The sequence below is a fragment of the Streptomyces endocoffeicus genome, from assembly GCF_016741935.1.
Taxonomy (GTDB): domain Bacteria; phylum Actinomycetota; class Actinomycetes; order Streptomycetales; family Streptomycetaceae; genus Streptomyces; species Streptomyces endocoffeicus.
The window spans coordinates 56,727-169,975 of sequence record NZ_JAERRG010000001.1; the positions used below are offsets into that span (position 1 = coordinate 56,727).

Sequence of the window (113,249 nt, forward strand, 5' to 3'; positions counted from 1 at the left end):
TTCCGCAGTGAGGAGGCGATGTAGGCGGGGGCCGCGGGCTCGGCCAGGAGGAGCCCATCGGCCACCTCGCCCGCGGCTGCCTGCGATTTGGGACCGCGTACGCCGAGGACGATTGGGGGGACGATGTCGGGGGTCTCGGTGATGACGACGCCTTCGCAACGCACATAGCGGCCGCCTGCCGGGCCGGGCTCGCCGCGCATGAGCAGGCGCAGCGCGGTCGTGTACTCCTTGATCAGCGTCAGGGGGCTGGCGGGCCAGGCTCCTGCCTGGCGCATCCAGTCGGGCATGCCGTGGCCGATACCGGCGATCAGGCGACCGGGGTAGAGCTGGGCGAGGGTGGCCAGCTCCATCGCGGCGAAGCACACGTTGCGGGCGCCGGCGGGCATGATGCCGATACCGACGGTGATGCTGGTGGTGCTGGCGAGGACGGGGCCGGCCTGCGCGAGTCCGCCGCGCCAGCCGAGGTCCTCCACCACCCACACCTGGTCGAACCCCAGCTCCTCGGCTCGCCGGGCGTAGGGCAGCACGTCCCGGACGGGCAGATCGCGGGGAAGCATGACCCCGACACGGCCGCGAGCGGGGATGGTATCGGTCTCGGGCATCAAGAGCTCCTTCTGGTGGCGGTGGGTTCTCCCCCACCGGTCCGGCGGCCGGGCGGGGGCGAGCGTGGGGGCCACGCTGTGCGGCACAGTGTCAGGGGCCTGTCGCACAGGCGGTCAGTGGCTGCTCGGTGCCATCTCACGCGTGCGCTCGGATCCGGTGCGCAGGATTCGGGCGGCCGCAGCGGAGAACGCGGCCCGTATCCACGGGACGGAGAACAGGGATCCCGGGGCAGGCCGGGCAGGCCACCGCCATGCCGCACAGGACGAAGTGGACGAAGTTCACCACACGGGCGGACCGAAGCGAGCGTTCCATGCCGATCACCATAACGAACGTACTTTGTGATTGGAAAGCCTATGAATGAACAGCTTGCTTGTTTGTTTCGGGGTGATGTTCAATCGCGGTATGAGCAACGCAGACCGACACAGGCTGATCGCCCAGGCCGTCGGAGAGTCGGGCAGTGCCACGGTCCAGGAACTCGCCGCGCTGGCCGGCGCCTCGGAGATGACCATCCGGCGCGACCTCGACACACTGGCCGCCCACGGCGTCCTCGAACGCGTCCGCGGCGGGGCACGCACCCTGCTGCTCAGGGGCGAGGAGCCGCCCTTCGCGCTGCGCGCCCACGAAGCCATCGACGCCAAGCGCCGGATCGCGGCCGAGGTGTCCTCGCTCATCGCCGACGGCGAGACCGTCCTCCTCGACAGCGGCACCACTTGCCTGGAGGTCGCCCGTCTGCTGCGTGGCCGGCAGGTCACCGTGATGCCCCTGTCACTGCAGGCAATCCACGTACTCGGCGACGCCCCGGGGCCGACCACGCTGATGGTGCCGGGCGGACGGCCCCGCGCCGCCGAGGGGGCCCTGACCGGCCCCCTCACGCTCGCCTCCCTGGCGGCGCTGCGCTTCGACACCGCGATCGTCGGCTGCTGCGGCCTGAGCGCGGCCGAGGGCCTGACCGCCTACGACCTCGACGACGCGGCGGTGAAGAAGGCCGGCATCGCCTCCGCCCGCCGCATCGTCGCCGCCGCCGCCGGCAGCAAACTCGGCCGCACCGCCCACGCCCACGTCGGCCCGTCCACCCTCCTGGACACCCTCGTCACCGACACCACGGCACCTGCCGACGAGGTGACCGCGCTCGAAAGCGGCGGCACCGTCGTCAAATCCGCCTGACAAGTCCCTTGTGGCCGGCAATCCGTCAGAGTCAACCGACACCGTAGCGAGCTCTCTCGCACAGAATCGCGGTGCTCACAGTGCGCCATTCAATGACCGACCATTGCTCACTTCGTGCATGTCCTACGCGCAGGGGACTGCTTAGCCTCTTCAAGAACCACTCCGGCAGGACCTCTCCATGTCTCGGTCCCATCTCCAGAGAACTTTGCCGCAATGGACAGCATGACCCCCGTCCGCCGAATGAACGTAAAGGCACCGAAAGGAAGTCGGATTGATGGATAGCCCGGTCTCGCAGAATTACACGCCCGCGGAACTGCGGCCGGATTCCCTGATCTCGGCCGGAACCGCGGATGAGATGAACACGGATGTCCTGATCATCGGCTCCGGCATGGGCGGCGCCACCCTGGCCTGGGCCCTCAAGGATTCCGGGCACCAAGTGCTGGTCGTCGAGCGCGGCACCTTCCTCCCCCGCGAGCCCGAGAACTCGCAGCCGACCGAGATGTACCTGAAGGGCCGGTACAAGAACGCCGGCCACTGGTACGACGGCAGCACGGGAAAGACGTTCGCACCGGGCGTGTACTACTGGGTCGGCGGAAACACCCGCTTCTACGGCGCCATGCTGCCCCGCTTCCGGCGCAGCGACTTTACCGAGGTGGAACACCACGAAGGCACCTCGCGGGCATGGCCGTTCACCTACGAGGACCTGGAGCCTTTCTACAGCACCATGGAGCAGCTGCTCCAGGTGCACGGGCAGACCGGTGAAGACCCGACCGAGCCGCCGCATTCGCAGACCTACCCCTACCCGGCGCTCAAGCACGAACCGGTAATCGAGCGGTTTGCTGGGGCTTTGTGCAGGCAGGGCCTGCACCCATACCACGCCCCGAACGCGCTGAATGTGCGCGGTCAGGACGACCGTGCCGCCGTGGCCACCGCGGATGGCTGCCCAGACGAGACCGGGATGAAGTCTGACGCGGAGAACAGGATTCTGCTGCCCGCGCTGAGTGACGGCGTGAAAATCATGACGGGAGCCGAGATCACCCGGTTGATCACCTCCCCGGACGGCCGCAAGGTTGTCGCGGCCGAGGCACGACATGCGGGCCGCACCGTCCGCATCAACGCCAAAAGCTTTGCCGTGGCCGGTGGCGCGGTCAATTCGGCGGCGCTGCTGCTGCGCTCGGCCGACGACGCGCATTCGCGGGGGCTCGGCAATTCGTCAGGGCTGCTGGGCCGCAATTACATGGTCCACAACAGCACGTTTTTCGTGGGCGTCAACCCGCTGCAGATCAACCCCACGAAATGGCAGAAGACGCTCGGGCTGAACGATTTCTACGAGGCGGGCCCGGGGACGCCTTTCCCGCTCGGCAACCTGCAGATGCTGGGTAAGCTTCAGGCCCCGATGCTCAAGTCCGCCCGTCCGTGGGTACCGACGCGGGTTCTGAAGTTCATGTCGGACAGGAGCATCGACATCTACTTGACCACCGAGGATCTCCCGTCGCTGGAGAACCGGGTCCGGGTGGATGGTGACCGGATCCTCATCGACTGGAAGCCGAACAACCTCCAGCCGCACCGCACGCTCGTGAACCGGGTCACCAAAATGGTCCGTAAGGCGGGCTATCCGCTGATCTTCACCCAGCGCATGGGTATCGAGACGAACTCACACATGTGCGGCATCGCCGTCGCAGGCCACAATCCCGCGGAGAGCGTCCTCGATCCCTTTTGCCGCAGCCACGATATCGAGAACCTCTGGGTGACCGACTCCTCGTTCTTCCCATCGTCCGCCGCACTCAACCCAGCCCTGACGATCGGCGCCAACGCGCTGCGCGTCGCTCCGTCGATCGCACAAGCCACCGAGGGCTGATCGGCCCCACGGTGTCGATCACGTACGCCGAAGTGTCGGTTTGCGCAGCAGATCGTAGCCTCGAACTGCGAGCTGCAGACGCTGCTGGTTCTCGATGTGAGTAAGGTCGATTCCAAGGATCTCGGACAGCTTTTCGAGGCGATGATAGACCGTCCGCCGCTGGATGAAGAGCACGTCTGCTGCCCGTGCTTTGTTGCCGCCGCAATCCAGGAAGGTCCGCAGGGTCGGCAGTAGCGGGTTCTTCGCCAGGGCGTCGTGCTCGAGCAGCGGTCCCAGTTCGTCCTCGACGTAGCGTGTGAGTTCGGGTCCGTCGGAGAGCGCCACCAGTAGACGAAGCGCTCCCAGGTCATCGAAATGCCGCACCTGCGGCTCCACGGCGGCTGCCGCCACGGAGGCAGCGCTGCGGCTCTGCCTCAGCGCAAGAGGCAATGCCGCCGGTGGCACGATGCGGCTGATGCCACCTCCGACGCCGTGGTCGCTCAAAGTGATGTGCACCTGACTCGGGTCACCGCCGGCGGGAAGACCGACGACTGCCGTGTCGAAGTCCCCGGTGTCGCCGACGACGGCGGGCCAGTCGGCGTCATGGAACAGGCGAGCGAGGGTGTGGTCCTTGAAGGGCTGGCCGTCCCCCGCGCGCGCCGTGACGACAATCAGGTCACGCCCACGGAGGTCCTGCCCGAGCGCCAGGCTCAGGCTGACGAATTTCTCCCCGGTGATGTCGCCGAGCAGTAGCCGGTTCAGGAGGGCCGTCTGGCGCTGGGCCGAGCGGGCCCCGTGCTCTCTCTCGCTGAGCAGGGTGATCGCTACCGCTGCGGCTGCCCGTTCCAGCGTGCGCAGATCGGTGCGGCTCGGCTGCGCCTTGCCGTGCAGAAGGTGCAGCCAGCCCCACTCCTCTCCCCGAAGGATCACAGGCTGGCGTGCGCAGGGCACGACATCGCGGAACGACGCCGCGTGGGCTGTGGGAACCGCGGGGCCCCGGGCCGCGAGGGAGTGGTGGCGTTCGTGGATGGCCCGGGAGTGTGCGCTCCACCGGTTCACGATCTCGTCGGCTTCCGGAGCGGCGCCACCGTAGGCGAGCATTTGGTGAGCCACGTCTTCCAATATCACGGCGTGCCCCGTGCGGTGGGCCAGTTCCCGGACCACCCCGACATAGTCATCGTCGGCGAGCAACAGATCCATGAATGCCTGACTGGTGGCCTCTTCGGCGGTCAGTTGTTGCAGGCGCATCTGGACCAGCACTTCGTGGACCTGGGCTGATGTCTCGACGAAGGGGATCTCGTCCGTCAGCCCGACGAGGGGCAGGCCGACGGCTTCGGCCTCCTCGACAGCGGCCTCGGGCATTTTATCGAACATACGTCCAGCGAGTTCGACGACCAGAACGGCGGCGCGGGCGTCCGCGAGACGCCGGATGAAGGCGCGCTGCTGGCCGGCTGTGGTTCCCATGCCGAGTCCGGCGGTCAGCAGCATCTCCTCGCCGGTGAGGAAGCGGTGAATGTCCGGGATCTCGCCGGTGTGGACCCAGCGCACGGGACGGTCCAGGTTCTTCTCTCCCGCGTGGACGCGCACCTCGGTGCGGGTGAACACCTCGAGTTCCAGAGCGGCGCGAACGGTCAGGACTTCAGTCATGGGCTTCTCCAGAGTGTGCAAGATCCATGGGCAATATCGCACATGTTGTGCCTGTCGTCACAGGCCGCTGTTTACCCAGACTTCAGGTCAGCCCACAGACACGTCCATCTGCAAGGAGTGCAGAGTGTCCAGCACGAGCAAGATCGTGAAGGGTCCCCTCGCGGTAGAAGCGTCGCGGACCAGCCGACCGGAAATCGTTGCCACCGTCGCCGAGGTTATCGCCGACGTTCGGCAGAACGGTGACGCCGCCGTACGCCGGTGGTCGCAGAAGTTCGACGGGTGGAGCCCGGAGTCGTTCCAGCTGAGCCCCGACCAGGTCGCCTCCGTGGTCTCCTCGGTCCCTGAGACAGTCCTCGACGATCTGCGCTTCGTCCAAAGGCAGGTCCGCGGCTTTGCCCAGGCTCAGCGGGATTCCCTGAACGACTTCGAGGTCGAGACCCTGCCCGGGGTGTACCTGGGACAGCGCAACATCCCCATCGGCGCGGCCGGCGCGTATGTTCCCGGAGGCCGGTATCCGCTTACGGCATCGGCCCATATGACCGTGCTGACGGCCAAGGTCGCCGGTGTCGGGCGGGTCGCGGCGACGACCCCGCCGGACCGCGGGACGCCGCCACCCGTGAGCATCGCCGCGATGCATCTGGCGGGCGCGGACGAGATCTACGTCATGGGTGGTGTTCAGGCGGTAGCGGCCCTGGCACTGGGTACGGAGACGATCGCCGCGGTCGACATGCTCGCCGGGCCGGGAAACGCCTATGTCGCAGAGGCCAAACGGCAGCTCTTCGGTGAGGTCGGTATCGATCTGTTCGCCGGGCCGACAGAAGTGCTGATCGTCGCCGACGAGACCGCCGACCCGTTGGTGGTGGCCACCGATCTGCTGTCCCAGGCCGAGCACGGACCGGACTCCCCGGCGGTCCTGATCACCACGTCGCACGAGGTGGCCACGCGGACCATCGCGTACGTGGAGGAGCTGCTGCCGGGCCTGTCCACCGGCGAGATCGCCGGACGGGCCTGGCGGGACAGGGGTGAGGTGATCGTGGTCCCCAGTCTCGATGCCGCCTACGAGCTCGCCGACGAGTACGCGAGCGAGCATGTGCAGATCCTGACGGCCGAGCCCCGTGAAGCACTGCACCGGATGCGGAACTACGGCGCGCTGTTCCTCGGCGACAAGACCTGCGTCGCCTACGGCGACAAGGTCATCGGCACCAATCACGTCCTGCCGACGATGGGGGCAGCCCGATACACCGGTGGACTCTGGGTCGGCAAGTACCTCAAGACGGTGACCTACCAGGAGATCCAGAACGCCGCCTCCAGCGCCGAACTCGGCGAGATCTGCGGGAGGGCCTCCCGCATCGAGAACTTCGAGGGACATGCCCGCTCGGGCGACGTCCGCAGTGCGCGCTACGGATCGGCCCGGCCGGCCTGGACCGACCACGCCTTCGGACGGGCCTGACCGGTGCCGGCGGATCAGGACTTACGCCACACCGCCCCCGCAGCGAGGCTGCCGTTCCGCGACGAGCAGTCCTACTTCAATCCCCGGAGATCGTCATGTCAGCTACAGAGAACGAGGCGCAGGCGGCGTCGAGCACCGCTCGTGTCGCTCCCTCGGGCGGGGCCGTCGGCCCGGTCTCATCAAGTGAGGACGCCGAACTGCTCGCGGCACTGGGCTACGAGCAGCGCTTTGACCGCAAGGTCAGCCTGTGGTCGAACTTCGCCCTCGGCTTCGTCTATCTCTCGCCCCTCGTGGGCGTCGTGTCCCTCTTCGCGGTCGGTCTGTCCACCGCCGGCGGACCGTCCATCTTCTGGATAGCCATCGTCGGTATCGGGCAGTTCCTGGTCGCCCTGGTCTTCGGCGAGATCGTTTCGCAGTTCCCCCTCGCCGGCGGGCTCTATCAGTGGGCCCGGCGCCTGTGGAACGGGCGCTACGCCTGGTTCACCGCGTGGACCTATATCTGTTGCATCACCATCGGTATCACCAGCACGGCCTTGTTCAGCTCGGACTTCGTGGCCAGTCTCTTCGCCGGTACCGCCGACCAGCCGGGGGTCTCCTCCTCCCCCGGCCAGCGCCTGCTCATCGCCGTAGCCGTCACAGCCGTCTGCCTGATGTGCAACAGCTTCGGCACCAGGACCCTGGCTCTGATCTCGAAGATCGGCCTTGCCGCAGAGCTGATCGGCATCATCCTCGTAGGTCTCTATCTGCTGGTCTTCGAGCGGCACAACTCGATCTCGATGTTCTTCGACAGCGGCGGCACCAGCGATGGGGGCAGCTACTTCGGAGCGTTCGTCGCCGCCTCGATCGTCGGGCTCTTCCTCTACTACGGGTTCGAAGCATGCGGTGAAGTCGCCGAGGAGGTGCCGAATCCCGCGCGCAGCATCCCCCGCGCCATGCAGTTGACCGTGGTGGTCGGAGGACTGTCAGCGGTCTTCGCATTCGCCGGTTACGCGCTCGCCGCGCCGGATCTCCCCTCGATCCTGGCGGGGAAGGACGCCAATCCGATTCCCGCGATCCTGCAGAGTTCGATCGGCACCGTCGGTACGAAGCTGGTGCTCGTCGTCACCCTCACATCCTTCATCGCCGGCGTCATGAGCCAGCAGGCCGCGGCGAGCCGTATCGTCTTCTCCTTTGCCCGCGACGACATGTTCCCCGGCGCCCGTCTCTTCTCAAAGATCTCCCGCAAGTACCGTGTTCCGACGAACGCCCTGCTGGCCGTGAACGTCACGCCGCTCCTGCTGTTCGTCTTCGTCTACTTCTCGCCCGACTCACTCGTCAAGATCGCCGCCTTCCAGGTGCTGGCCGGATACGCGGCCTTCCAGCTGATCGTCCTGGCCGCCCTGCGGATGCGGTTGCGGGGCTGGCGGCCGGCCGGTGCGTGGACCCTCGGCCGCTGGGGACTCACGGTCAACGTGGCAGCCCTGGTCTATGGAATCCTGGCCATGGTGCTCCTGGCCGCTCCCAGCGGCGACGCCGGGGCCTCGTTCGTGGACCGCTGGATCGCACTCATCGGTTTCCTCCTCGTCTCGGCGGCGGGCCTCGCATATCTGCTGGCGGCCAAACCGGAACGTAAATCCACCGCGCCGGAAGGCGACGCTCTGGAAGTGGCGGAACGCCTTCGCAACCGCGCCGCGAGCACTGCCCGTACGACGGAAGGGACGAACGCATGACCCGCGTTCTGTATCTCTACGGTGGCTGGCCGGGGCACAAGCCCTATGAGGTCGCCCGGGAATGGGCGCTCCCGATTTTCAAGGACCTGGGCTTCGACGTCGACGTGGCCAACGACATCTTCGCGCTCGACGCCGATCTCACCGGCTACGACCTGATCGCGCTCAACTGGAACAACGCCCTGCTGTCCGAGGGGCTCACCGTGGCCCAGGAGCTGAGTCTGCTGCGGGCGGTGGAGTCCGGCACCGGGATCGCCGCCTGGCACGGAGCCGCGGCAGCGTTCCGCATGAGCCTGAAGTACCACTGGCTGATCGGAGGCAGTTTCCTGGAGCACCCTGCCGGTGAGGGGGTGAAGTACCCCTACGAGGTCTCCATCACCGACACCGGCCACGAGATCACGGCAGGGGTCAAGGACTTCCGCGTGGCTTCTGAGCAGTACTACATGTCGGTCGACCCCAACAACCACGTCCTGGCGCAGACCACCTTCACCGGCGAGCAGCTGCCCTGGCTGGAGGGTAAGACCATTCCCCAGGCATGGATCCGGACCTGGGGCGCGGGCCGGGTCTTCTACAGCGCGGTCGGACACGATCTCGACGACCTGCGGAACCCCGACGTGACCCGGCTGTGTACCCAGGGCTTCACCTGGGCCGCCCGCCGGGGCCAGTGACCTGTAAGAACCGAACCGAGCTGAGTGGGAGCAACCACATGCCAGTCCTCACCGGAGGCCAGATCGTCGCGCGAACCCTGCGCAACTACGGCGTCGACTACGTCGCCGGCATCCCCGGTCACGGCATCTGGTCACTGACCGACGCCTTTCTCGACAACGAATCCAAGATCCCGTTCATCCAGACCTTCCACGAGCAGAGCGCCGTCCACCTCGCCGACGGCTACTACCGTGTCACCGGCCGTCCCCAGGCCGCGGTGACCTCCATCGGCGCGGGCGCCAGCAACACCGTGATCGGGATGGGGACCGCTTTCACCGACTCCACCAGCGTCCTGGTCATCACCGGCGGCCCGCCGACCCATATGCGCGGCCACGGCCTGCTGCAGGAACTCGACCGCTACACGGCCAACGACTTCCCCAAGGTCGCCGAGGCCGTCAGCAAGCGGCACTGGGTCGTCACCCGCGTCGAGGAGCTCCCCTTCGTCCTGCACCGCTGTTTCAACTCCATGCTGACCGGTCGCCCCGGCCCCGTGCACCTCGAGGTGCCGATGGACGTGCAAGCCGAGGCCGCGAACGTCGACCTGCATGACCTGGCGCGACGCGTGCCCGTCGGACGCCAGCACCCCGACCCCGAAGCGGTGGACCGCGCCGTCGAGGTGCTTCGTGGAGCCGCCCGGCCGGTCATCGTCGTCGGCGGTGGCGCCGTCACCTCCGAGGCCTCCGATCAGGTCCTGGCTCTGGCCGAACGCTGGCAGATCCCGGTCGTGACCACCTGGAACGGCAAGAGCGCCTTTCCCGAGGACCATGCGCTGTTCGCCGGCAGCGTCGGCCAGACCGGCACTCTGGTCGGCAACGCGATCGCCGGCTCCGCCGATGTCGTGGTCTCCGTCGGCTGCCGCTTCACCGACTGGTCGGCCTCCAGCTACGCCAAGGGCATCAGCTTCTCCATTCCGCCGGCGAAGCTCATTCACATCGACATCGACCCCCACGAGATCGGTAAGAACTACCCCGCCGAGGTGGGTATCGTCGCCGACGCACAGCGAGCCGTGGCCGCTATCGTCGACTCCCTGCCCGCACAGGGTGCCGACCGCTCCGAATACCTGGCCGAGCTGGCCACTCTCAAGGAGCAGTGGGAGGAGAAGCTCGCCGGGCGCCGCGACAACGACCGCTTCCCCTTCACCTCACAGCGCCCGCTGGGTGCCCTGCGCTCCGTCCTTCCCCGCGACGCGATCATCGTCGCCGGCTCGGGCAACACCCAGGGCGCGGTCAAGCAGACCTTCCCCGTGTACTCCCCGCGCACTCACCTCACCTCAGGCGGCTTCTCCTCCATGGGCTGGGCCATCCCGGCCGCGGTCGGCGCCAAGCTGGGACGGCCGGACCGCCCCGTGGTGTGCGTCCTGGGCGACGGTGACTTCCTCATGACCGCGCAGGAGATCGCTCTGAGCATCACCACCGGCGCACCGGTGGTCTTCGTCGTCCAGAACAACGCGGGCTACATGTCGATCCGCGGTGGCCAGCGCAAGCAGACCTCCCGCCACATCGGCACGGAGTTCTCGCGTCCCGACGGCACGCCTTACAGTCCCGACTTCGCCGCCATGGGCCGGTCCTTCGGCATCGAATCGTGGAAGGTACCGGACGCCGACTCCCTGGAGTCGACCCTGCACAAGGCAGTCCAGTCGGGCGAACCCGCCCTGGTGGAAGTCCCGACGGACCGCGACGCGGCCGGCCCCTGGGTGCCTGGCTGGTGGGACTTCCCGGTCCCGGCGTACATCACGGACGAACGCCAGGAGGAGTACCAGCGCACTCGGTCCACCGAGCAGCACCTCTGAGCAGTTCTCCCAGACTCCGCAGCCGCCGCGCTCGCAGCGGCTGCGGAGTTCCGGATGCCGGTATCAAGCGCAGCGCCGCCGCCGGCCTCCCCCGCCTGGCCGTAATACGCCGCACCTATGGTCCCTTTACGATCTTTCATTCGGCGGCAACACGAAGCACGCACGGAGGATGACGACCGATGGGAGCCGGCACGACCACGCGCGCCCGGGACGGCGCTCCGTACCACGCCCTCTCAGTCCGCACGGGCGTATTCGCTGAGCTTCGGCAGCACGTCGAAGAGATCGCCGACCACTCCGTAGTCCGCCAGGCCGAAGATCGGTGCCTCCGCGTCCTTGTTGACCGCGACAACGGTCTTGGAGGTCTGCATCCCGGCGCGGTGCTGGATCGCCCCCGAGATGCCTGCCGCCACATAGAGCTGCGGGGAAACCTGCCGGCCCGTCTGGCCCACTTGCTGGGAGTGCGGGTACCAGCCCGCGTCCACGGCGGCGCGCGAGGCGCCGACGGCGGCTCCGAGCGCGTCGGCGAGTTCTTCGACCACGGCGAATCCCTCCTGTCCGCCCACCCCTCGGCCTCCGGAGACGACGATCGCCGCCTCGGCGAGATCCGGCCGCCCCGCACTGGCCCGCGGGGTCCTGCTGACGACCTTCACGCTGGTGGCCAAGGCCGAGAACTCCACGGTGACCTGCTCCGTACGGCCCGCCGTTGGCGCCGGTTCCGGGGTGACCGCGTTGGCCTTGACGGCGATGACAGCCGTGCCGTGAACGACCGCCGAGACGACCGCATACGATCCGGCGAAGACCGACTGGACCGCCTCGGGGCCATCGTCGCCGGACCGCACGTCGACCGCGTCGGTGATAAGACCGCCGTCGAGGCGAAGGGCAAGGCGAGCGGCGATCTCCTTGCCTGCACCGGAGGAGGTGAGAAGTACAGCGGCGGGGTCGGCCTCCCGGGCGATCTGGGTCAGCGCGTCGACCTTGGGGACGACGAGGTGGTCGGCGAACTCCGGGGCTTCTGCCACGTACACGGTGGCCGCGCCGTATTCATGGGCTTGGGCTGCGAGCGCCTCCGGGTCGTCTCCCCCGAGGACGACGGCGGCGGGGTTGCCCAACCTGCGGGCGAGCGTGAGCAGTTCGAGGGACGGCTTGCGGATCCGGCCGTCGTTGTGGTCGATCAGGACGAGGACGTCACCCATTGTTCTTGTCTCCTGAGGTGTGCTCGGCGGCCACTAGAGGAACTTCCGTTCGGCGAGGAACGCGGCGAGTCGCTCGGCGCCCTCGCCGTCGTCCTCGATCAGCGTTCCCGCCTGCCGCGGGGGCTGCGCCGTGATCGTGCGAACCGCGGTCCTGGCTCCGGCGAGGCCGAGCTGGTCGCCGTTCAGCCCCAGATCGTCGAGATCGAGGGTCTCGACGGGCTTCTTCCTGGCCGCCGTGATGCCCTTGAAAGTCGGGTAACGAGCCTCACCGGACTGGTCGGTCACAGAGACAAGGGCGGGTAGCCCGGCCAGCAGCCGCTCGGTCGCGTGATCGGCCTCGCGCCGCCCCGTGAGCGTGCCGCCATCGAGGGCGAGCTCGGTGAGCAGTGTGACCTGGGGGACGGCCAGTCGCTCGGCGAGCAGTGCGGGCATGACGCCCATGGCGCCATCGGTGGAGGCCATCCCGCACACGATCAGGTCGTAACCGGCGTGTTCGATGGCCTTGGCCAGAATCGCGGAGGTAGCCAGGGCATCACTGCCATGGACCGCCTCGTCGCTGACGTGTACGGCCCGCTGCGCGCCCATGGCCAGCGCCCTGCGCAGCGCGTCCACCGCGTCGTCGGGTCCGACGGTGAGTGCGACGACCTCGGCGTCGTCGGTGGACTCGGCGAGCCGCAAAGCCTGTTCCACCGCGTACTCGTCGAGTTCGGACAGCAGGCCGTCAACGGCCGCCCGATCGGTGGTGTGGTCGTCGGCGAAGCAGCGGTCACCGGTGGCGTCGGGAACATGCTTCACCGGCACGATGATCTTCAAGGTCATGACATTCCTTCTGAGGTACGCGCGAAAGCGGCGAGTCGGACGGTGCGGCCGGCCGCACCAGCTCGTGTCACGCCGGAGCGGCCGCACCAGCTCGTGTCACACCGGAGCGGCCGCACCGGCGTCGGGTGTCGGGCGGTAGCGCGGGCCACTGGCCAGCATGGGCCCGATCAACTCCTCGTCGAGGTCGTCGACGGCTTCCGTGAGCGACGCGGGACGTGGCACCTGGCCGGGGTACCCGATCGCCTCGCGCACCTGGGGAACCATGTAGTAGGCCCCGGAGAGCAGCGTGGTCAGCGCCTGTGCGTCGGCCGGATGTTCTTCGGTCAGGCGACGCAGCGCGTTGTGCGGATCCAGTCCCCTGGCCTGATCGCAGGCGCGGGCTACGGCCGATACGAGGGACGGTTCGGCGGCGAAGGCCCGGCCGAGCCAGATGCCGTCGGCCAGGACGGCGTCCGCCGCGGGTTCCCGTTCCCCGGCGGGGATGAGGGCCGCGGCCAGCTCCAGGAGGGTGGCGTTCTGTTCGGGGCTGAGCGTCATGACAGGGGTACCTCCTGGGCCCGGGCGTTCTTGGCCAGGTGTTCGGCGGTGCGCAGGGCGATGGCGGCGATGGTCGCGGTCGGGTTCACCGCACCCGCCGTGGGGAAGACGCTGCCGTCGACGATGAACAGGTTGGACACGTCATGCGCGCGTCCGTATCCGTCGACGACGGAGGTGTTCGGGTCCGCGCCCATCCGTGCGGTGCCCAGCAGATGGCCCGGCTGGTCGCTCCACAGTTCCGTCTCCACGGTCTTCAGGGCGCCGGCGGCCTCGTGGGCCTCGTGGATACGGTCGAGGTTGAAGCGCATCAGGCGCCGGGTGTTCTCCGAGACCCTGTAGTTGATCCTGGGAGCGGGAATGCCGTCGGAGTCGGTGAGTTCGCCGTCCAAGGTGACGGTGTTGGTCTCCTCCGGCAGATCCTCGGCGTTGACGCCCCACTGGAAGGTGTGGCCGAGGGTCGTGCGCATCAACTGGTGCACGCTGGCGCCCCAGCGGTCCTCGAAGGGGGCGTCGTCGTGGAGGGAGAGCGCCCGCAGCGGACCTCCGGTGGGCATGACCTGCCACTTGGCACCGCGGACGAAGCCCCGGCGGGCGTCGGTCTCGTAGAACTCCAAGGAGTGGATGGAGTGCCCGGCCGGGCCGAGCCTGCTGTCCATGTCCTCGTCGTAGATGCCGGTGACCTCGCCATTGGGGTGGAGCATGAGGCGCTTGCCGACCAGACCGGAGGAGTTGGCCAGCCCGTCGGGGAACTGGTTGCTCCGGCTGAGCAGGAGCAGTCGGGGAGTTCCCACGCCGTTGGCCGCGAGCACGACCACTTCGGCGGGCTGGAAACGCTCATTGCCGTCCCGGTCGAGATAGACGGCTCCGGTGGCGCGTCCCCTGTGGTCGGTGTGGATCCCGCGGACCCGGGCTCCGGTGATCAGACGGGCACCGGCGTGCAGGGCGATGGGCCAGTGGGTGAGGTCGAAGGATCCCTTGGCCCCCTGCGGACAGCCTGTCTCGCAGGCGCCGAGCCGTACGCACTGGGCGAGATTGCCGTGTCGCTGGGAGGCGATGGCGTTGGGGCCGGGCCACCAGTGCCAACCGAGTTTGTTCATGCCGCGCGCGGCACGCTTGCCGATCTTGCCGATGGGGTGCGGCGGCATGGGCGGCGCCCAGCCCGGCGGGTAGGCGGGGTCGCCTTCCAGCCCGCTCAGGCCGACCTCCGCATCCACCCGGTCGTAGTAGGGAGTCAGCTCTTCGTAGGTGAAGGGCCAGTCGTCGCCGACGCCGTCGAGGGTGCGGGTGCGAAAGTCCGAGGGCAGCAGCCGCATCCACTGGGCGCCGAAGAGCAGGCTGCTGCCGCCGACGCCGGAGAACATCACGGGGTGGATGTCCGACCCGCTGACTTCGCACGGATAGTCCGCGGGGCGACGCCGGACGTTCGGGTCGTGATGCCATCGGCGCATCGACAGGAGTTCCCACTCCGGCTTGTCGCCGGGGAACTCGGTCGGGTTGACCCAGTCGCCCTGTTCGAGACAGACCACGCTGAACCCGCGTTCGGCGAGGTAGCGAGCGGTGACGGCACCGGAGGGACCGGCCCCGATGATGAGGACGTTTGCGGGGTCGGCGGTCCCGCTCCGGGCCGCGGGTGGGGTGTTCATGAGAATTCCTTTCGTACGGCCACCTGGGCCGAGCGGTGAGGAGGCGCACACGGAGCTGATCCTCAGTGGCCGACGGAATGGATCTGCCCGGTGCCGACTCCCTCGATCGCTCGTACATAGGCGAGCGCCGCCGTAGCGGCGGGAACCGGGAGAAAGCCCGGGAAGAACTCGGCGTAGCCGCCCCAGGACTCTTCCAGCGCGGTGGGGCTGACCGCATTGAGACGCAAGCCGTGGGGCAAGACGGCGGCGCCCGCCGTGACGAACGCCTCGACCCCGCCGTTCACGGTGGACGCGACGGTGCCTGTCGCGATGGGCTGGGCCGCCAGGACCCCACTGACGAGGGTGAAACCGCCGCCCGGTGTCACGTGGTCGATGCCCTGTCGGACGAGCTCGATCTGGCCGAGGAGCTTGTCCTCGAGGCCGCTGCTGTAGTCCTCGAGGGCGAGGTCGCCGAAGGCGGCAAAGGGTGTCTTGCCCGCGGTGCACGCCACGGCGTCGACCTGGCCGACGGCATCGTACAGGGCGGTGATGCTACGGGCGTGGCGCAGATCCACCCGGTACTCGCCCTGGCGGGACGCCTCGACGACGTCGTGGCCGCGCTCGCTCAGAGCGGTGGAGACAGCGGAGCCGAGGACCCCGGATGCTCCGACGAGGAGGATCTTCATGCGTTCTTTCCCATCGAGCCGGCGACGAGTCCGTGCCAGGACTTCGCGGCCGTGGGCCGTGAAGCGGACATCACATGCTTGATCTGGGTGTAGTCATCGAGGGCGTAGGTGCTCATGTCCTTGCCGTATCCGGAGGCTTTGTAGCCACCGTGGGGCATCTCGCTGATGATCGGGATGTGGTCGTTGATCCAGACGCATCCCGCGGCGATCTCGGCCGAGGCGCGCTGGGCGCGGAAGACGCTGGAGGTCCAGGCGGACGCCGCGAGCCCATAGCGGGTGTCGTTGGCGAGGGCGAGGGCCTCGGTGTCGTCGTCGAAGGGCAGCGCGGTCAGCACCGGGCCGAAGACTTCGTCCTGGACGATCTCGCCGCGCTGGTCCGCGTCCACGATGAGGGTGGGCAAGTAGTAGGCTCCGGCGGCCAGTTCACCTGCGCCGGCCTGTCCGCCCGTGACGACCTCGGCCCCGTCCCGGCGTGCGCGGTCGACGATGGCCGCGACACGGTCCCGGTGATCGCCGCTGATCAGGGATCCCAGGTCGGTGGCCGGGTCGTCGGCGGGGCCGACGGTCACCTGTCGCATCAGCTCGGCGACGCGGTCCACGAAGGCGTCGTACAGGGGACGCTGGACGTAGGCACGAGTGGCGGCGGTGCAGTCCTGGCCCGCGTTGATGAGCGCGCCCGCGACAGCGCCACGTGCGGCGGCCTCCAGGTCGGCGTCGTCGAAGACCACGAAGGGCGCCTTGCCTCCCAGCTCGAGGTGGAGCCGCTTGGTGGTGGCGGCCGCCGCGGCGGCGATCTGCCGGCCCACCGGCGTCGACCCGGTGAACGAGATCATGTCGACGTCCGGGTGGCTGGTCAGGTGGGCGCCGACGGTGGATCCCCTGCCGGTGACGATGTTGATGACACCGTCCGGGATTCCGGCGCGGGAGGCGGCTTCGGCGAAGGCTACCGAGGTGCACGGGGTGAGTTCGGCAGGCTTGAGCACGATGGTGTTGCCGGCCGCGATGGCCGGGAGGATCTTCCAGCCGGCCATCTGGAACGGGTAGTTCCAGGGGCTGATGGAGCCGATCACGCCGATGGGCTCGCGGCGGATGCTGGAGGTGTGTTCCCCGGAGTACTCCCCCGCGGACTTGCCGCTCAGGTCACGTGCGGCACCGGCGAAGAACACGGCGTTGTCGACGGTTCCGGGGATGTCGAATCCCTCGGCGAGCTTGATGGGCTTGCCGCCCTGCCGACTCTCCAACGAGGCCAACTCCGGTGCCGCTGCCTCAAGTTCGTGCGCGAGGCGGTGCATCAAGGTCGAGCGTTCGGCGGGAGTGGCACGAGACCACTCGGGGAACGCCGTCCGCGCCGCCACGACAGCCTCGTCGACGTCGGCGGTCGATGCGTGGGTGTCCTCTGCCACGAGGGTGCCGTTGGAGGGATCGATGACGTTCAGCTCGGTGGTCGAACCACCGCGGCGACGGCGTCCGGCGATGAACTGCTGGCCTTCTCGGCTGAGGGTTGGCGTCATGGTTGCTCCGTGGTGCTGGGATACGGGACGGGGACGGGGCCCCGTCAGGCGTCAGCGATGTCGCACAGCTGACGGAAGTGGTCATTGAGGAACACGCCGTGCGGGCCGAGCCGACGGCGGGACGTCGACGCCGCCTCACGTATGAGGCAACGCGCCGGCCACCTGACGTGAGGCTACTTATGTTTACCGTTTTTGGCCAGCACTGATCCAGTTTTTCCATCACGGCAGCCCCAGTTAGCAATGGAGCACACACACCCCAGGCAAGGACAGGGCCTTCCATACATGCAGCTCATGACCAAGACAATGGCCATTCATTATTGCCATTCGAGGCCAATGTGACTAGCGTGCAGGCCATCCGGGGAACCCGGCAGTGAACAGGAGCGGACATGACCTTCGATATCAACCCGGCGCAGGCACGCCGACGAGTCGCCGAACTGGCCGGCCGTGTCACCGGCAACTTCGTGGACGGGCGCTGGATCTCCGCGGGCGGCGAGCGACGAGCCGTACACGACCCGTCCACCGGTGAGGTGATCGGGTACACCAGCGACAGCACGGCCCAGGACGTGTCGGTGGCCGTGGAGGCCGCCAACCGGGCGAAGAAGGCATGGGCGGCCAAGACTCCGTCCGAGCGGTCGGCCGCGCTGCTGCGCCTGGCCGCCGCCGTTGAGGAGCGGGCCGAAGAGTTCGCCGTGATCGAGTCGGTGGACGCGGGCAAGCCCATCACCACGGTCGTCGGCGAAGAGGTGCCCGGCCTCATTGATGCCATTCGCTACTTCGCCGGCGCCGCACGGAACCTGCCGGCTCCCTCGGGAGGCGACTACCTGGCCGGCTACTCCTCCACCATGCGGCGCGAACCGGTGGGCGTCGTCGCGGCGATCACCCCGTGGAACTACCCCCTGCTCCAGGTGGTCGCCAAGGTCGTCCCGGCGATCGCCACCGGCAACACCGTCGTCGTCAAGCCGGCCGAGGCCACGCCCTACTCCACGGCGCGTTTCGCCGAACTCGCCGCGCAGTACCTGCCCACGGGTGTCCTCAATGTGGTGTACGGGAGCGGAGCGGTAGCGGGTGCGGCGCTGGCCGAGCACCCCGATGTGGATCTGGTCTCCTTCACGGGCTCCATCGAAACGGGCCGCAAGGTCGGCATCGCTGCCGCGGACGGCGTCAAGAAGGCCGTCATGGAGCTGGGCGGCAACTCCCCCGTCCTCATCTTCGCGGACGCGGCGCTGGAGCACGCCTTGGACGCCATCTGCGCGGCCGCTCTCTACAACGGTGGCCAGGAGTGCATGTCGGCGAGCCGTGTCATCGCGCACGCCGACGTGTACGAGCAGGTAGTGGCCGGTCTGACGTCCCGTCTGGAACAGGTGGCCGTCGGAGACGTCCTCGACCCCAAAACGGTACTGGGCCCCCTGATCACCGCCGAGCAGCGCGAGCGGGTCGCCGCGAAGGTCGAGAACGCGAGCGACGGCACGCGGATCACGACAGGCGGCGACGGCCTGCCGGGCGGCGGTTACTTCTTCGCCCCGACCCTGGTGGCCGGCGCACGCCAGGACGAGCACCTGGTCCAGGAGGAGATCTTCGGCCCGGTCATCACGGTGCAGAGTTTCGAGACCGAGTCCGAGGCCCTGGCGATGGCCAACGGCACCCGCTATGGACTCGCCTCATCCGTCTTCACCACCGATGTCGCCACAGCCGCGCGTGTCCAGGCCGAGCTCGGCTACGGCACCGTATGGGTCAACACCCACCTGGTCTTCGGTCCCGATCTGCCGGTCTCCGGCTTCAACGCCTCGGGTATCGGCACCGAGAACTCGCAGGACGGACTCCTGGAGTTCACGCGTCTCAAGCACGTCATGGTCGACCTGGCCTAGTCCGGTCCCCACTCCTCCTTCGGCGGGCCGCACTCACCCACGCCCAGCGGCCGTACCGCTTCGCCGGCTCGGGCGGCCGCACTCAACGACACGGAAGGGCTTCGTCCCCGATGAAGAAGAACCCGCAGATCAAGGGCATCCAGGTGGCCCTGGTGACGCCGTTCACCGAGGATGGCTCGCGCATCGACGAGCCGCTGCTTCGCGCACATATCGAGCGGCTCATCGCCGCCGGTGTCCACGGCATCGTCCCAACCGGCAGCACCGGCGAGTTCACCGCGCTGACCCTGGAGGAGCACAAGCGGGTGACTGAGGTGTGCGTCGAGGCCGCGGCTGGGCGCATCACGGTCATCCCCGGAACCGGCTCGCTCGCCACCGAGAACGCCGTCGAGCTCAGCCGTCACGCCTCCGAGGCCGGCGCTGATGCCATCATGGTGGTCCCGCCTTTCTACGAGGGGATGTCGCCCCAGGAGCTTTCCACCTATCTCCGGGACATCTCCCGCGTCGTCGACGTGCCGATCGTCTACTACAACATCCCCGGCGCCACCGGCGTGAAGCTGTCGCCCGAGGAACTGTCGGAACTCAGCAAGATCGACGGTGTGCGCTACCTCAAGGACACCTCCGGTGACGCCGTCGCGCTGGGTGCTCTTCTGTCCCGGTACAGCGATCGCATCACCGCCTTCAACGGCTGGGACACGCTGACGTTCTACGCCCTGGCCGCCGGCGCCGAGGCCGCGGTCTGGGGTGCGGCGAACTTCATCCCCGAGCTCGCGGTGCAGCTGTGGGAGGCCGTCGCCGAGCGCAAGGACCTGGAGGCCGGCCGGAAGCTGTGGGCCAGGATCTGGCCTATCTGCGACTTCCTGGAGTCGCACAATTACTGCGCGGGCATCAAGGCGGGCCTGGACGTCGTCGGACACAGCGCGGGCCCGGCCCGCAGGCCGACTCTCGCCCTGGGCGCCGATGAGTGCGCCACGCTGGCCCAGCTGCTGAAGAACGCGGGCGTGGCAGTGGCCTGATTCACCCACGCTCATAAACGCCCGGCCACTGCCGGTACCCGGCCCCGAAGTCCGCCACCGACCCCGTGCGGCTTCGGGGCCCGCCGCGCTCGCCCTTGCACCCGCGCGAGGGCGAGTTCTCCCGCACATGCACAGTTACTCACTGGCAACATGCATTACCGTAGACGGTAATGCTCGATTCCTCTCCAAGGGATGACATCCATGCGTCAGTTCGGTCCTGTTCGTTCACGACGGGTCACGCACGACGTGATGGCGCAGTTCCTCGACCGGTTGAAGTCGGGTGAACTACGCGAGGGTGATGCTCTGCCCGGTGAACGCGCGCTGGCAGCACAGATGGACGTCTCCCGCCCCACGATCAGCCACGTCGTCGGCCGGCTCACCGAGGCGGGAATCCTCAAGAGCGGTCAAGGACGCAATGGCAACGCCGAAGTCATCTCCATCTGGATCCCGGAATGGCTGGAAGAGGACACCAATGAGGTCGCCGGCGATCTGTCGCCCGAGGCGATCTTCCGTGTTCTCGAAGCACGCAAGGCCGTCGAGCCGCGCGTTGCGCAGCTGGCGGCGCTGCGGGCCACCGATCAGATCTACGACGAGATGGCGCGTTCCATCCAGCTGCTGCGCAAGCAGCGCAATGACGTAACGCGCGCCCAGCAGGCCGAGCAGCTTTTCCACCGCATCATGTGGCGCGCGGCGGGCAACCCGTCGCTGGAACGCATGATGAAGGGTCTCGAGGCCGAGATCGCCCCGATCCACGAGCTGATGCTGCGCACGCCGGAGGACTACGAAGCGGGCGTCGAACTGCACGAGGCCACCCTGGCCGCGATGATGCGAGGGGATCCTGAGGAGATCGAACGGGAGATGGTGCGCCACCTGACCCACTTCGAGATGATCGTCGAGGACTCCCTGCAGCGCACCCCGCGACGCAAGCTGCCCTCGTTCTTGATGCCGTTGGCCGGCGAAAATCGGCCCGCACGCTGACGAAGCGAAGAAGAGCGGAAGTGTCCGGCACAGGCTCGAGGGCGTACGGCTGACCGCACTCAGCAGTCAGCCGTACGCCCTTCACCCACCCACCCAGAATGGGGATCTGTCCCGGACCGGGATCAGTGCTCGGGCTCCCAAGGACGCCCCACGACAAAGCCGTTCTGGAAGGGGTCCGAGGGATCCAGCACCAGCTGGTTGAACGAGGTGATCCAAGCCCTGCCCGAGATACTCGGCACAACGGCCTCATAGGAACCGACCGTGGTGGTGTCCTCGACGCGCGCGTCGAAGAGGCTGCCGATCGGCGACTCGTGCCGGAACAACTGACCGGGCTCGAGCTGCCCGTGGGCATGCAGAACGGCCAAGCGGGCCGAGGTTCCGGTACCGCACGGGGAGCGGTCGAGCCGGCCCGGGGAGACGATAACGGCGTTCCTCGAGTGGACCATCTCCTTGCCGTCCTCGTCCTGGCCGTAGTGCAGCGGGCCCGTGAACAGGGTCTGTGTGATGCCCGGGATCTGCGGGTTCTCCGGGTGGGCCACCTCGAGTTGCTCGGCGCCCGCCTTCTTGATGCGCTGCCCGACCTCGCACAGGGCCGCTTCCTCGCTCACGTCGAGCTCGAAACCGGCGGCCTCCGCATCGACCACCACGTAGGTCATGCCGCCGTAGGCGACATCGACCGTGAGCGTTCCCAGGCCGGGCACGTCCAGCGAAGCCGACTTGTGATAGACGAAGGCAGGCTGGTTGACGAGCTTGACCCGCTCCACCTTGCCGTTCGCGCACTGACACTCGACCTTGATCAGGCCTGCCGGCGATTCCAGAACAAGGTTCGTCACCGGCTCCGACATCGACAGCATGCCCGTCTCGAGCAACACCGTGGCCACGCACATGGTGTTGGAGCCCGACATCGCCGGGTACTCCGTGGACTCCAAGATGATGAAGCCCATGTCCGCCGCAGGGTTGTTCGACGGAACGACGACGTTGGCGTTGTGCCAGACCGCGCCGCGGGGCTCCTGCAGCAGCAGCTTGCGCAGCTGGTCGTGGTGGGACGCGAAGTAAAGACGCTTGTCGAACACGGTCTCGCCGTGAATCGGCGGCAGCCCGCCGACGACGACCTTCCCGGACTCGCCCTCGGCATGGGTGTCCACCACGTGCAACGAACGGCTGAACCTCATGTGACTACCTTTCCACCGGCGGTTTCACGACCCCGCGCAATAGGTTAAGTCAACTTGCCATTTTCGGCAATACTACTTCCCCCGACAACCATGCAGGCAAGGAGAGAGGCAGGCGCGTACGCACAGGCGAGGCGGCCCATCCGTCCGCACGCAGGAGCACCACCGACTGCCCGCGAGCCGACCGCCAGCCCGAGACGCAGCCTGACGACGAGGACATACGGTCACCACCCCAGCACCCTCGCGATCATTCGTGTTCTATTGCCATTAACGGTCAATAGCAGGAACGACCGTGTGCTCCGTTGCCGAGGAACTCGGGGCCGCGGAGGCTGACGTAGTCGGACCCGTCGAAGCAGAAGCGGCATCGTCACCGCGGGCCGTGAGGGCCCCGGCCGCGACCACCAGGGTGCTGTTGTCGACACCGCGCAGGTGAGGCTGCCCCCCCCACCTGCGGACCGCCCCGATCCGGCCATCGACGCCGAGGTCGGACCAGGGCGTTCCTAGACGACTGGTCTAATTTGGGGTACAGTCAGAGACATGCCAGCTACCGTACGCAGTTCCGGCACCCGTCGGAACATCCTCGACACCGCTCAGCGGATCATGGCCCACAAGGGCTACTCCGCGGTGGGCATCAATGAGGTGCTCAAGGAAGCCGGCGTGCCAAAGGGGTCCTTCTATCACTACTTCACCTCGAAGGACGCTTTCGGTGAAGCACTACTGAAGAGCTACTTCGCGGACTATGTCGCAGACATGGACCGCATCCTCGCCCCGTCCGGGCGGTCGGCCGCCGAGCGGCTGATGGCGTACTGGCAGCAGTGGCGGGAGACGCAGAGCTTTGACCACTGCCAGGGCAAGTGCCTGGCAGTGAAGCTCAGCGCCGAGGTCGCCGACCTGTCGGAACCGATGCGCCTGTCCCTGAAGGAGGGCACGGACGCGGTCGTCGACCGCATCGCGCGGGCGATCGCCGACGGCCTGAAGGACGGATCCCTCTCCATCGACGGCACCCCCCGCGACGTCGCCCGGCCGCTGTACGACCTGTGGCTCGGCGCCAGCGTCATGGCTAAGATCCACCGCAGCCTCGCCCCCATCGACACCGCCACAGCACTGACCCGCCAACTCCTGCACCTGTAGGAGCCCGGCTCCCTCACAGGAGCCTCCGCCACGCCAACCGACCAGGGCCAGCGGGAAAACCCGCGCATGAGATCCTGGCGCGCCCTGGCAAAATAGACCGGTCTACTAGACAGGAACGTTATGAAGGTCCTCATCGTCCTCACCTCTCACGACAAGCTCGGCGACACCGGCCGCACCACCGGCTTCTGGCTCGAGGAACTCGCCGCCCCCTACTACCGCTTCCAGGAAGCCGGCTGGGACATCACCCTCGCCTCCCCCAAGGGTGGCCAGCCCCCACTCGACCCCAAGAGCAACGAACCCGCCACCCAGACCGACCAGACCCGCCGCTTCGAAGCCGACCCCGAAGCCACCAGCGCACTCGCCAACACCGTACGCCTGGACTCGGTTACCGCCGACGACTTCGACACGGTCTTCTACCCCGGCGGCCACGGCCCCCTCTGGGACCTTGCCGAGGACCCCACCTCCGCCCGCCTCATCGAAAACACCCTCCGCGCCGGCAAGCCCCTGGCCCTCGTCTGCCACGCACCCGGCGTCCTGCGCCACACCCTCAACGAAGACGGCACCCCTCTCATCCACGGCAAGCAGGTCACCGGCTTCGCCAACTCCGAAGAGGACGCGGTCGAACTCACGGACATCGTCCCCTTCCTCGTCGAAGACGAACTCAAGCGCCTCGGCGGCATCTACACCAAGACCGACGACTGGCAGCCTTACGTCGTCCACGACGGCCTTCTCATCACTGGCCAGAACCCCGCGTCCTCCGGCCCCGCAGCCGACGCCCTCATCCAACTCACCGCCGCCCGCCCCTAACCCACAACCCACACACCGGAATCAGGAAACTCAATGGCCCATTCCCAAGGCTTCAAGGTCATCAGCAATCTCTACGCGGCCTACAAAGATGGGGATCTGGTTTCTTTCTACAAGGATCTGTCTCCCGACCTTGTATGGATTGAGTGTGAGGGATTTCCCACTCCAGGCGTATTCCGGAACAAGGAAGAGGTGGTCGACAACGTCTTCAGCGTACTCGCACGCGACTGGAGCCACTGGAACTTCGAGCTCGATCAGCTCATCGATGCTGGTGAGTTCATTGTCGCGACCGGAACGTACCAAGGGACCCACGGAACTACTGCCAGGTCCTTCAACGCAAGAGCCGCTCATACCTGGCACGTGGTCAACGGGAAGATCGTGCGATTCGAGCAGTTTGCCGACACACATCTTATACAAAGTGCCGCAACTGCTTAGCCCCCGACACCATCTGCCGCCATGCCGCGTATAGCCGGCGGGTGCTCGCCATCACGAGGAAATCGTGCTGGTCGTAGTCCTCAACGAGTGGCTACGACCAGCACTTTCCCTACGGATCCCAGGTACGGCCGGCCTCGCGCGGTGTCCGCTCGGCTGCTCTCCTCATCGTGTTCGCGATCATCACCTCGGTGGCGGTTCGCCGCTGAACCGGGGCCGCTGACTCGCATCCTCTTCGTTCAGCTGAATGTCCACCGTCACAGCTGAGTCCCTTCCTGTGCGCGTCCTCCGCTGCGCCGACCGCGGGATCCGGCGTCGCCTCCGGGCCGACTCGCCGCCGCCGTCGCGCGCATGCGCTCGGCAACCTCGATCGCGTCGCCCTCAGGACCAGTCTTGTTGCGGTCCGGGTTGCGCGTGAACAGGTAGACCAGGCCCACACCGGCGACTACGGCGAAGCCGATCAGCGCGATCCACTGGTCGTAGAACGGGCCGTCCCCAGTCGGCATCGCGAGCAGCACCATCGCCAGCACGCCGTAGATCAACGCGCCGATGGTGATCGGAGTACCGGCCCTGCCCAGCGCAAACTGCCCCGCGGGACGCCAGCCCTTAAGACGCATACGCAAGCTGGCAAACACAACCATCTGGAACGCGCAGTACACCGCGAGGACCTGGAACGCCGCGATCCGCAACAGCGAGTCCGGCTGGAAGTACACGAAGACGATGATGAAGATGGGCAGCACGTTGACCGCGACGAGAGCGTTCAACGGGACGCGCCGCTTCTGCGACATCTTGGCGAAGCGCTGGCTGCCGGGGAACATATTGTCCCGGGCGAACGAATAGACCAGACGGCTGGCGGCGGCTTGCTGTCCCATCACACAGGCGATGAACGAGATCAACGCCACGACGAGGAAGATCTTCGTTCCGATGACGCCCAGCGAGGAGAAGAGGATGGCGGGGATGGGGTTGCCGATGTCGCCGCTGACGATGGCCGGCAGATCAGGCGCGGCGAGCAGGTAACCGGCGAAGGAGAAGAAGGCCGAGATCGACCCCACCACCACTGTCAGCTGCATGGCCAAGGGGATGCGGCGGCCAGGGTTGGGCACCTCTTCCGCGACCTCGCCGCACGCCTCGAATCCGTAGCAGAGGACCAGGCCGACGATGGAGGAGCCGAGGAACGCCCAGACATAGCCCTCCCCACCGGCGCCGGCTCCGAGGGTGTCGAAGAACACCGAGAAGGGCTGATGCCGGTTGAACAGCAGAAGGTAGAGCCCGACGAGAATCACGCCGCTCAGCTCGGCGACAAGACCGACCTTGGCGATCTGCGACAGGGCCTTGGTACCGCCCACATTCAGCAGCAGACAGACCACGATCATGCCGGCCGCGATCAGCGCCTGAGTCAGGGGGCCGGCCCCACTGTCCAGCGATTTGGCGTCGGAGAACAGTGCGACCACGAAGTTCGGACTGAACAGCGCCGTCGTCGTGATGGCGACGATCACCGCGAATACGTATATCCAGGACAGGACCCATGCGTAGCGCCCGTTCCAGAGCCTGCGTCCCCACTGGTACAGCCCGCCGGCGAGCGGATACTGCGACACCACCTCGCCGAACACCAAGGTGACCAGGAACTGGCCCGCTCCGACGATGAGCATCCAGTAGATCGAGACCGGCCCGCCTGTACTCACTCCTGGCGCGAACAGGGAGAAGACCCCGACGAGCGGCGAGAGGTACAGGAACCCGAGAGCAAAGTTGGACCAGAGGCCCATCTTGCGGTCGAACTGCTGCTCGTAGCCGAGCGCCCTGAGCTGCTCGGCCTCCGGAGTCAGCTCCCCACTGAGCTTCTCTATGTCTGACATGGATACCTGCCCTAGATCGTCGATGCGTCACTGCGGCTGAAGGCATTGGGAGAGGACTGGCTCGAGGAGAGAGGGCACTCCTGAGGCGAGCCGGGATGTGCCCGACTCCAGGGGTTCGTCCCCGAGCTCCGTGTTGCCGCCTGATGATGGCCGATTAAGGTCAGCTTGCATAGCCGTTAGTGGCTAACTTTTGGTTCACCAAGGCTTCGCCTTGCCGCAATACATGACAAAACGTACAAAATTGCCGCACATGGTCGCCTCGGAGGCCGACAAGAAATGCTCAGCCGGAGCAGGCATTACCATAGGTGGTCATAAAGGATTCCTCATGATAGGGATGTCACCCCATGCGCCAGTTCTCCCCTGTTCGTTCGCGACGGGTCACGCACGACGTGATGGCGCAGCTACTCGACCGGCTCAAGTCGGGCGAACTGCGCGAGGGCGATGTGCTGCCAGGTGAACGGGTCCTGGCAGCGCAGATGGACGTGTCCCGTCCCACGATCAGTCACGTCATCGGCCGACTCACCGAGGCGGGTGTCCTCAAGAGCGGTCAAGGACGCAACGGCAACGCCGAAGTCATCTCCATCTGGATCCCCGAATCGCTGGCAGAGCACAGCAACGAAGTCTCCGGCGACCTGACGCCCGAGGCAATCTTCCGCATCCTCGAGGCGCGCAAGGCCGTGGAGCCGCGCGTCGCACAGCTGGCCGCGTTGCGGGCCACTGATCAGATCTACGACGAGATGACGCGGTCCATCCGGCTGATGCGCAAACATCGTCACGACGTGACCCGGTCTCAGCAGGCCGAACAGCTTTTTCACCGCATCATATGGCGCGCGGCGGGCAATCCGTCACTGGAGCGCATGATGAAGGGACTCGAGGCCGAAATCGCTCCGATTCACGAATTGATGCTGCGCACCACCGAGGACTTCGAAGCAGGCATCGAACTGCATGAGGCGACACTGGCCGCACTCATGCGGGGAGACCCGGACGAGATCGAACGGGAAATGGTGCGTCACCTGGCACACTTCGAAACGATCGTCGAAGACGCGCTGCAGCGCACCCCTCGTCGCAAACTACCCGCGTTTTTGATGCCGCTGGACACCCAGAACTGACGGAAGACAATCCGCGCGAATTCACGAGGGCGGAGCTACTGGGATCAACCCTCGGGCTCCCAGGGCCGTCCCACGACGAAGCCGCTCTCGCCGGGTATCGGCGGCAGCCCGCCGACGACAACCTTCCCGGACTCACCTTCGGCGTGCGCAGCAACCACGTACAGCGAACGGCTGAACCTCATGGAGCTGTCTTCCCACCGGCGGCGGCCGCCGGAAGCGGCTGCTCGGCCCAGATGGTCTTGCCCTTATCGGTGTATCGAGTGCCCCACTCCTCGGCAAGCTGGGCGACAAGGAAGAGACCTCGTCCACCCTCGTCGGTGCTGGCAGCGTGACGCAGGTGAGGGGAGGTGCTGCTGGTGTCGGAAACCTCGCAGATCAACGAGCGATCGCGGAGCAGGCGTACCTGGATGGGTCCGCTTGCGTAGCGGATGGCGTTGGTGACCAGTTCGCTGAGCAGCAATTCGGTGGTGAACGCGGCCTCGTCCAGCCCCCAGTCGCTGAGCCTGCGGGTGACGGCGGCCCGGATGTCGGAGACGACAGCGGGATCTGCCGGCACGTCCCAGTGGGCGATCTGCTCTGGGTCCAGGGCACGGGTGCGAGCGAGGAGCAGGGCGATGTCGTCGTGCCGGTGGTCGGGTACTACGGCGTCCAAGACGACCTGGCAGGTGTCCTCCAGCGGGACGTCGGAGTGTGTCAGTTCGCGGCCCAGCCGGTCGAGGACGGTGTCGATGTCGCCGTGGCGGTTGTCGATGAGTCCGTTGGTGTAGAGGAGCAGCCGGCTGTCTTCGGGGAGGTGTATATCGGCGGTTTCGAAGGGAAAGCCGCCCAGGCCGAGAGGCGGTCCGGCGGGTACGTCGGGGAAGGTGACGGTGCCGTCGGGGTGGACGAGCGCGGGTGGCAGATGGCCGGCACGGGCGAGGCTGCATCGTTGGGAGGTGGGGTCATAGATGGCGTAGAGGCAGGTGGCGCCGATGACTCCATCGCCGGTGGCGCTCTCTTCATGCGCGGCGGTCTCGTCCTGGTCGAGTCGGCCCACGAGTTTGTCGAGGTGGGTGAGGAGTTCGTCGGGGGCGAGATCCAGGGTGGAGAAGTTGTGGATGGCAGTGCGCAGCCGGCCCATGGTGGCGGCGGCGTGCAGACCGTGGCCGACGACGTCACCGACGACGAGGGCGACGCGGGCACCGGACAGCGGGATGACGTCGAACCAGTCCCCGCCGACACCGGATTCCGCGGGCAGATAGCGGCAGGCGACCTCCACGGCGTTCTGGTCCGGTAGACCGTGGGGCAGGAGGCTGCGTTGCAAGGCCAGGACCATGGTGTGTTCGCGGGTGTAGCGGCGCGCGTTGTCGATGGAGAGGGCAGCCCGGACGGCGAGTTCATGAGCCAGGGCGCAGTCGTCCTCGGTGAAGGGGCCGTGTTCTTTCAAGCGGTAGAAGCTCGCTACGCCGAGGGCTACGCCACGAGCGCTCAGGGGAGCGGTGATGAGGGAGTGGATGTTGTGGCCGACGATGGTGTCCTCAGAACGCTCGAGGTCCTGGGACAGCCATCCTGCGGCGGTCTCGAGGTCGGGCTCCAGCTGGGGGTGTCCGCTGGCCAGGCAGCGGGCTTGGGGCGTGGCGGGGGCGAAGCTGATCCGTTCGCCGACCGGATGGAAGAGGTAGTCGTCGCGAACGCCGTGGCTCACCGCACGGCGCAGATCGGTGTCAGGCTCCGGGGACTCCTCTCCGCGGATTACGGCGTCGCTCAGGTCGATGATCACGATGTCGGCGACCCGTGGCACGGCTATCTCGGCGAGCTCCTGGGCGGTGCGGGTCACGTCCAGGGTGGTCCCGATAAGGGCGCTGGCGTCGGACAGCAGTTCCAGACGGCGGCGGGCCGCCAGGGCGATCTTCCCGACCTCTGGCTCGCCGACCAGAAGAAGCCGCTCACCAGTCGTGCTGGGTGGACGGGGTGTCGCGCGCTCCGGTGGCGCACCAAGAGGGTGTGTGACAGCGGAGAGAGGTCCCGCTGCCGGGATCGATCGCGGTGGAGGGGAACCCGGCGGTTCCTCGGCAGGAGTGGCCACAGCGACGGCAGGAGTGGCCACAGCGAGACGATGTTCAGATCCGCCGACGGCGAAAACGGCCTCGATGGCGACACCGACTACCCCGGAGTGGCTCGTGACTGGCCGACTCAGCAGGGTGACCGCCTGGCCGTGGGAGAGGGGCACCTCGATGGCGGCCCACTGACCCGAGGAAATCAGCTCAGCGGCCCTTTCTCTCAGCAACATCTGGTCACGCCAGTGCAACGCGCTCTCGGCCAGTTCACCCCTATGGCATGGTTGCCTGTCCGGTTTCATATCCGGCGTGTTCGCACGGTTCTTGATCTCGAGGTATGCCTGCAGCAGTGCGCGCTCTCGTGCCGATCTCTGTTCCAATAGCCGCCGTTCGATGGCCTCAACTGCCCTGTGCATCAGGGACTCCATCACCGGGATCGTGCCGTGTACCGGGAAATCGAAGTCGATGATGCCTTCGATATGCCCGTCGAGGGGGTCACGCAGCGGGAAGGAGATACAAGCCTCCGACTGACCGGATTCCGTGAAGTGCTCGGCGCCGACTACGAAACTCGGTCGCCTTTCCGCCAGAGCCATGGCGACAGCGTTGGTCCCGGCGAACTGCTCGGCAACGTTGAAGCCTGGTTCGGCTTGGACCGGGAGGAGTCGTTTGATCACGGACAGGCCGCCGAACCGGTGCTGGAGTGCTGTGCCCTTCCCGTCGGTGAGGGTCACGAACGTCTCTGTCCCCGCTATCTTCGCCGCCAGCCAGTCAAGGACGGGCTCAGCCGCGTGGACAAGGCGACTCGTCGTGTCGTAGTCCTGCCCATAAAGGGGATCGTCATCGTTGGGGGAGATTCTCAGGTAACGGCAGCGCTGCCACGAGGACAGGATCACGTTACGTACACCTGTCGCGACCGGCTCGCCCTCCAAGAACCGCTCGCGGGCGCGCGCCAGACTCCTGAGGTCACCCTCCGCGACGATCGCCATCTGGTTCATTTCCCACATTGGAACGCTCCGACCACCGCGCGATTCCCGTGCTGGGCCCTCATACACGGTTTCGAATGTACTACCCCGGAGGCCGGGGCGTTCGCTTACCCAGAACGCCGCATCGCGTCTTCTCGTCATCCAGCTGGAGATCGCGATCTTCCCCCGATCGCCTTCGCCCCCCCGGTCCGGGCATGGTGCCTTACGTGCACCCGACGGACATCCGTCTCGCATGCCTACAGTGGAGGCAGGAGCACATCCACCAAGAACCGATTTTGGCCCTTAACCCTTACCATTAATGGTCAGTATGGTCACGATGTGATGGCAGCCCAGAAGAACACTCGGCACGCCGACCGTGAGGACCTGTACCGGCTCGGGTATAAGCAGGAGCTCCGGCGGATGCTCGGGCTGTTCTCCAGCTTCAGCGTCCAGTTCAGCATGATCGCCGTGGGTTCGGCACTGTTTCTGACGCTGCCGCTGGGCCTCCACTCGTTCGGACCCGCCATGTTCTGGTCCTGGGTGGTCGCGGGCGGGTTCCAACTCCTCCTCGGTCTGGCAGTCGCACAGCTGGTGTCCGCGTATCCGCTGGCCGGTGGCGTCTACCAGGTCATCGGCCGACTCACCCGGCGACACGGACCTGCCTGGCTCACCGGATGGCTGTTGCTGATCGCCCATATCGTGTCGCTGCCCGCGCTCGCCGTCGGCATGGCCCCCTACATAGCGGGATGGTTCGATGTCACGCTGCACGGGACCAGAGACGTGCTGGTGTGGACGATCGGGCTCATCGCCCTGGTGACACTCATCAACCTCACGAGCGTCAAGATCTCCTCGTTCGTCAACAACCTCGCGGTAGTCGCCGAAATAGTGGGCTTCACGCTGGTGATCGTCGCCCTGCTCGTCGTGAGACATCCCACGCAACCGCTGGCCTTTCTGACCAACTCCGCGGGCACGGCCCAGGGCGGCTGGATCGGTCCGTTCCTGCTGGCGGCCCTGGTCCCGGGTTACGTCATCTCCAGCTTCGACTCCTCGGGAAACGCTTCCGAAGAGACGTTGGATGCCGCCCGTACGGCGCCCAAGGGGCTGATACTCGCCAACACGACCGCGTATGTCATCGGAACTCTCGGGCTCGCGCTGATCCTCCTCGCGGTCGAGACCCTTCCCGCGGTCATGAACAGTTCCCAACCGATGAAGCTGATCATCTCCAGCAGCGTAGGCACCGGGGTGGCGAACATCTTCGTCGCACTGGTGATGGCAGCCCTGGTCGGCGCGATGGTGATGCTGCAACTGACCGCCGCACGTATCCTTTTCGCCCAGGCGCGGGACGGGCAGCTGCCGTTCGCCGGGTGGTTCCGCAAACTCAACAAGGAGGCCACCCCCGCCAACGCCACCGTCGTCAGCGGCGTGCTCGCGATCGGCTTCGCCGCGTGGTCCCCGCTGCTGAGCACCCTGACGGCGATGACCGCGCTCGCCTGGACCCTGGGCTACACCGCCGCAGCCGCTATCGGCCTACGGGCCCTGCACACCAAGCGCCTGCCCCACTGCCCCTGGAATTATGGTGCCTGGTCCCTTCCCATCTTCTGGATCGCCACGGTCTGGGGAGCCGTGCTGTGCGTGATCCTCGTCTGGCCGGATGTACTACACATCGGTGTGGGCATCGCCGGAGTGATCGTGACCGGTCTCATCATCTACCGGTTCATCCCCGCTTCCAGGCGAGGCCGTGTGGCCCACGAAGACGCCCCCGAAAAGCGTCACCCGGGCGGAGCCGCGAGGACGGCTGAGTCCTCCTGACTCCCGTCCGCGTGCACTCCGCCGACAACCGGCAAGAGGAAGCAGACCGTAATGGTTTCAGCACCGAGAGACGTGGCCAACGTCCTCGTCATCGGCTCAGGACCATCCGGCGGGGTCGTGTCGCACACGTTGGCCGCACGGGGCTTCCGCGTGGTGTGTCTGGAGCAGGGCGACTGGGTCAACCCGACCGACTACCCCGTGAACAACCTTGAGTGGGAGCTGCTCATCCAGAAGCAGTGGGCCCATGACCCGAATGTGCGCAAGCTGCCGGCCGACTACCCGGTGGACGTGTCCGAGTCGGACATACGGCCCGTGATGTACAACGCGGTCGGAGGGTCCAGCCTGTTCTACGGCGCTGAATGGCCCCGACTGCTGCCTTCGGACTTCCGGGTCCGCAGCCTCGACGGCATCAGCGACGACTGGCCGATCACGTACACCGACCTTGCCCCGTGCTACGACGAGATGGACGCGTTCATCGGGGTCTCCGGCCTCGGTGGCGACCCCGCCTACCCCGAGGGGCTCGACTACCCACTGCCGCCACATCCCCTGGGCAAGGTCGGCCGGCGTGCCGCCGCAGGTATGAACGCCCTCGGCTGGCACTGGTGGCCCGGCACCAACGCCATTCCCACGCAGCGCTTCAAGGAACTCTCCCAGTGCGCTCGCTGGGGCACCTGTGAATGGGGCTGTCCCGAGAGTTCCAAGGCGTCATCGGACATCGCCTTCTGGCCCCACGCACTCCGCTCCGGCGCCACACTCGTCACCGGTGCCCGCGTACGACAGATCCTCACCGGCAAGGACGGCCGTGCCAAAGGCGCCCTGTGGATCGACCGCGAGGGCGTGGAGCACCGGCAGCCGGCGCACTCGGTCGTGATCTGCGCCAACGGCATCGGCACGCCGCGTCTGCTGCTGCTGTCGGCCTCGGCCCAGCACCCCGACGGCCTGGCCAACTCTTCCGGCCTCGTGGGCAAGAACCTGATGCTCCATCCGAACTGCAGCGTGACGGGTTTCTACGACGAGGACCTGGAGAGCTGGCGTGGACCGGCCGGGCAGCTCATCCATTCCATGGAGTTCTACGACACGAACCCCGAGCACGACTTCGTGCGGGGCGCCAAGTTGCACGCCCTGCCCACCCCCGGCCCCCTCTCGGCCATCGAAGTCCACCGCACCCTCCCGTACGACGAGTTGTGGGGCCCGGCCATCCACCAGGTAGCCCGCTCCCACTCCGGTGGCATCCTGTGGGCTGCGAACTCCGAGGATCTCCCTGACGAGGCCAACCGGGTCACGCTGTCCCCGGGCCTGACCGACGGCACCGGCATTCCCGCCCCGAGAGTCCAGTACCGGATCAGTGAGAACACGCGCAAGATCCTCAAGTTCGCGGTGGACCGCATGGAAGAGATCCACGCCGCGTCCGGGGCAAGGGAGACCTTCCCGGTCGGGCTGTGGGTCGACCAGCCGGGCCATCTGCTGGGCACCGCGCGCATGGGCAACGATCCCGCGACATCGGTGGTGGACTCCTACGGCCGCGCCCACGACGTGCCCAACCTGTTCATCGCGGACGGCAGCATCTTCGTCACCAGCGGGTCGGCCAACCCGACGTGCACGATCACCGCACTGGCCCTGCGCGTCGCCGGGAACATCGCCGACACCGCCTCCGACCAGAAGGTGGCCCCGTGAGCAGCACAACGCCCTCCGACCAGCCCTTGCGGCTGTCCGTCCCGTCCAAGTGCCACGCGCCGCGGCCCATCACCGCCCGCGAACTGGCGACCCTGCGCGCGGTGGCCGACATCCTGGTTCCGGCCACCGGCCAGGATGCCGCGGCTACGGACGCACCGGACTTCGACAACTGGCTGCGCCGCGCCGTGGACGCACGTGCCGACTCCTTCGACCTGCTCACCAAGGCGCTCGCCGACCTGGACGGTCTGGATCAGACCGCGCTCGACGTCGCTCTGCGCCGACTGCACGCCGAGAAGACCGAAACCTTCGTCGTCCTGTCAGCCGTGATCGCCGGAGCCTGGCTCATGGTGCCCGAAGTACGGGCCGCCATGGGTTACCCGGGCCAGAAGCGCGACGTACCGCGCCTCGAGGAGGCTGCCGACCAGCTCTCGGACGGCATCCTCGACCCGGTCCTGGAACGCGGACACTTCTACACCCCGGCTCCCGAATAAGCCGACGAAGGAGCCACATGCATAACAGCAGTGCGGCGAGGCGAAGGCCGTTCAAGCCGTCGCTCCGATCATGAACCTGGCGATTCTTTCCGCGACCACGACTGTCGGCAGCGCCGGCGTGGCGCGGGGGATGTCCGGGAACACCGAGGCGTCGGCGATCCGCAGTCCGGTGACACCGAACACCCTTCCCTGGTGGTCGACGACCGCCATCGGATCGTCCGCGGTGCCCATGGCACACGAACCGGCGGGATGCCAGTAGTGGGAGTGGTGACGCATGATCCAGTCGTTCATGCCGGCGTCGTCCAACGGGATCGGTTTGTGCAGGGGCGCGCCGAGGTGGCGGTCCATGCGGGGTACTACGTTCTCAGCTGCCCAGCGCAGGCCGTAGCGGACGCTCTCGAGGTCGGCGCCGGCATCGTCGCTGAAGAAGCGGGGATCTACCGCGGCCGGCGTGTTCGGTGCGGCAGACGTCAGCCGCACGGTGCCACGCGAACGCGGACGGAGTTGGCCGATCGGCACGATGCACCGCCAGCCGTGCTCCTGGGCCGGGTCGGGCTCCACCCACGGATAGATGTGCAGGTCGTATGGTCCGTCGGAAACCGGGGAGCGGAGTTTGAGTACGCTCTGTTCCTGCGGGAGCCAGCCGCGCCGGGAGAACTCGTCGAGATCCCGGCGCAGTTCGGCGGTACCTGCGAACTCCATCAGCGCTGCGGGGTGGTCATGCAGGTTGGAGCCCACCCCAGGACGGTCACTGACCAGGGCGAGGCCCCATTCCTCCAGATGGGAACGAGGGCCTATACCTGAGCGCAGAAGTACCTCGGGGCTGCCGTAGGCTCCCGCGGCCAGGACCACTTCACGTGCTCGGACGGTCGATGTCCGCTCGTACCCGATGACCGTGACGGCGTCGACAGCGCCGTCACGGAAGTGGATGCGGTCAACATGGGCGTCGGCTGCGATGACGAGGTTCGGCAGGGTGCGCTGGGAGTCCAGGTAGCCGAACGCGGTGTTCATCCTGGTGAGATCGCGGATGTTCACGGGCGCGCACCCTACGCTCTGTGATGCGTCGAGGTCGTCGAGATCGTCTCGGACCGGTATCCCTGATTGGCGGCAGGCGCGGACGAACTCTCGTTGGAACGGCTGGATCTCCTCCTGTGTGTAGCGGCGGAATCCCAGGTGTTCGGCGGCAGCCTCGAAGAGGGGAGCCAGGTCGGACGCGCTCCACCCCGGGCATCCGGCAGCGGCCCATGCGTCGTAGTCGCCGGCCCAGCCGACGGACTGACTGCATCCATTGTGTGCGGAACACCCGCCGATCACCCGTGCACGGTCATACTTCAATGGCTGGCCGGCCGCGCCCTGTCCTTCATATCCCCAGTCGTGGGTCGTGGGCAGCTCGGCCGCGTCGAGGAGTTCCGCGGGCCAGTTGCCTTCCGTGAGCGCTCCGTAGTCGGGTCCGGCTTCCAAGAGCAGCACGTCCCGCCCGGACGCGGCCAGCCGCGCCGCGATGACGCACCCTGCCGTTCCTCCCCCGACCACGATGGTGTGTGCTTGCTCCGGCAGTGATCCAATCGAATTCACGATGGCGTCTCGGATTCTTCCGTATCTTCGGGAAGCGGCTCACTGAACGCATGGACAACACCGAGATAGGCGCTGGCCAGGACACTCCAGCCATTGGTGTCTGTCCGCTTGGGAATGTCCGGGTGCGTGCGCGAGCGCAGCAGGTAGCCGACGGACAACGCCTCGATGGCCCAGATCAGATCTTCCATGGTGCGGTCGGACTTCAGGCGGCGACGCGCGTAGCGCAGCAGGATGCTCAGCAGGTGGTCCGTCTCGTTGACATACCGTTCATTGGCTCCGGCTTGGGCGTCTCGCACCATGTCAACCGGGGCCAGAGCCCCGAGTCCGAGTGCCAGGAACAGTTCCGGCGACGCACTGGTCCACCGGAAGTCGGCCTCGCTGATCTGACGGAAGATTTCCTCGGGCGCTTTCCCGTCGGCGACCAGTTCGAAGGCGAGCGCTTGGATCTGTCCCGCTCCGGGGGTGGCGATCTCGTCCATCACATGGCTCATCAGTTCCCGTTGGAAAGCGGCCTGATCCGGCCAGATCTGATAAAAGGCTCCGGTGGTCAGCTTTTTTTCGTCGGGATTGCGGCGGTTCACCTCGGCAAGAACATCGGCGATGCGGATGTCGGCCAGCGGGTTGTGCAGTTTCGCCGACTCGGGACGGGTTCGCTCGATGGCGAGGTTCGTTGCCGTTGCCAGCAGCAGGGCTCGGGTTTCCTCGCGGGGGCGGTGTCGGCGCAGCGGACGCCGGGAGCCGGTCGGCTGCGTGCGTGTCGACTTCGTCGCGCCATCTTTCGGGGTATCCACCATGCGGTTAGAGTACTCCGTATCGTGAGATGGTAAATAATTTACCATGAGCTTCGCAGTCCATCGGTGATGACTGTTGGCGGAGGCGCGGACCGCCGGGGGATTCCGTACCCCCGGACTCGCGGTCACCTTCGGGGAGCAGCCCGACGATCTCAGGGCTCATGCCCATGCGAGCATCACATGCTTGATCCTGGTGTATGCCTCCAGGCCATAGAGCGAAAGATCCTTGCCCTCACCGGTCTGCTTGAACCCGCCATGCGGCATCTCGGCGGCCGTCGTGACGTGGGTATTGACCCAGGTGATCCCGAAGTCGAGTGCACTGGTGACACGGGCGGCGCGGCCGATGTCGCGGGTCCACACACTGGACGCCAAGCCGTGACGGACGTCGTTCGCCAGCTCGACCGCGTCCTGCTCGTCGGAGAAGCTCTGCACGGTCAGAACGGGCCCGAAGATCTCCTCCTGGACGATTTCGTCGCTCTGCGCGACTCCGGTGACGACGGTCGGCTGGTAGAAGAAGCCGGGACCGTCCTCCGCTTTTCCGCCGACAGCGACCCGGGCGCTGCCGCGTCGGCGTTCGACGAGTCCTGACACCCGTTCCAGCTGGGATCGGCTGATCAACGGGCTCCGGCCGTCCCGGGAATTGCCCTGGTCCACCTGTGCGAGTGAGCGGGCATGGCCGACCAGCGCTTCCACAAGGTCGTCATGGATGTCGGAGTGCGCCAGTATCCGGGACGGAGCGGTGCAGTCCTGGCCGGCGTTGTAGAAGGCGGCCTCGGCGATCAACTCCGCGCACCGGCTCATGTCCGCGTCCTCGAACACCAGGACCGGGCTGTTGCCGCCCAGCTCGAGATGGGTCCGGCGCACATCATCGGCGGCGATACGCACCACCTCGGTGCCGGCGCGGGTGGATCCGGTGATGGCGACCATGTCCGCGTGCGGATGGCCGGCCACCAGCCTGCCGGTCTCCCGGTCTCCGCACACGAGGTTCACACAGCCCGGTGGCAGATGGCGTCCGCAGATCTCGGCGAGCAGCAGCGCGCTGGACGGAGTGGCCGCGTCGGGCTTGAAGACCACCGTGTTGCCGGCCGCGACGGCCGGTGCCAGTTTCCAGACGGCCGTCATCAGTGGGTAGTTCCACGGGGCGATCGACGCGATCACGCCGACCGGTTCGCGGCGGATCATGGATGTGTGGCCCGGCACGTACTCCGCCGCGGCACGGCCCTCCAGCATGCGCGCCGCGCCGGCGAAGAAGCAAAGCTGGTCGATGATCGGCAGCAGTTCCTCGGAGCGGAAGAGTTCGGTTGGTTTTCCGGTCTCCTTGCATTCGGCGGCGACGAATTCGTCCGCCCGCTCTTCCATCTCGAGCGCTATGGCCAGCAGTGCCGCCTGACGTTCCCCGGGCGTACTGATCCGCCATGTCCGGAATGCCGTGACAGCCGCATCGAAGGCGGCGTTCACCTCGTCGGCCCGGGAGACGGCAGTGAAGCCATGGACTTTCCCGGTGCGGGGGTCGACCAGGGGCAATTGCGCGGAACTGGCGCCAGGGGCGCCATTGATGAACTTGCTCATGACCTGGTTGGTCATGCGGAAACTCCTCTCGTATACCCAGGCGCCCGGAGCGCCTTGCGCGTCATGCCGCGGTGCGGGTCCCGATGGGCCTGGATTCCACCGGGGCACCGTCCATATAGACGGCCTCGATCCGGTGAGCCAGACCGGTGAAGTCATGGGCGTGGCCGGACACGACGACCAGGTCCGCGCGCTTGCCCGGCTCGATGCTGCCGTACCTGTCGGCAACTCCCAGTAGCCGGGCGGAATCCAGGGTGCTGGCGCGAAGTACCTTCGCAGGGCTCAGGCCATTGGCTCTCATCAGGTCCAGCTCTTCGAGGTTGCGACCCGGAGCAAGCCCGACCGCGTCGGTGCCCATGGCGATGGTGACCCCCGCCTCGCACGCCCGTTTGAAGGAGATCAGGTGCGCTTCGGCGACCTCGTGCGCTTTGGCGAGTGTGGCGTCCGTCAGTCGCGCACCGCCGGCCGCAGCCTCCAGCACGCTCTTGGGGGCGAGCAGGGTGGGCACCAGGAAGGCATCGTGTTCGAGCATGAGCTCGATCGCCTCGTCGTCGAGGAAGATGCCGTGCTCGATCGAGCGTACGCCTGCGCGCAGCGCGTTCTTGATGCCTGCCGAGCCCTGGGCGTGGGCCATCACCGGGAGATCCGCCGCGCGGGCCTCGGTGACGGCAACGGCCAGTTCATCCTGACTGAAATGGGCATGGTGTGGTCGGTCGCGCGGTGACATGACGCCGCCGGATGCGGCGACCTTGATGACGTCGGCTCCTGCCCGGATGATCTCGCGGACCGCTTTGCGCATCTCCTCCACGCCATCGACGACTCCACGAGGCCGGCCCGGGTGCCCGATCCTGTTCTCGACGCAGTTTCCGGAGGCGAGCCACCCGTCCGAATGCCCGCCTGTCTGGCTGAGCATGGAGATGGCGATCTGCAGGCGGGGTCCCTCGAGCAGCCCGTCCTCCAGGGCGAGTTTCACGCCCAGGTCCGCTCCGGCCGCATCCCGGGCGTGCGTGATGCCGATGCTCCGCAGGATGCGGAGATGACGAGCGGCCTGAAAGAACGGGTAGGAGAACGGAGTCTGCAACCGGTCCACGGTGTCGATGCTGCCGATCATGACGTGAACGTGGCAGTCGATGAGTCCCGGCAGGATCGACCGTCCTTCGAGGTCCACCTCGACATCGCCGTCCAGACCGGTCCCGATGTCGACGATCCTGGCGCCTTCGATGACGAGGTCGCCATGCTGGGGCTCTGCCCCCGTCCCGTCGGCGATGAGGCCGTTGCGGAACAGGACCCTCTCGAGGCGTGCGGGACGCTCGATCGAACCCAATGCGTTACCTCCGTAGGTCATGCGAATCCCCCAGCCTCGGCGGGACCGTTGTCGTGACGCGGATTCCCGTCGCGGATGCCCCAGCCGAATTCCTGGACAAGGGGTGCAATATAGAGCGAAGGGTCCGCAATCCGGCCCGCAATCGCAACGTCGGCACCCCCTCCCCGTGCGTCGGCGATCCCGCCACATCCCAGACAGGAACGGCCTGACGGTCGCCGTGGTGGCCGGTGGCAATGTGCTCGATCGCGTTCTCGAGCGCCCCGATCCGCCAGCGCGGCCTGCCCGTTGTCAGAGGCATGAATAGTGGCCATGCCCGGACTGTACATGAAACTTTCGTAACTCGTAATATACTTACGAATCTCGAACGAAGGAGTGCCCATGCCCGTGACTGGCACCGGATACGACCGCGCGACAGCCAAGGCCGTCGATGCGATGGAGCTGATCCACAGCGCCGACCTGAGCCCCGACGGCAGGCTTGCCGCCTGGTCCATCTCCCGCATCGAGGGAGACACCGAACGACGCGGCCTGCGCCTGAGCGCTGTGGACGAGCCCGGCGAGGCCCCTGTCGCCCTGGAGTTCGGCGAGTGCGACCACACCCCCGCTTTCTCGCCGGACGGCAGTCGTCTGGCATTCCTTTCGAGTGATGGCCCGGCCACGCGCATCGTGCTCGCAGGCCTGTCCGGCGCACCCCATGTCGACTTCGAGGTGCTCGTCGATCCGGACGAACCGAACCGCTCGGTTTCGGGGAAACCGGCATGGAGCCCGGACGGCCGCCGCCTCGCCTACGCGGCCACGCACCGCACCCGTGTCGCCGGGGCACCGTACCGGATCACCCGGGTGATCGGTTGGGCGGACGGGCTCGGTCTCGTCGACGACGCAACCGCCGACATCTTCGTCTACGACCTGGACGCCGGGACGCATACGCGGCTCACCGACGACGAGTGGGTCAACAGCCAGCCGGCATGGCTGCTGCCCGCGGACAGTCCCGAACCCGACGGGGCCGGGCTCGCACGGATCGCCTTCCGCGCCGGCTTCGGACCAGAGGAATGGCAGCAGAGCATCGCGGCCGTCCGCTCCGTCAGCGCCGACGGATCCGATGCGACCGTCACCGAACACATACGGGCACCCGACCTCTTTTCCCTGGCGGCGCTGAGCGACGGCCGGATAGCGGTGACCTCCCTCGGCGCGAAGCCGCGCTCGCTGGGGCGGCTGTTCACCGTGGATCCGGCGAGCGGTGCGACGACGGAATCGGTGCCGGGACACATGGTCGACCGCACCACCGGTCTGAATCTCGACGTCAACGGCGATGTGCTGGGCGACATAGCCATCCCCTTCATGGACCCTGACGCGCGACTGCTCGTACATGAGGGTGACGCTCTGCTCCGAGTGCACGTCGAAGACCGCCTGGAGGTGCACCGCATCGCGCTGGACGGCGAGCCGCGCGCCACGACGCTCCTGTCGGGCCCGGGCTGCTTCTACCCCCTGGCGGTGGCGGGGCGGCGCCTGCTCCACGCCACCGGTACGCTCACCAGCCCGCCCGACCTCTGGGTCCGCGACATGGACACGGGCGAGGACATACGGCTCACCGACACCGCCACCCGAAACCGGGCCCGCGCCGTGCCGTCTATGGCCACCACCTTCCGGGTCCCCACGGAGAACGGCGTTTCGGTCCAGGCCAAACTTCTGCGACCCGCGAACGCCGTCGGAGCGCTGCCGACCGTTCTGCTCATTCACGGAGGACCCAAAGCAGCTTACGGAGAGGCCTATGTCACCGACGCCCACCTGCTGTGCGGCGCCGGCTTCGGGGTGCTCATGGTCAACCCCCGCGGCTCGCGCGGCTACGGCATGGACTTCGCTGACGCCATCATCGGCGACTGGGGCAACGACGACTTCCGCGACCTGACGGCGGCGGTGGACTTCGCAGTGGAGGAGGGCTGGGCGGACCCGGATCGGCTCGGGGTCGCCGGTCTGTCGTACGGGGGCTACATGTCCAGCTGGATTGTCGGCCACACCGACCGGTTCAGGGCCGCCGTCATCGAGAATCCGGCGACGAACTTCTCCAGCATGTACGGAACCAGCGACGTCGGGCTGAGCTTTCTGCCCGCGGTACTGGATGCCCTGCCCCAGACCGACTCCGATCGGTACCGCGAACTGTCACCGATCACCATGGCTCATACCTGTACCACGCCGACCCTGCTGATCCAGGGCGAGGCCGACCACCGCTGCCCGCCGGAGCAGAGCAAGCAGTTCTACTCCGTGCTGCGGCGTGCGGGATGCGTCGCCGAGATGCTCATGCTGCCGGACGCATCCCACGAAGGAACGATTTCGGGCCCGGTGCCGTCGCGCCGGGCGCAGAACGAGGCGTTGGTCGACTGGATGGTGCGCCATGTCAAGAACGCCGGCCCGGTCGGGCCGGACACCGGGGAGAAGGCATCCCTTTCACCTCACGTCTAGACGGGCGACGCAGCCCGTCGTAGATTGAAGCCTCGCTTGGTAGATAACTTACGAAACTGCGAGGGAAGTTATGTGCAGGTCGGCAACAGAGGCCACGGCGTGCGGTGCGGCGCTCACGGTCGCCGCGCTCCTCCTCAGCGGGTGCAGCCCCAGCAGTTCGACCTCCTCACCGTCCGGATCCGACACCGGGCCCGCCAAACGGGGTGGCTCGCTCGCCATGTCGCTCAGCAGCGCCATCGACACGTGGAATCCGCAGAAGGCACTGGCGACCCAGAGTTACCGAGTGTTCCCACAGGTGTACGCGTCGCTCCTGCGCTCCACCCCGGACGGCAAGACCCTCCGGCCGGCCCTGGCCTCGTCCTACAAGGCGGATCCCAAGGCCAAGACCTTGACGTTCACGCTGAACCCGGACGCGAAATTCAGCGACGGCAAGCCCGTCACATCCGCGGACGTCAAGTTCTCGGAAGGACTGTGGAGCAAGGGAGAGCTGTACGGCGGCTACTTCTCCTCCATCAAGTCCGTGCAGACGCCTTCCCCCAGGACCGTGGTCTTCAAGCTCTCCAAGGCGGACGAGACGCTGCCCGCCGTCCTGTCGACCGCCAACGCCGCGATCTTCCCCGACAAGTACGGTGGCAGGACGGCGGACGCGTACTGGAAGAAGCCAGTCGGGGCGGGCCCCTTCATGATCAGCAAGCAGACCGTGGGGCGGTCCATCGGCCTCACCCGCAACCCGCACTACTACCGGTCCGGCCTGCCCTACCTCGATGGGGTCGAGTACAAGGTGGTCGCGGACGGGGGGCAGCAACTCCTGCAGTTCCAAAGCGGGTCCCTGGACGTCGTCAACGGTGTGGAGCTCGAAGCGGCCGCCCAGTACCCCAAGGACCAGATCGTCGGCGCGCCGTCGTCCGGTGTCAGCGTCCTCACCACGAACACGAAGTCGGGTCCCCTCAGTGACGTCCGCCTCAGGAAGGCGATCGCACTGGCCATCGACTACAAGAAGCTCGTCGCCGGCGGATATGTCGGGGAAGCAAGCGTAGCGACGTCACTCCTGCCGCAGCAGGTCCCAGGCGTCACGAAGTGTCCCAGCTGTACCTGGTCCACAACGGATCTGGCGACGGCAAAGGACCTGGTCAAGGACTCCGACTACAACGGTCAGAACATCGAGCTGATCGTGCCCAGCGACGGCGGCCCCGGAAAGCTCGCCGCACAGGCCCTGGTTCCGATGCTGGCCGAGGCAGGCGTCAAGGTCACCGTCAATCCGCTCCCGACCAGCTCTCTGATCGACAAGCTGAGCAAGAGCGACTTCCAGCTCGGAGTGATCACCTACAGCGCACTCGCGCCGACTCCCATCGACCCCCTCGGGTTCCTCGGAGCGACGGGCGTCGTGTTCTCCCAGTCCAGCCCCGGGCCGGCCAACAAGGCGCTGGCGGAAGTCCACGCGGCGAGCAGCCCGTCCGAGGTGACGGCCGCCGCGCAGGCCTTCGAGGCCACTGCCGACAAAAGCCGCGCGGCGATTCCCCTGGCAGTGCCCAAGGCACTCGACGCGGTGGCCGACCGGGTGCGGGGGTTCGCCGCGGCGCCCTACCAGGCGTACTGCGCGGACGAACTGAGCATCAAGAGCTGACGATCGTGTTCGGCACCGTCAAAGGAAGGGAGGGGCGTTTCGTGGTAGCGATGAGAGTCCTGCTGGGCCGGCTGTTCCAGCTGATCCTCGTTCTGCTCGCGGTCACGCTGGTGGTGTTCGTGCTGACCCAGATCGCGCCGGGCGACGCCGCCAGGCTGCGCCTGGGACCACGAGCCTCGCCCGAAGCAGTGAGCGAACTGCGCCATCAACTGGGACTCGACCGCGGTCTGCCGCGGCAGTACCTGGCCTACATCATCCGGGTGCTGCACGGTGACTTCGGAACGTCGATCGACGGGCAGCACGTCAGCAGCATCATCGGCCAGCGCATCGGAGACACGCTGTGGCTCCTGCTCGGCACACTGATGTTCGCCGTACCGGCAGCACTCATCCTGGCGTGGACCGCTGCCTGGTTCAGGGACCGAACCGTCGATCATGCGATCAGGCTGGGCGTTCTCCTGGCCATGTTCCTGCCGGCGTTTTGGGTCGGATTCCTGCTGATCAGGCTGGTGGCCATGCCCACCGGATGGTTTCCGGTCGCCGATCTGGGGTCGGGTCCAGGAGACCTCATCCGGTCACTGGTACTGCCCTCCGTCACCGGAGCGATCCTTCTCACCGCCATCCTCGTACGAAGCCTGCGATCAAGCCTGATCGACGTGCTCGACTCCGAGTACATCGCCGTCGCTCGTTCTCTCGGGGTGGGGGGCAGCACTCTGATAGTCCGGCATGTGCTGCGCAACGCTGTCGGCCCGGTCCTCACGCTGCTCGCGCTGAACGTCGGCTACCTCTTCTTCGGAGTCGTCATCCTTGAAGCCACTTTCAACATCCCTGGACTGGGCAGCGCCCTGGTCGAGGCGTCGGCCAAGCGAGATGTCTATACGGTCCAGGGCATCACACTGCTCTTCGCCGCGGGAGTCGTACTGGCCAACATCCTCGGCGAGACCGTCGTCTCGATGCTCGACCCGAGGACGGTGAGCACATGACCGCCACTCTCAAGGCCGGGGAGGAAGTACCGCGTACTCGACAGCCCCGCCGCCGTCGGCGCGGCGACGGCAAGCTGGCCGTCGGGGCGGTCATCGTCGGGCTGTTCGTCCTGGCGGCGATCTTCGCACCACTCATCACCAGCGGACACCCGGCTGACCAGGACCTGCTGAATCGGCTCGCACCACCCTCGCAAGCCCATATTCTCGGCACGGATCAGCTCGGCCGTGATGAATGGACACGGCTGGTCCACGCGATCCGGATCGACCTGCGCGTGGCGGCGCTCGGTTCACTCATCCCGGCGATTCTGGGCAGTCTGATCGGCATCGTCGCGGGCCTCGGCAACCACTGGCTGGACGCGGCCATCATGCGCACGTCCGACATCGTGGTGTCGCTCCCGCTGTTCGTCTTCTTCATCGCCCTGGTGGGCCTTCTGGGTCCCGGCACCGGGTTCCTGTTCCTCGACCCCGGCGAGTTGCCGCTCATCATCGGTTTCACCGTCATCTCCTGGGTCGTCTACGCACGTCTGCTGCGCAGCGAAGTACGGAGGGTGCGCTCCATGGACTACGTGCGTGCCGCGCGACTGGGGGGCCTGCCTCGATGGCGGGTGATCACCTGGCACATAGTGCCCAACGCGATCGGCCAGAGCATCGTGTACTTCTTCGTCGATGTCGGGCTCGCCGTCGTAGCGATCTCGACCCTGTCCTTCCTGGGCGTCGGCATCCCCATCGGAACCCCGGAATGGGGTTCGATGATCCAGGCCGGCCGCAATGTCATTCAGACCAACTGGTGGCTGATCGCCGCGCCCGGAGCCGCGATCGCCCTGATCGGAATGGGTCTTGCCCTGATCGGGGACGGCCTGGACGATCGGATCAAATCATGACCGGTACCGAAGCCGTGATCGAGATCGCGAACCTGTCGATCGCCGCGGGACAAGGCGGGGTCACGCTGGTGGACGACGTGTCCCTGCATGTCGACGCCGGTGAATGCCTCGGCATCGTGGGCGAGTCCGGATCGGGGAAGAGCCTCACCCTGCGCTCCGTGCTGGGTCTCCTTCCGCCCGCACTGCACCAGACACGGGGGACCATGCGGTTCCAGCGGGAGAACGAGGGGCTGCATTCCGTCGGCCCGCGCGAGCTCCGCGGCCGCGGAGTTTCGATGATCTTCCAGGAACCGATGAGTTCATTGAACCCGACCATGCGGATCGGGGACCTGGTCGCCGCCGGTCAGCGGGCCCGGGGCATGTCTCGCCGAGCCGCGGCCGGCCAGGCCTTGCGTCTGCTGGCCGAAGTCGGAGTGCCGCACCCGGAGCAACGGGCCCGGGCGTGGCCGCACCAGCTCTCCGGCGGACTGCGGCAACGCGTGATGATCGCGATGGCGCTGTCGGTGGAACCGACCCTGCTCCTCTGCGACGAACCGACGACCGCGTTGGACACCACCGTTCAGGACCAGATCCTGACCCTCGTGGAACGCCTGCGGATCGAGCGCGGCCTGGCCCTGATCTTCGTCAGCCACGACCTTTCGGTGATCTCACGCATCGCCAACCGCACCGCGGTGATGTACGCCGGCCGCGTCATCGAGCAGGGACCCACGCATGCCCTGGTCGACAACCCCCGTCACCCCTACACCCGTGCACTGATCGAATCGATGCCGCAACTGCACGGTCCTCCGACACGGTTGAGGACCATCAGCGGATCCCCGCCCACCGCGGGCCGGCTCCCCGCCGGTTGTCGCTTCGCCCCACGCTGTCCGCTCGCCGCGGACGCCTGCCATGAAGCGGACCCGCCTCTGCTGAGCATCGGTCCGCATCGATCCACGGCGTGCTTCCGGCAGACGGCCCTCAACGCTGGAGAGCAGCCATGAACGCCCTCATCGAACTGGACGACATCGAGGTCCACTTCAAAGTCAAAAACCGGCGATCCGTGACGCCTGCGACCCTGAGGGCCGTCGACGGCGTCAGTCTCGCGGTCGAACGCTCCCAGTGTCTGGGCGTCGTCGGCGAGTCGGGATGCGGCAAGTCGACACTGGCAGGCGTACTCGTCGGACTGACGACACCGACGGCCGGACAGGTCCGCTACGACGGCCAGGACATCGGCCCCCGCCGTTCCAAGGAGCTGCGCCGCCGTATCCAGATGGTCTTCCAGGACCCGGTCGCGTCGCTCAACCCCCGTCGGCGGGTCCGCTCCGTACTGGCCGAGCTCATCGACTGCCACGGCCTCGTCCCGGATACCGGGATGGCCTCCGCCCTGAACTCGCTCATGGAGATGGTCAATCTGCCTACTCGTGTCCTGGACGCACGACCGCGCGAACTGTCCGGGGGACAACGCCAGCGTGTCGCCATCGCGCGCGCCCTCGCCGTCCAGCCCGACGTACTGGTCGCCGATGAGGCGGTATCGGCCCTGGACGTGTCGGCCCAGGCCACCGTGGTCAACCTCCTGGCCGATCTTCGCGCCGATCTCGGGCTGACCATCGTGTTCATCTCCCACGACCTGGGCATCATCAGAACGCTCTGCGACCGTGTCGCGGTGATGTACGCGGGCCGGGTGGCCGAGGAAGGACCAGCGGACGCCATCTTCGCCACCCCCCGGCATCCGTACACCAGGGCGCTGCTGAAGGCCGCCCCCGACCTGCGGCGCCGAGCTGCCGAACCACGTGTGCCGGCACTGGAAGGCGAACCCTCCGGAGCCCTCGACCTCATCACGGGCTGTCCATTCCAGCCCCGATGCCCCGAAGCCGAGGCCATCTGCTCAGCGGCCCCACCGCCCTATGTTCAGCACGGATCGCACCGTACTGCGTGCGTTCATGCGTCGGACCAACTGGGGCCTGTGCCGGGTTGAGACCTGCTTGGCCCTCAGCCGGATCAGCCGGGCGGGCTTGCCGTGACCGCCGCTGCCGAAGCGCTCGCCCGCGGCGGTCACCCACAGAGTGTCCGGATCCTCCGGATCAATCGCCACGGAGGTGCTGGTCTCGACGCCCTGGCCGGCGCGGGCGATCTCCGTACGCCGTCCGTCCGGAGCCAGCCGCAGCACACTGTCGAAAATATGTGTGGCCAGATAGAGGGTTCCGTCGTCGTGCACCGCGAAATCGTCCGCGAACAGACGGTCGGCCACGATCTCGAGGTGCGTGGTGTCGGTGGCGGCGACCGGTACGCGCAGCAGCAGCGCACGCGCGGTGTTGGTCAGGAAGACGTGCTCCCCGGCAACGGTGATCCCGTTGATGCCGGGGACGCCGACCGCCTGTTCCAGCGGCGTGAAAAGTTCGTGGTGGATCCATTGGGCGGCTCGTCGCGCGTCGAGATCGACCGCCAGTACGATGCCGAGCGCGGAGTCCGCGATCAGCAGCCGCCGGTCGTCGCGGGCCATTCCGTTACCGAAGCGGAGCTGGGGAAGGTCGCACGCGTGCTCCACATCGCCCTGGCGCACGCGATTGAGGCACCAGCCGGGCTCGCCTATGGTTCCGGAGATCACCCAGGCGCCGTCTCCGTCCGTAACGATCCCGGTCGGTGTCGAAGCGAGTTCCGCGAAGGTGCTGCGCCGGCCGTCGCCCGTGACGAGGTCGATCCGGCGGTGGGACGGCACGGTGACCAGCCAGCCGCCGGGCGGAAAGGGTGCGAGGTTCTCCACAAATGTGCCCGGCTCCCATTCCGTGATCGTTTCAGCCGGCACCGCGGCGAACGGCGCCCGTTCATGGTTCAACTGGTCGTACAGCAAGCTGATGTCGCTCATCGCATTCCGTCCGTCATATTCCTGAACACGTTCCTGGTCACTGCCGCACATCGAGAAGAGCGGCCGGAATCATCTCGTCGGCGGCCGGCGGAGGCCCGAGGACGACCTGTCCGTTCGCGGCGGCCGACCTGCGCAGGGCCTCGGGGGTCACAGACCAGTCGGCCGGCTTCGGCCGGGCGCGGTCCCAGCCCGCGTCACGGAGGAAACCCTCCATGCCCGAGGGAGTGGCGATCGCGAGCATGTCGACGTCATCCGAGGTGAACCGGTACGCGTGAGGGACGGCGCGCGGCAAGAAGGCGACGCCGCCCGTGTGGAGCTCGAAGCGGCGGTCCCCCGCCCAGATCAGGCCGCTGCCGCGCAGCATCACGAAAATCTCGTCCTCGTCGGGGTGCACATGCACGGGGGAAGCCGTAGCGGTCGGCACGGTCGATCGGAACACACTCAGATGGCCACCCGTGTGCTTGGCGTCCAGCAGAACCTCCATGGTCCCGCCACCGAGCCACTCCAGTTGCTCATGCTCGCCGACCTGGGCCACATAGGGAGAACTCACTGCGATCCTTTCGCGCTCCGGCTGATGGTTCGATCGACGCTATGCGGGCGCTGTGGCTCCTGGAATCCCAGAAATCTGGGAAACCTCGGGTAAGGCTGTTCCACCGGGGCACGACGGCGAGCACGGCCGGGGCTGAGCCGAAAATCAGTCGAAGGGCAGCCCTTACACTCTCCCGGTGCGCAAGCTGCAGAACGACATCGAGCGAATATGCCGGCTCGGCCTGGACTCGCGGACGCTGCGTTCCCGGGTGATGGCCCGGCTGCGCCAGGACGTCCGCTACGACGCGTTCTGTTTCGGCACCATCGACCCGTGGACGCTACTCATCACCGACGACATCTCCGGGGGAATCCCGCCCGGCAACGCGGCGCTCGCCTCGCACAACGAGTACCTCGAGGCCGACGTGGACAAGTTCGCCGATCTGGCGCGGACCGGCCGTACGGTCGGAATTCTCAGCCACAGCACGGGCGGTGATCCGCGCCGGAGCCTCCGCTTCCGCACAGTCTTGCCGATCATCGGCGCCGAGCACGAACTGCGTGCCGTCTTCCTGGCGGACGGTGAGTGCTGGGGCGCGGTGTCCCTGTTCCGGCGCGGTGAGCAGACGGACTTCACCTCGCGGGAGGCGGCGCTGGTACGCGCGCTGTCACGGCCGGTCGCGGTGGCGCTGCGCCGCGCCTGCGTCAACACGTCGCCGCCCGCGGCGCAGGGCGTGCCCGCCCCGGGCGTACTTGTGCTCGACAATGCCGGCCGCACCCTGGTCACCAATGAAACGGCGCGGCGCTGGCTGCACGAGCTTGGCACGCTGCCCCTCCACGAGGTGGCGGCGGCGGCCCGAGCGGGGCGAGGCGAGGAGGCGTATCTGCGGGTGCGGGCCCGCACCGGACGTTGGCTGTCGTTGTGGGGTTCGACGCTGAACGGGGAGCCGGACAGTGGCGCCTCGGTCGTCATCCAGCCGACACCGGTCTCCGACATCACTCGGACACTGGCCCGTGCGTACGAGCTGACGGCGCGGGAGCGGGAGATCCTGGAACAGGTGATCTCCGGTCGGTCGTCGACGGGAATCGCCTCCGCCCTGACCATGTCCCAGTACACCGTGCAGGACCATCTGAAATCCATTTTCGCCAAGTTCGGCGTGCGCAGCCGAGGGCAATTGGTGGCGCGCGCCCTTGACATTCCGTCCGCAGACGGCGAGCCGCCGCGGACCCGGCAGCGCTGAAGGCCCAGGACCTGATCAGCCCCAACGTCATCGCCACCGAGGCGACGGCGCCTGCGACGGCGCCACAAGGCCAGGCTTCGCGCCGCCGAACAGGGGCGGGCCGGCCACCCGCTACGACAAGACGCCCCAGAGCCACCTCGCCGGACTCCACTCCCCCGCAGGTTCGCTCCTGCCCCGTGCATGTCCATGCTGCCAACCGTTACAGCCAGGTACAGACAGCACCGCGCGTGATGCGCACGCTGATGGCCCAGGCGCAGATCGGCCGGCCCGCGCCGCGCCTCGGGTGCGAGCCGCGGATACGGGCCGCGGATACGAGTCGCGGATACGGGCCGCGGATGCGAGTCGACCGGCCGGTTGCCCGAACACGCTCGGCATCGCTGCCTCCGTGCGTTTGTGAGGATGCTGTGGGTGACAGGAAATAGGGCTTCCGGCTTCCGGAGCCCCTCCCTATCCTGCGGTCTTCATGACAACGGACAACGCGCAGCAGTCCCAGGGGCACAACGGACACAGCCGCAGACGCTTCCTGACGGCGACCGGAGGAGCCGTCGCCGGAGTCGTCGGCGGGGGAACGGTCGGCGCCTTGGGGACTGCCGGCAGCGCGGCCGCGGCCTCCTCCGGCAAGCGCGTCGCCGTCCTCGGCGGCGGAGTCTCCGGCCTCAGCGCCGCCCACGAACTCGTCGAACGCGGCTACGAGGTCACGGTCTACGAGTACTACGACGCCCTCGGCGGCAAGGCCCGCTCAATGGACGTCCCCGGGACCGGAACGGGCGGCCGCAAGCCGCTTCCCGGGGAGCACGGCTTCCGCTTCTTCCCCGGCTTCTACCGGAATCTGCCGGACACCATGCGTCGCATCCCCTTCCCGGGCAACGCGAGCGGCGTCCACGGCAACCTCCGCGGCGGTACGGAGGCGTTGTTCGCGCACGGCTCGGGCCGCCCGGACCTGCACTTCCCACTCCGCCGGGCCACCACCCCGCCCGCCCCCGGTGACCTCACCCCGTCCTGGATCCGCGACCAGATCCTGTCGGTGCTGGACCTCGCCACTCACCTGCCCGCCGACGAGGCCGTCTACTTCGCCGACCGCCTCCTGGTCCACCTCACCAGTTGCGACGCCCGCCGCGAGGACCAGTGGGAGAAGGTCGCGTGGTGGGACTTCATCCGGGCCGGCGAGATGAGCCGCGAGTACCAGGTGCTCCTCGGCATCGGCCAGACCCGCAACCTCGTCGCCACCCGCGCCGAGATCGCCTCCACCCGTACCGTCGGCCGCGTCATCATCGAGGCCCTCCTCCTGTGGGGCCTGCTCGGCCGCGGCATGGACGGTGACGGGGACATCGACCGGGTGCTGAACGCCCCGACCAGCGAGGCGTGGATCGACCCCTGGGAGAGGCATCTGCGCTCCCTGGGCGTCGAGTTCGTGCTCGGCACCGAGGTCCGTGAGGTGGTGTACGGCGACGGCCGGGTGACCGGCGTACGGGTGGCGGCGCGCGACGGCAGCCGGCAGCGCACCGTCACCGCCGACCACTACGTCTCCGCCCTCCCGGTCGAGCACGCGCGCGCGACCTGGGGCCCGGCCCTGCGCGCCGCCGAGCCGCAGCTCGGGCGGTGCGACGCGCTGAAGACGGACTGGATGACCGGCGTGATGTTCTACCTGCGCACGCCCACCCCCGTCGTGCACGGTCACATCAACTGCATCGACTCCCCGTGGGCGGTCACCGGAATCGGCCAGACGCAGTTCTGGGACGTACGGGACTTTTCGCGCGACTACGGAGACGGGCAGGCCCATGAGTGCCTGTCCACGATCATCTCCGAGTGGGACAAGCCCGGCATCCTGTACGGCAAGACGGCCCGTGAGTGCACCAAGGACGAGATCGTCGCCGAACTGTGGGCCCAGCTGAAGGACGGGCTGAACGACTCCGGCAAGACGACACTCAGGGACGAGGACCGGCTCGGCTGGTTCATGGACCCGGCGGTGACAGGCCTCGGCGGCCCCGACCCACGGAACCGCGAACAGCTCCTCATTCACCCCACCGGCACCCTCTACAACCGCCCGTCGGCGAGGACAGCGGTGCCGAACTTCTTCCTCGCGGGCGACTATGTCCGTACGGATGTGGACCTGGCGACCATGGAGGGCGCCAACGAGTCCGCGCGACGCGCCGTCAACGCACTCCTGGACGCGGACAATTCGGGCGCCGAGCGGTGTCACATCTGGGAGTTGTTCCGGCCGCCGGAGATGGAACCTCTGAAGCGGATCGACGAGGTGCGCTATCGACTGGGGCTGCCCAACACCTTCGACCTGGGGTAGCACCCAGCACCGAGGTGAGCCGGACAGCGGATCGTACGACAGCGGCGGCTCACCTCTGCCTGCGGAGCACCCTTCGCGACCTGCATGGACCTGCATGGACAGAAGAGGTTTGCATCACCAACACAGACAAGCGCTCGCACTCTCCGTGCGAGCGGAGGTGAACCGCTGCAGGGCGGTACGGAGTCGGCCATGCTGACGTGTTCTCCGTGCGAGCAGAGGTGGCCCAACGATGGTGGTCCTGGGTGTCACCGCGACGAGCCGACCGGCTGAGTTGCCGGACTGGCCAGATCGCTGGTCGGACGGCCTCGCCCACGACAGGATGCCGCCATGCGCGACGCTGACGAAGAGTCCGAGCTGCCCGAGCCGCTATCTGCCCCGCCCCGACCTCCACTACGACCAGGCAGCCGCCCTCGGCACGCTCCTATCGCTCGACACCAGGCTCGGCACCGGCCAGGCGGCCCGGTCCCTCACCCCGGACGGCCTCTGGCAGCAGGGGATCGACGGACCACCCAGCAAGGTTTCCCATGGGTTGCCAGGCGTTCGCCGATCCCCGCGTTGCGGCCGGCGGCGACGGCCGTGAGCGACAGATCGACGGCAGCCGATTCGGCGATCCAACTGCGGCCCACGCGGATTCCCGCGAGGACGGCCGGCGTGCTCAGATCCTCGGCGAACACCACGGTGTGCGGGATGCCGATCTGACCTTCAAGGTGGGTGTCGCTGTTGCCCATGGCCGGCTGCCAGCGCCCCGCATGTATTCCCCCACCAGTCCTCGACTCCACCCATGTACGGACAGTCGGTGGCGCATTCGTAGCACCGTTCCCAGGCTCCTGCCTCGACGGCAGCGTGGCTGACGGAGTAATGGGAGACCGAAGCCGTGGGTGGTGCTTGCGGAGCCAGAAGTCCGCACCGATCTCGGTGATCAGGAGGTCGCCGCCGCCAGCCTTGTCCTTGTTGCGCGTGAGTGCCGTGAAACCACGCGAGCCCACCCCATAAGCGGGGTGGGCTCGTTTCTGAGCGCCGGGCAGGCCTTGCACCTGCATCTCCCCGCAGGAAGCGGGGCGTCTTTCCTTGGACCACCAACGCGTAACCGGCTGCCCGGAGTTCGGGCGGCTACAGCAAGATCAAGTGTAGCGCACGACCTCGGCCAGATGACCCTCTTCCTTCGTCACCGCGAGGCGACGGAATGGCCGAGTGGCCTGCCTGCGCGGCGCCAGTACCCACGGCGCCGAGCTGACCGCGCAGGCGATCGCCGTCGGCGCCGCGGCCCGTCCCTCACCAACGTCGTGGCCACCCTGGAACCGGTCAGCTCACAGGACCGGGCGCCCGCGCATGGGCAGGATCCCGTTCGCCTTGCTGCCGCGGCCGGAGTTCCCGCGCCGCGCTCCCCTGCGGGCGCCGCCGATCTGACCGGACCGGCGAAGGCCGTCTGATCGCCACCAGCTGTTCCTCGGCATGTGCACACCGATACCGGTAGCGGTAGTGGGTGTCTCAGCGGTCCCGGCCCTGGATCTGTGCGGCGGCGCGGTGCAACTCGGCAAGGACCGTTCGGACGGCCTTTCGGGCGGTGCGCTCGGGCCGGTGGAGGACGTCGATGTCGCGTCGAGCGTGTACTTCGCTCAGCGGCCTGAGGACGACATCGGGGTGCGGCCGGGCAGTCCAGCGGGGCATCAGCGCGATGCCGCCGCCCGCGGCGACAGCCTCGGCCACCACCGCGAATTCGTTGATGCGGTGGACGATGTCGAGTCGGCGGTTGGCGACGCCGGCGATGGCCTCGATGGTGGACATCAGCGGGAAGCCGTCGTGGACCGTGATCCACGGCTGGTCCGCCACGTCCCGCGGCGTAAGGAGCGGCTTGGACGCCAGCAGATGGCCGGCTGGCAGGGCGACGTCGAGGGGCTCGCGCAGCAGCGTGGTGGAGGTCACGGTGCGTGGCCATGAGGGGCCGTGGTCGAGGCGGTGGGCGAGCACGAGGTCGTAGTGACGGGTGAGGGCGGGGAAGCGGTCCTGGGCGACGTCCTCGTCGGCGAGCGCCGGGCGGGGGCGGCCGGGGTGGGCGAGGCTGCGCAGCAGAGGCGGGAAGAAGGCGGACGCCGCGCTGTGGAATGCGGCCACCGATACGTCGCCGTCGGGTTGGCCGGCGAAGTCGGTGATCACGTGCCGGGCCTGGGCCAGGGCGGTCTCGACCTTGATGGCCGCCGCGGCCAGGGCCTGCCCGGCGTCGGTCAGTACCACCCGGCGTCCGGCGCGTTCGGTGAGCGGGACGGGGATCGAGCGCTGCAGCAGCCGCAGCTGCTGCGAGATCGCGGAAGGCGTCACGTGCAGTGCCTCGGCGACCGCGCTGACGCTGCCCAGGTCTCCCAGTTCGCGCAGGATGCGCAGCTGCCGTTCATCCACTCTGACAGTGTAGTTCTGCTACACCTTAGCTTTAGTAGTTGGTTGTAGCCTTCAACATACTGGTGGGGCAGCGTGGGGGCATGCATGTTGCCCGCCGCACCGATGCGGTACTTCTCCTGGTCGCGCTGGTCTGGGGTTCCAGCTATCTCGCGGCCAAGACGGCCACCGTCGCACTCCCGGTCCTGGCGGTCCTGTTCGCCCGGTACGCGATCTCCGCGCTCGCGTGTGGAGCCCTGGTCACCTCCCGCCGCTACAGGCGCCGCTGGACCCGCGCGGAGGTCCGCGTCGGGTCGCTGCTGGGAGTCACCCAGGCGGCCGTGCTCGTGCTGGAGACCTACGGGGTGGCGCACACCAGCGCCGCCAACGCCGGGCTGATCATCAGCCTGACCATCGTGCTGACACCGCTGCTGGACCGCACCGGCAGCCGCCGGCTGCCGTGGACGTTCTTCCTCGCCGCCGGACTCTGCGTTGTGGCCGTCGGGCTGCTCACTTCCAGCACCGGGCTGCACGCACCACGACTCGGAGACGTGCTGATGCTCGCCGCCGCAGTCGTCCGGGCCGGGCACGTCGCTCTCGTCGGACGGCTCACCGCGGGCCGTCCCATGGACTCGCTGCACCTGACGACCGCCCAGACCGTCGTCGGCTCGGCCCTGTTCCTGCCGCTCGCCGTTACCCACCTGCCTGACCTGGTCCACAGCAGTGTCACCACCTGGACCCAGCTGATCTATCTCGCCCTGTTCTGCAGCGTGTTCGCCTTCCTCGCCCAGACCTGGGCAGTGCAAGGCACTTCCGCCAGCCGGGCCAGCCTGCTGCTGGGCACCGAACCGATCTGGGCTGTCGCCATCGGGATCAGCCTCGGCGGCGAACGGCTCACCCTCTGGGCCACTTTCGGCGCCGTGCTCATGGTCGCCGGAACCTATTGGGGCCAGGCCATCGAACGCACCCACCGCACCACCACAGCGAGAACCGGGAAAGAGGATGAAGCGTGCCCGACAATGACACCTACCAGCGCCTGATCACCCTGCTCGAGACCACCCAGACGCCCTACCGGCTCATCGATCACGAACCGGACGGCACCACGGACTCGGTCAGCGCCCTGCGCGGACACCCCGCCTCCCAGGCAGCGAAGTGCATCGTCCTCAGAGTGAAAACCGACAAGAAGACCACCCGCCATGTGCTGGCGGTCGTCCCCGGCGACCGGCGCGTCGACCTGGATGCCGTCCGCACACTGTTCAACGCCCGTTATGCCGGGTTCAGCGACGCCGCCACCGCCGAACGGCTGGCCCACTCCGTTCCCGGCACCGTCCTTCCCTTCGCCTTCGATCCCGACCTCGAACTCGTCGCCGACCCCGCAGTCGTCGCCCGACCGCAGTTCTACTTCAACGCCGCCCGCCTCGACCGGTCAGTGGCCATCTCGGGCGCCGACTACGCCCGACTCGCCCAACCACGCATCGAGCCCATCGCCGGCCCAGAGCCCGGCGAAGCCCAAGGAGCCACACCGTCATGAGTGCAACGCCCCTCTGACCTGAGTGCCGGTAAACGACGGCACTCTCAAGTGATCAACGCACCACCCTCGGATGATCCCGTGATCCTCGACCCCCGAGCCGTTCGGCCCGGTCACCCATGAAGTCTGCCAACGATGGCTACGCGTCCTGCGGACATCGATGGCCTCCCATACCGAAGCGGCCGAAGGCTGAACGACAAGCGGTGTGGGCCGGGCGTTCTTGCGGCCCGGTGGCCGCCCGCGGACCGGCCTCACCCGTTCGCGTGCGGTTTGTTTGCGGAACGTGAGTGAGGCGTTTCCGACACGTCAGCGGCCCCGGGAAAAGTGGTGTGCACACCGCGGGAGCCGCCGAAGACAACTCCCGCACGAAACGCAGGGGAACCCGATCATGCGTACTTCCCGGATTCGTACCGCCACCCTGGCCGCCGTCACCGCCGCGCTGGCGCTGGGCCTGACCGCCTGCGGCGGCGCCGACGGCGACTCGAAGGCGGCGGGCGGCGACAACACCTCCGGTTCCGCGCAGAGCCGGTCCGCGTCCAACGGGGACGGCAAGGGCGGCGCCGAGCAGGCCAACAGCGGCGATGACACCAAGGCGGGCACGCGCTCGAAGACCGCCCCGGGCGGGACGGACGAGGTCGCGAACAAGGCCACAACCGTCGGCGCCCAGCAGTGCCGCGGCGATGAGATGCTGGTCACCGCGGTGCACCGGCTCGCCGGGCAGCAGGGCGACCACCTGCTGGTCACCGCCTCGAACGAGGGCACCAAGCCATGCTGGGTCACCTCGTACCCGGCCGTGAAGCTCGGCGACGATGACGCTGTACTGCCGCACTCGAAGAAGGACAACCCGGGCGGCGACAAGCGCATCACGCTCCAGCCCGGCGGCAAGGCATACAGCGCGGTGAACCTCTTCGACTACGGCTCGGAGAACCAGACGGCGCAGTCGTTCGCCATCGCCCTGCGCGGCGCGGACGGTGACGACGGCCCCTTCTACTCCGTCGGCTCCAAGGGTGAGAAGCCGCAGTTCAGCTGGAACGAGGCCGACGTGCTGAACTGGAACACCGAGAAGCCGTACGACTTCTGATGGCCCGTCGGCCAGTGACACGTCGTTCCGGACGTGCCGCACCGCACTCTGCTGGCACCTCGTCGGCGTGCCAGCGATCGTGTCCGGCTGGTCATGTCCGGCTGGTCATGGGAAAGAACGCCGAGCCTGCCTCGGGCCGATGGATCACAGGAGAGCGGGCCTGGTCCGATTCGTTCAAGAGCGCGCGACGGTGGCCCGGTACGGTCGCGTTCATGAACAGCACCGGCTTGGAATCCCGCCACATCAGCATCCGCATCGACCGTCCGGCCGAGGAGGTCTATGCCTACGCCTCGGACCCGGCCCACCTGCCCGCGTGGGCCCAGGGCCTGGGCGGCACCATCGAGAAGATCGGCGATCAGTGGGTCGCGGCGTCTTCCCCCATGGGGCGTGTCGTGGTCTCCTTCGCGCCCCTGAACGATTTCGGCGTGCTCGACCACCACGTCACGCTGCCGTCCGGGATGACCGTCTACAACCCTGTCCGGGTGATCTACAACGCGACGGGGAGCGAAGTGGTTTTCACCCTTCGCAGGCAGCCGCAGATGAGCGACGCAGATTTCGAGCGCGACGCCAGCATGGTCGCCGACGACCTGGCGCGACTCCGGAAGCTGATGGAGTCGAAGAGCTGAGGGTTTCCGCCCGAGTCGCCCTCCACGGGAGCCTCTCCGCGCGGGCGGAGGCGGTCGCCATCACGCCCACCGGCTTCCTGCACGAGGTGGGCAACCTGGCCGACGGCTCGCTCCTGCGCTACCTGCACCGGGTTCCCATATTCATGGGACGTGCCGTTCGCCGATCCGCTGAGCGACGGCCGATATCGCCTTGCGGGCCTTCCCGCGGAACGGTCATCGGCGAAGCCCAGCACCGTCGCCCTGATCGACATCCTGAAAGAGGCCGCCCTGCGCACCGGGATGCTCAAGGCCCTCGCCCCAATGGCCATTCACAGCCGGCTTCTGAACTGCACCGGCTCCGAGGTCGCCGCGGCAATCGAGGGCCATGACGTCAAGGACGAGGATGGCTGGGGCGTGGAGCGGCCGTTCGTGATGCTCTCGCCGGATCATGCCCTGAGGGAGTGCTGGAGCGCCGCGGTGAGGCGGTTCGCTCGTTCATCGACGGGATTGGCCAGTTGGTTGTTGAGGTAGCCGAAACCGATGGCGGCGCCGGCGTCGGCGAAGCCGAGGCTGCCGTTGGCTCCGTCGTGGCCAAAGGAGAGATCGGAGAGAAGGGGACGGCCCGGGGATCCGTTGACGAGGAATCCGGTGGAGAAGCGAATGCCGGGCGGAGTGAGCACACCGGGCCAGCCTTCGCCGGCGAGTGCTTCCGGATCGGCGACCTCCGGTGCGGGGTGGACGGTGGCCACTCGGGACTCGACGCGGGCGGGAAGACCGATCCAGGCGTCGGCTGCCAAGGGTGTCGAGAGGTACTCGGCCAGCAGCTCATGGGGCCGCAGGCCGGTGGCGCGTCGGAGAATCTCGCCGGTGAGCCAGCCGAATGTCAGCGCGTGCTGTCCGGCACGGTCGTCCTCTACCTCGGCGAACGCGTCATTCGCGTTGAGGCGGGTCAAGCCGCCTCCTTCTCCACCATGACCCCCCACACCCTGCGCGCCGACCGTGGGCCCGCCGAGGTCCTGTGCATCCTCGACCACAACGGCGAACGCAACCACCTCCACGCGAGCCCATGACCATGAGGAGCTGGAGGTGATCGTTCCGGAGCACCGCGGCCGGGGCGGCCGTGGACGGCGGGCCCGTCCGTCGAGGCGCTGCCGACCGCCGCGTCCGCTCAGCGTCCGCTCAGCGTCTTCCGGCACGGTCGAGTGCGTCCTCAGCCTGCACGGCCAGGGTGGCTACCAGGTCGGCTGCGGATGGCAAGTCGGTGATCAGATCAATGGCCTCGCCGGCCCACATCGGCAGCGAGGGAAGGTTCCCCTGCGCCACATCATGCTGGTATTCCTGTCTGGCCCTGGGGTCTGCCGCGAGTTCGGCTTCCCTGCCCCGCCACTGGTCGAGGTAGCGATTGCCAAGGGTGCGAGCGGTGTACTTCGACGGCCACCTGGAGCCTCGGGCAATGTCGAGCACCCTGTTGCGCTCGGTGTCTTCGCCACGTCCCTCGACGATCGCCTCGGCGGTCGAGGGATCCACCAGGGCCTCAGCCGTGGCTTGGAAGCGGGTACCGAGGAGCGCCCCCGCGGCGCCAAGCGCCAGGGCCGCCGCGAGACCGCGGCCGTCGGCGATCCCGCCGGCCGCCAGTACCGGCACCGGTGCCGCCAGATCCACCACGACCGGCACGAACGGCAAGGTGGAACGCCCCTTTCGGGCCCCATGCCCACCGCTTTCGGTGCCCTGCGCCACGATGACATCGGCGCCCAGGCCGACCGCCCGGTTGGCCTCCTCCAGATCGGTCACCTGAATGATCAGCAATGTGCCCGACACGCGGATGCGCTCAGCGAAAGGGCTCGGATCCCCGAAGGACAACATCACTGCCCTGGGCTGGTGCTCCAGCGCCCGCTCGATCGCGCCGACGTCGATCTGCCAGGTGAGGAAACCGATGCCCCACGGCCGCCCGGCGGCTTCCGCGACGAGCGGCAGCTCGCGGGCCAGCCACTCCGGGTCCCCGTTCGCGGCGCCGAGCATCCCGAACCCGCCGCCGCGAGAGACGGCCGCCGCCAGCGCACCGCCGGCCGATCCGCCCATCGGCGCCAGCGCGATCGGGTGCTGCACACCGAACAACTCCGTGAACCGCGTCGACAGCGCCATAGCCGCCATCATCCCCCTCAGCACGCCCCGCGAACATCGCTTGCCGCGACATTCGCGGCCAGGTGGCTCCCCGTTGAGCAGCCGCCGATGGGGAATCAGGACTGGCCGCTGACATCTCGCTCCGGCGCGATGACCGGGCCGACGAAGCCGGGACCTCAGCGAAGGGCCCCAGCCGCCGCCGAGCGCGGCTGGGACCCTTCGCCTGACCATGGCGGTTCAGGCGGCCCTCACGTGCTGATGGTCGTCGTGCTGTGCACCAGGGGCGCCGCGGTGCGCCGAACGGCTGTTGCTGCCCGTGGCCCAGCGGCGGTAGGCGTCGGCCCGGGCCCAGGCGTCCTCCCAGGCGCCGGTGGGCGCGCGGGAGACGCCACACGCCTGAACGAAGTGGATCAGCAGCATCCTCGACGGCATCCGCTCTCCGCGGAGTACCGCGCCGACGGTGCTGTGCGGCAGGAGCGTCACTCCGTGGGAGGTCGCCCTGTCCTCCAGTTCCCGCAGGGACAGGCCACCGGCCTCGAGCTGCATCGCGCGCATCGACTGGAGCAGCTGCGCCGGGTTGTGGATGAATTCCGGACGGAGGACCGGCTCACCGCGGTCACTCGGCACGGCCGAGCGGAGGGAGCGGCGCTGCTCCGCGGCAGCGGCCCACATCCGGCGAGCCTGCTCCAGATCGCCACCACAGGCGGTGGCGAAGGCCTCGACGACGGGCCAGCGCGGCACGGTGGTACCGCGGGCGGCCCGCCAGAGAGTGGCCGGGGCGAAGCCGGCCTGTGTCGTGTGCGCCATCTGCTGGTAGGTCAGTCCCGCCTGCCGGCGCAGTGACCGCAGCCACTGCGCCAGCCCGACGGCGAGATCAGCCTCCGCGTGGGCGCTCAGGGTGCGCCCCATTCCGGTTCTCCTTCTACAGAGTCCGGGAACGGGGGGCGAGGGCCGCGATCGCGCGGCGGAGGAGCTCCACCGCGAGGAGACCACCGGCGGTGATGGTGCTGATGACCGTCTCCAGCGGCATCCGGCAGACCACCATCGCGGCGGTGAGGAGGACGACCACGATCACGACGGCCACGGCAGGGGCCGGCAGCCGCGTGCTGCCGGCCCGGCCGGGGCCCTCCACACACAGCAGGTGAACCGGAATTTCGTTGTTCAAATTCTTCTCCCTCGGCTCGTTGCCACCCGACTCGGCCCCGGCACGGGATCCGCCGCGTTGCAGCGCAGCGAATACGGGACCTCAGCGAAATGGTCGGCTGTCAAGGGATGAGACGACAAGGCGCTTATGAGCTTCCATTTCACCTTGTCCCAGCTGGAGTTGAAACGTCGATCAGGTAGCCCCGCAGGTCACCGGATACTTCGGTACTGCCCACGCGGGGTTCGTCACCTGCGTCTGTCCGACGTAGCAGCCTTGATCAGCATTGCGCCTCCCCCACCCTCATCTGCTTCTCTGTACTGGTAAGTCGTCACGGCACCGCGCAACTGTCCGGAAGGGAGGCGGAGATGACCCCGGTCGTCCACGGGGGAGATCCAGCAGGCCCTCTTCCGCGCCGCCCTGGCCGTGCGCACACGGCGCCCCGCACACGCATGGGCGTGTGACGCCCGGGCCCGAACTTCTCACACCAGGCTTCCCCGGCCGTTGCCACTCGACGCAACAGGGGATTCGGTCGTCAGTTGTTGCAGCGGCGGCGACCTTTGGTGTGGCCGTCCGCGACTCGCGGACGGCCACACCGAAAAGACTTCACCGTGTTTTCGGGACGCTGTCGGTGGCGCCCAGGACACCCTTGCCGGTGTAGACGACGTCGAAGCCCGCACGCGCCGCGATGGCGCCGGCCGCGTCGAAGACCGGCCACGCATCGGTCGGGATGGTTTCGTCGGTCATGGCGCTCCCCGGCTCCTGTGGACAACGTCGCCATCCGGAAGTTAGCCTCACCGCCATTCATTGGTCAATGACCAAGAGGCACCGCCGATGAAGGAGCGTGTCATGCCGGACACAGTCGTTATCGCGGGCGCGGGACCGACCGGGACATGGATGGCGTGCGAGCTGCGGCTCGCGGGCGTGCCCACCGTCGTCCTCGAACAGGACCCGGACATCTCGCCGCACTCGCGGGCGCTCACGGTCCATCCCCGCACCATCGAGACGTTCGCGCTCCGTGGCGCCCAGCACCGGATGCTGGCCGAGGGCGGACAGCTCCCGAGCGGACATTTCGCGATCCTCGACGAGCGGCTCGACTTCACCACCCTCGACACGGACTTCCAGTTCACCCTGACGCTTCCGCAGGCCCGGACGACGGAGCTGCTGCGCGAGCGAGCCGTCGCACTGGGCGCGGACATGCGTAGTGGCCACCGCTTCGTGACGTTCGCCGAGGACGACGCGGGGCTGACCGTGACGGCCGAGGGCCCGGACGGGGAATACACCCTCCGGGCGGACTATCTCGTCGGCTGCGACGGCACCCGCAGCGCGGTCCGGGAGAGCGCCGGAATCGACTTCGACGGTACGCCGTCCACCGCGCTCGGCGCCCTGGGCGATGTGCGCCTGTCCGAGCCGCCGGATGGCCCGGTCATCAGCGAATGGAGCCTCGACGGCACCTTCATGTGCGTCGCCATGCCCGGCGATCTCTACCGGTTCGCGGTGCACTCGCCCGAGGACGTCCGCACCGACTGGCCGGACGACTTCACGCTGGACGAGCTTCGCACGAGGGTCAGGCGCGTCTGCGGCACCGACTTCGGCATGCACAGCCCGTCCTGGCTCTCGCGCTACGGCAACACCAGCCGGATCGCCCGGGAATACCGCAAGGGCCGCGTTCTGGTGGTGGGCGACGCCGCCCATCAGCACATGCCGGCCGGTGGCGTGGGCCTGAACGTCGGCGTCCAGGACGCCATGAACCTGGGATGGAAGCTGGCCGCGACCTGTAACGGCTGGGCCCCGGAGACGCTGCTGGACACGTACCACGCGGAACGCCATCCGGTGGGCGAGACCCTGCTCGAACAGAGCCAGGCCCAGACCGCCCTGTTCATGGACTTCACGCTGCAAGGCCAGGAACTCAGGTCGTTCCTGGCACGCGTCATCGCCGAGCGGCCGCAGTTCAAGGAGGCCCTCACCGAGCGCCTCTCCGGCCTCCACGTGGAGTACCCGCCGACGGATCCGGCGCATCCGCTCATCGGCCTCCGCGCCCCCAACCTCCGCTTCGCCGACGGGCACGAGCTGTTCGCGCTCTTCGACCGGGGCGAGTACGTCCTGGTGGACTTCGGGCGCGTGAAGGGCTTCGACGCCCGGGATCTGGACCTCGGCGATGCCACCGGCCGGATCAGGCGGTTCCGCCCCACCACGGCGAGCGCGGAGCACCGCGTGCGGTGGGCGGACGTCGGCGCGGCGCTCATCCGGCCCGACGGCTATGTCGCATGGGCCTCCGACGAGCACGAGGGCGAAGCGCTCGCGCGGGAGCTTCGCACGGCGACCGACGCGATCCATCGCGCGGCGGCGATGTCGTAGCGCACGGGGCACCCGGCATTCCCGGCGAGACCACCCACGGACAACGACAGACAACGACAGGAGAAGCGCAGTGATCAGCAGGATCGAACCGGACGGGATCTTCGGGGTTCCGGACCTCGCGAGCCAGGTGTCGGTGGTGGAATCCGGATCCCTGGCCTTCCTCAGCGGGCAACTCGCCTGGGGCGACGACGGCGAAGTGGTCGGCGAAGGAGACCACCGGACCCAGGCCGAGCACATCGCCCACCGCATCGACCGGATCCTCGCGGAGCTGGGGGCGGACCGCTCCCATATCGTCAAGGAGACGATCTACGTGGTGGACTACCGGCCGGAGCTGGTTCCCGTCATCCTGGGGGCGCTGCACGGCACTCCGCCGCCCTCCTCCACCCTGGTGGGGGTGGCGAAACTCGCCGCTCCCGAATTCCTCGTCGAGGTGGAGTGCGTCGTCTCCGTGCCGTCGGCCTGACGCACATCGCCGGTGCCACCGATGTGCGTGGCACCGGCGGAATTCACCCACACGCCGAGAGCAGGGCCCGCACGACTCGGTGCGCGGGCACATCGATACCGTGCCGCCCCTCCGGCCCTGCCCACGGACACGGTCTCCTCGATGAGTTGCCGCACGATCCGACTGGTTCCGCTGCCGTTCGGGCGCTCCTCGTGGTCCACTCCGTTCTGAGCCGCGACGACGGTCGTCCGCTCATGGCACAGGCGAAAATGGCGTCTATGTATACTGGGTCAGTGACCAATGCGCAAGGGGAAGCCCCCCGCGCCGCGGGGCTGACTCCCCGCGATGTCGTCCGGGCAGCCCTGGAGGTGCTGGACGAGCGGGGCATCAACGCCGTGTCGACCCGAGCGGTCGCGGACCGGCTCGGCGTGCGCATGAACACCGTGCTCTGGCACACCAAGACCAAGGCACGGCTGCTCGACCTGATGGCCGACGCCATCATCGGCGAAGTCCCCCTTGATGGCATCGAGGGCGACTGGCGGGACCAAGCCCGCGAACTCATGCGCCGACTGCGACAAGCCATACTGAGCCACCGGGACGGCGCATTGGTGGTTTCCGGCACGTTCCCCGCCGAGCCGCACACCCTCGGCTTCGCCGACCGCCTGCTCTCCTTTCTGCTCAACGGCTCGACGGACACCCGGAAGGCCGCGTGGACCGCCTGGTCGCTCTTCTACTTCGCGCTCGGACTGGCGCAGGAAGAGCAGTCCACACCGCAGTTTCTCTACGACCAGCTCACCCCCAGAGTCTCCGCGGACATCTATCCGACGCTCTCCCGCGTCCTCGACGAGTTCACCGCACCGGACTTCGACGACCGTTTCGAGCACGGCGTCCTGACCATGCTCTCCGCGCTCGACTCCTGACGCGGCCCCAGCGGGAGCGGCGCTGAAGGCGCTGAACGGCCACCGGCCGGATCCGGGACCTCGAACCCCCACCCCCTTGCGCCTTGGTCACTGACCTGGTGTACTTCCCGCACCGCTTCTTGGTCGACGACAAAGACACGTCGGCGTGAAGAACTGCCGTGCTCTCGGACCGACCGCTGTCGCCGAGGCAGTCGCCGCCATTCGTCGCGCCGAGCGCTCCCCTATGACTCGACATGCGCTGGAGGGGGCATGACCACCCACACCTCAGACCACACACTCCGCACCGAAACCCTCGTATCCGACGACGGCTTCAGACTGCTGATCGGTGGCGAACTCGTCCACGGCGACGACACCATGGATGTCGTCAACCCGGCCACGGCCGCCGCGCTGGCCACCTGCCCACGTGCGTCGGCCCAGCAGTTCCACGAGGCGGTCGCGGCCGCCAGGACCGCCTTCGGCCCGTGGTCACGGAGTTCACTGAAGACACGACGGCGACTCCTCAACACGATCGCCGACATCATCGACAGCCACACCGACCAGCTCGCCCGTCTGCTCACCGCCGAGCAGGGCAAGCCACTGCCCGACGCCACCCATGAGGTTCAGGCCACCGCGGTGTTCTTCCGCCATGTCGCCAACCTCGACTACGACGTCCGCGTACTCGAAGACGGCGATGCCCGCCGGGTCGAGCTGCGGCGCAGGCCACTTGGTGTCGTGGCGGCGATCCTCCCGTGGAACGCGCCCCTTCTCCTCGTCGCGTTCAAGGTCCCCGCCGCTCTGCTGACCGGAAACACGGTGGTGGTCAAGCCGGCCGCCACCACACCGCTCACCACACTGCTGCTCGCTCGCCTGATCGCGGACGCGACTCCGCCCGGTGTCATCAACATCGTCACCGACGCGGGCGACCTCGGCGATGTGCTGACGGAGCACCCCGACATCGCCAAGGTGACGTTCACGGGGTCGACGGCCACCGGCTACAAGGTCCTGGCGAACGCGGCGAAGTCGCTCAAGCGGGTCACCCTCGAACTGGGCGGCAACGACGCGGCCATCGTCCTCGACGACGCCGACCCCGGTGAGGTCGCCGCCGGTATCTACCAGGGCGCGTTCTGGAACTGCGGACAGGTGTGCCTGGCCATCAAGCGGCTCTACGTCCATGACTCCTTGTACGACCAGGTCGTTGCCGAACTCGCCGCACTCGCCGGGGAAGCGGTGGTCGGCGACGGTATGGACGCGGCCACCCACATGGGACCCCTGCAGAACCGGGCGCAGTACGAGAAGGTCAAGGAGTTCCTCGCCGACGCCCGGCACAACGGCCGCGTCGTGGCCGGTGGAGTGGTCTCCGAAGACTCCGGATACTTTGTGACGCCGACCATCGTCGCGGATGTCCATGAGGGCAGCCGCCTGGTGGACGAGGAACAGTTCGGCCCGATCCTGCCCGTGCTCCGCTACACCGATGTCGACGACGCGATCGAGCGCGCCAACGCGACCGGATACGGCCTGGGGGCCTCCGTCTGGTCGTCCAGCATCGACCGCGCCGAGGAGATCGCCCTCCAACTGGAGGCCGGCACCGTCTGGGTGAACAAGCACATCGATGTCGCCCCGCACATTCCACAGGCCGGCGCGAAGCAATCCGGGCTCGGCGCCGAACTCGGTGACATCGGACTGCTGGAGTACACACAGGTCCAGGTCCTCAACATCAAGAAGTGACACCCCTCCAGCAGCACGACGACACTTCAGAGCGGGAGAACGACACGACATGACCACAGCATCAGCCGACGGGCCGATCAAGGCCATCAGGACGGAACTCGCCGCCGAACTCGGCGGATTGCCCTGGAACCCGCCGCGGCGCGTCGCCCTGGCCTGCCGGATCCTCGCGGGCGAGAAGCACTGCTTCGCACTTGCGGGCCAGGTCACGGCGCGCGCCGATCAGGACACCTTCTGGACGGTGCCCTGGAGTCCGGCCTTCGACGCGATCCGGCTTCGGGACGTGATCCGCATCGACGAGGATCTGAACCCGGTCGAGGGCACGGCCCAGCCCAACCCCGCCGTGCGGTTCCACTACTGGATCTACCGGGCCCGCCCGGAAGTCCAGGCCGTCGTGCACACCCATCCGCCGTCCATCTCGGCCCTCTCCATGCTGGGCAGGCCACTGGTCATCTCACACATGGACACCACACCCCTCTACGACGATGTGGCGTTCCTGGCGGACTGGCCCGGAGTCCCGGTAGCCGACCAGGAGGGGGAGCTCATCTCGACCGCGCTCGCGGACAAGAAGGCGATCCTGCTGGCGCACCATGGCTTGATCACGACCGGTCGCTCGGTGGAAGAAGCCACCGTATTGGCGCTGATGATGGAACATGCCGCCGCGCTCCAGATCCGCGCCGAGTCGACCGGCGGCACCATCGCCGCCATCCCGGATGCCTTGGCTCGGGAGGCCCAGGAGTTCCTTCTCCAGCCCTCCATCATCGAAGCCACGTTCAGGTCGTTCGCCGACCGGATCCTTCGAGAGCATCCGACGATGCTCGAGTATCGGGCGTAGAACTCGTAGTCCTCCGGGGTGAAGGCCGACTTCACCGCGCACATTTCCGTGGTCGGCGCGCGGTGGTCGGCGCGCGGTGGTCGGCTTCTTGCCTCCGGCCCCGTCGGTGACGCCGCCCGGCCCGGCGATGTAGTGCTCCACGGCGCGCCTGAACAGTCCCTCCTGGGAGCTGTAGGTGCCGTAGAGGCTCGCGGACGACAGGCTTATCGACGGTACGGGGACGGCCGACGGAAGGCGCTGAGCACTCCCCAAAATACGGATTGAACGATCCAGTTTTGACTCCCGCGAGCCGCCGGTGTCAATATGGGATCGATCGATCCATAAATGTCGAGGAGACGCCCCCCGTGGCCACCACATCTCTTGCCCCGCCCCCCACCCGTGCCCGGCAGGGCCTTCCCGTCCTGGCGCTGGCCATGATGGCCTGCACCGGATTCCTCGTGATCATGACTGAGACGCTGCCGGCCGGTCTGCTGCCTCAGCTGGCATCGGGACTCCAGGTCTCCGAAGGCGGCGCGGGCCAGTTGGTCAGCGCCTATGCGCTCGGCACGGTGCTCGCGGCGATCCCCGCGGCCGCGCTGACCCGCGAGCTGCGACGGCGGGGCCTTCTGCTGGCCGGCCTCGGGGGATTCCTGGTGGCGAACGCCGTCACCGCCCTGGCGCCCTCCCTCACCCTCGCCCTGGCGGCCCGGTTCGTCGGGGGAGCCTTCTCCGGCCTGCTGTGGGGCATGCTCGCCGGTTACGCACGCCGCATAGCGGCACCCGAGCACGCCGGGCGGGCCCTGGCCGTCGCCATGGCCGGAACCCCGGTAGCACTGTCCGTCGGGACGCCTCTGGGGGCGTGGCTCGGCAGTACGCTCGGCTGGCGATGGTCTTTCGCCGCGATGTCATTGCTGGCGGCATTGATCATGATCACTGTCCGCGCCGTAGTGCCCGACGTCCCGGGACAGCGCGCACAGACGCAGCTGCCACTCCGGCGAGTGCTCACATTTCCCGGGGTGCCCACCATCCTGGTGGTCGTCTTCACATGGATGCTCGCCCACAACCTTCTCTACACCTATATCGCCCCCTACCTGCGGGAATCGCACCTCCCGCTGCGCCCGGACCTCGCCCTGGTCGCCTTCGGCGTCGCCGCTCTCATCGGGATCTGGATCACCGGCCTGTTCATCGACCGTGCTCTGCGCGGGCTCACGCTGATGAGCGTGGCACTCTTTGCCGTCGCCGGGGCGATTCTCCTGGCCGCCCAGGGTTCTCTCTCCTTCGCGCTCCTCGCCATCGCTCTGTGGGGAGTCGCCTTCGGCGGCGCGGCAACCCACCTGCAAACAGCCATGGGCGCGGCCGCCGGTGAGAACGCTGATGTAGCGAACGCGATGCTCACGACCGCTTTCAACGCCGCGATCTTCGGCGGTGGAGCCCTCGGGGCGGTCGTCGTCGACGGTCTTGGTGCCCGGACGCTTCCCGCAGTACTGGTCGCCCTCGCCCTCATCGCGTTCGTCGTCGTCGGCTTCGGCCGACGCAAAGCCTTCCCCGTGAACACCTGAGCACGGATCAACGGGCAGAAAGCTGACCTAGGGCTGGACAGGCGGGTGGTAGGGCAGCGTGGTGGACAGCAGGGTGAGCAGGCCGAGCACGATCGGCAGCAGGGCGACGAGGTAGAGGAAGGTGTAGCCGACGATGTCGCGGGCCTTGAGGCCGAGGACGCCCAGCAGCGGGAGCATCCAGAACGGGTTGATGAGGTTGGGAAGTGCTTCGGCCGCGTTGTAGACCTGGACGGTCCAGCCGAGGTTGACGTTGAGGTCGTTGGCGGCCTGCATGACGTAGGGCGCCTCGATGATCCACTTCCCGCCGCCGGAGGGGATCAGGAAACCCAGGACGACGGAGTAGGCGCCCATCATCAGCGGGAAGAGGGTCGAGGATCCGACACCGGTGAAGGCCGAGGCCAGGTAGTGGGACAGGCTGTCGCCGCCGCCGTTGGTGGCCTGGGTCATGATGGCGGCGATGCCGGCGTAGAAGGGGAACTGGATGAGCACACCGGCCGTGGCCGGAACCGCCTTGGTCACCGCCGCGAGGAACCGGCGCGGGCGCCAGTGCAGCAGCATGCCGAGTGTCAGGAAGAGCAGGTTGTAGGTGTTGAGTGCGGAGATCGCGACGATGGGGTCCTTGTCGGCGAACTCCTGCACGGCCCACCCGGCGACGAGGGCGACGACGACGAAGGTCAGCAGCGGGCTGTACTCCAGCCACTCCCCCGGCCGGGTGCGGGGCTCGTCGTCTTCGACCGGGTCGCTGGGGTCAATACCGAGGTCGGCCGCGGTGCGCACGCTGTCGCCACGTGGCGCGGTGAGGTAGGCGACGGACACGCAGACGACGATCACGACAGCCGCGAGGGTGAGGGACTGCCAGGTGAAGATGGTTTCCCGGAAGGGGATGACGCCGGTGATCGACAGCAGGGAGGGCGACAGGCTCTCCGCGTTGGCCTGGAGCTGAGCGGCCGAGGAGCTGAGACCGAGCGCCCAGCTGCCGCCCAGGCCGAGGTACGCGGCCGCTGAGGCGGCCCGGTAGTCGACGCGCAGATTGTCGCGTTCGGCCAGGCGCCTGACCAGCAGGGCGCTGAATATGAGGCTGAGTCCCCAGTTCAGCAGGGCGGAGGTGAGGCTGATGGTGGCGACCATGGCGACGGCACCCCGCTCTGTGGCGGGGATCTGGGCCAGGCGGACGATGACTCGCTGGATGGGGCGGGAGGTGGCCACGACATAACCGCCGATGGCGACCATGGCCATCTGCATGGTGAAGGGGATCAGGTCCCAGAAGCCGTTGCCGAAGACAGAGGCGACCTTTGCGGGGCCTGATCCGATGCCCATTGCCGCGATGGCCACGACGGCCACGGTGAGGAGCGCGAAGACGAGGGTGTTGGGGAACCACCGCTCGGCCACGGCCGCGCTGCGGGTAGCGGCGCGGGCGAGGAGTCCATCGCGTGGCGGTTGCTGTGGTGCGGAGTCGTCGCCCTCTCTGGGCCTCTGCTCGATCATGATGGCTCCTGGCGGGTGTGGGCCCGGGGGGACGGGCCGTGTGAGCGGTAGACCGCCGAGGCGGCGGTGAGGTCGGCGAGTGCGCTGCCGACCGCTTTGAAGACGGTGATCTCTTCCTGGGTGCGGCGGCCGGGGATGGTGCCGGCGCACAGGTCGGGCAGGGTGCCGGCGATGTCGTCCGGGGTGAGGAGGCCGGCGTCGATGGGCTGAGTCAGATCACCGGATTCGTGCAGCGCCTGTGGCGTGTCGATGAAAATGGTGCCGCGGCGTATGCACTGGTCGTCAGCCTCTCGCATGGTGGGGCGGAAGCTGCCGATGAGGTCGAGGTGGGTGCCGGGTTCCAGCCAGTCGCCCTTGATGACGGGCTCGGTGGCGAGGGTGGCACAGCTGATGATGTCGGCTTCGGCGGCCGCGGGGGCCAGGTCGGCGACGGCACGGGCATCGAGCCCCTGTTGCTTCAGGGTGTCGGCCAGGCGATGGGCGTGGCCGGCGGACCGGTCGTGGACGAGCACGGTCCGGATGTCGAAGACGCTGCGGTAGGCCTCGGCGACGAGACTGCCCACATGCCCTGCTCCGACCACCAGGTGGGTGGTGCTCTCGGGTCGTGCGAGGTAGGTGGCCGCCAGAGCGGAGGTCGCCACGGTGCGGCGCCGGGTCAGTTCATTGCCGTCGATGATGGCCAGGTGCTCCCCGGTGGCGGCGCTGGCCAGGACGAACGCGGAGGACAGGGCCGGCTTGCCGTGGCGGGCGTTGGCGGGGAAGACGTTGACGAGTTTGACACCCAGGAACTCGCCATGGGACCAGGCGGGCATGAGCAGGAGGGTGGCATCTGTGCCGGCGTCGACGGTGTGGTGGTGGCGGGCAGGAGTACTGGCGCCGTGAACGAAGCCTTGCCGGAGCGCGGGGATGAGGTCGTGGAACGGCAGTGCGGTGATGGTCTGTTGGGCGTCGATATTCAGCATCGTCGTCTTTCGATCAGGCGGTCAAGCGGTCAGGCGTCGAGAGTGACGTCGGTCACGGGCATGGCCTGGCAGGTCAGGCACTGGTCCTCGGCCAGGTCCTCCGGTCGGGTGACCAGATGTGCGACGCGCCCGTCCAGAACGGTGATGGCGCAGCTTTCGCACTGGCCCAAGCGGCAGCCGCTGGGCAGGCGGATCCCTTCCTTCTCCGCCAGTTGCAGCAGGGTGCCGTCTTCTCTGCGCCAGGTGACCTCGCGGTTGGCGCGGGTGAAGCGGACGGTGGCCTGTGCGCTGTCGGGGATGTCGACGCGCTGTGGGGCGGCGTGGAACCTTTCGGCGAAGATGTCGAAGCGCGGCACGCCTCGGGCGACAAGGCCGACGGTGAGGTCGGAGAGCATGTCCTCCGGTCCGCAGAGGTAGAACCGGGCGCGGCGTTCAATGAGTCGGGCATCGACGTCGGCGGCGCTGACGCGTCCGAAGTGGTGGTCATCGCGGCCGAGGGCGTCGTGGGGTTCCGGTCGGCTGTAGTGGGTGTGGACGCGTAGCCGCGGGATCGCGTCCCGTAGTTCGCTCGTGCGGTCCCGGAAGGCGTGTGAGGTGGAATTTCGGCTCCCGTAGTGCAGTACGACCTCGGGGACGCTGCCGCCGCTGCGGGCCAGCGTCTCGAGGTAGCCGATGAACGGCGTGATCCCGATTCCGGAGGCCAGGAGCACGACTGGCCGGCTGATGTCGGGCGGGATGGCGAAGAGCCCTGCCGGCGCCGTCAGTTGCACGCGCTTCCCCGCACGGGCGGTCGCGTGCACCTGGCCGGAGACCTGTCCGTCCGGCACGCGGCGTACGGCGATGCTGTACGACGTGCGGTCCTTGTCCTGCGCGGGGCCGGTCAGGGAGTAACAGCGTGCCGCTGATCGTTCCGCGCCTGCGGGGCCGGTGGTGGGGAAGCCGAGGGTGATGTGCTGGCCCGGCCTGAAATCGGGCAGCTCGGAACCGTCGGCGGGTTCCATGCTCAAGGCCAGGACATCGGCTCCCTCCGGTACGGCGGAGACGATGACGAACTCCTTGGTTCCTTCCCAATGCGAGGTCGCGATGGGCCGGATGTCGCAACTGCCGGATCTCATCGGCACCGACCCGCTGATCGGGTCGCGTACGTCGTCGCCGATCAGGAGGTTGTAGTTGCTGCCGGCTTCGTCATAGGGATCGAAACTCGGTAGTGCCAGGTCCGGAGCCTGCTGCCACCAGCCGTATTCGGCGCATACGACGTCCTCGTGGAGATCGTGGTCGATACGTGCGCGCATGCGGATCGTCCCCCTGCGTGTGGACAGCGCCACCCACTGGCCATCGCTGATGTCGCGCCGCTGGGCCAGTGCCCCGCTGATGTCGACGGTGGGTTCCGGGCTGCGCTTACGCAGGGAGGACAACCCGCGGTGCTGGCTGTGGCAGAAGTAGCCGTTCTTCGCGCACGTCAGCGACAACGGGTAGCGGGAGTCGGGTTCGGTAGCGGGCGCGGAGTGGACGGGGACGGCGGAGTAGCCGTGCGACGCGAGCCGCTCCGAGTACAACTCGACCCGTCGGGTCGGGGTGGCGAACCCGGTGACCTGGCCGTCTTCCATGCTCTGGGCGTACTTGCGGTAGACGGTTTCGAGTGGCACCCGGAGGCCGCGAGGATGGCGGCGCAGTTCGTCGACGGTCAACCCCAGGGGCCCCAGTTGATGATTCCAGCCGGCCGTGACGTCGCCGTCGAAGAAGTCGGCGCCCATACCCAGACGCTGCGCGAGGTCGAAGACGACTTCGGTGTCGGAGCGGGACTGGCCCACCGGCTCCACCATGCGCGGCCGGAGCTGGACGTGCTCCTGAGCCCGCCGGCTGATCTCGAATCCCGCCCTGATCGCCTCGTGTTCCCAGGGGCTGTTGACCGGAAGCACGATGTCGGCGAACTGGGAGGTGGGGTTGGGGAAGAGGTCGAGGTGTACGTAGAAGTCGAGGTGGCGAAGGGCGGCGGCGGTGCGTCGCGGATCCGGCTGTGAGAGCACCAGGTTGCTGCCGAATCCGACCAGGGCTCGTACCGGGTAGGGATCCTGGGACAGGATCGCGCGGCACAGATCCCGGCCGCTGATCCAGCCCTGGGCAGGGGGGCCGAGCGGGTGTTCCGCCATGCCCAGGGCCTTGGCCCGCTGGTCGTGCGGGAGCTGGGTCAGGTCGGTGGCCGGATTCAGGGCGTGCCGTGGCCATATGACGTTGCCTCCGGGCTCGTCATAGCTGCCGGTCAGTGCGTACAGCGTGGCGATGGCCCGCTCGGTCTGGGTGGCATTGGCGTGTTGCCCGACGCCGGTCCACGCGTGGTAGGACACCGACCGTGCCCGGATGAGTGCGTCGGCGAAGGCGGTCAGTTCCGCCGGCTCGATGCCGGTGGTGCGGGCGGTTTCCTCCACGGTCCATGGCCGGCAGGCGTCGCGGTACCGCTCGAAGGCGGGCTCGCAGTCGACCGTGCCGGTGCGGGTGCGCACTCGATGGGTGCCGTGCAGGGCGAAGCGGCCGGGGTCCCGCGCGGCGCGGAGGGTGTCGTATGACCGCCAGGTGTCGTCGGCGGTGTCCCAGACGACGTAGCCGTCGAGGTCCGGATCGACCTCTTGGGCACGCAGAAAGCGTCCTGTGTCACGGCGAACGAGCAGCGGAGCGTTTGTCCAGGCCCGGACGAATGCGTCGTCGTAGCCGTGACGTTCCTGCACGAGCCGGGCGATGCCCAGGGCGAGGGCCGCGTCCGCACCGGGCCGGACCCGCAGCCAGTGGTCCGCTTCCAGCGCACTGGTCGAGCGACGGGGGTCGATGACCGCCAGGCGGGCTCCATCGGCTCGGGCTCGCGCCAGGGCCGCCGACTGAGCCAGCCATGTCTTGGCGGGGTTGTGGCCCCAGAGCACGGCGAGGTCCGTCGCGGCGAAGTCCGCGGTCGGCAGTGAACTTCCGAACGTGAAGGCGTGGGCCCAGTCCTTGTGCCAGTTGCAGACTTCAGTGGAGTAACAGGTGTTGGGGCTGCCGAAGAGGCGGATGAAGCGCTCGATCCAGTCGATGGAGTCCGACAGTGGGGTACCGCTGGGCGACGTCACGGCGAAGGCCACGGCCTCCGCGCCGTCCTGAGCCTTGATCCGTCCCAGTTTCTCGGCGGTCTCGCTCAGCGCCTCCTCCCAGCCGATGGGCTCCCACCTGGGGTCCGGATCGGACTTGGGAGTGGTCCGCCGAAGCGGCTGGGTCAGGCGGTCGGGGCTGTGCACGATTTCTGGTGCCGCCCGTCCTTTCGGGCACATCGCCGCACCCGTCGGATGCCCGGGGTCGGGCCGCACTCCCCGCAGAGCGCCTGCCTCAATGGTGTAGACGGCACCGCATCGAGAGCGGCACAGAGTGCAGTATCCGTGCTTCTCAGTCATCATTACTCCCGAGTAACCGGTTACCGGCCACCGGTCGCCGGTAAGACGCTAAGATGCATCCAAGTGGGAGCCACGTCAAGAAGAGATGAAGAGATGAACGGAGAGCCGATGGCACCCGACGCGCTGGCCGGACCGCTTCAGCGCACGAACCTGCGCGAACAGGTCCTTGCCCTGGTCCGACAGGCCTTGGTATCCGGGGAGATCCGACCGGGAGACATCTATTCGGCCGCGGCCCTGGCGACCAGGCTGGGTGTCTCCAGCAGTCCGGTCCGGGAAGCCATGCTGACACTGGTGAACGAGGGCCTTATGGAGCCCGTCCGCAACCGCGGCTACCGGGTGATCCCCATGAGCGAACACGACCTCGACGAGGTCTACACCATGCGGTTGCTCCTGGAGGTCCCCGGCACGCTGCAAGCGGCCGCGAATGCCCAGCCTGAGGACCTCACACGCCTGACGGTCATCGCGGACGAGATCGCGAAAACGGCTCGAGAAGGTGATGTCGTCGGCTTCCTCGAAGCGGACCGGCGCTTCCACCTCGGCCTGCTCCAACTGTGTGGCAACCGGCGCCTGGTGGCCACTGTCGCCGCGATGCGGGACCAGACCCGGTTGTACGGCCTCGATGCACTCGCGGAACGGGGGGTCCTCGACAACTCCGCCCACGAGCACCATCACATGCTCGAAGCCATCGCCCGCGACGACATGGACAGCCTGGAGAATCTGATCCGCCATCACCTGCTGCATGTCCGCTCCGACTGGGCGCGACCTGACAGCGTCTCCCCCGCTCGCGATCGCCGGCCGCGAGCGGGCGGGAAGCATGACATTCGGGGGACTTCGGCGATTGAGGGCTGAGTGGCCGCGAGGAGCGCTGGAGGCGCGGGCTATCCCTCCAGCGCGGCCAGCGCCTCGTCGTCGAGGATGACGTCGCCGGCTGCGAGATTCTCCTCGAGGTGGTCGATGCCGCGGGTGCCGGGGATGAGAAGCGTCCGCGGCCCCCGGGCGAGCACCCATGCCAGCCCGACCTGGGACGGGGTCGCGCCCAGCCGCGTCGCCACCTCCCGCGCGGCAGGCTGATCGGCGACCTTCGGCAGCTCCGGGAACCCCGACCCGAGCGGGAAGTACGGCGCCCAGGCGATGCCGTGCTCGCGGCAGAGGTCGAGCACGGGCTCGGACGAACGGTCCACGAGGCTGTAGGCGTTCTGCACGCAGACGACACCGGCCGGCAGGGCGTGCCGCAGCTGGTCGGCGTCGACGTGGCTGAGGCCGATTCCACCGATCAGTCCGGCGTCGCGCAGGGCGATCAGCTCGGCGAGCTGGTCGTCGAAGTCGACTCGCTGATCGGCGGGGATTCCTGGCGTCCGGTACATCGGGTAGATGTTGACCACGTCGAGGCGCTCGGCGCCCAGCGTGCGCAGGTTCGCCGTCAGCTCGGAGCGCAGTTCGGCGGGCTTTTGCGCCGGACGCAGCCCGTACTGGCCGCCCGGGTCGCTGGTGGCACCGACCTTGCCGGCCAGCACCAGGTGCTCGGGGTAGGGATGCAGTGCGGCTCGGATGCGCGCGTTGACGCGGCCCGCTCCGTAGAACTCGGCGGTGTCGATGTGGTCGACGCCCAGCTCGACGGCCCGGCGCAGCACGGCGAGGGCGCGCTCGTCGTCACCGTGCTCGAGTTGCATCGCGCCGTAGCCGATGCGGGCGACGGGACGTCCGGCGAGAGACGTGAGCCCGCCGGGGTGTGGGCGTGCTCCCGAAGTGATGCGCGTGGTGGTCATGGCGGGACTCCCGTGGAACGGTAGGCTCACGGTTAAGCGGAGGCTCCTCCGCAACGTAGCACAATCGGAGGTGCCTCCGTTTCATGGCTGCTGTCGACCGTGAACCACGCCTGCGGGCCGACGCCCAGCGCAACCGGGACCGCCTCCTCGAGGTGGCCCGCGCCGCCTTCACCGCCGGACAGACGCCGACCCTGGAGGCCGTCGCGCGCGAGGCCGGCGTCGGGATCGGCACGCTCTACCGGCACTATCCGACCCGGGAGGCACTGATCGAGGCGGTCTACCGCGCCGAGCGCGCGCAGCTGTGCTCCCGCGTGGAGCCGCTGCTCGCCGAGCACGAGCCCGTCACCGCACTGCGCACATGGATGGACGACTACGCCGACTTCATCGCCACCAAGCGCGGCATGGCCGAGACACTCAAGGCGATCACCGCCGAGGGCACGGTTGCCTCCGCCCACGCACGAGCGAACATCAACGGCGCCGTCGGCACGCTGATCGCCGCCGGGGCGCGGGAGGGCACACTCCGGGCGGACGTGCGCCCCGACGACATCGTCAGCACCCTGGTAGGGATCTTCCTCGCGACCGACGACCGCGAGCAGGCCGGGCGGATGCTCGACCTGCTCGTCGACGGCCTGCGGGCCGGGACGTCGGCGAAGCGCGGCTGACGGGGGCCGGGCCCGCCCGGCCGGCGGCTGAACCGCTGCCCCGCACCGCGGCCTGACCCGGCCATGGTCCTCTCGCGATGTCACGTCAGCCCGGATCGGGTGCCGTGGTGCGGCGGGGTAGCCGGGCCCGGAAGACGGTGGCGCCGGGGCTGCTGGTCAGCAGGACCGCGCCGCCGTGCGCCGCGGTGACGGCCCGGACGATCGCCAGACCCAGTCCGGTGCCGCCCGCGGTCCGCGCCCGCCCCGGGTCCGCGCGGGCGAACCGCTCGAACACCTCGTCCTGGAGCGACTCGGGAACCCCCGGCCCGTCGTCCGCCACGCTGAATTCCACCCAGTCCTCGCCGGCCGGTCTCAGCCGGACCGTGATCCGGGTGCCGGGCGGGGTGTGGGTACGGGCGTTGGTCAGCAGGTTGCCCACCACCTGCTGGAGCCGGTGCTCGTCGCCGAGCACCGTCACCGGTTCCTCGGCCAGCTCCAGCGTCCAGTGATGGTCCGGCCCGGCGGCCCGTGCGTCGCCCGTCGCGTCCAGCACCAGCCGGGTCAGATCGACCGACCGGCGGGCCAGCGGCCGTCCGGCGTCGAGCCGGGCGAGCAGCAGCAGATCGTCCACCAGCGTGGACATCCGTTCCGACTCGGCCTGGATCCGCTCCAGCGCGTGCCGCACCTCGTCCGGTACCGGGCCCGGATGGCGCAGCGCCAGCTCGGCGTGGCCGCGGACGGAGGCCACCGGGGTGCGCAGCTCATGGCTGGCGTCGGCGGCGAAGTGCCGTAGCCGTTCCTCGCTCGCCTGGCGACGGGCCAGCGCGTCCCCGACGTGGCCGAGCATGCGGTTGAGCGCCGTGCCCACCTGGCCGACCTCGGTACGCGGATCGGTGTCCGGCACCGGTGGCGGCATGGCCACCTCACCGCTGGCCAGCGGCAGCTCGGCCACCCCGGCGGCGGTCGTGGTCACCCGCCGCAGCGGCCGCAGCGACAGCCGTACCCACAGCGCCCCGGCCACCCCGGTGGCCAGCAGCGCGCTGCCGAACACCACGGTCTCCACGATCTCCAGCCGGTGCACGGTCTCCTCCACCGGACGCAGTGGCAGCCCGGTGACCAGGACATCCCCGTCGTCCCCGTGGACGGCGAGCACGCGGTAGCCGCCGAGCGCGGACAGACCCACGCTGTGCCCGTCGCCGTCCACCGGAAGCCCCGCCAGGACCCGCCGGTCGGCGCCGGTCAGCGGCACGGCGGCGTCCGTCTGGTCGCGCACCACCGCCGCGTCGGTCGTCGTACCGCGCAGCAGCCGGGCGCCGAAGGTGCGGTCCGACTGGCCACGGGTGTCGGGCGCGTTGTCGGCGTCGGGGTGCCGCTCACCGTGTTCCAGGCTGGCCGGGAACCGGCCTCCGGCCGCCGTCAGCTGCTGGTCCAGCCGGCGCACCAGAAATCCCTCCAGCGCGAACACCGTGGTCAGCCCCACCGCCAGACTCGCCACCGCCAGCAGCACCACCAGCCCGGCGGTCAGCCGGGCACGCAGCGTACGGGGCGGCCACCACGACAGCCACCCGGTGAGCGGCCGCGTCATGAAACCTCCGCCTTCAGGACGTAGCCGACCCCGCGCACGGTGTGGATCAGCGGCGCCCGCCCCGCGTCGATCTTCTTGCGCAGATAGCTGATGTACAGCTCGACCACATGGGCCTGGCCGCCGAAGTCGTAGCTCCACACCCGGTCCAGGATCTGTGCCTTGGACAGCACCCGGCGGGGGTTGCGCATCAGGAACCGCAGCAGCTCGAACTCGGTGCGGGACAGCTCCACGGCCACACCCCCGCGGGTCACCTCCCGCGCCTGCTCGTCCATCACCAGATCGGCGACCACCAGCCGGTCGTCGCCCGGCTCCCGCGCCATCCCGGCCCGGCGCAGCAGCCCGCGCAGCCGGGCCAGCACCTCCTCCAGGCTGAACGGCTTGGTCACATAGTCGTCGCCGCCCGCCGTGATGCCCGCGATCCGGTCCTCCACCGCGTCGCGCGCGGTCAGGAACAGCACGCACACATCCGGCAGCTCCGCCCGCATCGCGCGCAGCACCGCGAGCCCGTCGGTGTCCGGCAGCATCCAGTCGAGCACCACCGCGTCCGGCCGGAACGCCCGCGCGGCGTCCAGCGCGGACCCGCCATCGGCGGCGGTACGGACCTCCCAGCCCTCGTAGCGCAGCGCCCCCGACAGCACCTCGGTCAGATCGGGCTCGTCGTCGATGACGAGGACGCGGACCCTGGCGCCGTCGGGGCGCAGCAGAAAGCGGCCGGTGGAGTGCGTTTCCATGATGAATCCAGCATCCCTCGCGGTGCGCGGTGCCGAGGCCCGCCCTTCCTCTGAGTTTCCTCTGAATCCGAACGCGTCCGCCCGGGTTCATAGGGTCCTCAGAGCTTCGCCGGTGACGCTGACCGGGCACGTCGCCGAGAGGACTCCCATGACCAGCACGACGCCACCGGCCCCGGCCAGGACCCGCCCGCCCCGGTCGGCACCGCGCCCGCCCAGCCCGGTCCCGGTGCTCGCGCACCTGATGATCTGGGGCGGGGCCGCCGCCGTCCTGGCGCTGTGGTGGAACGACACCTCCTCGGTCGTCGGCGCCGCCGGCTGGCTGACCGGTGCGGGACGGATCACCGGACTGCTCGCCGGTTACGCCTGCGCGATCCTCCTGCTGCTGATGGCGCGCGTACCGCTGCTGGACCGCGCCATCGGCACCGACCGGCTGGCCCGCTGGCACGCCCTGGGCGGCCGTTACACGATCTCGCTGGCCTGTGCCCATGTCCTGCTGATCATCTGGGGGTACTCGCTGGAGTCGCACACCGGCGTGGTGGACCAGACCGCCACCCTGGTCCTCCACTACCCGGATCTGCTCAAGGGGTCGATCGGGTTTCTGCTGTTTCTCGTCACCGCGGTGGTGTCCGCGCGCGCCGTGCGCCGTCGCATCTCCTACGAGGCCTGGCACCTGCTGCACTTCGCGACCTATCTCGCGGTCTTCCTGGCCTTCGGGCACCAGCTCTCGGACGGGGCCGACTTCACCGGAAACCGACCCGCTCAGGTGGTCTGGTACGCCCTCTATATCGCGGTGGCGGCGCTGCTGGCCTGGTACCGGTTCGCGGTTCCGGTGCGCCGGGCGCTGCGCCACCGGCTGTACGTCACCGAGGTCCGGCCCGAGGCCCCGGGCGTCGTATCGGTGTATCTGTCGGGCAGCAGGCTGGAGCAGCTGCGCGCGGAGCCCGGCCAGTTCTTCCGGTGGCGGTTTCTGACCCGCGGCCTGTGGTGGGCCGCCAATCCGTACTCCCTCTCGGCCGCGCCGCACCCCGCCTATCTGCGGATCACGGTCAAGGCGTCCGGTGGCCACAGCGCGGCCCTGGCCCATCTCCGGCCCGGCACCCGGGTACTCGCCGAAGGGCCGTACGGGGCTTTCACCGCGCGCCGCCGCCGCGCCCGCAAGACCCTCCTGCTGGGCGGCGGCGTGGGAATCACCCCGCTGCGGACCCTCTTCGAGACGCTGCCGGGCGAGGTGGTCCTCGTCTACCGGGCCCGGCGCCCCGAGGACCTGGCGCTCCGCGCCGAGCTGGACGGCGTGGCCGCCGCGCGCGGGGCGGCCGTCCATTACGTCGTGGACGAGCCCGCCGCCTACTCCTCACCACTGACTCCGGAGGCGCTGCGCGGTCTGGTGCCCGACCTCGCCGAGCGCGACGTCTACCTGTGCGGGCCGCCCGGGATGACCGAGGCCGCGGCCGCGGCTCTGCGCGGGGCCGGGGTGCCACGCGGCCGTATCCACCACGAGTCGTTCGCGCTCTGAACCGCGCTCCACCTCCCCGACGAACAGGAGTCAGACCGTGCGCAAGGCCGCCGTGACCGCCGTATCCACCGTGGCGGGAGTGATCCTGCTGCTCTCGCTCAAACCGCACCAGAACCCGGCCCCGGACATGGCGGCGTCGCCACCCTCCTCCGGGGCACCGGGAGCGTCGTCGTCCCCCGCGCCGACCGGGCACCGGCCTTCGAACGGCGGCGCCTCCGGCACGTACACCGGCAGCGTGATGAATACCTCGTACGGACCGGTCCAGGTGGCCGTCACGCTCTCCAACGGCAGGATCACCGCCGTCAAGGCGCTCCGGACTCCGTCCGACCGCCCCCGCTCCCAGCAGATCGCCGCGGACGCCGTGCCCCGGCTGACGCAGGAGGCGCTGAGCGCCCAGAGCGCGCACATCGACGCGGTCTCCGGTGCCACGTACACCAGCGAGGGGTACACCCGGTCCCTGCAGAGCGCACTGGACAAGGCCGGTGTCTGAGGTGTCCGCCCCCGCGCGCGGGCTACGCCACGTCGAGCACGCCATGGGCACGGTGTTCTCCTTCGACCTCCGCGACCCGGCCACCCCACCCGTCCGCCGGGCCCTGAAGGAGGCCGTGGCCTGGTTGCACCACGTGGACGCGGTCTTCTCGACCTACCGCCCCGGCAGCGCGATCAGCCGCCTGGGCCGTGGCGAGCCGGTACCGGAGCGGTACGGGCCGGACGTGGCCGAGGTGATGGAGCTGTGCGAGGAGGCGGCGCACACCACCGGCGGCTGGTTCAGCCATACCCCCGGCGGTCGGCTCGACCCATCCGGACTGGTCAAGGGCTGGGCGATGGAGCGGGTCTCGCGGCTGCTGTACGCGGCGGGCGCCCACAACACCTGCGTCAACGGCGGCGGCGACATCCAGCTGCGCGGCGAGGCCGCCCCCGGCAAGCCCTGGCGGATCGGCATCGCCCACCCCGCCCGCCCCGGGGAGCTGGCCGCCGTGGTCACCGGTCGCGATCTGGCCGTCGCCACCTCGGGGACGGCCGAGCGCGGACCGCACATCCTGGACCCGCACACCGGCGAGCCCGCCACCACCCTGGCCTCCCTCACCCTGACCGGCCACGACCTCACCCGGACCGACGCCTACGCCACGGCCGCGTTCGCCATGGGCGCCGGGGCCCGTGACTGGGTCGAGGCGCTGGACGGCCACGAGGGGCTGGGGATCACCGCGGCGGGCGAGATCTGGCGCACCCCGGGCTTTCCCGGGGCCAACGGGGCAGGCCCCTGAGCCCGCTCCACCACCCGGCCGTCGGCCGGTTCAGCCATGGGCCGGGCCGGGTGCCGAGCGGGCGCCGGGCGGGCGCGCCGGGAAGAGCCGTCTCTGCCCGCGCATGACGACATGCCCCAGGCCGGAGAGCGCACCGGCGATCGCGAGGTCGACAGGTGGCAGTGGCTCCGTACCCAGCAGCGCGCGCAGGAGCGGGAGAGAGACGCCCGCCACTTGCAGGGCCAGGGCCGTGCCCACGGCCAGCAGCAGGAACGGGTTGGCGAGGCTGCCCGGGCGGGCCCGGGAGCCCAGCGCGACGCCGAGCTGGGTGGCGCCCAGGATCAGGAACATCATGGACTGCCAGGGGCGGCCGGTCTCCCGCGCCCAGACTCCGGCGGCCAGAGTGACACCGGCGACGATGACCCCCATGGCCAGGAGCCGCGGCCAGAGTCCGGCGCCCAGGACGCTCTCCTCGGGCGGGCGCGGCGGGTGGCGCATCACCCCCGGTTCCACGGGTTCGGCTCCCATCGCCACACCGGGGAGGCCGTGGGTGAGCAGGTTGATCCACAGGATCTGGGCGGGGAGCAGGGGCAGGGGCATGCCGAGGAACGGGCCGAGGAGCATGACCAGGATTTCCGCCGTTCCTCCGGCGAGGGCGTAGAGCAGGAACCGGCGCACATTGGCGTAGACACGGCGGCCTTCCTCGACGGCGGCGACGACGCTGGCCAGGTTGTCGTCGGCGAGCACGAGGTCGGCCGCCTGGCGGGCCACCTCGGTCCCGCGCTGTCCCATGGCCACGCCGATGTCCGCGCGGCGCAGCGCGGGGCCGTCGTTGACGCCGTCGCCGGTCATCGCCACCACCTGCCCCGAGGCGCGCCACGCCTGGACGATGTCCAGTTTCTGATCGGGCGTGGTCCGGGCGTAGACGCGCAAGGCGGTCAGCGGGCCCGCGGTGCCGTGGCGGATCCGTTCGCCCGTGGTGACCTCGTCCTCCCGGGCCACGATGCCCGCACGCGCGGCCACCGCCCGTCCGGTGAGAGGGTGATCGCCGGTGATGAGGACCGGGGTGATGCCGGCGTGTTCGCACGCCGTGATGGTGGTCCGGGAGGTGTCGCGCGGCGGGTCGAGGATGCCGACCAGGCCGAGCAGCGAAAGTCCCGATTCCCAGGCGTCGGGGCTCCGGGGCCGTGTGTCGTCGTGGTCGGCCGAGGCGATGGCGAGGACACGGTATCCGTCGCGGGCCAGGGCCTCGGCCTGGGCGGCGGCCCTGGCCCGGGTGTCCGGGGGATCGGTGAGGACCGGCGGCCGGAGCATGACCTCTGGGGCTCCCTTGCACATGACCCGCAGTCCGCCGCCGGGCGCGCGGTGCACCGTCGTCATGCGCTTGCGTGCGCTGTCGAAGGGGATCTCGTCGACCCGTGGCAGTTCGCGTTCCAGCGCGGCCCGGTCCAGGCCGAGTCTGGCCCCCGCCGCGAGCAGGGCCGCCTCGGTGGGGTCGCCCATCGCACGCCACCGTTCGCCACCGTCCGACGGAGGCTCCAGCGCGGCGTCGTTGCACAGCATCGAGGCGCGCAGCAGCGCGGCCAGGTCCGGGGCGTCGCTCACGGTGACCGGTTGGCCGTCGCGTGCGACGCGGCCTTCGGGGCTGTACCCGATGCCGCTGACAGTGACCTCGCCCCGGGGGGTCCACAGCCTCTCCGCGGCCATCCGGCCCTCGGTCAGGGTGCCGGTCTTGTCGGTGGCGAGCACCGTGACCGAGCCCAGGGTCTCCACCGCGGGCAGCCGCCGGACGATGGCGTGTCGCTCCGCCATCCGCCGCGCCCCGAGGGCCAGGGCGAGGGTGACCACGGCGGGCAGGGACTCGGGTACGGCGGCGACGGCGAGGCTGATCGCGGCCACGACCATCAGCTCGACCGGCTGCCCGCGAACCAGGCCCAGGGCGAGCACCACCGCGCACAGTGCGACGGTGACGGCCGCCAGCACCCTGCCGAACCGGGCCAGTCGACGCTGCAGCGGGGTCAGTCCGGGCGCGGTTCCCATCAGCGCGGCGATCCTGCCGAGCGCGCTGTCCGGGCCGGTTCCGGTGATCCGGACCCGGCCACGGCCGCGGACGACCACCGTGCCCGCCGAGACCATGTCCGCCGAGCCCGTGTCCGCCGGGCTCGTGGACGGCGGGCTCGTGGACGGCGGCCTTTTCGCGCCGGTGGTCTTCTCCACCGGGACGGACTCGCCCGTCAGCGCCGACTCGTCGACCAGGAGCCGGGCCGCGTCGATGACCTCACCGTCCGCGGGCACGATGTCCCCCTCGCCCAGCAGGACCAGGTCTCCCGGCACGACGTCGGCAGCCGGTACGGAAGACTCCCCGCCGTCGCGTATCACCCGGGCGGTGGGCGCGCTGAGGGCCGTCAGGGCGGCCACGGCCCGTTCCGCCCTCACCTCCTGGACGACTCCGGCCACGGTGTTCACGGTGATGACGAGCAGGATCACCAAGGCGTCGGGGAGATCTCCTGTGGTCAGGGTCAGCACGGCGGCCACGAGCAACACCACGATCAGCGGGTCGCGCAACTGCTGCAGCACACGGCGCCACACCGGGGTGCGCCGTTCCCGGGCGACGACATTGGCCCCGTACTCCCCCAGTCGCCGCGCCGCCTCCTCCCGCGACAGGCCCGCGGCAAAGCGCTCGGCAGGGCGAGGGGTCGGCATGCCTTCATCGTGTGGCCGATGTTCCCGGATCGCATCCGGCGCCCCCGGGACCGGCAACGGGGGCCCGAGCCGAAGCCGCGCACGGTCCACCATCGGCCCCGATCGGTCCAAGTCAAGAAGCTGGGCGGTGTGTCCGTGGTCACGGGGTACCCCAGATGCGGATGAATCGACCGCAGGAAAGGCGGTGGGGATGATGGCGCTCCCGCTGGTCGTGGGTGTCGATGGATCGGAGTCCAGCCTGCAGGCCGTGGACTGGGCCGTGGACGAGGCGGCACGCCATGAACTGCCCTTGCATCTGGTCAACGCTTCCCGATGGGAACGGTACGAGGGACGCCTGCCCTCGTTCGGCACCGACCGTCCGACCGGGGATGTAGCGGCCGAGAACATCGTCGCGGCCTGCGCGGAACGTGCGACGTTGCGCAACCCTGACGTGAAGGTGTCCGCCGAGGTCCTGGCCGAGGACACCGTGATGGCGCTGCTGGAGCAGAGCCGTGAGGCGTTCGCCGTGGTCACGGGCTCCCGTGGCAGAGGCGCGATCGCGGAGACGCTTCTGGGGTCGGTCAGCCTGGCCGTGGCGGCACGTGCCGTCTCCCCGGTGGCCGTGGTCCGGGGCGGGGAGAAGAACCGCGCGGGCGCCCTGCGGCGCGTGGTCCTCGCGGTCGGCGACCTGGTGGAAGGGTCGGCGGCCGTACGGTTCGCCTTCCGTGAGGCGCGGGCGCGGGACGCCGCGCTGCACGCCGTACGCTCCTGGCGGCGCCCCGCGCGCCCCCACGCGGGCCAGTCGCCGCTGGGGCGTGAGGCGAGCGGCCTGATCTACGAGGAGCAGGCGGCGGGCGTCCTCAGCGAGGTGCTGGACCAGGTCGAGCGCGAGCACGACGACATCACGGTCCATCGCGAAGTCGTCGAAGGAGCGGCACACCGGGTCCTGCTGGACGTCTCGGAGCAGGCCGATCTGCTGGTCGTCGGCGCCCTCCGGCGCCATGACCACATCGGGCTGCAGCTCGGCCGGGTCAGCCACGCCGTACTCCACCGCTCCGCATGCCCGGTCGTGATCGTGCCGCAGCAGGTGTGACCGCGCACGGCACGGGCGTACTCAGGCCCGCCACTGCCGGGCGGCGCGCAGTCGCCGCAGATAGGGGTCGTGGGCGTGGCGTGGCAGGAGGCGCAGGGGCGTGGTCGGCGAGGAGCTCGGTGGCGGTGCCGCCGAGGCCGAAAAGCACCAGGGGGCCGAACACCTCGTCCTGGGCGACGCCCGCGAACAGCTCGACACCCCGGCGCGCCATGGGCTGGAGGAGCGCACCGGTCATACGGTCCCCGAAGCGCTCCCGCAGGTCCCGGTAGGCGTGGCGCACCTGGTCCGGCCCCTCCAGGTCGAGCCGCAGCGCTCCCAGGTCGCTCTTGTGCACCAGCCCCGGCCAGTACGCCTTGACGGCCACCCGGCCGCGCTCGTCCGCCACCAGGTGTCTCGTTGCGGCCACGGCCGTGTCCTCGTCCTCCGCCCAGGCCCAGGGCAGCTGGGGGATGCGGTAGCGGTCGAGGAGGGCCGCGCAGGCACGGGGGTCGGGCCATCCCCCGTCGGGGTGACGGGTGAGGAACTCCTCCACGATGGCCGTGGCACCGGCGGGGTCCATGCCCGACAGCGGTGGCACGCTGCCCGGCGGTTCGGCGCGCCAGCGCGCGTAGCGGGCGGCGTGGACGAGCGCGCGGGCCGCCGACTGGGGCTCGGAATAGGCCAGGACAGGGTGGTCGTCGGCGCTCGCGAGCAGCCGTACGGGGGCCTCCTGGTCGAGGAGGACCGCGGCCACGCCTCCGGCCCGCCCCCGCGACGGCCACCGACCGGGGCCTCAGCAGTGGCCGAAGGCTGGCCACGTCAGCGGTCCGGCCCCGTCGGTCCACCGCCGACAGGTAGTGCTCGTCCTCCGCCAGGTGGACGGTGCAGCGGACGTCGGTGCCGTCGAAGCACCGGGAGGTGCGCAGGCCCAGATCGGCGAACACCTTCAGGACCTCATGGTTCTCGGCGAGTGCTTCGGCGGTGAAGCCGGAGATGCCCGCCTCCCGGGCCGCGTGGACCAGGTGTTCGAGCAGCAGTGTGCCGATGCCCTGCCCGTGACGGCCCTCGGCGACGGCCAGTGCGATGTCGCCTTTGGTCGGGCGGGGCGTATCTCGACGGTGGAGCCGTCGGCGAGCAGGGCGTGGACGGTATCGGAGCGGGATGTGGTGTCCGTCATCGGTATCCCCTTCCGTCGGCCGTGTCCGCGTCGGAGGCCGGTCCGCGGCCCGGTGCCCGCAGCGAGGCGGCGTGGTCGGGCACGAAGGTCTGCAGGTGCCTGGGCGGTCGCTGGTAGCCGGTGGGCTCGGGGCGGGGCGGGCGGCAGACGCAATTCCGGGAGCCGGACGTCGCCGTACGGAACGGTCGACAGCAGGTGAGCGATCATGTTGATCCGGGCGGCGCGCTTGTCGTCGCTCTCGACGACGTACCACGGGACCTCGGGGATGTCGGTGTACGCGAACATCTCGTCCTTGGCCCGGGAGTACGCCTCCCAGCGGGTGATGGACTCCAGGTCCATCGCGGAGATCTTCCAGCGTCGCGTGGGATCGTCCAGGCGCTGTCGGAACCGCCGTTCCTGCTCGGAGTCGCTCACCGAGAACCAGTACTTGCGCAGCAGGATCCCGTCCTCGACCAGCATCCGCTCGAAGACCGGGCACTGGTGGAGGAAGCGCTGGTACTCCCCCTCGGTGCAGAACCCCATGACGCGTTCGACCCCGGCCCGGTTGTACCAGCTGCGGTCAAAGAGCACGATCTCCCCCGCGGCGGGAAGCTGCTCGACATAGCGCTGGAAGTACCACTGGGTGCGTTCGCGGTCCGTGGGCACGGGCAGGGCGACGGTGCGGACGACACGCGGGTTGAGGCGTGCGGTGACCCGTGTGATCGCGCCGCCCTTCCCGGCCGCGTCCCGTCCCTCGAAGACCACCACGACACGCTGTCCCTCGGCCCGCACCCAGTCCTGGAACTTGACCAGTTCGATCTGCAGACGGCGCAGTTCCTTCTCGTACGGGGCACGCGGCAGTCGTACTGGTTCACTCTCGTTCGGCGGTGTGCGGCGCGCCATGGGTTCTCCCTTCCGGGCCTGCTGAGGCACGTGACGTCAGGGGGCGTGGGGCACGACAGCGACGGGGCACGCGGCGTGGTGAAGGAGCGCGTGAGCGACGTGGCCGAGGCGCGGGCCCACGGCGGGCCGGTGGGTGGGGCGGCCGACCACCATCACCCCGGCCTGCGCGGCCGCCCCCAGCAGAACCTCGGTGGCGAAGGCGAATTCGATCGGCGCGGCCGACTCCGGCGGATCCTGGATGCCGACGACGACATCGCGGGTGCGAGCCCCGGTCCGCGCCCCTCCGTTCCCCCGCACCATCACGACAGGGCTCTTGGACAACGCAAGTACACGCAGACCGACGGACCCGAGCAAAAAGCCCCCCACAGCACCACGCCCGTGTGAGCCGAGCACCAGCATCTCCGAGGCCGCGCCCCAGGCCACCGGGGCCTCAACTGCCGTCTCGGAGACCAGTTCAGTCGAGACTGACACCCCCGACCAGTCGGCAGGCAGACGCGCCTTGGCATCCTCCAGGGCCTCCTGAGCCCAGAGTTTGCGCACCTCAGGCGCTTGGGCGGTACGAGCTGTCCGCGGCGGCAGCTCACGCCGCTCCGCCTCGTCGGCGGCCCAGTGCGCGGCGGCCAGGCTCTCGGCCGAGCCGTCGAGCCCCACGGTGACCACTTGTTCCATGGCGGTTTGCTCCACGGCGGCTTGCTCCATGGCGGTGCCTCCTGCTGAGTTTCCCGCTCCTCTCGCAGACTCACTCGCGGTGGGTCAGCCGGTGTTTCCGTCGCAGAGCCTGGCTCCCTCGTCGAGCCCGGCTCCGTTACCGAGCCTGCCAGCTCGCCCGCGCCGCCGAATGAGCCTCATGGCTCCCCCTGACGGCCACACGGCCCACCACGGGGCCATCCGACCCCTCGATCCAGGGCTCTCCGTCCCCACGACACCTCTCACCCGCGGTGACACAGTGGAAGTGGGACAGAGAGGCGGGATGCCGATGCACGCCCATGTCGGCGACCAACTGATGGTCGAGAGCCCCACCACCGGTGCCGCCAAACGGGACGGTGAGATCGTCGGGCTCCGCCATGACGACGGGACGCCTCCCTACGACGTCCGGTGGTCGGACACCGACCAAGTCACCCTTGTGTTCCCCGGCCCGGACGCACACATTCACCCCACCGGGCACGAACCGGAAGGCCGTGGGCCGAAAGGGCGGCGGGAGACGACCGGGGACCGCACCTCCACCGCGACACACGGCAGCGCTCGTTCGCTTTCCGACGCGGTGGTCATGGCGCTGGTGGAGGACGCCACGGCCGCCCCGTCGATGCACAACGCCCAGCCCTGGCGGTTCCAGTACTTCCGGCGGAGGCGTGTCTTCTCTCTGCGGGCCGATCTCCGGGGCGCTCTGCCGCACACCGACCCCGAGCTCCGCGCCCTGCACATCGGCTGTGGCGCCGCCCTGATGAACCTGCGGGTCGCGGTGGCCCACGAGGGCTGGGAGGCGCAGACCCGGCCGCTGCCCGACCCCGGCGACCCCATGCTGCTGGCGTCGGTGACCCTGACCGGTCCGCTCGGTGACGAGGCCGATCCGGCCGACTTGTACCCGGCCGTGCGCACCCGGCACACCAGCCGGTTTCCCTTCGCCGAGACCGAGATCCCCGCGTCCGTACGGACCTCCCTCGTCGACGCCGCGCACCGGGAGCACGTCGCGCTGTCCTTCGCCCCCGGATGGCATCTGCAGTCCATCGTGGACCTGGCGCTGGAGGCCGAGGCCCGCAACCTCACCGACGCCGGCGCCGCCGCGGACCTGGCCCGCTTCACCCGCGCCACGGACGACACCCGGCCGGCCACCGAAGGGGTCCCTGCGTCTGCCTTCGGGCCCCGCCGCCGGCTCGGCAAGGCTCCCATGCGTGACTTCGCGGGCGGCAAGACCGTCCCCGGCCGCCCGACCGCCGACTTCGAGACCTTCCCTCACCTGGCGTTGCTGTCCACCTCGCGCGACCGCCCGGTGGACTGGCTGCGCACCGGCCAGGCGGTGGAGCGGGTGCTGTTGCGCGCCACCCTGGCGGGACTGTCCGCCTCGTTCGTCACCCAGGCCCTCGAATGGCAGGATCTGCGGTGGCCACTGCGCGACCCCACGTCGGGCATGGCCTATGTGCAGATGATGCTACGGCTGGGGTACGGCCCTCCGGGCCCGCGGACCCCCAGGCGGCCGGCCCGCGACGTGCTGGACATCGAGCCGTAGCTCCGGCCGCGCCCGTTCTGGAGGAATCGCCCTCAGGGTGTGCTGGCCATGATCCGGGCCGCCTCGGCCGGCATGCCGTCCGGATCCACGGTCACCGCCGGGGGCCAGCAGATCCGCCTCGGAGACGACGCCGATGACACGCCCCTCGCCCTCGCTGTTCAGCAGATCCGGGGCAGTTGCTCGCCGAGCGGCAGATCCACGATCCGGGTTCCGCCCAGTCCGGTACGGGCCACCACCATGCCGGAGTGTTCGGCCACGCACGCGCCGATCACGGCCGCCTCACGTCCCAGCGGATGCGCGCGCATCGCGTCCAGGACCGCCTCCGCGTGCTCCCTGGGCACGAAGGCCGCCAGGCGGCCCTCGTTGGCCACGTACATCGGGTCCAGGCCGAGGAGGGCACAGGCGGTGGCGACCGCTTCCGGGACGGGCACCGCCCCCTCGTCCAGGACGACACCGGTGTCGGAGGCTGCGGCGATCTCGTTGAGAGCGGCGGCCAGGCCGCCTCTCGTGGGGTCGCGCAGGACATGGATCTCGGGCGTGACGGCGAGCATCGCCCGGACGAGTCCGGCCAGGGGCGCGGTGTCACTGACCACCTCGGTGCCGAACGTCAGCCCTTCGCGGACGCTGAGGATGGCGATGCCGTGCTGTCCGATCGGCCCGCTGACGATCACCACGTCACCGGGCCGCGCTCGCTGCGGACGGATGTCCACCCCCTCGGGGATCAGCCCGATCCCCGCCGTGTTCACGTACACACCGTCGCCATGCCCGGAGTCAACCACCTTGGTGTCGCCGGTGACCACGGTGACGCCCGCCGCTCGGGCGGCCGCCCCGAGCGCCTGGGCGACCCGGCCGACGGTGCTCAGCTCCGTACCCTCCTCCAGGATGAACGCGCAGGACAGGTACGCGGGAACGGCTCCGCTCATGGCCAGGTCATTGACGGTGCCGTTGACCGCCAGATCTCCGATGCTTCCGCCAGGGAAGAACAGCGGGCGGACGACGTAGGAGTCGGTCGAGAACGCCAGCCGGGTACCGCCGAGTGTGACGGCGGCCGAGTCGGTGAGCCCTCCCAGCGTCTCGCCGCCGTAGGCCGGGAGGAAGAGGTGCCGAGTCAGCTCCGTGGAAAGCGCTCCTCCGCCACCGTGGCCCATCACCACCACCGGGTGGTCGCGCAGCGGGGTCGGACAGGACCAGCCGGTGGTGCCGGCGGTGATGTCAGTCAACGGAAGCCGTCTCCTCCGTGCGGGGCGTGGCCAGACGCCGGTACAGGTAGTAGGCGGCGCACGCGCCCTCGCTGGAGACCATGGTCGCGCCGAGCGGTGTGCGCGGAGTACAGGCGGTGCCGAAGGCCGCGCACTCGTGGGGCTTGATCAGCCCCTGGAGCACCTCTCCGCTGCGGCACACCGCGGGCTCGTCGGTGGCCAGGCCGGTGACCTCGAACCGGTGCTCGGCGTCGTGGTCCCGGTAGGCGTCCGCCAGCCGCCAGCCGCTGTCCGGAATGGTGCCGATGCCGCGCCAGGCGCGGTCGGTGGTGGTGAACACCTCTCTCAGCGCACTCAGGGCGACCGGGTTGCCCTGCGGGCGCACGGCGCGCGGGTAGGCGTTCTCGACACGGTGTTCCCCTCGCTCGAGTTGGCGGACCGCCCGGCGAATGCCTTCCAGAATGTCCAGCGGCTCGAATCCGGTGACCACGATGGGCACCTTGTAGGCGTCGGCGAGGGCGGGGTACTCCAAGGTGCCCATCACGCTGCACACGTGTCCGGCGGCGAGGAACGCCTGGACGCGGCAGTCCGGCGATCGCATGATCGCCTCGATGGCCGGTGGCACCCGGACATGTGAGACCAGCAGGCTGAAGTTCCGAACCTCGAGCCGTTTGGCCTGGTGGGCCGCCATGGCGATGGCGGGCGCGGTGGTCTCGAAGCCGACGCCGAAGAACACCACCTCCCGGTCCGGGGCGCGCTGGGCGATTCGCAGCGCGTCCATGGGTGAGTAGACGACTCGGACGTCACCGCCGTCGCTCTTGACGCGGAACAGATCGCGGTCGCTTCCCGGCACCCGGAGCATGTCGCCGAACGAGCAGAAGACCACGCCCGGTCGGGACGCGATCTCCAGTGCCTTGTCGATCATCTCCAGCGGAGTGACACAGACCGGACAGCCCGGCCCGTGGATCAACTCAAGTTTCCCGGGCAGCAGTTGGTCGATGCCGTGCCGGATGATCGAGTGGGTCTGACCGCCGCAGACCTCCATCATCGCCCATGGCCGGGTGACCGTCCGGGCGATGTCGTCCAGGAGCCGTCGGGCCAGGCCGGGGTCCTGGAATTCGTCGATGTACTTCACCGGTTCTCCTCCTCGGGTACCCTTTCCGCCTCGGCCGCCGCACGGGCCCAGGCATCGCCGAACTCTTCGTCCAGCGCCCCGATCCGCTCGAAGAGCCGGAGGGTGGCCAGGGCGGACTCCTCGTCGAGCCGCTGGATCGCGAAGCCGACGTGGACGATCGCGTACTCACCGACCTCGATCTCCGGCAGATAGGCGAGGCAGACGTCCTTGACCACCCCGCCGAAGTCGACCCGCGCCATCGGCGTACCGTCCCGTTCCTCGATGCCGACCACGCGGCCGGGTACCGCCAGGCACATGTGCTCCTCCTCGATTGCTCAGGTGTCGGCGACACGGGCGGCGACGACCGCCTGCCCCAGGGCCAGGCCGCCGTCGCCGGGCGGCACCACCGTGTGCGCGAGAACGGTGAATCCGTCCTCGGCCAGCCCGGCGGTGCACATCCCGTCCAGGAGGGCGTTGGCGAACACCCCGCCGGTGAGGACGACCGTCCGCACGCCCGTGCTCCGATGTGCCCTCCGGCAGGCCGTGCGGACCGCACCGGCGACCGCCAGATGGAAGCGGGCGGCGATCAGCGGGACCGTCGCACCCGCGCGGAGATCGGCCACGATCGCCGCCAACATCGGGGCGGGATCCTCGAGCGCGAAGGCATAGCCGTCCCGCACCTCGTCGGCGGTCACGGCCGCGGCCTCCAGCTCCACGGCGGCCTGAGCCTCGTACCCCGCCCGGTGACAGACGCCCACCAGCGAGGACACGGCGTCGAACAACCGTCCTATGCTGGATGTCGGCACACACCCGATGCCACGTGCCAACTGGACCTGCAGCAGGCGAAGTTCATCCGCTGGGCAGGCGGCGGTGCACGGCAGGTCGGGCGACCAGGCGAGGCGGGCCGCGCGCAGATGGGCCAGTGCCATCCGATACGGATGGCGCACCGCCGCGTCACCGCCCGGCAGGGGTACGTACGCCAGATGCGCCAGGCGGCGGTAGCCCGCGTAGTCGGCCAGCAGCACCTCGCCGCCCCATACGGCGCCGTCGTCGCCGTAGCCGGTGCCGTCGAAGGCGACACCGAGCACCGGTTCATCCAGTCCGTGCTCCGCCATCGCGGAAGCGATGTGGGCGTGGTGGTGCTGCACCAGGGTCAGCGGCCGACCATCCCGCCGGGCCCATCGCGCGGACCGGTAGCCGGGGTGGCGGTCGGCGGCGATACGGACCGGTTCGACTCGGGTGAGCGCCCGCAGATGGCTCTCGGCACGCTCGAAAGCGTGCTGGGCGGCCAGGCTGTCCAAGTCCCCGATGTGGGCGGACAGCCAGGCGGCGTCGCCCTCCGCCAGGCACAGGGTGTTCTTCAGGTCCCCGCCGACCGCGAGGATCGGACGGACGGCCACCGGAAGACGAACGCACGCCGAGGTGAAGCCGCGCGAGCGGCGGATCGGCAGTGGCGAACCGTCCGCACGGGCCCGGATCACCGAGTCATCGCAGGCCACCACGATGGGCCGGTCGTGCCAGAGCCAGGCGTCGGCCAGCCCGTCCAGGCGGAGCATTGCCTCCCGGTCGTCGGTCACCAGCGGCTCGCCGGAGAGGTTTCCGCTGGTCACCACCAGGACGCCGGGACTGGGTGGGTCGTCCGGGAGGCCGAACAGGAGCCGGTGCAACGGGGTGTAGGGCAGCAGCACCCCGATGTCCGGGCTCCCCGGACACACCTGTGGCGCGAGCGGAGTCGGGGACCGGCGGCGCAACAGCACGATGGGTCGGGACCGCCCCACCAGGAGGCGGCACTCCGCCGGGCCGAGGTGGCCGAGCCGGGCGGCGGTGTCGGGGTCGGGGGTCATCACGGCGAACGGCTTGTCGCCACGGGCCTTGCGGCGTCGCAGTTCGCCCACGGCCCTGGGGTCGGTGGCGTCGCAGACCAGGTGATAGCCGCCGAGGCCCTTGATCGCCAGGATCGCCCCGGCCGCCAGCATCCGCCGGGCCTCGGCCAACGCGGCCCCGTCTTCCCGTCGTACGGCGCCGGTGAGCCTCAGACGTGGCCCGCAGGCCCAGCAGGCGATGGGCTGGGCGTGGAACCGCCGGCCGGACGGGTCCGTGTACTCCGCCGCGCACTCCGGGCACATGGGGAACGCCGCCATGGTGGTCGTGGACCGGTCGTAGGGCATGGTGGCGGTGATGGTGAAGCGTGGACCGCAGTCGGTGCAGGTGATGAACGGGTGCCGGTGGCGGCGGTTGGCCGGATCGGTCAGCTCGGTGAGGCAGGCGTCGCAGGTGGCGGCGTCGGGCGGGACCAGGGTGCGGCCGTGGCCTGTCGTGGAGGGCACGATCGCGAAACCGGTGCCACCGGTCGGGCACAGCTCGGAGGTGGCCACCGAGACGATGTCCGCCAGCGGGGGTGCGTCCGCCGTCAGCCGGTGGCAGAAGGCGGCCACCGCGTCGGTGCCGCCCTCGATCTCGATCCGCACCCCGGCTGGTCCGTTGGCCACCTGCCCGGACAGGTCCAGTTCGATGGCCAAGGCATGGACGAAGGGCCGGAAGCCGACTCCCTGCACCACTCCACCGACCGCCACCAGGCGGCGGACCGGCCGTTGCGAGCCGTTGGTGTCCGGCTCCGCCGCGGCTGTGCCGGACACCAATGGCTGTTCCATGGACACGGCACTTCCGTCCCGGAGTGGTCATGAGCCCGCACGAGGTTCCGGCCGTGGCACGAAGGCCGTCCGACCAGGGCGTTCGTCATGTTAGGTACGGGTGCGGCCACGGTGGGAGAACACACCCGCGCGGCGGCCCGACGTGCCCCGAACGGCCCAGGTGGCGCACCACGTTGCCACGCCAGGCGGACTATGCCCTTCCCCGGCCGTCGGTCAGGGCGCTCGCGTGCCGAAGCCGGTGGTGCGCCTCGCCGATGGCCTCGGCCACGTGACGGATCAACTCGGGGAGCGCGTCGGCCACCGCGGTGCTGAGCCCGCGGCCGAGGCCGAAGTCCTCCCCTTCCACCGCGTGCACCGTGAGCTCCTCGGGCATCCGGTCGAGCGCCGCGGCCAGGGCGAAGGTCTCACCGAGTCCGAGGGCGTGGGTACTGGCGGAGCGCGCGGCGCATCGCGCGGCCCGCTCCGCCGTCAGGGTGTGCAGTCGCCCCGGCTGCCCGGGGTGGGCGTGCACCACTTCGACCACGACAACGGCGTCCTGACGGTGCCAGAGGCCGAGCATCCTCCCGGGCTCGCCGTCGCTGTCGGTCAGCACCGTGCCCTCGGGCACTCGGCCACGCAGGGCCTCGATGACGGCCGGGCCCGCTCCGTCGTCCCGGCGGAACGGATTGCCCACGCCGATGACCACGACCCGGCCCGTCATCCACGCTCCACCGTCAGGTCCAGAAAGTGCGCGGAGCAGGAGATGCACGGGTCGTGGTTGCGGACGCCCCGCTCGCACAGTGCGGTCAGCTCCTCGTCGCCGGGCGGCTCGCCCGGCCCGTCCAGGCGGGACTGCACCTGGCGACGGAGGTCGTACTCGATGGCGGCCTGGTTCTGCGCGGTGGGCGGCACGATACGGGCGAGGGTGATGGTGCCGTCGGCGTCCATGGCGTAGCGGTGGTAGAGCAGCCCGCGCGGCGCCTCGGTGGCCGCGCAACCGGTCGCCAGGCGCGGTGGCACCGCGACGTACGGCCGGGAGGGCGGCTCGTAGGCGTCGATGATCCGCAGCGCCTCGGCCACGGCGTGGGCCACCTCGACGGCGCGGACGATGATGCTCCGGAACGGATTGCGGCACACCGCGCCGGTGGCCGGATCGCCCAGCCCCGCCCCCCGCGCGGCGTCGAGGGCCGAGGGGTGGAGCCACCGCCCGCTGACCGCGTACCGGGCCAGCGAACCGGTCAGGTAGTGGTGACCGTCCAGCTCCGACACCAGGGCGGTCGAGTGGCGGACCTGCCGTTCCACCACATGGCGCTCGAACTCCTCCACCGGAAGAGTTCGTACGGGGGCAGGGCCGTCCGAGCCCGCCCCCGCGGCCATGACGGCCGGAGTTCCGGAGTCGATGGCGTACCGGCCGGGGTCGCGCATCGCCAGCAGCGGGCCGTCGTACGTGGCGTCGGGGAAGTCGAAGCCGGCCACCCAGCGCACGGTCTCCAGCGCGTCGTCATGGGCCCGGCGCAGCCGCTCGGCCAGCGGGGCGAGTTCGGCCGGGGCGGGTACGCGGTAGAAGCCGCCGACGCGGACGTTGATCGGGTGGATGGCGCGGCCACCGAGTTGCTCCATGACGGCGTTGCCCGCCTGTTTGATCCGCAGGCCGCGTTCCACCGCCGCGCGGTGCTCTCGGGCGAGCTCGACCGCGCTGGGATGGCCGAGGAAGTCGGGGGCGTGCAGCAGGTGGATGTGCAGGGACTGGCTCTCGATCCATTCGCCGTAGTAGAGCAGCCGCCGCAGTTGCGCGAGCGGTCCGTCGACCGTCACCCCACAGGCCCGCTCGATGGCCTGACATGCGGTCGTTTGGTACGCCACCGGGCAGATTCCGCAGATCCGTGAGGTGATGTCGGGTGGCTCGCCATGGCCGCGGCCGACGAGGAAAGCCTCGAAGAAGCGCGGCGGCTCGTAGATCCGCAGTCGCAGCTCGGCGACCGTCCCGGCGCGCACGGCCAGGTGGAGTGCCGCTTCCCCCTCCACTCGGGCGAGTGCGTCCAGACGCAGCACACGGGATCCGCGGTGGCTCATCGAGGCTCTTCCTCCGCCGGGGGCTCGTGGGCCTCCCGGGCCGCGAGCTCGGGTACGGGGCCGTATTCGGGCGAGGCGGCGTTGAAGGTGCGGAAGACGCGCACGATGTCCCGCTCGGTCATACCGTCGTGCCGCAGCTCTCGCACCATGGCCTCCAGGTTGGGATGAGCCATCGGCCCGAAGCAGCCGTAGCACCCGCGCCCGTAGGCGGGACAGAGGGCACCGCACCCCGCATGGGTGACTGGCCCCAGGCACGGGATGCCCTGGGCGACGGTGATACAGGTCGTGCCGCGCCGCTTGCACTGGAAGCAGACGCTGTGGCTGGAGATGTTGGGCTTTCGCTCGGCCAGAAAGGCCGTGATCACTTCCAGTAGCTGGCCGCGGTCGATCGGGCAGCCGCGCAACTCGAAGTCGACCGGTACATGCGCCGAGATGGGGGTGGAGGTGTCCAGGGTCGCGATGTACTCAGGACTGGCGTAGACCGCGGCGCGGAATTCCTCGACGTCCGCGAAGTTGCGCAAGGCCTGAATGCCGCCCGCGGTGGCGCAGGCCCCGATGGTGACCAGGCGACGGGAGATCCGCCGGATGTGGTGGACGCGCCGGACGTCCTCGTCGGTGGTGATGGACCCGTCCACCAGGGAGAGGTCGTACGGTCCGGAACCCGCGAGGGTGGCGGGCTCCCGGGAGTCCTCCGCGCTGGACATCTCGAGGAAGTGCGTGATGCGCACCCGGTCGGTGAGCGGGAGCAGTTCGTCCTCGCAGTCGAGCAGGGTCAGCTGGCAGCCGTCGCATGAGGCGAACTTCCACACGGCGAGGGAGGGGCGGCGGTCGGGTTCCATGTCACAGCTCCCTGACGGCGAGCAGGGGCCGGGCGCGGTCGCAGCCGACCACCGGGCCGTCCCGGCACAGCAGCAGCGGCCCGAGCTGGCAGTGGCCGCAGTGGCCGGTGCCGCAGCGCATGTTCCGTTCCAGTGACACCTGGGCCCGGCGCGCGGGCAACCCGCGGGCGAGCAGCGCCCCGGCGGTGTGCCGGATCATCACCTCGGGGCCGCAGAGCAGCGCGGCGGTCCGATCGGGGCGCCAGCCGACCCGGTCCAGCAGGGTGGTGACCACGCCCACGCTGCCACGCCAGCCTTCGCCGGGCCGGTCGACGGTCACCTCCACCTGGGCCGAGGCACGCCGCCAGTGCTCCAGTTCCTCCCCATAGAGAAGATCCTCAGGGGTGCGGGCCCCGATCAGCACATGAAGGCGGCCGTAGTGCCCGGGGTGGTCGAGCACATGACGCACCACCGGGCGCAGCGGGGCGAGCCCGATACCACCGGCGATCACCAGGACGTCCAACCCGGCTGCCGCGCCGAGATCCCAGCCGGTGCCGTAGGGGCCCCGCAGGCCGATCGCGTCCCCCGCCCTGAGCCGGCACAGCGCACCGGTGACCGCGCCGATGGCGCGCACGGTGTGCACCAGACGGTGACCGTCACCGATCACGCTGACCGAGATCGGCACCTCACCGACACCGAAGGCGTACACCATGGCGAAACGGCCCGGCGAGAACTCCGGCAGCGCCCGCCCCACCGGTGCGACCTCCAGCGACACACAGTCCGCGGTCTCCGCCGAAACGGCGGTCACCCGGTACGGCAGGGGCACGGTGGTCACGGCGGGACGCTTCCGTGCGGCGTGTACAGGTCGAGCAACCGCAACCGGGTGGCCTGGAGCCGGTCGGCGATCAGTGCCGCGCACCGCAGCATCAGCTCGTACCCGAGCTCCGTATCGGCCATGCACAGCTCACGCACCTCGGCTGCGGGAAATTCCCAGGTCCGCACGGTCCCCAACGCACGGGCCCCCAGATGCCAGCGATACGGCGGAAAGATCCACGACCAGCCGAGCTGCTGCCGCGGCCCGAGGGTCTCCACCACCTGGGCCCGACGGCCGGGAACGTACACATCGAGGGCGACCTCGCCGGAACGGATCAGCCAGAACCGGTCGGCGACACCGCCCTCGTCGAACAGGGTGCTGCCGGCCCGGAAGTCCCGCTCGTCGGCGAGCGTGAACAGCCGGTCGCGCTGGACCTGCGGAAGGGTGTCCAGCAACAGGGGCCACCCGGTCATCGTGGCTCGTCCTCCGTACGCCGAGTCCAGTCGTGCAGGGCCGCGGCCTCCTCGGTGATGTCGATGGCGACCGGACACCAGACGATGCACCGACCGCATCCCACACACCCCGACGACCCGAACTGGTCGTACCAGGTGCCCAGTTTGTGGGTGAGCCACTGCCGGTAGCGGCTGCGCGGCGAGGCGCGGACGGGTCCGCCCGGCAGATAGGAGAAGTCCAGGTCGAAGCAGACGTCCCAGACCCGCCAGCGCTCCGCGTGGTCCCCGGTCAGGTCGGTGACGTCCTCGGTGGTGGTACAGAAGCAGGTGGGGCACACCATGGTGCAGTTGCCGCAGGTCAGGCACCGGGAGGCGACGTCGTCCCAGCGGGGTGCCTCCAGCGTTTCCGCCATCAGCCGCCGCATGTCGGTGTCCGGCATCGTGCGGCCCATCCGCTCGGCGGCGGACGCGACGGCGCCCGCGGCGGCCCGGCAGACGGCCTCCGGGGCCGGTTCGCCGGGCAGCTCCGCCAGGATCTCGGCCCCCTCCGGGCTGCCGGCGCGGATCCAGAACCGGTGTCCCTCGTCGTCGGCCAGTTCGGTCAGCACCAGGTCGTACCCGGGCCCGGCGGCGGGACCGGTGCCCATCGAGACGCAGAAGCAGGTGCCCCCGGGCTCGGTGCACTCGACCGCCACCAGAAACGCCCCGGACCTCCTGCCCCGATAGACCGGGTCGGAGTGCGGCCCGGCGGTGAGAATCCGGTCCTGGACGGCGATGGCCCGCAGATCGCAGGAGCGGACGCCGAGGAAGGCGAAGCGAGGAGGAGTGGTGTCGTCCGCCTCGATGACCAGCTCTCCGCCCGCGCGTTCGGCCGTCCACTGGCGGACCCGGGCGGGGTGCAGAAACGTCTTCCACGACTGCGGACCGGCCGCGTTGGCGAAGGCCGCGCCATCCGTACGCGACCGCAGCCGGTACTGCCCGGCTTCGAGGTCCACACCCCATCCGTACGGCAGCTGAGCAGCGGATTCCAGCTCTGCCAGCACGATGGCACGGTCCCGGACCGTGGGGCCGATCACCGTGTACCCGCGCGCCCGCAACACATCGACCAGAGCGGCCAATCCGTCCGTGCCGATCACGGCTCCCTCGGCCGAAGGAAGCGTCGCCGCACTCACCACAGTCCACCTCGGTCATCGCCGAACAACAAGGCCCATGTGTGCACACATCCCGCCCTGAGTGCGGGAATTCCGGCCCCGACACGGCCGTGATCGGCCAAATGCGCGGGGCGCCACCACTGTGTGCCAACGGCGCCAGCCATCTGGAGCTCGAGTTCCGCGAGGTCGGTCAGCCGTACCGCGCGTTCGGCGGCCTGGTCGGACTCCGCCGAGGCCAGCGCCCTTGCGCACGCCACGCGGACTCGCAGTGGGCGGTCCTCGTCCAGGGCCATCGCACCGAGCTGGGCGACAAGTTCTCGGTCCTCAGGGACATCGCAGGCGTAGAGGCACTGCCCGGCTGCGGACACGGCGCCATCGTCGACGACGTCGCCGTTCACGGCGCGCAGCGCGGCGGTGATCAGTGGAGCGTCCGCAGCCTCGGCGTGGTAGAACGCAGCAGGTTGAGGAAGGCGGCGCACGGGTCCGGGTTCTGGTCCGCCGTCCGTTCAGGGGTGCCACATGTTGGGCCTTGCTGGAGCCCTTGGGGGTAGGGAAGAGGACGTCGGTCCGGTCGGCGACGAGGCCAGCCGCGGACCGTCCGTTGTCGGGCGGCGCCGAGCGGGAGTCGTGGCAGCACACGGCACCCGTGGAGGTGGTCCGCGGACCCGGGCCCGGGACGGCACCGCGCTCGTCCGGCTACCAGCGCCGCAGCAGCCGGTGCATCGCCTCCGCGGACTCGGTCATGGCGGCCAGCGAGCAGGATTCATCGGTGACATGGGCCTGATCCGGGTCGCCCGGTCCGTACACCACCACCGCCGGATCGCCGAGCCGGCCGGTCAGCACCGAGGCGTCGGTGAAGTAGGTCGCGTACTCGGCCGGGCGGGCCGAGGAGCCGGGGGCCAGGATTTCCCGCGCGGTGGCGGCGGCCGACGGGGCGGTGGCGACGCCAGGCAGGTCCAGCAGCGGTTCGAGGGCGATCCCGTCGCCGCACAGCCGGGCGATCTCCGCGATCGCCTCGTCCCGTCCGAAGCCGGGAACGGTGCGCACGTCCAGCCGCATCTCGGCGCGGTCCGGCACCAGGTTGGGCTGCTCGCCCGCGTGGAACGTGCCGATGTTGACCGTGGCCGGGCCGTGGGTCGGGCTCACCGGCCAGTCACGGTGCCCGTGGATCCTGCTCGCCGCGGCGGCGAGCGCGGCGATCGCGTTGCGGCCCAGCTCCGGGCGGGAACCGTGCGCGGAGACCCCACGGGCCGTCGCGGCGAGCCACAGCACGCCCTTGTGGCCGAGGACGGTCCGGTTGCCGGTCGGCTCGGCCACGATGAGCAGGTCGGTGGGGGTGAGTGACGCCGCGTCGATCTCCTCGGCCCCATGGCAGCCGGTCTCCTCGCCGAAGGTGAGGATCAGCTGTACGGCGGTGTCCCGCGGGCTTTCCCGGGCGGCCCGTATCGCCGCCTCGACCTGGCAGGCCACACCCGCTTTCATATCGCTGCTGCCGCGGCCGAGCAGCCGGCCGTCGCGCAGTTCCCCGCTCATCGGGTCGAACGACCAGCCCGACGGGTCGGCGGGCACGGTGTCCAGGTGTCCGGTGAAGGTGACCGGCACCCGTGGTGCCTCGGGCCCGAACCGGGCGACGACGTTGGCCCGGCCGGGTATCGGCTCCTCGACCCGGACGTCGAACCCGGCGCCGTCCAGCCGGTCCGCCACCAGTGCGGCGGCCGGTGCCTCCCCGCCGCCACGGGTGTCGATCCGCACCAGCCGCCGCGCGAGGTCCGTCGCACCGCGCCAGGTGTCCGCGTCGTCCATCGGGGTCCTCCTGGGGTTGTGGTGAGTCGCCGTCATATGCGGTCCGGGGGCGCTTGGGCGGCCCGGGTGCTGTCGCGCACCACCAGGGTCGGCACGAGTGAGATACGCGCGTGCGGACCGCGCTCGGCGTCCTTGGCCAGGCCGGCCGCGGCCAGCAGCCGTACCGCCTCCGCGGCGATCCGGTCACGGGGCTGATGGACCGTGGTCAGGGCCGGTTCGGCAAGCCGGGAGAACTCGATGTCGTCGTAGCCGGTCACCTGCACCTGCTGGGGCACCGCGAAACCGTGGGCCCGGCAGGCGCGGGTGGCCCCGAGCGCGATCAGGTCATCGGCGCATACGAGCGCGTCCGGAAGGTCGCCCTCCGCGATCAGCCGGGCCACGGCTGCCTCGCCCCACTCCACGCTGTAGTCCCCGAGCAGCACCTGGTCCGGCTTCACCTCGATGTTCAGCTCCTCGGCGCGCCGCCGGAACCCGGCGAACCGCTGCTCCGTGGAGGAGTGGGTCATCAGCGAGCCGATGAAGGCCGCCGACCGCGTCCCGCCGTCGTGGAGGTGGTCCATGACCTGCCGCATCGCGGCGACGTCGTCGACGCCCACCCAGTCGGTGGTGGTGCCGTCGACGAACCGGTCGAGCTGGACGAGCGGCAGCCGGTCCGCGGTCTGCTGCACGGCGGGCCGGCTGTCGACGCCGTGGCTCGGGCTGACGATGATGCCGTCGACGTTGCGCGCGGCGAGCGAGGCCAGCCGGCGCGCCTCGATCCGCGGGTCGGAGCGCGCGTCGCACAGGAACAGCTCCTTGCCCTCCTTCCCCAGGGCGTGTTCCACGCTCTCCACCAGGGAGGTGAAGAACGGGTTGGTGATGCTGGGCACGACCATCCCCACGGTGTCGGTACGACTGTTGCGCAGCGCCCTGGCGATGACATTGACCTGGTAGCCCAGGTCGTCGGCGGCGCGGCGGACCTTGCGCTCGACCGCGGCCGAGACCTGGCCCCGGCGGGAGAGCACCCGCGACACGGTGGCGGTGGAGACACCGGCCCGCTCGGCGACCTGAGCGATCGTGACCCGTTGCAATCGATTACCTTCCTGCCGGGAAACCTGGCGGTCACATGGCTCCAACGCCGATGTGACCTGACGCGTTGAATCAGCATAGAGCCTTGACACGGCACCTGACCCCTGCCTACGGTCCTCCGCAACTCAGCTGTAATCGATTGCATTGAGGTGGCGCGATGACGACGTCCGGGAGCACGAGTGGCCTTGGGGTGTTCCCTCCCCGGCCGAACGCGATCAAGGAGCTGTTCGGCACCCCGAAGGTCGTCATCGGCGTGGTGCACCTGCCGCCGCTGCCCGGCAGCCCGCATTACGAGGGCGCCCCGCTGGACGAGATCTGCGCCTTCGCGGTCGAGGAGGCGCGGGCCTATCTGGAGGGCGGCTGCAACGGGCTGATCGTGGAGAACCACTGGGACATCCCGTTCCTCAAGCCGGGCGAACACGGTTATGAGACATCCGCGGCGATGGCCGTGGTGACCGACCGGGTGCGGCACGCCGTGCTGGAGGGGGCCGGCGGCAGGCTCGGAGTCAGCGTGCTGTCCAACGCCGCCGAGTGCTCCATCGCCTCCGCCTGGTCCGGCGGCGGCGGATTCGTACGGGTCAACCAGTGGGCCAATGCCTATGTCGCCAACGAGGGCATCATCGAGGGCCAGTCGGCACACGCCAGCCGCTATCGCAGCCGGATCGGCGCCGGCCCGGTCAAGGTCTTCGCCGATGTGCACGTCAAGCACGGTTCGCACGCCATCGTCGCCGACCGCACACTGGCCGAACAGACCGAGGACGCCGAGTTCTTCGGCGCCGATGTCCTGATCGCCACCGGCTCCCGGACCGGGGACGCCGCCTCACTGGAGGAGGTCGAGGGCATCTCCGCCCACACCACCCTGCCCGTGGTGATCGGCTCCGGTATCACCGCGGGCAACATCGGCGGTCTGCTGCCCGCCTGCGACGGGGTGATCGTCGCGTCCTCGGTGAAGGACAACGGCCGCTGGTGGGGCCGGGTCGACCGGGCCAAGGTCCGCGAGCTGACCACCGCGGCGGCCAAGGCCGGAGTGGTGCTCCCGTGATCGTCTTCTGCGGGTACGCCAACATCGACCTGACCGTCGGTGTGCCGGCGCTGCCCGCTCCCGGTGACCGCGTGCAGGCGACCGCCATCCGCCACGGCCACGGCGGGATGGCCGCCAACGCCTCGGCGGCCGCGGCCCGGACGGGGGCCGACGCGTGGTTCGCCGGTGTGGTCGGACCGGAGCCGCGGAGCACGGCGTTCCTCGCCGCGCTCGCCGCCGACGGGGTCCGCACCGACTGGACCGCCCGCACCGGCACCCTCACCACCGCCGTCGTACTGCTCACCCCGGACGGCGAACGCGCCGTCATCAGCCAGGACGACGAGCTGGACGCCCGGCACATCACCCGTACGGTACGGGCCGCGCGCGAGGCCGGGGCGGACTGGCTCTACCTCGACGGCTATCGTTTCCCCGGGGCCGCCGCCGCGCTGGCCGAGGCCGCCGCCGACGCCCCGCCCGGGGTGCCAGGACCGGGCCTGGTGGTGGACCTCGACGGCTGCGACGGGGCGGAGGCGATGCGCACCGCGCTGTCCGCGGCCGATCACGCCGTCGTCGGCCGGCCGCTGGCCGTCGCGCTGCTGGGCGGAGAACCGGCCCTGGTCCGGGCCGCCGCCGACATGGACGTCCATCTGGTCGTGACCGACGGTTCGCGCGGCTGGACCCTGCTGACCCCGGCCGGTGAACGCCACGACGGTCCGGCGATCGAGGTCGACACGGTCGACGCCACCGGGGCCGGAGACTGCTTCACCGGCGCATACTGCGCCGAACTGGACCGGGGCCGGTCCCCGCTGGAGGCGGCGCGCTTCGCCGCCGTCGCCGCCGGTCTGTCCTGTACCCGGCCCGGCGCCCGTGACGGGCTGCCCGACCGGCGGGCCATCGACGCCTGGCTCGCGGCCCACCCCACCCCCGGAACCCCGGAGCCGACCCGCACCCAGTTGGACAAGGAGAGCAGATGCGCCAGAAAGTGACGGCCGTGGTCGCGCTGGGCCTGCTGCTGACGACCGTCGGCTGCGACACCCAGGCCCGCCGCGAGATGGCGGCCGAGAAGAAGACCACCGAGCAGGGCCCGCCGCCGCCCGCGGAGGTCGCCCGCTCCTGTACCGTCCGCGGCCACGCTCCGAAGATCGGTATCGTGCCCATCAACCTCCAGGCGCTGTTCTTCAACCAGATCAACACCGGCGCCCGGACCGTGGCCCACAAGGCCGGGGTGAAGACCCAGATCGTCAACGGCAACGACGACTCCGCCACCCAGGCCAACGCCATCGACGATCTGGTGGCCAACCACTACGACGCCATCATCGTGGACGCGGTCGACACCGAGGGCATCAAGCCCGCCATCCGCCGGGCCAAGGCGGCGGGCGTGCCGGTCGTCGCCGTGGACGCCACCGTCGACGACCCCGCGGTCTCCGCCCAGGTCGGCGTCGGCAACGCGGAAGGCGGCCGGCGGATCGGCGAGGCGCTGCTGAAGACGGCCGGCAACCGCGGTGGGATCGGTGTCGTCGGCGCGCTCAACAGCACCATCCAGAACGAGCGGCAGAAAGGATTCACCAACACCGTCACCGCCAAGGGCATGAAGATCCAGAACGTGGTCGACGGCCGCAACATCCAGGAGAACGCCCAGACCGCCGCCGAAAACCTGCTCACCCGCGACCCCGGCCTGAAGTACGCCTACGCCACCGGCGAGCCCGCCCTGATCGGCCTGGCCGCCGCCGTGGTCAGCCAGCACCGCACCAAGGACCTCAAGGTCGTCGGATGGGACCTGTCCAGCCAGGCCGTCGACGGGCTGCGGGCCGGCTGGATCACCGGGGTGCTGCAGCAGAACACCTTCCGGTTCGGCTACGAGGCCATGAACTCCGCGATCGACCTGGCCTGCGGCCGCACCACCCGCCGGCAGGTGCCCGTGCCCACCCAGCTGGTGACCCCGGACAACGTCAAGAACTACCTCTACTACCTGGAGAAGTGATGGGCGAGAGCGCGCTGGTCTCCCTGCGAGGAATCACCAAATCGTTCGGCGCCGTCCGCTCGCTGCGCGGCGTCGACCTGACCCTGGCCCCGGGCGAGGTGCTCGGCCTGGTCGGCGACAACGGCGCCGGGAAGTCGACCCTGATGAAGGTCCTGGCCGGTGCGGTCCAGCACGACAGCGGACAGATCTCCATCGACGGCCGCGACGTCCGCTTCACCAGCCCCGCCGACGCCCGCCGCGAGCGGGTCGGCATCGTCTACCAGGACCTCGCTCTGTGTGACACCCTCGACGTGGCCAGCAATCTGTTCCTCGGCCGTGAACCGCGCAGAGGCCCCTTCATCGACCGCGCCACGATGCACGCCCGAGCGGCAGAAACCCTCTCCGAACTGCACGTCCGGGTGAAATCCACCTACCAGGAGATCGGCGAGCTGTCCGGAGGGCAGCGGCAGGCCGTGGCGATCGCCCGTGCGGTGTCGTTCCGGCCGCGCGTACTGATCCTGGACGAACCCACCGCCGCGCTGGCCGTCGCCGAGGTCCGGCAGGTGCTGAAGATGATCCGCGACGTCGCCGCCCAGGGTGTCGGCGTCATCCTGATCACCCACCGGCTGCAGGACCTGTTCGAGGTCTGCGACCGGATCACCGTGATGTACGAGGGACGCAGCGTCGAGGACGCCCCGATCTCCGATCTCGACATCGAACGGCTCGTCGCCATGATCACCCGATCCGGCGCCACGAACGGCGGGCCCGGCACCGGCGCCAACACCGACACCGACACCGACACCGACACCGAGGAGGTGGCCTGACATGAGCGCCGACACCGCGATGCGCACCACCGCCGTACTGGGCCGGCCCCCGGGCCGCTGGCAGCGCGCCAACAAGGCCACCCTGGCCATGCTCGGCGTGGGCGTCGCGCTCTTCCTCGGCTTCGGCATCGCCGCCCCCAACTTCCTGACCTTCACCAACCTGGCCAACCTGGCCACCCAGGTGGCGATCACCCTGATCGTGGCGGTCGCCATGACCTTCGTGATCAGCACCGGGCAGATCGACCTGTCCGTGGGATCGATCCTCGCGTTCACCGCCACCTGCTCCGCCGAGATGCTGCAGGCCGGCTGGGACTCCTCCGTGGTGATCGTCGTGGCGCTGCTCGGCGGGCTCTTCTGGGGCGCCGTCAACGGATGGCTGTCGGCCTATCAGAAGATCCCCCCGTTCATCGTCACCCTCGCCACCATGTCGGTGGTCCGCGGCCTGGCACAGCTGTGGACCAAGGGGTTCTCCGTCCCCATCGACGCCCGGCTCTTCGTCGCCAAGCTCGGCGACGCCGCCTTCCTCGGACTGTCCGCACTGGCCTGGATCGCCCTGGCCACGGTCGCCGTCGGAGCGGTCCTGCTGTCGAAGCTGCCGTTCGGCTCCTACGTCAACGGCATCGGCTCCCAGGAGGAGTCGGTACGACGAGCGGGGGTGAACACCGCCCGGATCAAGATGATCACGCTGATGCTGACCGGTGTGGCCGCCGGTATCGCCGGGCTGCTCACCGCGGCCAGGCTGGGGTCCGGCTCCGCCAACTCCGGACAGGGCTTCGAACTCACCGTGATCGCCGCGGTCGTGCTCGGTGGCACCAATCTGTTCGGCGGCCGGGGCACCGTACTCGGCACCGTCATCGGCGCCCTCATCACCGGAGTCATCGCCAACGGCCTCAACCTGCTCGGCGTGAGCCCGTTCCTCACCCCCATCGTCACCGGACTGGTGCTGCTCGCCGCGATCTGGCTCAACCTGCGCGGCCGGGCGATGGCCGATCTGTTCGCCCATCTGACGGGCCGCTCATGAGCGGCCCCTCCCCCCGCACCGTGACCACGGTGACCGGGCCCGTGCCCAGCACCGGGCTCGGCCTCACCCTCACCCATGAGCATCTGCGCAACGACATCCGCAAGGCCGTCACCACCCCGGCCGACCCCCGGCTCGGTCATCTGCGCGACGCCCGCACCACGCCCGGACTGGCCTGGCTGCTGCGCGAGCAGCCCTACGCCTGCCTCGACCACTGTGTGCTCGACGACACCGAAGGGATGCTGGCCGACCTGCGCGCGTTCGCCGCCGGCGGGGGCGGCACGATCGTCGACGTCACCCCGGGCGGACTGGGCCGCGACCCGGCGGCGCTGCGCGCGTTCTCCGAGGACAGCGGCGTACGTGTGGTCATGGGCAGCGGCTGGTACCTGGAGCCCTACCATCCCCGGCCACTGTCATCGGCGGACGAGCGCGGCCTCGCCGCCGCATTGCTGGCCGAGTTCACCGAGGGCGCCGACGGCACCGGGATCCGGCCGGGCGTCATCGGCGAGATCGGGGTCTCCCCGCGGTTCACCGAGGGCGAGCACACCGCGCTGCGCGCCGCCGCACGCACCCAGCGCGAGACCGGTGTCCCGCTCTACATCCATCTGCCCGGCTGGCAGCGCCGCGCCCATGAGGTCCTCGACCTGGTACTGGGAGAGTACGGGGTGGCACCGGCCGCCGTGGTGCTCTGCCATATGGACCCCTCGCACGCCGACCCGGACTATCAGCGGTCGGTGGCCGACCGCGGCGTCTGGCTCGAATTCGACATGATCGGCATGCCGTTCCACTACCCCGGCGAGGGGCAGTCCCCGGCACCCCACGAGACCGCGCACGCCATCGCCGGGCTCATCGCCCGCGGACACGGCGACCGGCTCCTGCTCAGCCACGACGTATTCCTCAAGAGCATGCTCACCGCCTACGGCGGCAATGGCTTCCGCTACGTACCCGAGCTGTTCCTCCCCCGCCTCGTCGAGCACGGCGTGCCCCGGCGGACCGCCGCGGGCCTGCTGCGCATCAACCCGGCCCGGCTGTTCGAGCACGCCGCCGCGTCCTGACTCCCCGACTCCCCGACCACCGTCCCGGCGTTCCGCCCCATCCCCGTATCCCCGTATTCCCGTATCCCCGCATCCCCGTTACGAAGGAGCACCCTGTGAGCCGCGTCCTGATAGCCGGTGAGAGCTGGATCTCCCAGTCCACACACATCAAGGGGGTCGACTCGTTCACCACCAGTGCCTATGTGACCGGAGTCGAGCCGTTGCGCCGGGCGCTGGAGGGCCGCGGGCACGAGGTCACGCACCTGCCCGCGCATCTGGTACCCGGGGAGTTCCCGGGCGATGCCGAGGCGCTCGCCCGCTACGACGTGGTCATCCTCTCCGACATCGGGGCGAACTCCCTCCAGCTCTCCCCCGAGGTGTTCGAGCGGGGCACACCGGGGGCGGACCGGATCGGCGCACTGCGCGGATGGGTCGGTGACGGCGGCGGGCTGCTGATGGTCGGCGGCTATCTCTCCTTCACCGGTTTCGAGGGCAAGGCCGCCTACCGCAACACCGCGCTGCACGAGGTGCTGCCGGTCGAGCTGCTGCCCGAGGACGACCGCGTCGAACTCCCCGCGGGTGGCCGCGCGTCGGCCGTCGGTACCGGTCATCCCGCCCTCGGCGGGGTGACCGGCGAATGGCCACCGCTGCTCGGCTACAACCGCGTCCGGTCACGTCCGGGCGCCGAGGTCCTGGCCACTCTGGGCGGCGACCCCCTGGTGGCGGTGGCCGAGTACGGCGCGGGACGCTCGGCGGTCTTCACCTCCGACTGCTCCCCGCACTGGGCGCCCGCGGCCTTCTGCGAGCAGTGGGACGGCTACGCCCGGATCTTCGGCGGCCTCGTCGAATGGCTCTCCCGATGAGCCGGTCCGAGCGGCTCCTGAAGGCCGCCGCCCCGCTCATGGAACAGGCGCTGCGCATGCGCTTCGTCACCGAGGTCACGGCCGGCACGATCAGCGACGCCGACTACGCCGACTACCTGGAGATCGAGGCCGCGTTCGTGGAGACGGCCACCCGGCTGCACGGACTGGCCGTGTGGGGCGCCCCCGACCGGACGGCGCTGGAGCGCAACGCCCGTGCGGTCCATGTGCTGACCACCACCCAGGCGGACTACTTCCGCGAAGCCCGCGCCGCCTGGCCCGTCCCCGCCCGGCCGGACGCCGCCCGGCGGGCCGAGGTGCTGTCGCGGTACGCGCTCGACGTGGCACGGGAAGGCGGCTACCCGGCAGTGATGACCATGCTGTTCGCCGCGGAGACCCTCTACCTCACCTGGTGCACCCGGGCACACGAGCGCGGCGCCGTCCCCGACGGCGCGATGAGCGCCTGGGTGGCGCTCCACGCCGACCAGGCGTTCCGGGACGGGGTACGGGCACTCGCGGCGGAGGTCGACGCCCTGCCGGACGGCATCCCCCAGGAGCGGCTGACCCGCTGGTTCACCGGCATGCTGGAGGCGGAAATCGCCTTCCACGACGCGGTGTTCGGATGACCGGGCCCCGGCGGGGGCCGATCAGTCGTCCGTGCTCTCCTCGTGCAGCCGCTGGGTAAGGTCGTCGGCCCAGTCCCGAGCCCAGGCTCGCAAGGTGGCCGTGTCCGCCTCGGTGAGGCCGTAAGCGATGAACTCCTCGTCCTCGTACCACTCCGCACCCGCCAGACGCGCCTGGAGATCCTCGAGACAGAACTCGTCGCGGGCGTGGCGACGGCCGAGTCGCTCCAGGTCCACGGTGGTGTGGAGGCGGGAAGCGGCGTGGACGTCGATGAGGTCACGCACGGCGCCCGAGGCGGCCGGAGAGCGGGTCCACACCCACCTCCCTCACCCGCCAGCCGCGCTCGGCCAGCCCGGCGATGAGGGAGCGGGTGATCTCCGCCATGGGTGCGGGGTTCTCCGTGGCCACGTCGAGGTCCTGGCTGAGCCGGTCGACCAGGCCGTGCGCCTGGACCGCGTACCCGCCGGTGATGACCAGGGGGTAGGGGGTGCCGATGGCCAGGACGTCGGAGAGGAGCCTACGGTGGAGATCACTGAGGTTCACGCCGCGGCTCCCGAGCGGGCCGAAGCCAGTTCGGGGAAAGCCTCCTCCCACACGTCACGGATGGCCCGGCTGATCAGCGTGCGCAGGACGGGCCACTGGTCGATGAGGAGATCCCGGTTCAGCAGGGCGATCAGGTCATCGTGCTGCCCTTCGGCGAGCACCGTGCGGTACATGCTCATCCTCGACCGCGGTCGGTCCAGATCGAACCGCGTCAGTCCCGACCACGCCACATGCAGCGGCAGCTGGACGGAGCCATGGGCCGGCCCGGCCAGCCGGCCGAGCGCGTCGGGGAGCCTTCGCGCGTAGCGCTGCCGCAGCACCTCGGCAGCGGGCGGGGACGGCTCAGCGGCAGGCATAGCGGACATGCCACCAGTATGAATGACGCGGGCCGTCCGGGCCTCACACCCGGCGAGGACGCCCATCCGTTCTTCTTCCGCCCCCACACCCCGGTCGGCCGGTCCCGGTGCCCCGGGCACCCCGATCACTGTCCAGTTATGAGCGGCCCCGGCCGCCCCGCGCCCCTCCCTGGAGGACCGCATGGCACGCACCAAGCCCGTCATCTGGCCGGTCCTGCCCAAGGAGCCTCGGCGCGCCTTGCGCCGCACGCGGGCCGGGGTCAGCCGGCCGTCTTCACCTTGGTCGCCTTGGCAACCTGGCAGGTCTTCGGCATGGCGGCGGAGTCGCCCTTCCACGCGGTGGAGGCGAGCGCGCTCTTCATGGCTCCGGCTTGGACGGGCTGGTTGGTGAGGGTGGTGTAGACCGCCTGGTCGGGATGTGCGGAGTTCAGGAAACGGACCTTGACGGTGTAGGCGTAGTCCGCCGCGCCGTTCGCGTTGTCGAGCTGGACTACCGCGAACAGCTTGGCCGCGTCGCGCAGCTGGCACGACTTGATGCTGACCTCGACTTTGGACGTCACCGCCTGAGCGGTGCCGGATCCGCCGGTCGACCCGCTCGCCGAGGCGGACGGCGACAATGTGGTCTTCGAACTCGGCGAGCCGCCGCTCGTGCCCTTATTCCCGTCCTTCCCGGCGTCGGACGACGCATCGCCCGATCCGCCGCTGGAGCAGGCCGAGAGAGCGAGAAGGGCGGCGGCGAGCGCGCCGAAAGCGGCGACGCGAGGAAGATGCATAGTAAAAGGTCCCCCGTCAGGACACAGGTTCGCCGGACGGACCGGCCGAGTCCGCTTCACGCTACACGTGCCGCGATAGCCACGTGCCAAGCGGCTGAGCGATCACTGGGTGACCCCGGAGGATGGTCTTGCGCTCGACCGGGGTGCCGACGGCCGCCGAGCAGCGCCTGTCGGCAATGTCCTGTCTACGAGGGCAGGCGGTCCTGGCGATTCGGCATGCCGGACTCAGCGGCTGGTGCCGCTGGCGTCGAGGGTGTCGGTCTTGACCGGCGGCCGCACATCCATCGGCTTGTCGAAGGCACTGAACGATGTGGTGTTGTGATGGTCAACGCCCTTGTAGACGACCACGCTCATGACCCACCGCCTCACCTGCGGCCGCTGGTCCCAGCCGGTCACGGTG

104 protein-coding genes and 1 pseudogene (2 of these 105 cut by a window edge) are annotated in these 113,249 nt (G+C 69.2%); 52 read left to right on the plus strand and 53 right to left on the minus strand.

The features are described from left to right. Nucleotides 1-602, minus strand: the 5' portion of a protein-coding gene (locus JK364_RS00285; protein WP_201846284.1) for an LLM class flavin-dependent oxidoreductase. It extends 391 nt beyond the left edge of the window; 602 of the gene's 993 nt are visible here — the first part of the coding sequence; it begins with the start codon at nucleotides 600-602; its stop codon lies off the left edge, out of view. A 403-nt stretch (nucleotides 603-1,005) separates the two neighbouring features. Here JK364_RS00285 and JK364_RS00290 point away from each other — a divergent pair, with 403 nt between their 5' ends. Beyond that, complete coding sequence (locus JK364_RS00290) at nucleotides 1,006-1,767, plus strand: DeoR/GlpR family DNA-binding transcription regulator (RefSeq protein ID WP_201846285.1); 762 nt, start codon at nucleotides 1,006-1,008, stop codon at nucleotides 1,765-1,767. 274 nt (nucleotides 1,768-2,041) lie between these two features. Further along, a complete protein-coding gene (locus JK364_RS00295; protein WP_201846286.1) occupies nucleotides 2,042-3,625 on the plus strand; it encodes a GMC oxidoreductase in 1,584 nt (527 codons plus the stop codon). A gap of 18 nt (nucleotides 3,626-3,643) precedes the next feature. Here the strand turns inward: JK364_RS00295 and JK364_RS00300 are convergent, their stop codons facing one another. Continuing rightward, the gene (locus tag JK364_RS00300; RefSeq protein ID WP_201846287.1) at nucleotides 3,644-5,251 is read right to left on the minus strand and encodes a PucR family transcriptional regulator; all 1,608 of its coding nucleotides are present in this window, start codon (nucleotides 5,249-5,251) and stop codon (nucleotides 3,644-3,646) included. A gap of 124 nt (nucleotides 5,252-5,375) precedes the next feature. Here JK364_RS00300 and hisD point away from each other — a divergent pair, with 124 nt between their 5' ends. From hisD to JK364_RS00320, 4 genes are all read left to right on the plus strand, one after another. Next, nucleotides 5,376-6,701 carry a histidinol dehydrogenase gene (gene hisD, locus JK364_RS00305; protein ID WP_201846288.1) on the plus strand — a complete coding sequence of 442 codons (1,326 nt, stop codon included), beginning with the start codon at nucleotides 5,376-5,378 and terminating at the stop codon, nucleotides 6,699-6,701. Between the two features lie 95 nt (nucleotides 6,702-6,796). Then, a complete protein-coding gene (locus JK364_RS00310; protein ID WP_201846289.1) occupies nucleotides 6,797-8,410 on the plus strand; it encodes an APC family permease in 1,614 nt (537 codons plus the stop codon). Continuing rightward, complete coding sequence (locus tag JK364_RS00315; RefSeq protein ID WP_201846290.1) at nucleotides 8,407-9,075, plus strand: ThuA domain-containing protein; 669 nt, start codon at nucleotides 8,407-8,409, stop codon at nucleotides 9,073-9,075. Before JK364_RS00310 ends, JK364_RS00315 begins: the two co-directional genes overlap by 4 nt. 38 nt (nucleotides 9,076-9,113) lie before the next feature. Beyond that, nucleotides 9,114-10,901, plus strand: a complete 1,788-nt coding sequence (locus tag JK364_RS00320) for a thiamine pyrophosphate-binding protein (protein ID WP_201846292.1) — start codon at nucleotides 9,114-9,116, stop codon at nucleotides 10,899-10,901. A 233-nt stretch (nucleotides 10,902-11,134) separates the two neighbouring features. Here the strand turns inward: JK364_RS00320 and JK364_RS00325 are convergent, their stop codons facing one another. From JK364_RS00325 to JK364_RS00350, 6 genes are all read right to left on the minus strand, one after another. Further along, nucleotides 11,135-12,094: an electron transfer flavoprotein subunit alpha/FixB family protein gene (locus JK364_RS00325; protein ID WP_201846294.1), complete on the minus strand. Its 960-nt coding sequence runs from the start codon at nucleotides 12,092-12,094 to the stop codon at nucleotides 11,135-11,137. A gap of 33 nt (nucleotides 12,095-12,127) precedes the next feature. Beyond that, nucleotides 12,128-12,913: an electron transfer flavoprotein subunit beta/FixA family protein gene (locus tag JK364_RS00330; protein ID WP_230991237.1), complete on the minus strand. Its 786-nt coding sequence runs from the start codon at nucleotides 12,911-12,913 to the stop codon at nucleotides 12,128-12,130. A gap of 96 nt (nucleotides 12,914-13,009) precedes the next feature. Continuing rightward, entirely contained in the window at nucleotides 13,010-13,450 is a 441-nt protein-coding gene (locus tag JK364_RS00335; protein ID WP_201846296.1) for a hypothetical protein, read from the minus strand. Next, a complete protein-coding gene (locus JK364_RS00340) occupies nucleotides 13,447-15,093 on the minus strand; it encodes a GMC family oxidoreductase (RefSeq protein ID WP_201846298.1) in 1,647 nt (548 codons plus the stop codon). The genes JK364_RS00335 and JK364_RS00340 overlap by 4 nt, the downstream gene beginning before the upstream one ends. A gap of 62 nt (nucleotides 15,094-15,155) precedes the next feature. Beyond that, nucleotides 15,156-15,758 (minus strand): short chain dehydrogenase, encoded by a 603-nt coding sequence (locus JK364_RS00345; protein WP_201846301.1) that lies wholly within the window; start codon nucleotides 15,756-15,758, stop codon nucleotides 15,156-15,158. Further along, a complete protein-coding gene (locus JK364_RS00350) occupies nucleotides 15,755-17,269 on the minus strand; it encodes a gamma-aminobutyraldehyde dehydrogenase (RefSeq protein WP_201846302.1) in 1,515 nt (504 codons plus the stop codon). Before JK364_RS00350 ends, JK364_RS00345 begins: the two co-directional genes overlap by 4 nt. A gap of 386 nt (nucleotides 17,270-17,655) precedes the next feature. Between JK364_RS00350 and JK364_RS00355 the strand changes: the two genes are divergently transcribed. The 3 genes from JK364_RS00355 to JK364_RS00365 all read left to right on the plus strand — a co-directional run bounded on the left by JK364_RS00355 (nucleotide 17,656) and on the right by JK364_RS00365 (nucleotide 21,125). Continuing rightward, nucleotides 17,656-19,134: an aldehyde dehydrogenase family protein gene (locus JK364_RS00355; RefSeq protein ID WP_201846304.1), complete on the plus strand. Its 1,479-nt coding sequence runs from the start codon at nucleotides 17,656-17,658 to the stop codon at nucleotides 19,132-19,134. Nucleotides 19,135-19,244: 110 nt separating this feature from the next. Beyond that, nucleotides 19,245-20,147 carry a dihydrodipicolinate synthase family protein gene (locus JK364_RS00360; protein WP_201846307.1) on the plus strand — a complete coding sequence of 301 codons (903 nt, stop codon included), beginning with the start codon at nucleotides 19,245-19,247 and terminating at the stop codon, nucleotides 20,145-20,147. A 201-nt stretch (nucleotides 20,148-20,348) separates the two neighbouring features. After that, nucleotides 20,349-21,125 carry a FadR/GntR family transcriptional regulator gene (locus JK364_RS00365; protein ID WP_201846309.1) on the plus strand — a complete coding sequence of 259 codons (777 nt, stop codon included), beginning with the start codon at nucleotides 20,349-20,351 and terminating at the stop codon, nucleotides 21,123-21,125. 122 nt (nucleotides 21,126-21,247) lie between these two features. Here JK364_RS00365 and JK364_RS00370 read toward each other — a convergent pair whose 3' ends face one another. Continuing rightward, on the minus strand, nucleotides 21,248-22,270 hold the full coding sequence (locus tag JK364_RS00370; RefSeq protein WP_307841111.1) for a proline racemase family protein: 1,023 nt from the start codon (nucleotides 22,268-22,270) through the stop codon (nucleotides 21,248-21,250). A 561-nt stretch (nucleotides 22,271-22,831) separates the two neighbouring features. On the opposite strand from JK364_RS00370, the gene JK364_RS00375 reads away from it, so the two are divergent. The 3 genes from JK364_RS00375 to JK364_RS00385 all read left to right on the plus strand — a co-directional run bounded on the left by JK364_RS00375 (nucleotide 22,832) and on the right by JK364_RS00385 (nucleotide 24,664). Then, nucleotides 22,832-23,425, plus strand: coding sequence for a TetR/AcrR family transcriptional regulator (locus JK364_RS00375; protein ID WP_201846313.1), 594 nt, complete (start codon nucleotides 22,832-22,834; stop codon nucleotides 23,423-23,425). Between the two features lie 120 nt (nucleotides 23,426-23,545). Then, complete coding sequence (locus tag JK364_RS00380) at nucleotides 23,546-24,232, plus strand: type 1 glutamine amidotransferase domain-containing protein (protein WP_201846315.1); 687 nt, start codon at nucleotides 23,546-23,548, stop codon at nucleotides 24,230-24,232. A gap of 33 nt (nucleotides 24,233-24,265) precedes the next feature. After that, nucleotides 24,266-24,664 (plus strand): nuclear transport factor 2 family protein, encoded by a 399-nt coding sequence (locus tag JK364_RS00385; protein WP_201846317.1) that lies wholly within the window; start codon nucleotides 24,266-24,268, stop codon nucleotides 24,662-24,664. A gap of 254 nt (nucleotides 24,665-24,918) precedes the next feature. Here the strand turns inward: JK364_RS00385 and JK364_RS00390 are convergent, their stop codons facing one another. Then, nucleotides 24,919-26,514 (minus strand): APC family permease, encoded by a 1,596-nt coding sequence (locus tag JK364_RS00390; protein WP_201846319.1) that lies wholly within the window; start codon nucleotides 26,512-26,514, stop codon nucleotides 24,919-24,921. A gap of 344 nt (nucleotides 26,515-26,858) precedes the next feature. Between JK364_RS00390 and JK364_RS00395 the strand changes: the two genes are divergently transcribed. Then, nucleotides 26,859-27,623, plus strand: a complete 765-nt coding sequence (locus JK364_RS00395) for a FadR/GntR family transcriptional regulator (RefSeq protein WP_201846321.1) — start codon at nucleotides 26,859-26,861, stop codon at nucleotides 27,621-27,623. Between the two features lie 44 nt (nucleotides 27,624-27,667). Here JK364_RS00395 and JK364_RS00400 read toward each other — a convergent pair whose 3' ends face one another. Together JK364_RS00400 and JK364_RS00405 are read right to left on the minus strand one after the other, a co-directional pair. After that, on the minus strand, nucleotides 27,668-27,805 hold the full coding sequence (locus tag JK364_RS00400; protein ID WP_201846323.1) for a proline racemase family protein: 138 nt from the start codon (nucleotides 27,803-27,805) through the stop codon (nucleotides 27,668-27,670). Next, on the minus strand, nucleotides 27,802-30,663 hold the full coding sequence (locus JK364_RS00405) for a SpoIIE family protein phosphatase (RefSeq protein ID WP_201848768.1): 2,862 nt from the start codon (nucleotides 30,661-30,663) through the stop codon (nucleotides 27,802-27,804). Before JK364_RS00405 ends, JK364_RS00400 begins: the two co-directional genes overlap by 4 nt. Nucleotides 30,664-30,963: 300 nt before the next feature. Between JK364_RS00405 and JK364_RS00410 the strand changes: the two genes are divergently transcribed. The 3 genes from JK364_RS00410 to JK364_RS00420 are packed head-to-tail and all read left to right on the plus strand — an operon-like array spanning nucleotide 30,964 to nucleotide 34,595. Next, nucleotides 30,964-32,430 (plus strand): APC family permease, encoded by a 1,467-nt coding sequence (locus JK364_RS00410; RefSeq protein ID WP_201846325.1) that lies wholly within the window; start codon nucleotides 30,964-30,966, stop codon nucleotides 32,428-32,430. Nucleotides 32,431-32,481: 51 nt separating this feature from the next. Continuing rightward, on the plus strand, nucleotides 32,482-34,104 hold the full coding sequence (locus JK364_RS00415) for a GMC family oxidoreductase (protein WP_201846327.1): 1,623 nt from the start codon (nucleotides 32,482-32,484) through the stop codon (nucleotides 34,102-34,104). Continuing rightward, complete coding sequence (locus JK364_RS00420; RefSeq protein ID WP_201846330.1) at nucleotides 34,101-34,595, plus strand: hypothetical protein; 495 nt, start codon at nucleotides 34,101-34,103, stop codon at nucleotides 34,593-34,595. The genes JK364_RS00415 and JK364_RS00420 overlap by 4 nt, the downstream gene beginning before the upstream one ends. A 51-nt stretch (nucleotides 34,596-34,646) precedes the next feature. Here the strand turns inward: JK364_RS00420 and JK364_RS00425 are convergent, their stop codons facing one another. The 5 genes from JK364_RS00425 to JK364_RS57440 form a co-directional block, all read right to left on the minus strand. Beyond that, a complete protein-coding gene (locus JK364_RS00425; RefSeq protein WP_307841112.1) occupies nucleotides 34,647-36,170 on the minus strand; it encodes a GMC family oxidoreductase in 1,524 nt (507 codons plus the stop codon). After that, nucleotides 36,167-36,964 carry a hypothetical protein gene (locus JK364_RS00430; protein ID WP_201846332.1) on the minus strand — a complete coding sequence of 266 codons (798 nt, stop codon included), beginning with the start codon at nucleotides 36,962-36,964 and terminating at the stop codon, nucleotides 36,167-36,169. Before JK364_RS00430 ends, JK364_RS00425 begins: the two co-directional genes overlap by 4 nt. Before the next feature lie 156 nt (nucleotides 36,965-37,120). Continuing rightward, complete coding sequence (locus JK364_RS00435) at nucleotides 37,121-38,545, minus strand: aminobutyraldehyde dehydrogenase (protein WP_201848772.1); 1,425 nt, start codon at nucleotides 38,543-38,545, stop codon at nucleotides 37,121-37,123. Nucleotides 38,546-38,591: 46 nt separating this feature from the next. Then, nucleotides 38,592-39,872 (minus strand): metal-dependent hydrolase family protein, encoded by a 1,281-nt coding sequence (locus JK364_RS00440; RefSeq protein ID WP_201846333.1) that lies wholly within the window; start codon nucleotides 39,870-39,872, stop codon nucleotides 38,592-38,594. Next, a complete protein-coding gene (locus tag JK364_RS57440; protein WP_201846335.1) occupies nucleotides 39,869-40,342 on the minus strand; it encodes an acyclic terpene utilization AtuA family protein in 474 nt (157 codons plus the stop codon). Before JK364_RS57440 ends, JK364_RS00440 begins: the two co-directional genes overlap by 4 nt. Between JK364_RS57440 and JK364_RS00450 the strand changes: the two genes are divergently transcribed. From JK364_RS00450 to JK364_RS00475, 6 genes are all read left to right on the plus strand, one after another. Next, complete coding sequence (locus tag JK364_RS00450; protein WP_201846337.1) at nucleotides 40,230-42,305, plus strand: S9 family peptidase; 2,076 nt, start codon at nucleotides 40,230-40,232, stop codon at nucleotides 42,303-42,305. The genes JK364_RS57440 and JK364_RS00450 overlap by 113 nt on opposite strands. Nucleotides 42,306-42,522: 217 nt before the next feature. Then, entirely contained in the window at nucleotides 42,523-43,929 is a 1,407-nt protein-coding gene (locus JK364_RS00455) for an ABC transporter substrate-binding protein (protein WP_201846339.1), read from the plus strand. Between the two features lie 5 nt (nucleotides 43,930-43,934). After that, complete coding sequence (locus JK364_RS00460; RefSeq protein ID WP_307841114.1) at nucleotides 43,935-44,909, plus strand: ABC transporter permease; 975 nt, start codon at nucleotides 43,935-43,937, stop codon at nucleotides 44,907-44,909. Further along, the gene (locus JK364_RS00465; protein ID WP_201846341.1) at nucleotides 44,906-45,790 is read left to right on the plus strand and encodes an ABC transporter permease; all 885 of its coding nucleotides are present in this window, start codon (nucleotides 44,906-44,908) and stop codon (nucleotides 45,788-45,790) included. Before JK364_RS00460 ends, JK364_RS00465 begins: the two co-directional genes overlap by 4 nt. Further along, nucleotides 45,787-46,770 (plus strand): ABC transporter ATP-binding protein, encoded by a 984-nt coding sequence (locus JK364_RS00470; RefSeq protein WP_201846343.1) that lies wholly within the window; start codon nucleotides 45,787-45,789, stop codon nucleotides 46,768-46,770. Before JK364_RS00465 ends, JK364_RS00470 begins: the two co-directional genes overlap by 4 nt. Continuing rightward, complete coding sequence (locus JK364_RS00475) at nucleotides 46,767-47,744, plus strand: oligopeptide/dipeptide ABC transporter ATP-binding protein (protein ID WP_201846345.1); 978 nt, start codon at nucleotides 46,767-46,769, stop codon at nucleotides 47,742-47,744. The genes JK364_RS00470 and JK364_RS00475 overlap by 4 nt, the downstream gene beginning before the upstream one ends. Here JK364_RS00475 and JK364_RS00480 read toward each other — a convergent pair. Continuing rightward, nucleotides 47,655-48,632 (minus strand): SMP-30/gluconolactonase/LRE family protein, encoded by a 978-nt coding sequence (locus JK364_RS00480; protein ID WP_201846347.1) that lies wholly within the window; start codon nucleotides 48,630-48,632, stop codon nucleotides 47,655-47,657. The genes JK364_RS00475 and JK364_RS00480 overlap by 90 nt on opposite strands. A 37-nt stretch (nucleotides 48,633-48,669) precedes the next feature. Continuing rightward, on the minus strand, nucleotides 48,670-49,182 hold the full coding sequence (locus JK364_RS00485; RefSeq protein ID WP_201846349.1) for a cupin domain-containing protein: 513 nt from the start codon (nucleotides 49,180-49,182) through the stop codon (nucleotides 48,670-48,672). Between the two features lie 175 nt (nucleotides 49,183-49,357). On the opposite strand from JK364_RS00485, the gene JK364_RS00490 reads away from it, so the two are divergent. From JK364_RS00490 to JK364_RS57975, 3 genes are all read left to right on the plus strand, one after another. Next, nucleotides 49,358-50,395 (plus strand): helix-turn-helix transcriptional regulator, encoded by a 1,038-nt coding sequence (locus tag JK364_RS00490; protein ID WP_201846351.1) that lies wholly within the window; start codon nucleotides 49,358-49,360, stop codon nucleotides 50,393-50,395. 463 nt (nucleotides 50,396-50,858) lie between these two features. Beyond that, complete coding sequence (locus JK364_RS00495) at nucleotides 50,859-52,694, plus strand: hydroxysqualene dehydroxylase (RefSeq protein ID WP_201846353.1); 1,836 nt, start codon at nucleotides 50,859-50,861, stop codon at nucleotides 52,692-52,694. Nucleotides 52,695-53,013: 319 nt separating this feature from the next. Further along, nucleotides 53,014-53,274, plus strand: a complete 261-nt coding sequence (locus tag JK364_RS57975; protein WP_372461918.1) for a DUF6000 family protein — start codon at nucleotides 53,014-53,016, stop codon at nucleotides 53,272-53,274. Here the strand turns inward: JK364_RS57975 and JK364_RS00500 are convergent. Together JK364_RS00500 and JK364_RS00505 are read right to left on the minus strand one after the other, a co-directional pair. Next, nucleotides 53,162-53,422, minus strand: coding sequence for a hypothetical protein (locus JK364_RS00500; RefSeq protein WP_307841189.1), 261 nt, complete (start codon nucleotides 53,420-53,422; stop codon nucleotides 53,162-53,164). The two genes, JK364_RS57975 and JK364_RS00500, sit on opposite strands and share 113 nt — an antisense overlap. Before the next feature lie 760 nt (nucleotides 53,423-54,182). Continuing rightward, a complete protein-coding gene (locus tag JK364_RS00505; RefSeq protein ID WP_201846355.1) occupies nucleotides 54,183-55,088 on the minus strand; it encodes a LysR family transcriptional regulator in 906 nt (301 codons plus the stop codon). Between the two features lie 80 nt (nucleotides 55,089-55,168). On the opposite strand from JK364_RS00505, the gene JK364_RS00510 reads away from it, so the two are divergent. The 5 genes from JK364_RS00510 (at nucleotide 55,169) to JK364_RS00530 (ending at nucleotide 58,809) form a co-directional block, all read left to right on the plus strand. After that, a complete protein-coding gene (locus JK364_RS00510; protein ID WP_201846357.1) occupies nucleotides 55,169-56,104 on the plus strand; it encodes a DMT family transporter in 936 nt (311 codons plus the stop codon). Then, nucleotides 56,074-56,595, plus strand: coding sequence for a YbaK/EbsC family protein (locus tag JK364_RS00515; protein WP_201846359.1), 522 nt, complete (start codon nucleotides 56,074-56,076; stop codon nucleotides 56,593-56,595). Before JK364_RS00510 ends, JK364_RS00515 begins: the two co-directional genes overlap by 31 nt. A 385-nt stretch (nucleotides 56,596-56,980) precedes the next feature. Then, nucleotides 56,981-57,673, plus strand: coding sequence for a DUF4232 domain-containing protein (locus JK364_RS00520; RefSeq protein ID WP_201846361.1), 693 nt, complete (start codon nucleotides 56,981-56,983; stop codon nucleotides 57,671-57,673). Nucleotides 57,674-57,885: 212 nt separating this feature from the next. Continuing rightward, the gene (locus JK364_RS00525; protein ID WP_201846363.1) at nucleotides 57,886-58,299 is read left to right on the plus strand and encodes an SRPBCC family protein; all 414 of its coding nucleotides are present in this window, start codon (nucleotides 57,886-57,888) and stop codon (nucleotides 58,297-58,299) included. A 150-nt stretch (nucleotides 58,300-58,449) separates the two neighbouring features. Next, nucleotides 58,450-58,809, plus strand: a complete 360-nt coding sequence (locus JK364_RS00530; RefSeq protein ID WP_201849007.1) for a hypothetical protein — start codon at nucleotides 58,450-58,452, stop codon at nucleotides 58,807-58,809. On the opposite strand, the gene JK364_RS00535 is transcribed toward JK364_RS00530, so the two are convergent. Then, nucleotides 58,725-59,231 (minus strand): serine hydrolase family protein, encoded by a 507-nt coding sequence (locus JK364_RS00535; RefSeq protein WP_201849009.1) that lies wholly within the window; start codon nucleotides 59,229-59,231, stop codon nucleotides 58,725-58,727. The genes JK364_RS00530 and JK364_RS00535 overlap by 85 nt on opposite strands. On the opposite strand from JK364_RS00535, the gene JK364_RS00540 reads away from it, so the two are divergent. Further along, on the plus strand, nucleotides 59,169-59,348 hold the full coding sequence (locus JK364_RS00540; RefSeq protein ID WP_307841183.1) for a cupin domain-containing protein: 180 nt from the start codon (nucleotides 59,169-59,171) through the stop codon (nucleotides 59,346-59,348). The genes JK364_RS00535 and JK364_RS00540 overlap by 63 nt on opposite strands. 109 nt (nucleotides 59,349-59,457) lie before the next feature. Here the strand turns inward: JK364_RS00540 and JK364_RS00545 are convergent, their stop codons facing one another. The 4 genes from JK364_RS00545 to JK364_RS00560 form a co-directional block, all read right to left on the minus strand. Further along, on the minus strand, nucleotides 59,458-60,420 hold the full coding sequence (locus JK364_RS00545; RefSeq protein ID WP_201846365.1) for an NAD(P)H-dependent flavin oxidoreductase: 963 nt from the start codon (nucleotides 60,418-60,420) through the stop codon (nucleotides 59,458-59,460). Between the two features lie 216 nt (nucleotides 60,421-60,636). Beyond that, nucleotides 60,637-61,308, minus strand: coding sequence for a helix-turn-helix domain-containing protein (locus JK364_RS00550; RefSeq protein WP_201846367.1), 672 nt, complete (start codon nucleotides 61,306-61,308; stop codon nucleotides 60,637-60,639). A gap of 13 nt (nucleotides 61,309-61,321) precedes the next feature. Next, on the minus strand, nucleotides 61,322-61,564 hold the full coding sequence (locus JK364_RS00555; RefSeq protein ID WP_201846368.1) for a hypothetical protein: 243 nt from the start codon (nucleotides 61,562-61,564) through the stop codon (nucleotides 61,322-61,324). 582 nt (nucleotides 61,565-62,146) lie between these two features. Further along, nucleotides 62,147-62,287 (minus strand): hypothetical protein, encoded by a 141-nt coding sequence (locus tag JK364_RS00560; protein ID WP_201846369.1) that lies wholly within the window; start codon nucleotides 62,285-62,287, stop codon nucleotides 62,147-62,149. Nucleotides 62,288-62,389: 102 nt separating this feature from the next. On the opposite strand from JK364_RS00560, the gene JK364_RS00565 reads away from it, so the two are divergent. The 6 genes from JK364_RS00565 to JK364_RS00590 all read left to right on the plus strand — a co-directional run bounded on the left by JK364_RS00565 (nucleotide 62,390) and on the right by JK364_RS00590 (nucleotide 69,334). Beyond that, nucleotides 62,390-63,898 carry an FAD-dependent monooxygenase gene (locus tag JK364_RS00565; protein ID WP_201846370.1) on the plus strand — a complete coding sequence of 503 codons (1,509 nt, stop codon included), beginning with the start codon at nucleotides 62,390-62,392 and terminating at the stop codon, nucleotides 63,896-63,898. Nucleotides 63,899-63,968: 70 nt separating this feature from the next. After that, on the plus strand, nucleotides 63,969-64,361 hold the full coding sequence (locus JK364_RS00570) for a RidA family protein (RefSeq protein WP_201846371.1): 393 nt from the start codon (nucleotides 63,969-63,971) through the stop codon (nucleotides 64,359-64,361). 272 nt (nucleotides 64,362-64,633) lie between these two features. Further along, nucleotides 64,634-65,260 (plus strand): TetR/AcrR family transcriptional regulator C-terminal domain-containing protein, encoded by a 627-nt coding sequence (locus JK364_RS00575; RefSeq protein WP_307841115.1) that lies wholly within the window; start codon nucleotides 64,634-64,636, stop codon nucleotides 65,258-65,260. Nucleotides 65,261-65,509: 249 nt separating this feature from the next. Beyond that, nucleotides 65,510-66,964 carry an aldehyde dehydrogenase family protein gene (locus JK364_RS00580; RefSeq protein ID WP_201846373.1) on the plus strand — a complete coding sequence of 485 codons (1,455 nt, stop codon included), beginning with the start codon at nucleotides 65,510-65,512 and terminating at the stop codon, nucleotides 66,962-66,964. 49 nt (nucleotides 66,965-67,013) lie between these two features. After that, nucleotides 67,014-67,796 carry an aldolase gene (locus tag JK364_RS00585; protein WP_201846374.1) on the plus strand — a complete coding sequence of 261 codons (783 nt, stop codon included), beginning with the start codon at nucleotides 67,014-67,016 and terminating at the stop codon, nucleotides 67,794-67,796. A gap of 344 nt (nucleotides 67,797-68,140) precedes the next feature. After that, complete coding sequence (locus tag JK364_RS00590; protein ID WP_307841116.1) at nucleotides 68,141-69,334, plus strand: MFS transporter; 1,194 nt, start codon at nucleotides 68,141-68,143, stop codon at nucleotides 69,332-69,334. Nucleotides 69,335-69,361: 27 nt separating this feature from the next. Here the strand turns inward: JK364_RS00590 and JK364_RS00595 are convergent, their stop codons facing one another. The 3 genes from JK364_RS00595 to JK364_RS00605 are packed head-to-tail and all read right to left on the minus strand — an operon-like array spanning nucleotide 69,362 to nucleotide 75,200. Next, on the minus strand, nucleotides 69,362-70,819 hold the full coding sequence (locus JK364_RS00595) for a short-chain fatty acid transporter (RefSeq protein ID WP_201846376.1): 1,458 nt from the start codon (nucleotides 70,817-70,819) through the stop codon (nucleotides 69,362-69,364). After that, complete coding sequence (lhpI, locus tag JK364_RS00600) at nucleotides 70,816-71,781, minus strand: bifunctional Delta(1)-pyrroline-2-carboxylate/Delta(1)-piperideine-2-carboxylate reductase (protein WP_201846378.1); 966 nt, start codon at nucleotides 71,779-71,781, stop codon at nucleotides 70,816-70,818. The genes JK364_RS00595 and lhpI overlap by 4 nt, the downstream gene beginning before the upstream one ends. Nucleotides 71,782-71,810: 29 nt before the next feature. Continuing rightward, nucleotides 71,811-75,200, minus strand: coding sequence for a molybdopterin-dependent oxidoreductase (locus tag JK364_RS00605; RefSeq protein WP_307841117.1), 3,390 nt, complete (start codon nucleotides 75,198-75,200; stop codon nucleotides 71,811-71,813). 105 nt (nucleotides 75,201-75,305) lie between these two features. On the opposite strand from JK364_RS00605, the gene JK364_RS00610 reads away from it, so the two are divergent. Then, the gene (locus JK364_RS00610) at nucleotides 75,306-76,046 is read left to right on the plus strand and encodes a GntR family transcriptional regulator (protein WP_230991240.1); all 741 of its coding nucleotides are present in this window, start codon (nucleotides 75,306-75,308) and stop codon (nucleotides 76,044-76,046) included. Nucleotides 76,047-76,075: 29 nt separating this feature from the next. Here JK364_RS00610 and JK364_RS00615 read toward each other — a convergent pair whose 3' ends face one another. Further along, nucleotides 76,076-76,963: an aldo/keto reductase gene (locus tag JK364_RS00615; protein ID WP_201846385.1), complete on the minus strand. Its 888-nt coding sequence runs from the start codon at nucleotides 76,961-76,963 to the stop codon at nucleotides 76,076-76,078. An 83-nt stretch (nucleotides 76,964-77,046) separates the two neighbouring features. Between JK364_RS00615 and JK364_RS00620 the strand changes: the two genes are divergently transcribed. Next, on the plus strand, nucleotides 77,047-77,625 hold the full coding sequence (locus JK364_RS00620) for a TetR/AcrR family transcriptional regulator (protein ID WP_201846387.1): 579 nt from the start codon (nucleotides 77,047-77,049) through the stop codon (nucleotides 77,623-77,625). 85 nt (nucleotides 77,626-77,710) lie between these two features. Here JK364_RS00620 and JK364_RS00625 read toward each other — a convergent pair whose 3' ends face one another. Both JK364_RS00625 and JK364_RS00630 read right to left on the minus strand, forming a co-directional pair. Further along, complete coding sequence (locus JK364_RS00625; RefSeq protein WP_201846389.1) at nucleotides 77,711-79,189, minus strand: sensor histidine kinase; 1,479 nt, start codon at nucleotides 79,187-79,189, stop codon at nucleotides 77,711-77,713. Continuing rightward, entirely contained in the window at nucleotides 79,186-79,920 is a 735-nt protein-coding gene (locus JK364_RS00630; protein WP_307841118.1) for a response regulator transcription factor, read from the minus strand. The genes JK364_RS00625 and JK364_RS00630 overlap by 4 nt, the downstream gene beginning before the upstream one ends. 148 nt (nucleotides 79,921-80,068) lie before the next feature. On the opposite strand from JK364_RS00630, the gene JK364_RS00635 reads away from it, so the two are divergent. From JK364_RS00635 to JK364_RS00645, 3 genes are read left to right on the plus strand one after another with little or no spacing between them, the layout of a single operon-like run. After that, nucleotides 80,069-81,433, plus strand: coding sequence for a ferredoxin reductase family protein (locus JK364_RS00635; protein ID WP_201846392.1), 1,365 nt, complete (start codon nucleotides 80,069-80,071; stop codon nucleotides 81,431-81,433). A 37-nt stretch (nucleotides 81,434-81,470) separates the two neighbouring features. Next, nucleotides 81,471-81,923: an FMN-binding protein gene (locus JK364_RS00640; RefSeq protein WP_201846395.1), complete on the plus strand. Its 453-nt coding sequence runs from the start codon at nucleotides 81,471-81,473 to the stop codon at nucleotides 81,921-81,923. A gap of 43 nt (nucleotides 81,924-81,966) precedes the next feature. Continuing rightward, on the plus strand, nucleotides 81,967-82,698 hold the full coding sequence (locus JK364_RS00645) for an FAD:protein FMN transferase (RefSeq protein ID WP_201848780.1): 732 nt from the start codon (nucleotides 81,967-81,969) through the stop codon (nucleotides 82,696-82,698). Nucleotides 82,699-82,728: 30 nt separating this feature from the next. Here JK364_RS00645 and JK364_RS00650 read toward each other — a convergent pair whose 3' ends face one another. Beyond that, complete coding sequence (locus JK364_RS00650; RefSeq protein ID WP_201846397.1) at nucleotides 82,729-85,380, minus strand: cation-translocating P-type ATPase; 2,652 nt, start codon at nucleotides 85,378-85,380, stop codon at nucleotides 82,729-82,731. A gap of 193 nt (nucleotides 85,381-85,573) precedes the next feature. Here JK364_RS00650 and JK364_RS00655 point away from each other — a divergent pair, with 193 nt between their 5' ends. Then, entirely contained in the window at nucleotides 85,574-86,452 is an 879-nt protein-coding gene (locus JK364_RS00655; RefSeq protein ID WP_201848782.1) for a universal stress protein, read from the plus strand. On the opposite strand, the gene JK364_RS00660 is transcribed toward JK364_RS00655, so the two are convergent. The 3 genes from JK364_RS00660 to JK364_RS00675 all read right to left on the minus strand — a co-directional run bounded on the left by JK364_RS00660 (nucleotide 86,391) and on the right by JK364_RS00675 (nucleotide 89,189). Beyond that, nucleotides 86,391-87,185, minus strand: coding sequence for an acetate--CoA ligase family protein (locus JK364_RS00660; RefSeq protein ID WP_201846399.1), 795 nt, complete (start codon nucleotides 87,183-87,185; stop codon nucleotides 86,391-86,393). The two genes, JK364_RS00655 and JK364_RS00660, sit on opposite strands and share 62 nt — an antisense overlap. 192 nt (nucleotides 87,186-87,377) lie before the next feature. Further along, entirely contained in the window at nucleotides 87,378-88,490 is a 1,113-nt protein-coding gene (gene ppk2 / locus JK364_RS00670) for a polyphosphate kinase 2 (RefSeq protein WP_504941225.1), read from the minus strand. Nucleotides 88,491-88,526: 36 nt separating this feature from the next. Beyond that, nucleotides 88,527-89,189, minus strand: coding sequence for a universal stress protein (locus JK364_RS00675; RefSeq protein ID WP_230991241.1), 663 nt, complete (start codon nucleotides 89,187-89,189; stop codon nucleotides 88,527-88,529). A 271-nt stretch (nucleotides 89,190-89,460) separates the two neighbouring features. Here JK364_RS00675 and JK364_RS00680 point away from each other — a divergent pair, with 271 nt between their 5' ends. Further along, complete coding sequence (locus JK364_RS00680; RefSeq protein WP_201846401.1) at nucleotides 89,461-90,714, plus strand: Acg family FMN-binding oxidoreductase; 1,254 nt, start codon at nucleotides 89,461-89,463, stop codon at nucleotides 90,712-90,714. A 158-nt stretch (nucleotides 90,715-90,872) separates the two neighbouring features. Here JK364_RS00680 and hypE read toward each other — a convergent pair whose 3' ends face one another. The 13 genes from hypE to JK364_RS00745 all read right to left on the minus strand — a co-directional run bounded on the left by hypE (nucleotide 90,873) and on the right by JK364_RS00745 (nucleotide 103,838). Further along, nucleotides 90,873-91,862 carry a hydrogenase expression/formation protein HypE gene (gene hypE, locus JK364_RS00685; RefSeq protein WP_201848786.1) on the minus strand — a complete coding sequence of 330 codons (990 nt, stop codon included), beginning with the start codon at nucleotides 91,860-91,862 and terminating at the stop codon, nucleotides 90,873-90,875. Between the two features lie 64 nt (nucleotides 91,863-91,926). Next, the gene (gene hypD, locus JK364_RS00690; RefSeq protein ID WP_201846403.1) at nucleotides 91,927-93,048 is read right to left on the minus strand and encodes a hydrogenase formation protein HypD; all 1,122 of its coding nucleotides are present in this window, start codon (nucleotides 93,046-93,048) and stop codon (nucleotides 91,927-91,929) included. Then, nucleotides 93,045-93,344: a HypC/HybG/HupF family hydrogenase formation chaperone gene (locus JK364_RS00695; RefSeq protein ID WP_201846405.1), complete on the minus strand. Its 300-nt coding sequence runs from the start codon at nucleotides 93,342-93,344 to the stop codon at nucleotides 93,045-93,047. Before JK364_RS00695 ends, hypD begins: the two co-directional genes overlap by 4 nt. An 18-nt stretch (nucleotides 93,345-93,362) precedes the next feature. Continuing rightward, nucleotides 93,363-95,678: a carbamoyltransferase HypF gene (hypF, locus tag JK364_RS00700; RefSeq protein WP_201846407.1), complete on the minus strand. Its 2,316-nt coding sequence runs from the start codon at nucleotides 95,676-95,678 to the stop codon at nucleotides 93,363-93,365. Nucleotides 95,679-95,868: 190 nt separating this feature from the next. After that, nucleotides 95,869-96,378, minus strand: coding sequence for a hydrogenase maturation protease (locus JK364_RS00705; RefSeq protein WP_201846409.1), 510 nt, complete (start codon nucleotides 96,376-96,378; stop codon nucleotides 95,869-95,871). Beyond that, the gene (locus JK364_RS00710; RefSeq protein WP_201846411.1) at nucleotides 96,375-97,730 is read right to left on the minus strand and encodes a Ni/Fe hydrogenase subunit alpha; all 1,356 of its coding nucleotides are present in this window, start codon (nucleotides 97,728-97,730) and stop codon (nucleotides 96,375-96,377) included. Before JK364_RS00710 ends, JK364_RS00705 begins: the two co-directional genes overlap by 4 nt. Next, on the minus strand, nucleotides 97,727-98,569 hold the full coding sequence (locus tag JK364_RS00715) for an NADH-quinone oxidoreductase subunit B family protein (protein WP_201846412.1): 843 nt from the start codon (nucleotides 98,567-98,569) through the stop codon (nucleotides 97,727-97,729). Before JK364_RS00715 ends, JK364_RS00710 begins: the two co-directional genes overlap by 4 nt. Nucleotide 98,570: 1 nt before the next feature. Beyond that, on the minus strand, nucleotides 98,571-99,383 hold the full coding sequence (locus tag JK364_RS00720) for an FAD/NAD(P)-binding protein (RefSeq protein ID WP_201846413.1): 813 nt from the start codon (nucleotides 99,381-99,383) through the stop codon (nucleotides 98,571-98,573). Next, on the minus strand, nucleotides 99,380-99,835 hold the full coding sequence (locus tag JK364_RS00725) for a cyclic nucleotide-binding domain-containing protein (RefSeq protein WP_201846414.1): 456 nt from the start codon (nucleotides 99,833-99,835) through the stop codon (nucleotides 99,380-99,382). Before JK364_RS00725 ends, JK364_RS00720 begins: the two co-directional genes overlap by 4 nt. Further along, complete coding sequence (locus tag JK364_RS00730; RefSeq protein ID WP_201846415.1) at nucleotides 99,832-100,989, minus strand: 4Fe-4S dicluster domain-containing protein; 1,158 nt, start codon at nucleotides 100,987-100,989, stop codon at nucleotides 99,832-99,834. The genes JK364_RS00725 and JK364_RS00730 overlap by 4 nt, the downstream gene beginning before the upstream one ends. Beyond that, entirely contained in the window at nucleotides 100,983-101,444 is a 462-nt protein-coding gene (locus tag JK364_RS00735; protein ID WP_201846417.1) for a hypothetical protein, read from the minus strand. Before JK364_RS00735 ends, JK364_RS00730 begins: the two co-directional genes overlap by 7 nt. A 217-nt stretch (nucleotides 101,445-101,661) precedes the next feature. After that, a complete protein-coding gene (locus tag JK364_RS00740; RefSeq protein WP_201846419.1) occupies nucleotides 101,662-102,768 on the minus strand; it encodes a M20 family metallopeptidase in 1,107 nt (368 codons plus the stop codon). A 32-nt stretch (nucleotides 102,769-102,800) separates the two neighbouring features. Next, nucleotides 102,801-103,838 (minus strand): LacI family DNA-binding transcriptional regulator, encoded by a 1,038-nt coding sequence (locus JK364_RS00745; RefSeq protein WP_201846421.1) that lies wholly within the window; start codon nucleotides 103,836-103,838, stop codon nucleotides 102,801-102,803. Between the two features lie 155 nt (nucleotides 103,839-103,993). Between JK364_RS00745 and JK364_RS00750 the strand changes: the two genes are divergently transcribed. From JK364_RS00750 to JK364_RS00785, 8 genes are all read left to right on the plus strand, one after another. Beyond that, on the plus strand, nucleotides 103,994-104,878 hold the full coding sequence (locus JK364_RS00750) for a BtpA/SgcQ family protein (RefSeq protein WP_201846423.1): 885 nt from the start codon (nucleotides 103,994-103,996) through the stop codon (nucleotides 104,876-104,878). Further along, the gene (locus tag JK364_RS00755; protein WP_201846426.1) at nucleotides 104,875-105,843 is read left to right on the plus strand and encodes a carbohydrate kinase family protein; all 969 of its coding nucleotides are present in this window, start codon (nucleotides 104,875-104,877) and stop codon (nucleotides 105,841-105,843) included. The genes JK364_RS00750 and JK364_RS00755 overlap by 4 nt, the downstream gene beginning before the upstream one ends. Continuing rightward, nucleotides 105,828-106,838, plus strand: a complete 1,011-nt coding sequence (locus tag JK364_RS00760; protein ID WP_201846427.1) for a substrate-binding domain-containing protein — start codon at nucleotides 105,828-105,830, stop codon at nucleotides 106,836-106,838. Before JK364_RS00755 ends, JK364_RS00760 begins: the two co-directional genes overlap by 16 nt. Beyond that, complete coding sequence (locus JK364_RS00765; RefSeq protein WP_230991242.1) at nucleotides 106,838-107,641, plus strand: ATP-binding cassette domain-containing protein; 804 nt, start codon at nucleotides 106,838-106,840, stop codon at nucleotides 107,639-107,641. The genes JK364_RS00760 and JK364_RS00765 overlap by 1 nt, the downstream gene beginning before the upstream one ends. Before the next feature lies 1 nt (nucleotide 107,642). Next, nucleotides 107,643-108,662, plus strand: a complete 1,020-nt coding sequence (locus JK364_RS00770) for an ABC transporter permease (protein WP_201846428.1) — start codon at nucleotides 107,643-107,645, stop codon at nucleotides 108,660-108,662. After that, nucleotides 108,659-109,714, plus strand: a complete 1,056-nt coding sequence (locus tag JK364_RS00775) for a phosphotriesterase family protein (protein ID WP_201846429.1) — start codon at nucleotides 108,659-108,661, stop codon at nucleotides 109,712-109,714. The genes JK364_RS00770 and JK364_RS00775 overlap by 4 nt, the downstream gene beginning before the upstream one ends. Before the next feature lie 95 nt (nucleotides 109,715-109,809). Further along, the gene (locus JK364_RS00780; protein ID WP_201846430.1) at nucleotides 109,810-110,556 is read left to right on the plus strand and encodes a glutamine amidotransferase; all 747 of its coding nucleotides are present in this window, start codon (nucleotides 109,810-109,812) and stop codon (nucleotides 110,554-110,556) included. Continuing rightward, a complete protein-coding gene (locus JK364_RS00785; RefSeq protein WP_201846431.1) occupies nucleotides 110,553-111,179 on the plus strand; it encodes a TenA family protein in 627 nt (208 codons plus the stop codon). Before JK364_RS00780 ends, JK364_RS00785 begins: the two co-directional genes overlap by 4 nt. A gap of 21 nt (nucleotides 111,180-111,200) precedes the next feature. Here JK364_RS00785 and JK364_RS00790 read toward each other — a convergent pair. The 4 genes and pseudogenes from JK364_RS00790 to JK364_RS00805 all read right to left on the minus strand — a co-directional run. Next, nucleotides 111,201-111,720 (minus strand): annotated as a pseudogene (locus tag JK364_RS00790) (nucleotidyl transferase AbiEii/AbiGii toxin family protein). After that, the gene (locus tag JK364_RS00795; protein WP_201848790.1) at nucleotides 111,717-112,076 is read right to left on the minus strand and encodes a hypothetical protein; all 360 of its coding nucleotides are present in this window, start codon (nucleotides 112,074-112,076) and stop codon (nucleotides 111,717-111,719) included. The pseudogene JK364_RS00790 and the gene JK364_RS00795 overlap by 4 nt, the downstream one beginning before the upstream one ends. A gap of 260 nt (nucleotides 112,077-112,336) precedes the next feature. Beyond that, complete coding sequence (locus JK364_RS00800; protein WP_201846433.1) at nucleotides 112,337-112,849, minus strand: hypothetical protein; 513 nt, start codon at nucleotides 112,847-112,849, stop codon at nucleotides 112,337-112,339. A gap of 225 nt (nucleotides 112,850-113,074) precedes the next feature. Then, nucleotides 113,075-113,249, minus strand: the 3' portion of a protein-coding gene (locus JK364_RS00805) for a hypothetical protein (protein ID WP_201849011.1). The gene runs 11 nt beyond the window's last position; the window shows 175 of its 186 coding nt (coding positions 12-186); its start codon lies off the right edge, out of view; the stop codon is at nucleotides 113,075-113,077.

Excerpts from the sequence above, each read along its gene's own strand:
- JK364_RS00635 (WP_201846392.1), top strand. The coding sequence starts at position 80,069 with ATGACCAGCACGACGCCACCGGCCCCGGCCAGGACCCGCCCGCCCCGG.
- ppk2 (WP_504941225.1), bottom strand. The coding sequence starts at position 88,490 with ATGGCGCGCCGCACACCGCCGAACGAGAGTGAACCAGTACGACTGCCG.
- JK364_RS00565 (WP_201846370.1), top strand. The coding sequence starts at position 62,390 with ATGCCGGACACAGTCGTTATCGCGGGCGCGGGACCGACCGGGACATGG.
- JK364_RS00760 (WP_201846427.1), top strand. The coding sequence starts at position 105,828 with ATGCGCCAGAAAGTGACGGCCGTGGTCGCGCTGGGCCTGCTGCTGACG.
- JK364_RS00435 (WP_201848772.1), bottom strand. The coding sequence starts at position 38,545 with ATGACCAACCAGGTCATGAGCAAGTTCATCAATGGCGCCCCTGGCGCC.
- JK364_RS00470 (WP_201846343.1), top strand. The coding sequence starts at position 45,787 with ATGACCGGTACCGAAGCCGTGATCGAGATCGCGAACCTGTCGATCGCC.
- JK364_RS00325 (WP_201846294.1), bottom strand. The coding sequence starts at position 12,094 with ATGGGTGACGTCCTCGTCCTGATCGACCACAACGACGGCCGGATCCGC.
- JK364_RS00520 (WP_201846361.1), top strand. The coding sequence starts at position 56,981 with ATGCGTACTTCCCGGATTCGTACCGCCACCCTGGCCGCCGTCACCGCC.
- JK364_RS00480 (WP_201846347.1), bottom strand. The coding sequence starts at position 48,632 with ATGAGCGACATCAGCTTGCTGTACGACCAGTTGAACCATGAACGGGCG.
- JK364_RS00615 (WP_201846385.1), bottom strand. The coding sequence starts at position 76,963 with ATGACCACCACGCGCATCACTTCGGGAGCACGCCCACACCCCGGCGGG.
- JK364_RS00430 (WP_201846332.1), bottom strand. The coding sequence starts at position 36,964 with ATGGTGGATACCCCGAAAGATGGCGCGACGAAGTCGACACGCACGCAG.
- JK364_RS00455 (WP_201846339.1), top strand. The coding sequence starts at position 42,523 with ATGTCGCTCAGCAGCGCCATCGACACGTGGAATCCGCAGAAGGCACTG.
- JK364_RS00775 (WP_201846429.1), top strand. The coding sequence starts at position 108,659 with ATGAGCGGCCCCTCCCCCCGCACCGTGACCACGGTGACCGGGCCCGTG.
- JK364_RS00355 (WP_201846304.1), top strand. The coding sequence starts at position 17,656 with ATGACCTTCGATATCAACCCGGCGCAGGCACGCCGACGAGTCGCCGAA.
- JK364_RS00495 (WP_201846353.1), top strand. The coding sequence starts at position 50,859 with ATGACAACGGACAACGCGCAGCAGTCCCAGGGGCACAACGGACACAGC.
- JK364_RS00740 (WP_201846419.1), bottom strand. The coding sequence starts at position 102,768 with ATGGACGACGCGGACACCTGGCGCGGTGCGACGGACCTCGCGCGGCGG.
- hypE (WP_201848786.1), bottom strand. The coding sequence starts at position 91,862 with ATGGGCCACGGTGGCGGAGGAGCGCTTTCCACGGAGCTGACTCGGCAC.
- JK364_RS00650 (WP_201846397.1), bottom strand. The coding sequence starts at position 85,380 with ATGCCGACCCCTCGCCCTGCCGAGCGCTTTGCCGCGGGCCTGTCGCGG.
- JK364_RS00680 (WP_201846401.1), top strand. The coding sequence starts at position 89,461 with ATGCCGATGCACGCCCATGTCGGCGACCAACTGATGGTCGAGAGCCCC.
- JK364_RS00750 (WP_201846423.1), top strand. The coding sequence starts at position 103,994 with ATGACGACGTCCGGGAGCACGAGTGGCCTTGGGGTGTTCCCTCCCCGG.
- JK364_RS00620 (WP_201846387.1), top strand. The coding sequence starts at position 77,047 with ATGGCTGCTGTCGACCGTGAACCACGCCTGCGGGCCGACGCCCAGCGC.
- JK364_RS00395 (WP_201846321.1), top strand. The coding sequence starts at position 26,859 with ATGCGCCAGTTCTCCCCTGTTCGTTCGCGACGGGTCACGCACGACGTG.
- JK364_RS00645 (WP_201848780.1), top strand. The coding sequence starts at position 81,967 with ATGGGCACGGTGTTCTCCTTCGACCTCCGCGACCCGGCCACCCCACCC.
- JK364_RS00655 (WP_201848782.1), top strand. The coding sequence starts at position 85,574 with ATGGCGCTCCCGCTGGTCGTGGGTGTCGATGGATCGGAGTCCAGCCTG.
- JK364_RS00300 (WP_201846287.1), bottom strand. The coding sequence starts at position 5,251 with ATGACTGAAGTCCTGACCGTTCGCGCCGCTCTGGAACTCGAGGTGTTC.
- JK364_RS00500 (WP_307841189.1), bottom strand. The coding sequence starts at position 53,422 with ATGGGCAACAGCGACACCCACCTTGAAGGTCAGATCGGCATCCCGCAC.
- JK364_RS00705 (WP_201846409.1), bottom strand. The coding sequence starts at position 96,378 with ATGACGGGCCGGGTCGTGGTCATCGGCGTGGGCAATCCGTTCCGCCGG.
- JK364_RS00770 (WP_201846428.1), top strand. The coding sequence starts at position 107,643 with ATGAGCGCCGACACCGCGATGCGCACCACCGCCGTACTGGGCCGGCCC.
- JK364_RS00580 (WP_201846373.1), top strand. The coding sequence starts at position 65,510 with ATGACCACCCACACCTCAGACCACACACTCCGCACCGAAACCCTCGTA.
- JK364_RS00410 (WP_201846325.1), top strand. The coding sequence starts at position 30,964 with ATGGCAGCCCAGAAGAACACTCGGCACGCCGACCGTGAGGACCTGTAC.
- JK364_RS00310 (WP_201846289.1), top strand. The coding sequence starts at position 6,797 with ATGTCAGCTACAGAGAACGAGGCGCAGGCGGCGTCGAGCACCGCTCGT.
- JK364_RS00380 (WP_201846315.1), top strand. The coding sequence starts at position 23,546 with ATGAAGGTCCTCATCGTCCTCACCTCTCACGACAAGCTCGGCGACACC.
- JK364_RS00550 (WP_201846367.1), bottom strand. The coding sequence starts at position 61,308 with ATGGGGCGCACCCTGAGCGCCCACGCGGAGGCTGATCTCGCCGTCGGG.
- JK364_RS00290 (WP_201846285.1), top strand. The coding sequence starts at position 1,006 with ATGAGCAACGCAGACCGACACAGGCTGATCGCCCAGGCCGTCGGAGAG.
- JK364_RS00400 (WP_201846323.1), bottom strand. The coding sequence starts at position 27,805 with ATGAGGTTCAGCCGTTCGCTGTACGTGGTTGCTGCGCACGCCGAAGGT.
- JK364_RS00295 (WP_201846286.1), top strand. The coding sequence starts at position 2,042 with ATGGATAGCCCGGTCTCGCAGAATTACACGCCCGCGGAACTGCGGCCG.
- JK364_RS00405 (WP_201848768.1), bottom strand. The coding sequence starts at position 30,663 with ATGTGGGAAATGAACCAGATGGCGATCGTCGCGGAGGGTGACCTCAGG.
- JK364_RS00390 (WP_201846319.1), bottom strand. The coding sequence starts at position 26,514 with ATGTCAGACATAGAGAAGCTCAGTGGGGAGCTGACTCCGGAGGCCGAG.
- JK364_RS00350 (WP_201846302.1), bottom strand. The coding sequence starts at position 17,269 with ATGACGCCAACCCTCAGCCGAGAAGGCCAGCAGTTCATCGCCGGACGC.
- lhpI (WP_201846378.1), bottom strand. The coding sequence starts at position 71,781 with ATGCTGAATATCGACGCCCAACAGACCATCACCGCACTGCCGTTCCAC.
- JK364_RS00510 (WP_201846357.1), top strand. The coding sequence starts at position 55,169 with ATGCATGTTGCCCGCCGCACCGATGCGGTACTTCTCCTGGTCGCGCTG.
- JK364_RS00415 (WP_201846327.1), top strand. The coding sequence starts at position 32,482 with ATGGTTTCAGCACCGAGAGACGTGGCCAACGTCCTCGTCATCGGCTCA.
- JK364_RS00715 (WP_201846412.1), bottom strand. The coding sequence starts at position 98,569 with ATGGAACCCGACCGCCGCCCCTCCCTCGCCGTGTGGAAGTTCGCCTCA.
- JK364_RS00725 (WP_201846414.1), bottom strand. The coding sequence starts at position 99,835 with ATGACCGGGTGGCCCCTGTTGCTGGACACCCTTCCGCAGGTCCAGCGC.
- JK364_RS00315 (WP_201846290.1), top strand. The coding sequence starts at position 8,407 with ATGACCCGCGTTCTGTATCTCTACGGTGGCTGGCCGGGGCACAAGCCC.
- JK364_RS00375 (WP_201846313.1), top strand. The coding sequence starts at position 22,832 with ATGCCAGCTACCGTACGCAGTTCCGGCACCCGTCGGAACATCCTCGAC.
- JK364_RS00545 (WP_201846365.1), bottom strand. The coding sequence starts at position 60,420 with ATGGCGCTGTCGACGCGGTTCACGGAGTTGTTCGGTGTGCAGCACCCG.
- JK364_RS00585 (WP_201846374.1), top strand. The coding sequence starts at position 67,014 with ATGACCACAGCATCAGCCGACGGGCCGATCAAGGCCATCAGGACGGAA.
- JK364_RS00795 (WP_201848790.1), bottom strand. The coding sequence starts at position 112,076 with ATGCCTGCCGCTGAGCCGTCCCCGCCCGCTGCCGAGGTGCTGCGGCAG.
- JK364_RS00675 (WP_230991241.1), bottom strand. The coding sequence starts at position 89,189 with ATGGAGCAAGCCGCCGTGGAGCAAACCGCCATGGAACAAGTGGTCACC.
- JK364_RS00365 (WP_201846309.1), top strand. The coding sequence starts at position 20,349 with ATGCGTCAGTTCGGTCCTGTTCGTTCACGACGGGTCACGCACGACGTG.
- JK364_RS00630 (WP_307841118.1), bottom strand. The coding sequence starts at position 79,920 with ATGGAAACGCACTCCACCGGCCGCTTTCTGCTGCGCCCCGACGGCGCC.
- JK364_RS00330 (WP_230991237.1), bottom strand. The coding sequence starts at position 12,913 with ATGACCTTGAAGATCATCGTGCCGGTGAAGCATGTTCCCGACGCCACC.
- JK364_RS00360 (WP_201846307.1), top strand. The coding sequence starts at position 19,245 with ATGAAGAAGAACCCGCAGATCAAGGGCATCCAGGTGGCCCTGGTGACG.
- JK364_RS57975 (WP_372461918.1), top strand. The coding sequence starts at position 53,014 with ATGCCGCCATGCGCGACGCTGACGAAGAGTCCGAGCTGCCCGAGCCGC.
- hypF (WP_201846407.1), bottom strand. The coding sequence starts at position 95,678 with ATGGAACAGCCATTGGTGTCCGGCACAGCCGCGGCGGAGCCGGACACC.
- JK364_RS00695 (WP_201846405.1), bottom strand. The coding sequence starts at position 93,344 with ATGTGCCTGGCGGTACCCGGCCGCGTGGTCGGCATCGAGGAACGGGAC.
- JK364_RS00785 (WP_201846431.1), top strand. The coding sequence starts at position 110,553 with ATGAGCCGGTCCGAGCGGCTCCTGAAGGCCGCCGCCCCGCTCATGGAA.
- JK364_RS00385 (WP_201846317.1), top strand. The coding sequence starts at position 24,266 with ATGGCCCATTCCCAAGGCTTCAAGGTCATCAGCAATCTCTACGCGGCC.
- JK364_RS00450 (WP_201846337.1), top strand. The coding sequence starts at position 40,230 with ATGCCCGTGACTGGCACCGGATACGACCGCGCGACAGCCAAGGCCGTC.
- JK364_RS00710 (WP_201846411.1), bottom strand. The coding sequence starts at position 97,730 with ATGAGCCACCGCGGATCCCGTGTGCTGCGTCTGGACGCACTCGCCCGA.
- JK364_RS00525 (WP_201846363.1), top strand. The coding sequence starts at position 57,886 with ATGAACAGCACCGGCTTGGAATCCCGCCACATCAGCATCCGCATCGAC.
- JK364_RS00345 (WP_201846301.1), bottom strand. The coding sequence starts at position 15,758 with ATGAAGATCCTCCTCGTCGGAGCATCCGGGGTCCTCGGCTCCGCTGTC.
- JK364_RS00605 (WP_307841117.1), bottom strand. The coding sequence starts at position 75,200 with ATGATGACTGAGAAGCACGGATACTGCACTCTGTGCCGCTCTCGATGC.
- JK364_RS00335 (WP_201846296.1), bottom strand. The coding sequence starts at position 13,450 with ATGACGCTCAGCCCCGAACAGAACGCCACCCTCCTGGAGCTGGCCGCG.
- JK364_RS00320 (WP_201846292.1), top strand. The coding sequence starts at position 9,114 with ATGCCAGTCCTCACCGGAGGCCAGATCGTCGCGCGAACCCTGCGCAAC.
- JK364_RS00765 (WP_230991242.1), top strand. The coding sequence starts at position 106,838 with ATGGGCGAGAGCGCGCTGGTCTCCCTGCGAGGAATCACCAAATCGTTC.
- JK364_RS00440 (WP_201846333.1), bottom strand. The coding sequence starts at position 39,872 with ATGACCTACGGAGGTAACGCATTGGGTTCGATCGAGCGTCCCGCACGC.
- JK364_RS00475 (WP_201846345.1), top strand. The coding sequence starts at position 46,767 with ATGAACGCCCTCATCGAACTGGACGACATCGAGGTCCACTTCAAAGTC.
- JK364_RS00595 (WP_201846376.1), bottom strand. The coding sequence starts at position 70,819 with ATGATCGAGCAGAGGCCCAGAGAGGGCGACGACTCCGCACCACAGCAA.
- JK364_RS57440 (WP_201846335.1), bottom strand. The coding sequence starts at position 40,342 with ATGGACCAGGCGGCAAGCCTGCCGTCGGGGCTCAGGTCGGCGCTGTGG.
- JK364_RS00340 (WP_201846298.1), bottom strand. The coding sequence starts at position 15,093 with ATGAACACCCCACCCGCGGCCCGGAGCGGGACCGCCGACCCCGCAAAC.
- JK364_RS00610 (WP_230991240.1), top strand. The coding sequence starts at position 75,306 with ATGGCACCCGACGCGCTGGCCGGACCGCTTCAGCGCACGAACCTGCGC.
- JK364_RS00800 (WP_201846433.1), bottom strand. The coding sequence starts at position 112,849 with ATGCATCTTCCTCGCGTCGCCGCTTTCGGCGCGCTCGCCGCCGCCCTT.
- JK364_RS00465 (WP_201846341.1), top strand. The coding sequence starts at position 44,906 with ATGACCGCCACTCTCAAGGCCGGGGAGGAAGTACCGCGTACTCGACAG.
- JK364_RS00625 (WP_201846389.1), bottom strand. The coding sequence starts at position 79,189 with ATGACGCGGCCGCTCACCGGGTGGCTGTCGTGGTGGCCGCCCCGTACG.
- JK364_RS00560 (WP_201846369.1), bottom strand. The coding sequence starts at position 62,287 with ATGACCGACGAAACCATCCCGACCGATGCGTGGCCGGTCTTCGACGCG.